This window comes from Motilimonas eburnea (genome assembly GCF_021295345.1).
Lineage (GTDB): Bacteria > Pseudomonadota > Gammaproteobacteria > Enterobacterales > CBDFNC01 > Motilimonas > Motilimonas eburnea.
Map to the genome: position 1 here is coordinate 1 of NZ_JAIMJB010000017.1, position 115,343 is coordinate 115,343.

Annotated in this window: 115 protein-coding genes, 1 rRNA gene and 1 pseudogene (1 of these 117 running past the window's edge); 48 read left to right on the forward strand and 69 right to left on the reverse strand. The window is 46.4% G+C overall.

The features are described from left to right. A 16S ribosomal RNA gene (locus K6Y21_RS15575) occupies positions 1-118 on the reverse strand; the annotation flags it as partial. Between the two features lie 575 nt (positions 119-693). On the opposite strand from K6Y21_RS15575, the gene K6Y21_RS15580 reads away from it, so the two are divergent. Beyond that, positions 694-1,233, forward strand: a complete 540-nt coding sequence (locus tag K6Y21_RS15580; protein ID WP_233072811.1) for a gamma carbonic anhydrase family protein — start codon at positions 694-696, stop codon at positions 1,231-1,233. A 74-nt stretch (positions 1,234-1,307) separates the two neighbouring features. On the opposite strand, the gene ftnA is transcribed toward K6Y21_RS15580, so the two are convergent. After that, positions 1,308-1,850: a non-heme ferritin gene (gene ftnA, locus K6Y21_RS15585; RefSeq protein ID WP_233072812.1), complete on the reverse strand. Its 543-nt coding sequence runs from the start codon at positions 1,848-1,850 to the stop codon at positions 1,308-1,310. A 332-nt stretch (positions 1,851-2,182) separates the two neighbouring features. Between ftnA and K6Y21_RS15590 the strand changes: the two genes are divergently transcribed. The 3 genes from K6Y21_RS15590 (at position 2,183) to K6Y21_RS15600 (ending at position 5,506) form a co-directional block, all read left to right on the forward strand. Further along, entirely contained in the window at positions 2,183-2,800 is a 618-nt protein-coding gene (locus K6Y21_RS15590; protein WP_233072813.1) for a histidine phosphatase family protein, read from the forward strand. Positions 2,801-2,821: 21 nt separating this feature from the next. After that, positions 2,822-3,244, forward strand: coding sequence for a universal stress protein (locus K6Y21_RS15595; RefSeq protein ID WP_233072814.1), 423 nt, complete (start codon positions 2,822-2,824; stop codon positions 3,242-3,244). Between the two features lie 303 nt (positions 3,245-3,547). Further along, complete coding sequence (locus K6Y21_RS15600) at positions 3,548-5,506, forward strand: methyl-accepting chemotaxis protein (protein WP_233072815.1); 1,959 nt, start codon at positions 3,548-3,550, stop codon at positions 5,504-5,506. An 11-nt stretch (positions 5,507-5,517) separates the two neighbouring features. Here the strand turns inward: K6Y21_RS15600 and K6Y21_RS15605 are convergent, their stop codons facing one another. The 5 genes from K6Y21_RS15605 to prlC all read right to left on the reverse strand — a co-directional run bounded on the left by K6Y21_RS15605 (position 5,518) and on the right by prlC (position 15,518). Beyond that, positions 5,518-6,270, reverse strand: coding sequence for a class I SAM-dependent methyltransferase (locus tag K6Y21_RS15605; protein ID WP_432758000.1), 753 nt, complete (start codon positions 6,268-6,270; stop codon positions 5,518-5,520). Between the two features lie 39 nt (positions 6,271-6,309). After that, entirely contained in the window at positions 6,310-9,492 is a 3,183-nt protein-coding gene (locus K6Y21_RS15610; protein ID WP_233072816.1) for an EAL domain-containing protein, read from the reverse strand. A 117-nt stretch (positions 9,493-9,609) separates the two neighbouring features. Then, positions 9,610-10,692, reverse strand: a complete 1,083-nt coding sequence (locus tag K6Y21_RS15615; protein ID WP_233072817.1) for a mechanosensitive ion channel family protein — start codon at positions 10,690-10,692, stop codon at positions 9,610-9,612. Between the two features lie 3 nt (positions 10,693-10,695). Then, on the reverse strand, positions 10,696-13,251 hold the full coding sequence (locus K6Y21_RS15620) for a bifunctional diguanylate cyclase/phosphodiesterase (RefSeq protein ID WP_233072818.1): 2,556 nt from the start codon (positions 13,249-13,251) through the stop codon (positions 10,696-10,698). Positions 13,252-13,481: 230 nt separating this feature from the next. After that, positions 13,482-15,518 (reverse strand): oligopeptidase A, encoded by a 2,037-nt coding sequence (gene prlC, locus K6Y21_RS15625; RefSeq protein ID WP_233072819.1) that lies wholly within the window; start codon positions 15,516-15,518, stop codon positions 13,482-13,484. A 398-nt stretch (positions 15,519-15,916) separates the two neighbouring features. On the opposite strand from prlC, the gene K6Y21_RS15630 reads away from it, so the two are divergent. The 3 genes from K6Y21_RS15630 to K6Y21_RS15640 all read left to right on the forward strand — a co-directional run bounded on the left by K6Y21_RS15630 (position 15,917) and on the right by K6Y21_RS15640 (position 20,543). Then, positions 15,917-17,884: a sensor histidine kinase gene (locus K6Y21_RS15630; RefSeq protein WP_233072820.1), complete on the forward strand. Its 1,968-nt coding sequence runs from the start codon at positions 15,917-15,919 to the stop codon at positions 17,882-17,884. Positions 17,885-18,043: 159 nt separating this feature from the next. Next, positions 18,044-19,396 carry a glutathione-disulfide reductase gene (gorA, locus tag K6Y21_RS15635; protein WP_233072821.1) on the forward strand — a complete coding sequence of 451 codons (1,353 nt, stop codon included), beginning with the start codon at positions 18,044-18,046 and terminating at the stop codon, positions 19,394-19,396. A 616-nt stretch (positions 19,397-20,012) separates the two neighbouring features. Beyond that, positions 20,013-20,543 (forward strand): phosphoribosyltransferase, encoded by a 531-nt coding sequence (locus K6Y21_RS15640; protein ID WP_233072822.1) that lies wholly within the window; start codon positions 20,013-20,015, stop codon positions 20,541-20,543. A gap of 162 nt (positions 20,544-20,705) precedes the next feature. Here K6Y21_RS15640 and K6Y21_RS15645 read toward each other — a convergent pair whose 3' ends face one another. Next, a complete protein-coding gene (locus K6Y21_RS15645) occupies positions 20,706-21,710 on the reverse strand; it encodes a helix-turn-helix domain-containing protein (RefSeq protein ID WP_233072823.1) in 1,005 nt (334 codons plus the stop codon). Between the two features lie 100 nt (positions 21,711-21,810). On the opposite strand from K6Y21_RS15645, the gene gntH reads away from it, so the two are divergent. Both gntH and K6Y21_RS15655 read left to right on the forward strand, forming a co-directional pair. Further along, complete coding sequence (gene gntH / locus K6Y21_RS15650; RefSeq protein ID WP_233072824.1) at positions 21,811-23,265, forward strand: guanitoxin biosynthesis MBL fold metallo-hydrolase GntH; 1,455 nt, start codon at positions 21,811-21,813, stop codon at positions 23,263-23,265. A 41-nt stretch (positions 23,266-23,306) separates the two neighbouring features. Then, positions 23,307-23,801 carry a DUF3299 domain-containing protein gene (locus K6Y21_RS15655; RefSeq protein WP_233072825.1) on the forward strand — a complete coding sequence of 165 codons (495 nt, stop codon included), beginning with the start codon at positions 23,307-23,309 and terminating at the stop codon, positions 23,799-23,801. 74 nt (positions 23,802-23,875) lie between these two features. On the opposite strand, the gene K6Y21_RS15660 is transcribed toward K6Y21_RS15655, so the two are convergent. Together K6Y21_RS15660 and K6Y21_RS15665 are read right to left on the reverse strand one after the other, a co-directional pair. Then, positions 23,876-24,604, reverse strand: a complete 729-nt coding sequence (locus K6Y21_RS15660; protein ID WP_233072826.1) for a substrate-binding periplasmic protein — start codon at positions 24,602-24,604, stop codon at positions 23,876-23,878. A 131-nt stretch (positions 24,605-24,735) separates the two neighbouring features. Next, the gene (locus K6Y21_RS15665; RefSeq protein WP_233072827.1) at positions 24,736-25,881 is read right to left on the reverse strand and encodes an OmpP1/FadL family transporter; all 1,146 of its coding nucleotides are present in this window, start codon (positions 25,879-25,881) and stop codon (positions 24,736-24,738) included. 298 nt (positions 25,882-26,179) lie between these two features. On the opposite strand from K6Y21_RS15665, the pseudogene K6Y21_RS15670 reads away from it, so the two are divergent. Continuing rightward, a pseudogene (locus K6Y21_RS15670) lies at positions 26,180-26,437 on the forward strand (glutathione-disulfide reductase); the annotation flags it as partial. A gap of 59 nt (positions 26,438-26,496) precedes the next feature. On the opposite strand, the gene arsJ reads toward K6Y21_RS15670, so the two are convergent. The 4 genes from arsJ to K6Y21_RS15690 form a co-directional block, all read right to left on the reverse strand. Then, positions 26,497-27,720, reverse strand: coding sequence for an organoarsenical effux MFS transporter ArsJ (arsJ, locus tag K6Y21_RS15675; RefSeq protein WP_233072828.1), 1,224 nt, complete (start codon positions 27,718-27,720; stop codon positions 26,497-26,499). A gap of 69 nt (positions 27,721-27,789) precedes the next feature. Continuing rightward, positions 27,790-28,290 (reverse strand): cyclin-dependent kinase inhibitor 3 family protein, encoded by a 501-nt coding sequence (locus tag K6Y21_RS15680; RefSeq protein WP_233072829.1) that lies wholly within the window; start codon positions 28,288-28,290, stop codon positions 27,790-27,792. Between the two features lie 11 nt (positions 28,291-28,301). Beyond that, positions 28,302-29,306: an ArsJ-associated glyceraldehyde-3-phosphate dehydrogenase gene (locus K6Y21_RS15685; RefSeq protein WP_233072830.1), complete on the reverse strand. Its 1,005-nt coding sequence runs from the start codon at positions 29,304-29,306 to the stop codon at positions 28,302-28,304. A gap of 34 nt (positions 29,307-29,340) precedes the next feature. Further along, positions 29,341-29,688, reverse strand: coding sequence for a metalloregulator ArsR/SmtB family transcription factor (locus tag K6Y21_RS15690; RefSeq protein WP_233072831.1), 348 nt, complete (start codon positions 29,686-29,688; stop codon positions 29,341-29,343). Positions 29,689-29,846: 158 nt separating this feature from the next. Between K6Y21_RS15690 and K6Y21_RS15695 the strand changes: the two genes are divergently transcribed. The 6 genes from K6Y21_RS15695 to K6Y21_RS15720 all read left to right on the forward strand — a co-directional run bounded on the left by K6Y21_RS15695 (position 29,847) and on the right by K6Y21_RS15720 (position 36,500). Next, a complete protein-coding gene (locus K6Y21_RS15695) occupies positions 29,847-31,859 on the forward strand; it encodes a HAMP domain-containing methyl-accepting chemotaxis protein (protein WP_233072832.1) in 2,013 nt (670 codons plus the stop codon). Positions 31,860-31,926: 67 nt separating this feature from the next. Continuing rightward, the gene (locus tag K6Y21_RS15700; RefSeq protein WP_233072833.1) at positions 31,927-33,162 is read left to right on the forward strand and encodes an ABC transporter substrate-binding protein; all 1,236 of its coding nucleotides are present in this window, start codon (positions 31,927-31,929) and stop codon (positions 33,160-33,162) included. 313 nt (positions 33,163-33,475) lie between these two features. Beyond that, a complete protein-coding gene (locus K6Y21_RS15705; RefSeq protein ID WP_233072834.1) occupies positions 33,476-34,234 on the forward strand; it encodes an amino acid ABC transporter substrate-binding protein in 759 nt (252 codons plus the stop codon). 14 nt (positions 34,235-34,248) lie between these two features. After that, positions 34,249-34,920 carry an amino acid ABC transporter permease gene (locus K6Y21_RS15710; RefSeq protein ID WP_233072835.1) on the forward strand — a complete coding sequence of 224 codons (672 nt, stop codon included), beginning with the start codon at positions 34,249-34,251 and terminating at the stop codon, positions 34,918-34,920. After that, positions 34,917-35,654, forward strand: a complete 738-nt coding sequence (locus K6Y21_RS15715; protein WP_233072836.1) for an amino acid ABC transporter ATP-binding protein — start codon at positions 34,917-34,919, stop codon at positions 35,652-35,654. Before K6Y21_RS15710 ends, K6Y21_RS15715 begins: the two co-directional genes overlap by 4 nt. Before the next feature lie 54 nt (positions 35,655-35,708). Further along, positions 35,709-36,500, forward strand: coding sequence for a CLCA_X family protein (locus K6Y21_RS15720; RefSeq protein ID WP_233072837.1), 792 nt, complete (start codon positions 35,709-35,711; stop codon positions 36,498-36,500). On the opposite strand, the gene K6Y21_RS15725 is transcribed toward K6Y21_RS15720, so the two are convergent. From K6Y21_RS15725 to K6Y21_RS15735, 3 genes are all read right to left on the reverse strand, one after another. Further along, complete coding sequence (locus tag K6Y21_RS15725; protein ID WP_233072838.1) at positions 36,497-36,862, reverse strand: hypothetical protein; 366 nt, start codon at positions 36,860-36,862, stop codon at positions 36,497-36,499. The two genes, K6Y21_RS15720 and K6Y21_RS15725, sit on opposite strands and share 4 nt — an antisense overlap. 15 nt (positions 36,863-36,877) lie before the next feature. Further along, entirely contained in the window at positions 36,878-37,234 is a 357-nt protein-coding gene (locus K6Y21_RS15730) for a hypothetical protein (protein ID WP_233072839.1), read from the reverse strand. Positions 37,235-37,310: 76 nt separating this feature from the next. Then, the gene (locus K6Y21_RS15735) at positions 37,311-38,702 is read right to left on the reverse strand and encodes a DUF4397 domain-containing protein (protein WP_233072840.1); all 1,392 of its coding nucleotides are present in this window, start codon (positions 38,700-38,702) and stop codon (positions 37,311-37,313) included. A gap of 240 nt (positions 38,703-38,942) precedes the next feature. Between K6Y21_RS15735 and K6Y21_RS15740 the strand changes: the two genes are divergently transcribed. The 5 genes from K6Y21_RS15740 to metE all read left to right on the forward strand — a co-directional run bounded on the left by K6Y21_RS15740 (position 38,943) and on the right by metE (position 44,397). Next, on the forward strand, positions 38,943-39,725 hold the full coding sequence (locus K6Y21_RS15740; protein ID WP_233072841.1) for a substrate-binding periplasmic protein: 783 nt from the start codon (positions 38,943-38,945) through the stop codon (positions 39,723-39,725). A 142-nt stretch (positions 39,726-39,867) separates the two neighbouring features. Continuing rightward, on the forward strand, positions 39,868-40,005 hold the full coding sequence (locus tag K6Y21_RS15745; RefSeq protein ID WP_233072842.1) for a hypothetical protein: 138 nt from the start codon (positions 39,868-39,870) through the stop codon (positions 40,003-40,005). A gap of 486 nt (positions 40,006-40,491) precedes the next feature. Next, positions 40,492-41,142 carry a hypothetical protein gene (locus tag K6Y21_RS15750; RefSeq protein ID WP_233072843.1) on the forward strand — a complete coding sequence of 217 codons (651 nt, stop codon included), beginning with the start codon at positions 40,492-40,494 and terminating at the stop codon, positions 41,140-41,142. A 430-nt stretch (positions 41,143-41,572) separates the two neighbouring features. Further along, the gene (locus tag K6Y21_RS15755; protein WP_233072844.1) at positions 41,573-41,977 is read left to right on the forward strand and encodes a hypothetical protein; all 405 of its coding nucleotides are present in this window, start codon (positions 41,573-41,575) and stop codon (positions 41,975-41,977) included. Positions 41,978-42,090: 113 nt separating this feature from the next. Beyond that, complete coding sequence (gene metE / locus K6Y21_RS15760; protein ID WP_233072845.1) at positions 42,091-44,397, forward strand: 5-methyltetrahydropteroyltriglutamate--homocysteine S-methyltransferase; 2,307 nt, start codon at positions 42,091-42,093, stop codon at positions 44,395-44,397. A gap of 68 nt (positions 44,398-44,465) precedes the next feature. Here the strand turns inward: metE and K6Y21_RS15765 are convergent, their stop codons facing one another. Further along, on the reverse strand, positions 44,466-45,074 hold the full coding sequence (locus tag K6Y21_RS15765) for an HAD family hydrolase (RefSeq protein ID WP_233072846.1): 609 nt from the start codon (positions 45,072-45,074) through the stop codon (positions 44,466-44,468). 158 nt (positions 45,075-45,232) lie between these two features. On the opposite strand from K6Y21_RS15765, the gene K6Y21_RS15770 reads away from it, so the two are divergent. Together K6Y21_RS15770 and K6Y21_RS15775 are read left to right on the forward strand one after the other, a co-directional pair. Then, on the forward strand, positions 45,233-46,879 hold the full coding sequence (locus K6Y21_RS15770) for a tetratricopeptide repeat protein (protein ID WP_233072847.1): 1,647 nt from the start codon (positions 45,233-45,235) through the stop codon (positions 46,877-46,879). Positions 46,880-47,081: 202 nt separating this feature from the next. Further along, positions 47,082-48,689, forward strand: a complete 1,608-nt coding sequence (locus K6Y21_RS15775) for a methyl-accepting chemotaxis protein (protein WP_233072848.1) — start codon at positions 47,082-47,084, stop codon at positions 48,687-48,689. Positions 48,690-48,838: 149 nt separating this feature from the next. Here the strand turns inward: K6Y21_RS15775 and K6Y21_RS15780 are convergent, their stop codons facing one another. Next, positions 48,839-49,417: a helix-turn-helix transcriptional regulator gene (locus tag K6Y21_RS15780; RefSeq protein ID WP_233072925.1), complete on the reverse strand. Its 579-nt coding sequence runs from the start codon at positions 49,415-49,417 to the stop codon at positions 48,839-48,841. Positions 49,418-49,610: 193 nt separating this feature from the next. Here K6Y21_RS15780 and K6Y21_RS15785 point away from each other — a divergent pair, with 193 nt between their 5' ends. Beyond that, complete coding sequence (locus K6Y21_RS15785) at positions 49,611-50,033, forward strand: VOC family protein (protein ID WP_233072849.1); 423 nt, start codon at positions 49,611-49,613, stop codon at positions 50,031-50,033. A gap of 40 nt (positions 50,034-50,073) precedes the next feature. Here K6Y21_RS15785 and gloA2 read toward each other — a convergent pair whose 3' ends face one another. After that, complete coding sequence (gene gloA2 / locus K6Y21_RS15790; RefSeq protein ID WP_233072850.1) at positions 50,074-50,463, reverse strand: SMU1112c/YaeR family gloxylase I-like metalloprotein; 390 nt, start codon at positions 50,461-50,463, stop codon at positions 50,074-50,076. Positions 50,464-50,710: 247 nt separating this feature from the next. On the opposite strand from gloA2, the gene K6Y21_RS15795 reads away from it, so the two are divergent. Then, a complete protein-coding gene (locus K6Y21_RS15795; RefSeq protein WP_233072851.1) occupies positions 50,711-51,223 on the forward strand; it encodes a P-loop NTPase family protein in 513 nt (170 codons plus the stop codon). Between the two features lie 184 nt (positions 51,224-51,407). Continuing rightward, positions 51,408-51,875 (forward strand): GAF domain-containing protein, encoded by a 468-nt coding sequence (locus K6Y21_RS15800; protein WP_233072852.1) that lies wholly within the window; start codon positions 51,408-51,410, stop codon positions 51,873-51,875. A gap of 433 nt (positions 51,876-52,308) precedes the next feature. Here the strand turns inward: K6Y21_RS15800 and K6Y21_RS15805 are convergent, their stop codons facing one another. Further along, positions 52,309-52,974, reverse strand: coding sequence for an SDR family oxidoreductase (locus tag K6Y21_RS15805; protein WP_233072853.1), 666 nt, complete (start codon positions 52,972-52,974; stop codon positions 52,309-52,311). Positions 52,975-53,109: 135 nt separating this feature from the next. Next, positions 53,110-54,060 carry an NADP-dependent oxidoreductase gene (locus K6Y21_RS15810; RefSeq protein ID WP_233072854.1) on the reverse strand — a complete coding sequence of 317 codons (951 nt, stop codon included), beginning with the start codon at positions 54,058-54,060 and terminating at the stop codon, positions 53,110-53,112. A 149-nt stretch (positions 54,061-54,209) separates the two neighbouring features. On the opposite strand from K6Y21_RS15810, the gene K6Y21_RS15815 reads away from it, so the two are divergent. Both K6Y21_RS15815 and K6Y21_RS15820 read left to right on the forward strand, forming a co-directional pair. After that, positions 54,210-55,115: a LysR family transcriptional regulator gene (locus K6Y21_RS15815; protein WP_233072855.1), complete on the forward strand. Its 906-nt coding sequence runs from the start codon at positions 54,210-54,212 to the stop codon at positions 55,113-55,115. After that, positions 55,112-55,738: a DNA-3-methyladenine glycosylase I gene (locus K6Y21_RS15820; protein WP_233072856.1), complete on the forward strand. Its 627-nt coding sequence runs from the start codon at positions 55,112-55,114 to the stop codon at positions 55,736-55,738. Before K6Y21_RS15815 ends, K6Y21_RS15820 begins: the two co-directional genes overlap by 4 nt. A gap of 11 nt (positions 55,739-55,749) precedes the next feature. Here K6Y21_RS15820 and K6Y21_RS15825 read toward each other — a convergent pair whose 3' ends face one another. Both K6Y21_RS15825 and K6Y21_RS15830 read right to left on the reverse strand, forming a co-directional pair. Continuing rightward, positions 55,750-55,914: a hypothetical protein gene (locus tag K6Y21_RS15825; protein WP_233072857.1), complete on the reverse strand. Its 165-nt coding sequence runs from the start codon at positions 55,912-55,914 to the stop codon at positions 55,750-55,752. Between the two features lie 63 nt (positions 55,915-55,977). Beyond that, the gene (locus tag K6Y21_RS15830; RefSeq protein ID WP_233072858.1) at positions 55,978-56,613 is read right to left on the reverse strand and encodes a hypothetical protein; all 636 of its coding nucleotides are present in this window, start codon (positions 56,611-56,613) and stop codon (positions 55,978-55,980) included. Positions 56,614-56,782: 169 nt separating this feature from the next. Here K6Y21_RS15830 and K6Y21_RS15835 point away from each other — a divergent pair, with 169 nt between their 5' ends. Then, positions 56,783-58,021, forward strand: coding sequence for a threonine/serine exporter family protein (locus tag K6Y21_RS15835; RefSeq protein WP_233072859.1), 1,239 nt, complete (start codon positions 56,783-56,785; stop codon positions 58,019-58,021). Between the two features lie 76 nt (positions 58,022-58,097). Here K6Y21_RS15835 and K6Y21_RS15840 read toward each other — a convergent pair whose 3' ends face one another. After that, entirely contained in the window at positions 58,098-58,556 is a 459-nt protein-coding gene (locus K6Y21_RS15840) for a MarR family winged helix-turn-helix transcriptional regulator (RefSeq protein WP_233072860.1), read from the reverse strand. Positions 58,557-58,642: 86 nt separating this feature from the next. Between K6Y21_RS15840 and K6Y21_RS15845 the strand changes: the two genes are divergently transcribed. Together K6Y21_RS15845 and K6Y21_RS15855 are read left to right on the forward strand one after the other, a co-directional pair. Next, the gene (locus tag K6Y21_RS15845) at positions 58,643-59,815 is read left to right on the forward strand and encodes an Acg family FMN-binding oxidoreductase (RefSeq protein WP_233072861.1); all 1,173 of its coding nucleotides are present in this window, start codon (positions 58,643-58,645) and stop codon (positions 59,813-59,815) included. A 351-nt stretch (positions 59,816-60,166) separates the two neighbouring features. After that, the gene (locus K6Y21_RS15855; protein ID WP_233072862.1) at positions 60,167-60,943 is read left to right on the forward strand and encodes an SDR family NAD(P)-dependent oxidoreductase; all 777 of its coding nucleotides are present in this window, start codon (positions 60,167-60,169) and stop codon (positions 60,941-60,943) included. Position 60,944: 1 nt separating this feature from the next. On the opposite strand, the gene K6Y21_RS15860 is transcribed toward K6Y21_RS15855, so the two are convergent. Then, positions 60,945-61,322, reverse strand: coding sequence for a MerR family transcriptional regulator (locus K6Y21_RS15860; RefSeq protein ID WP_233072863.1), 378 nt, complete (start codon positions 61,320-61,322; stop codon positions 60,945-60,947). Between the two features lie 306 nt (positions 61,323-61,628). Between K6Y21_RS15860 and K6Y21_RS15865 the strand changes: the two genes are divergently transcribed. Both K6Y21_RS15865 and K6Y21_RS15870 read left to right on the forward strand, forming a co-directional pair. Further along, on the forward strand, positions 61,629-62,939 hold the full coding sequence (locus K6Y21_RS15865) for a serine/threonine transporter (protein ID WP_233072864.1): 1,311 nt from the start codon (positions 61,629-61,631) through the stop codon (positions 62,937-62,939). Between the two features lie 73 nt (positions 62,940-63,012). After that, positions 63,013-64,380: an L-serine ammonia-lyase gene (locus K6Y21_RS15870; protein WP_233072865.1), complete on the forward strand. Its 1,368-nt coding sequence runs from the start codon at positions 63,013-63,015 to the stop codon at positions 64,378-64,380. A 183-nt stretch (positions 64,381-64,563) separates the two neighbouring features. Here the strand turns inward: K6Y21_RS15870 and K6Y21_RS15875 are convergent, their stop codons facing one another. Continuing rightward, entirely contained in the window at positions 64,564-68,175 is a 3,612-nt protein-coding gene (locus tag K6Y21_RS15875) for an ATP-binding protein (protein WP_233072866.1), read from the reverse strand. A gap of 55 nt (positions 68,176-68,230) precedes the next feature. Continuing rightward, complete coding sequence (locus tag K6Y21_RS15880) at positions 68,231-68,827, reverse strand: response regulator (RefSeq protein WP_233072867.1); 597 nt, start codon at positions 68,825-68,827, stop codon at positions 68,231-68,233. 218 nt (positions 68,828-69,045) lie between these two features. On the opposite strand from K6Y21_RS15880, the gene K6Y21_RS15885 reads away from it, so the two are divergent. Further along, positions 69,046-70,260 carry a pyridoxal-phosphate-dependent aminotransferase family protein gene (locus K6Y21_RS15885; RefSeq protein WP_233072868.1) on the forward strand — a complete coding sequence of 405 codons (1,215 nt, stop codon included), beginning with the start codon at positions 69,046-69,048 and terminating at the stop codon, positions 70,258-70,260. 68 nt (positions 70,261-70,328) lie between these two features. On the opposite strand, the gene K6Y21_RS15890 is transcribed toward K6Y21_RS15885, so the two are convergent. The 5 genes from K6Y21_RS15890 to K6Y21_RS15910 all read right to left on the reverse strand — a co-directional run bounded on the left by K6Y21_RS15890 (position 70,329) and on the right by K6Y21_RS15910 (position 73,352). Beyond that, on the reverse strand, positions 70,329-70,736 hold the full coding sequence (locus tag K6Y21_RS15890; protein WP_233072869.1) for a 5-carboxymethyl-2-hydroxymuconate Delta-isomerase: 408 nt from the start codon (positions 70,734-70,736) through the stop codon (positions 70,329-70,331). Positions 70,737-71,369: 633 nt separating this feature from the next. Further along, positions 71,370-71,660: a hypothetical protein gene (locus K6Y21_RS15895; RefSeq protein WP_233072870.1), complete on the reverse strand. Its 291-nt coding sequence runs from the start codon at positions 71,658-71,660 to the stop codon at positions 71,370-71,372. A 68-nt stretch (positions 71,661-71,728) separates the two neighbouring features. Continuing rightward, on the reverse strand, positions 71,729-72,262 hold the full coding sequence (locus tag K6Y21_RS15900) for a DUF308 domain-containing protein (protein ID WP_233072871.1): 534 nt from the start codon (positions 72,260-72,262) through the stop codon (positions 71,729-71,731). A gap of 9 nt (positions 72,263-72,271) precedes the next feature. Then, positions 72,272-72,769, reverse strand: coding sequence for a hypothetical protein (locus K6Y21_RS15905; protein ID WP_233072872.1), 498 nt, complete (start codon positions 72,767-72,769; stop codon positions 72,272-72,274). 94 nt (positions 72,770-72,863) lie between these two features. Beyond that, positions 72,864-73,352, reverse strand: a complete 489-nt coding sequence (locus K6Y21_RS15910) for a hypothetical protein (RefSeq protein ID WP_233072873.1) — start codon at positions 73,350-73,352, stop codon at positions 72,864-72,866. A gap of 356 nt (positions 73,353-73,708) precedes the next feature. Between K6Y21_RS15910 and K6Y21_RS15915 the strand changes: the two genes are divergently transcribed. Genes K6Y21_RS15915 through K6Y21_RS15925 form a run of 3 tightly spaced genes read left to right on the forward strand, consistent with a single transcriptional unit; the run spans position 73,709 to position 78,967 of the window. Then, complete coding sequence (locus tag K6Y21_RS15915; protein ID WP_233072874.1) at positions 73,709-74,803, forward strand: efflux RND transporter periplasmic adaptor subunit; 1,095 nt, start codon at positions 73,709-73,711, stop codon at positions 74,801-74,803. A 1-nt stretch (position 74,804) separates the two neighbouring features. Then, positions 74,805-75,884, forward strand: coding sequence for an efflux RND transporter periplasmic adaptor subunit (locus tag K6Y21_RS15920; RefSeq protein ID WP_233072875.1), 1,080 nt, complete (start codon positions 74,805-74,807; stop codon positions 75,882-75,884). 8 nt (positions 75,885-75,892) lie between these two features. Continuing rightward, complete coding sequence (locus tag K6Y21_RS15925) at positions 75,893-78,967, forward strand: efflux RND transporter permease subunit (protein ID WP_233072876.1); 3,075 nt, start codon at positions 75,893-75,895, stop codon at positions 78,965-78,967. A 94-nt stretch (positions 78,968-79,061) separates the two neighbouring features. Here the strand turns inward: K6Y21_RS15925 and K6Y21_RS15930 are convergent, their stop codons facing one another. From K6Y21_RS15930 to K6Y21_RS15960, 7 genes are all read right to left on the reverse strand, one after another. Beyond that, positions 79,062-79,991 (reverse strand): endonuclease/exonuclease/phosphatase family protein, encoded by a 930-nt coding sequence (locus tag K6Y21_RS15930; RefSeq protein WP_233072877.1) that lies wholly within the window; start codon positions 79,989-79,991, stop codon positions 79,062-79,064. Between the two features lie 193 nt (positions 79,992-80,184). Then, positions 80,185-81,552, reverse strand: coding sequence for a DEAD/DEAH box helicase (locus K6Y21_RS15935; protein ID WP_233072878.1), 1,368 nt, complete (start codon positions 81,550-81,552; stop codon positions 80,185-80,187). A gap of 125 nt (positions 81,553-81,677) precedes the next feature. After that, positions 81,678-82,346: a YoaK family protein gene (locus tag K6Y21_RS15940; protein ID WP_233072879.1), complete on the reverse strand. Its 669-nt coding sequence runs from the start codon at positions 82,344-82,346 to the stop codon at positions 81,678-81,680. Positions 82,347-82,462: 116 nt separating this feature from the next. After that, positions 82,463-83,596 carry a 1-acyl-sn-glycerol-3-phosphate acyltransferase gene (locus K6Y21_RS15945; protein WP_233072880.1) on the reverse strand — a complete coding sequence of 378 codons (1,134 nt, stop codon included), beginning with the start codon at positions 83,594-83,596 and terminating at the stop codon, positions 82,463-82,465. A 60-nt stretch (positions 83,597-83,656) separates the two neighbouring features. Next, a complete protein-coding gene (locus K6Y21_RS15950) occupies positions 83,657-84,346 on the reverse strand; it encodes a 7-cyano-7-deazaguanine/7-aminomethyl-7-deazaguanine transporter (RefSeq protein ID WP_233072881.1) in 690 nt (229 codons plus the stop codon). A gap of 127 nt (positions 84,347-84,473) precedes the next feature. After that, entirely contained in the window at positions 84,474-85,382 is a 909-nt protein-coding gene (locus K6Y21_RS15955) for a LysR family transcriptional regulator (protein ID WP_233072882.1), read from the reverse strand. Between the two features lie 94 nt (positions 85,383-85,476). After that, entirely contained in the window at positions 85,477-86,772 is a 1,296-nt protein-coding gene (locus K6Y21_RS15960) for a hypothetical protein (RefSeq protein WP_233072883.1), read from the reverse strand. A gap of 212 nt (positions 86,773-86,984) precedes the next feature. Between K6Y21_RS15960 and K6Y21_RS15965 the strand changes: the two genes are divergently transcribed. Continuing rightward, positions 86,985-87,929, forward strand: a complete 945-nt coding sequence (locus K6Y21_RS15965) for an MBL fold metallo-hydrolase (RefSeq protein ID WP_233072884.1) — start codon at positions 86,985-86,987, stop codon at positions 87,927-87,929. Positions 87,930-88,075: 146 nt separating this feature from the next. Continuing rightward, complete coding sequence (locus K6Y21_RS15970; RefSeq protein WP_233072885.1) at positions 88,076-89,248, forward strand: serine hydrolase domain-containing protein; 1,173 nt, start codon at positions 88,076-88,078, stop codon at positions 89,246-89,248. A 47-nt stretch (positions 89,249-89,295) separates the two neighbouring features. Here the strand turns inward: K6Y21_RS15970 and K6Y21_RS15975 are convergent, their stop codons facing one another. Further along, a complete protein-coding gene (locus K6Y21_RS15975) occupies positions 89,296-89,640 on the reverse strand; it encodes a MerR family transcriptional regulator (protein ID WP_233072886.1) in 345 nt (114 codons plus the stop codon). A 98-nt stretch (positions 89,641-89,738) separates the two neighbouring features. Here K6Y21_RS15975 and K6Y21_RS15980 point away from each other — a divergent pair, with 98 nt between their 5' ends. Continuing rightward, the gene (locus K6Y21_RS15980) at positions 89,739-90,386 is read left to right on the forward strand and encodes an SRPBCC family protein (RefSeq protein WP_233072887.1); all 648 of its coding nucleotides are present in this window, start codon (positions 89,739-89,741) and stop codon (positions 90,384-90,386) included. 28 nt (positions 90,387-90,414) lie between these two features. On the opposite strand, the gene K6Y21_RS15985 is transcribed toward K6Y21_RS15980, so the two are convergent. From K6Y21_RS15985 to K6Y21_RS16010, 6 genes are all read right to left on the reverse strand, one after another. Then, a complete protein-coding gene (locus K6Y21_RS15985; protein WP_233072888.1) occupies positions 90,415-90,897 on the reverse strand; it encodes a P-loop nucleotide/nucleoside kinase family protein in 483 nt (160 codons plus the stop codon). A gap of 20 nt (positions 90,898-90,917) precedes the next feature. Beyond that, on the reverse strand, positions 90,918-91,556 hold the full coding sequence (locus K6Y21_RS15990; protein ID WP_233072889.1) for a glutathione S-transferase family protein: 639 nt from the start codon (positions 91,554-91,556) through the stop codon (positions 90,918-90,920). Continuing rightward, a complete protein-coding gene (locus K6Y21_RS15995) occupies positions 91,556-92,098 on the reverse strand; it encodes an eCIS core domain-containing protein (RefSeq protein WP_233072890.1) in 543 nt (180 codons plus the stop codon). The genes K6Y21_RS15990 and K6Y21_RS15995 overlap by 1 nt, the downstream gene beginning before the upstream one ends. Before the next feature lie 76 nt (positions 92,099-92,174). After that, complete coding sequence (locus K6Y21_RS16000; RefSeq protein WP_233072891.1) at positions 92,175-92,465, reverse strand: hypothetical protein; 291 nt, start codon at positions 92,463-92,465, stop codon at positions 92,175-92,177. A gap of 91 nt (positions 92,466-92,556) precedes the next feature. After that, positions 92,557-93,285, reverse strand: coding sequence for a glutamine amidotransferase-related protein (locus K6Y21_RS16005; protein ID WP_233072892.1), 729 nt, complete (start codon positions 93,283-93,285; stop codon positions 92,557-92,559). A gap of 25 nt (positions 93,286-93,310) precedes the next feature. Then, positions 93,311-93,763, reverse strand: coding sequence for a MarR family winged helix-turn-helix transcriptional regulator (locus tag K6Y21_RS16010; RefSeq protein ID WP_233072893.1), 453 nt, complete (start codon positions 93,761-93,763; stop codon positions 93,311-93,313). 126 nt (positions 93,764-93,889) lie between these two features. Between K6Y21_RS16010 and K6Y21_RS16015 the strand changes: the two genes are divergently transcribed. Genes K6Y21_RS16015 through K6Y21_RS16030 form a run of 4 tightly spaced genes read left to right on the forward strand, consistent with a single transcriptional unit; the run spans position 93,890 to position 95,460 of the window. Continuing rightward, complete coding sequence (locus K6Y21_RS16015) at positions 93,890-94,111, forward strand: thioredoxin domain-containing protein (protein ID WP_233072894.1); 222 nt, start codon at positions 93,890-93,892, stop codon at positions 94,109-94,111. Between the two features lie 27 nt (positions 94,112-94,138). Next, complete coding sequence (locus K6Y21_RS16020) at positions 94,139-94,360, forward strand: thioredoxin domain-containing protein (RefSeq protein WP_233072895.1); 222 nt, start codon at positions 94,139-94,141, stop codon at positions 94,358-94,360. A 50-nt stretch (positions 94,361-94,410) separates the two neighbouring features. Then, positions 94,411-95,190 carry a hypothetical protein gene (locus tag K6Y21_RS16025; RefSeq protein WP_233072896.1) on the forward strand — a complete coding sequence of 260 codons (780 nt, stop codon included), beginning with the start codon at positions 94,411-94,413 and terminating at the stop codon, positions 95,188-95,190. 9 nt (positions 95,191-95,199) lie between these two features. Continuing rightward, a complete protein-coding gene (locus K6Y21_RS16030) occupies positions 95,200-95,460 on the forward strand; it encodes a DUF2024 family protein (protein ID WP_233072897.1) in 261 nt (86 codons plus the stop codon). Positions 95,461-96,200: 740 nt separating this feature from the next. Here K6Y21_RS16030 and K6Y21_RS16035 read toward each other — a convergent pair. The 5 genes from K6Y21_RS16035 to K6Y21_RS16055 form a co-directional block, all read right to left on the reverse strand. Continuing rightward, complete coding sequence (locus K6Y21_RS16035; protein WP_233072898.1) at positions 96,201-96,503, reverse strand: hypothetical protein; 303 nt, start codon at positions 96,501-96,503, stop codon at positions 96,201-96,203. An 11-nt stretch (positions 96,504-96,514) separates the two neighbouring features. After that, positions 96,515-96,775, reverse strand: a complete 261-nt coding sequence (locus K6Y21_RS16040; protein ID WP_233072899.1) for a Rho-binding antiterminator — start codon at positions 96,773-96,775, stop codon at positions 96,515-96,517. 67 nt (positions 96,776-96,842) lie between these two features. Then, the gene (locus tag K6Y21_RS16045; RefSeq protein WP_233072900.1) at positions 96,843-98,048 is read right to left on the reverse strand and encodes a glutamine amidotransferase; all 1,206 of its coding nucleotides are present in this window, start codon (positions 98,046-98,048) and stop codon (positions 96,843-96,845) included. Between the two features lie 54 nt (positions 98,049-98,102). Then, a complete protein-coding gene (locus K6Y21_RS16050; protein ID WP_233072901.1) occupies positions 98,103-99,467 on the reverse strand; it encodes a YncE family protein in 1,365 nt (454 codons plus the stop codon). 29 nt (positions 99,468-99,496) lie between these two features. Next, positions 99,497-100,504, reverse strand: a complete 1,008-nt coding sequence (locus K6Y21_RS16055; protein ID WP_233072902.1) for an FAD-binding oxidoreductase — start codon at positions 100,502-100,504, stop codon at positions 99,497-99,499. A 229-nt stretch (positions 100,505-100,733) separates the two neighbouring features. Between K6Y21_RS16055 and K6Y21_RS16060 the strand changes: the two genes are divergently transcribed. Further along, positions 100,734-101,663, forward strand: coding sequence for a diiron oxygenase (locus K6Y21_RS16060; RefSeq protein ID WP_233072903.1), 930 nt, complete (start codon positions 100,734-100,736; stop codon positions 101,661-101,663). A 31-nt stretch (positions 101,664-101,694) separates the two neighbouring features. On the opposite strand, the gene K6Y21_RS16065 is transcribed toward K6Y21_RS16060, so the two are convergent. Continuing rightward, entirely contained in the window at positions 101,695-102,273 is a 579-nt protein-coding gene (locus tag K6Y21_RS16065; RefSeq protein WP_233072904.1) for a MarR family winged helix-turn-helix transcriptional regulator, read from the reverse strand. A 190-nt stretch (positions 102,274-102,463) separates the two neighbouring features. On the opposite strand from K6Y21_RS16065, the gene K6Y21_RS16070 reads away from it, so the two are divergent. The 3 genes from K6Y21_RS16070 to K6Y21_RS16080 are packed head-to-tail and all read left to right on the forward strand — an operon-like array spanning position 102,464 to position 104,651. Continuing rightward, entirely contained in the window at positions 102,464-102,724 is a 261-nt protein-coding gene (locus tag K6Y21_RS16070; RefSeq protein ID WP_233072905.1) for a DUF2024 family protein, read from the forward strand. A gap of 48 nt (positions 102,725-102,772) precedes the next feature. Then, on the forward strand, positions 102,773-103,972 hold the full coding sequence (gene hmpA / locus K6Y21_RS16075; protein WP_233072906.1) for an NO-inducible flavohemoprotein: 1,200 nt from the start codon (positions 102,773-102,775) through the stop codon (positions 103,970-103,972). Next, a complete protein-coding gene (locus tag K6Y21_RS16080; RefSeq protein ID WP_233072907.1) occupies positions 103,959-104,651 on the forward strand; it encodes an MOSC domain-containing protein in 693 nt (230 codons plus the stop codon). Before hmpA ends, K6Y21_RS16080 begins: the two co-directional genes overlap by 14 nt. A 153-nt stretch (positions 104,652-104,804) precedes the next feature. Here K6Y21_RS16080 and K6Y21_RS16085 read toward each other — a convergent pair whose 3' ends face one another. From K6Y21_RS16085 to K6Y21_RS16160, 16 genes are all read right to left on the reverse strand, one after another. Next, positions 104,805-105,593, reverse strand: a complete 789-nt coding sequence (locus tag K6Y21_RS16085; protein WP_233072908.1) for a GNAT family N-acetyltransferase — start codon at positions 105,591-105,593, stop codon at positions 104,805-104,807. Next, positions 105,583-106,041 carry a DMT family transporter gene (locus K6Y21_RS16090; RefSeq protein ID WP_233072909.1) on the reverse strand — a complete coding sequence of 153 codons (459 nt, stop codon included), beginning with the start codon at positions 106,039-106,041 and terminating at the stop codon, positions 105,583-105,585. Before K6Y21_RS16090 ends, K6Y21_RS16085 begins: the two co-directional genes overlap by 11 nt. Next, a complete protein-coding gene (locus K6Y21_RS16095; RefSeq protein WP_233072910.1) occupies positions 106,038-106,670 on the reverse strand; it encodes an NAD(P)H-dependent oxidoreductase in 633 nt (210 codons plus the stop codon). The genes K6Y21_RS16090 and K6Y21_RS16095 overlap by 4 nt, the downstream gene beginning before the upstream one ends. Positions 106,671-106,794: 124 nt before the next feature. After that, entirely contained in the window at positions 106,795-107,400 is a 606-nt protein-coding gene (locus tag K6Y21_RS16100; protein WP_233072911.1) for a Crp/Fnr family transcriptional regulator, read from the reverse strand. A 9-nt stretch (positions 107,401-107,409) separates the two neighbouring features. Further along, positions 107,410-108,117: a hypothetical protein gene (locus K6Y21_RS16105; protein WP_233072912.1), complete on the reverse strand. Its 708-nt coding sequence runs from the start codon at positions 108,115-108,117 to the stop codon at positions 107,410-107,412. A 141-nt stretch (positions 108,118-108,258) separates the two neighbouring features. Then, positions 108,259-108,678 (reverse strand): hypothetical protein, encoded by a 420-nt coding sequence (locus tag K6Y21_RS16110; protein ID WP_233072913.1) that lies wholly within the window; start codon positions 108,676-108,678, stop codon positions 108,259-108,261. A 101-nt stretch (positions 108,679-108,779) separates the two neighbouring features. Further along, a complete protein-coding gene (locus tag K6Y21_RS16115) occupies positions 108,780-109,169 on the reverse strand; it encodes a hypothetical protein (protein ID WP_233072914.1) in 390 nt (129 codons plus the stop codon). Between the two features lie 128 nt (positions 109,170-109,297). After that, the gene (locus K6Y21_RS16120; RefSeq protein ID WP_233072915.1) at positions 109,298-109,804 is read right to left on the reverse strand and encodes a GNAT family N-acetyltransferase; all 507 of its coding nucleotides are present in this window, start codon (positions 109,802-109,804) and stop codon (positions 109,298-109,300) included. A 79-nt stretch (positions 109,805-109,883) separates the two neighbouring features. Then, the gene (locus K6Y21_RS16125; RefSeq protein WP_233072916.1) at positions 109,884-110,348 is read right to left on the reverse strand and encodes an OsmC family protein; all 465 of its coding nucleotides are present in this window, start codon (positions 110,346-110,348) and stop codon (positions 109,884-109,886) included. 198 nt (positions 110,349-110,546) lie between these two features. Then, positions 110,547-111,023: a GNAT family N-acetyltransferase gene (locus K6Y21_RS16130; RefSeq protein ID WP_233072917.1), complete on the reverse strand. Its 477-nt coding sequence runs from the start codon at positions 111,021-111,023 to the stop codon at positions 110,547-110,549. Between the two features lie 72 nt (positions 111,024-111,095). Continuing rightward, complete coding sequence (locus K6Y21_RS16135) at positions 111,096-111,503, reverse strand: GNAT family N-acetyltransferase (protein WP_233072918.1); 408 nt, start codon at positions 111,501-111,503, stop codon at positions 111,096-111,098. Positions 111,504-111,647: 144 nt separating this feature from the next. Continuing rightward, positions 111,648-112,226, reverse strand: coding sequence for a YdcF family protein (locus K6Y21_RS16140; RefSeq protein ID WP_233072919.1), 579 nt, complete (start codon positions 112,224-112,226; stop codon positions 111,648-111,650). A gap of 114 nt (positions 112,227-112,340) precedes the next feature. Next, positions 112,341-113,450, reverse strand: coding sequence for a GNAT family N-acetyltransferase (locus K6Y21_RS16145; RefSeq protein WP_233072920.1), 1,110 nt, complete (start codon positions 113,448-113,450; stop codon positions 112,341-112,343). 186 nt (positions 113,451-113,636) lie between these two features. Then, positions 113,637-114,236: a PepSY domain-containing protein gene (locus K6Y21_RS16150; protein WP_233072921.1), complete on the reverse strand. Its 600-nt coding sequence runs from the start codon at positions 114,234-114,236 to the stop codon at positions 113,637-113,639. A gap of 90 nt (positions 114,237-114,326) precedes the next feature. Beyond that, on the reverse strand, positions 114,327-114,815 hold the full coding sequence (locus tag K6Y21_RS16155) for a hypothetical protein (protein ID WP_233072922.1): 489 nt from the start codon (positions 114,813-114,815) through the stop codon (positions 114,327-114,329). Positions 114,816-115,038: 223 nt separating this feature from the next. Beyond that, on the reverse strand, positions 115,039-115,343 hold the 3' portion of the coding sequence (locus K6Y21_RS16160) for a DUF2314 domain-containing protein (protein WP_233072923.1). It continues 184 nt past the right edge of the window; only the last 305 of its 489 coding nucleotides appear in the window; the start codon falls outside the window, past its right edge — the gene reads right to left on this strand; the stop codon is at positions 115,039-115,041.

Sequence of the window (115,343 nt, forward strand, 5' to 3'; positions counted from 1 at the left end):
ACTCACCCGTCCGCCGCTCGTCAGCAGAGAAGCAAGCTTCTCTCTGTTACCGCTCGACTTGCATGTGTTAAGCCTGCCGCCAGCGTTCAATCTGAGCCATGATCAAACTCTTCAATTAAAGTTTTTTGTGATTCAGCAAGCTGAATCGACTCAATGAATTCTGCGTGTTTGTCTCCACTTTTAAAAAGTGAAATCAAACTGAACCTCAAATTAATGAAGTTCGATTTGTTCTATATGAACACTCAGAAACATTGATAAATAAATCGTTTTGGCGATTCGTTACCATTGCGTTGTTAGCCGTGGCTTTCAACATGAGCATTCACACAGATTGCATGATTAGATTGTTAAAGAACGTTGACTCAGTGGCTTTCGCTTCACCTCGTCAGGGCTGCGCATTCTACGCTAGCCGTTTTGAAAGTCAATCGTTAATTTTAACAAATCTTCGATTTTTCTTTCGAGTGAGAAACCTCAGCTTCTGACTCCCTGATACTGCGTTGCGCCCTGCGCTGCGCCGTGTCAGTGGATGCGCATTATAGGGAGATCCGTTTTCGGTGCAAGGCTTTTTTGCCGGAAATTTACATTTAATTTTTCAACACAATTTACTCTCAACTTATCCACAAGATCTTCAAAGATCCTCCCTTGTTTTGAGCATTTATTATGCTAATGTCGGCGATATCAACTATGGAGAAAGCTATGACCACCAATATTCGTCCCTATAAAGGGATATATCCCAAGATCAATAATACGAATTACATCGATCCATCCGCTGTACTGGTGGGTGAAATCGCCCTCGGTATCGATGCAAGTGTGTGGCCCTTAGTTGCCGCCAGAGGTGATGTGAACAAGATTGAAATTGGCGATCGCACCAACATTCAAGACGGTACTGTGTTGCATGTCACCCGTAAAACCCCGAACAAGCCTGATGGCTATCCCTTAATCATAGGTAATGATGTTACCGTCGGACACAAGGCGATGCTTCATGGCTGTCGCATTGGCGATCGTGTATTGGTCGGCATGGGGGCGATTATTTTGGATAATGCGGTTGTTGAGGATGATGTGATTGTCGGTGCGGGTAGCCTAGTTCCACCGGGTAAAACCTTGGCATCTGGTTTCTTGTATGTCGGCTCTCCAGTAAAGCAAGCCAGAGAACTCACCGCTGCTGAGTTGGCGTTTCTGCCTGAATCGGCAGACAATTATGTCAGGCTTAAAAATGAATACTTGGATGAACATTAAATCCTGCCTGAATGATGAGGAGGCGAGGTCCAATACACCTCGCACTACAGCGTCAGGCAACCGCCTATATGAAACTAAAAGCCCGCATCAGCCACCGTTGCAGAGTCTATAATACTTGGGCTGCCAGACTTGGCTAACTCAGCCAACTCTTTATCCATAAAGTAGAGCGCTTGCTTGTTATCTCCTAACAACTCAAGTTTATCGATAATCGTCTTAAACAATTTCTCTTCTTCGTGTTGCTCTGACACATACCATTGTAAGAAGTTAAAGGTTGAATAATCCTGACTTGAAAATGCCACATGTGCGAGCTCATTGATTTTTTGCGTGATCATTTGCTCATGCTCTAACGTCATGTGGAACACATGGGCTAATGATTCAAATTCATGAGGGGGAGCATCAATTGCACCTAAGATGGGCAGCGCCCCCGTTTCACTAACATAAGTAAACAGACGATGCATATGCTCCATTTCTTCTTTGGCATGTCCACGTAAGAATACGGCTGCCCCTTCTAAGCCGCGATCTTCACACCACGCACTCATCTGCAGGTATAAATTGGATGAGTAAAATTCTAAGTTAATCTGCTCGTTTAGTTTTTCTATCATGGTTGGCTTAAGCATAGCGAGTCCTTAATATACATCTATGATACTTCTTGGATTTTGCATTCTTACACAGTTAGCTAGCCATTTTCTACCTCGCCATACAGAGTCATACCCTAGTATGAAATTATTGGTGATTTAATCTACGATCCTTGACTTATTTCACATCACGAACTATGTGCCACTGTTACAATGCCAGCACTTGTAGACGTTAGGGACATGAAAGATGGAACTGTTATTCAAGGAATGGAAAATTTTAAGCTTCATTATGTTGCTTTTTTTACTTACATTTATCTAATTCTGACGATAATTCCCTTATCATGACGGGCCATTAACTTACACACTGGTTCGTATTGAAAAGGTTATTTTTGTTTCGTCATGGCGAAACAGATGCAAATAGAGTAGGAATACTACAAGGACATCTAGACACCAGACTCAGTCCTCTTGGTGTAAACCAAGCTAATCAACTTAGCGTGGTTTGCAAGCAGCTCCCTATAGACGTTATTCATAGTAGCGACCTGATCCGTGCCAAAGCTACAGCAGCCAAACTCTCGCAAAACGCTGGACGTTTACTTTGCTACAGTCACCGGTTACGTGAAATAAACTATGGTCACCTAAATGGTCAGCGCATTGATCAACTTGATGACACAAAACGCCAACAGCTACACCAACTCTACCAACAACACATTCCGCTACCCGACCCCCATGCTGAAACTATGGCGCAACTTGAATCACGCCTAGTTGGCTATCTCGACTCCATCATGGATTGGCCACAACACAATCATGGTATTATCAGCCATGGCCAAGCACTCAATTGCTTACTTCATGCCCTGTTAGGTTGGCCAAAGCACAACATGCATTTATTGCAGTTAACCAATTGCAGTGTCACAGAATTAAAGTTTACTCAAGACAGGTGGCAGTTAGTCAGACTAAACCAAGATGTCACATCTATACTTAAGGGGATAAGTTAAAACTAAGATTAAGGGGGCAACATGTCCGGTTACCGTCATATATTAGTTGCACTGAATTTAGATGAGGATTGCAAGCCGATCCTTGATAAAGCGCTGCAACGGGCCGAAATAGATCAGGCAACCCTAACCCTGCTTCACGTCAATATTCAATTGAATCAACTCTACACCAATATGATTTCAATGGATCTGACCCAATTGAAAGAGCAGTTAACAGAGCGCTCTGAAATGCTATTTGATCAAATCATGGCCGGTGTCGATTATCCGAAGCTTAATCATCAAGTTATTTGTGGTGATTTACCAGAGAGCATATTAACGGCAGCAAAAGAGCTTGAAGTTGACCTCATTATCGCCGGTCACCATCATGATTTCTGGGGGTATTTTCATAACACGGCGAAAAAGATCCTCAATCAAGCCCCCTGTGATCTGCTGATTGTACCTGTTTAACTTCGCCCTAAAACCCGCTCGGTTTGCATAATACTTTTTTACTATTGGCAACCCGAGCGCACTTACGACAGAAAAATTTAGGTACAATAACTAAGGACTGAAGTAACGCTTGGTTATTTTCAATATCAGACCGCTTCCAATCACATAAACTCTGATTCTTTTTCATATAAAACTCATTATAAAGCATGAATTCCTGTCACATCTCTGTCATCTACAAACGCTAAGCTCGCATCATTAATGGGAGATGCCCTGTTTCTGGCACAGCCACGTCTTGTAAAACCATCGGCCGCTAAGGAATGCACCATGCGAATTAGTACTTTTTCTTCCCTATCTTCCATTTTACTATTGGTAATAGCAAGCATTCTCGGTTACTCAATTTGGCAAAGCGGCCATGAGATCCAAGCTATGCAGCACCAAGGCAACGCATATCAGAAGCTTAAGCATCAGATTAATGTTGATTTTCAACGAACCATACAAGCCTACCTCAATACGGGTGACGCGAGCCTATTACAAGATGCAGCAAATCAACTTCAACGCATTTTTGAGCAAATAGCACAGCAACCCATTGCCAATGCAGCCAGTATTAAGCAACAAATCACCACCCTATTGGCGGGGCTGAATGGCCAATATCGGGCAGCAGGAAAATTATCAGCTAATAATCAACAAATCCTCGCACTGGCAGAAGCCGACATGCGGGCCTATGCCCAAAGCCTGCATCAATATGGCCTTGAGGGATGGCAGCAAGATCCTGAGTTAGCCAGTCAATACCTTACGATGAGCAGAGATCTAGCCGAAACCTTAACTGAATTAAGCCTTAACCGCGCCGAGCTCTTTAATCAGCCTAGTACGGAACAATTAGCGCAACTGGAATACCTCCAATCCAAGGTCGTTAGCTTCAGTCAAAAGCTAAAACAGCTACCTAGCCTGAATTTGTTCTACCCAGTCGAAACTCAGTCCGAGCCGGGTATGCTTAGCTTTGACGACGATGAGGAGCCCATTGAAAAAGGCCAAGAAGCCATTGATGAACTGAGCAGCCTGATCAACCGCTACCCAAAAGAGCTAGATAATACAAAACAAAACATTAACTTAACTAAAATTGCCAGCCAACAATTACAACAAGAAGTCACACAGCTGGAGCACAGTTTTCTCACCCTTGAACAACAGCTGCAAACAAAGGTAGAGCAACGTTTAAATGAAATCCAACTCACATTGCTGCTCGCTGTCGCCGTGCTGGTTGGTTACAGCTTGATTGCGTTCTTGTTCCAGCAGTTACTCATCGTGAGACGCTTAAAACACCTTAATCACGCCTTTGAACAACTGGTGAAAAGCAATCAAACCAAGCCATTAGAATTAGCCAGTGCGAATGATGAACTCGGTGAAATAGCGCAACGGTTCAACCAACTGACTGACCGTACACAAGCAACCGAAGCACTCAAAGCCGAACAGTTAGTTAAAGTCTCTAACGCCTTAAAACAGATGGTGAAACAAGTAGAGGCCATTGAGCAAGATTCCAAAGCGAATAGCCAATCGGCAAGCCACAGTGCCACCATGATGGCCGAGTTGAATAGTCTTTCTAAAGAAGTGGAAACCAGTTCAGTGACCATATTGGGATACGCCAAAGACAATCAAGACGCCATGCAGGCTAGCCAAGAGTATGCCCGTAATGTGCTGCAAGCGACTCAAAGTACCAGCGAAGCCGTGGCCCGTTGTCATCAATCCCTAGGTTCGCTCAATTTGTCGGTTGATAATGTCGCTAGCATCATCGACGTGATCAGTAATATTTCCGATCAAACCAACTTACTCGCCCTGAATGCCGCAATTGAGGCCGCTCGCGCAGGTGAGCACGGCCGAGGCTTTGCCGTCGTGGCCACTGAAGTACGTCAATTATCCCATAGCACGCAAGACTCACTAAACCAAATAGCCACTATTTTGGAGCAATTACGCAAAGCCACGGCAGGATTGAGTGTGGATATAAAAGGAATAGCTAGCGCATCTGAAGCGCAAAAAACAACCGCGAACATCCTCTGGGATACCGCGCATCATGTGCGCGAAAACGCAATGAGCTCGGCCGTTGTGGCTGAGCAAGGAAGCGTCAACGCTAAGCTTCAATCAGGAAAATTAGTGGATTTTGCCTCAGCCATGGAGCAGGTGAAACAACAATCACAGCAAGTGTCTAGCTTATCACAACAAATTGCTGAGCAAATAAAGCAAGAAGCCGATAGCATCATTAACACATTAAATGCGCAACCAGCGAACGGATAATAAATTATCCGTTAACTCATCGCCTTATTGACATAGACATCAAATCGGTTATTTTTGGTCTCAAAAGCCAAAGTGGGTTTACGCTCGGCCAACCAAGGGGCGTAATCAGGTCGCTTCACCACAACCCGATATTGAGCAGCAGCCAAAGCAGGTGCCAGTAACGCGTCAGCGTCAAGGTCAGGGCCGACTAGATGCTGAAAAACCCGCATTTCTTTTTTTACTAACGCGCTTTTCTTCTTGTGCGGAAACATGGGATCCAGATACACCACATCTGCTTGCGCTTGAGCTAGCCAATCAATCCCGGTGTCATGCACTAAGGTCATATTTGTTTGCATCCAGTCACCAATCTCAGGATCCCGGTAAGCTCGCGCTAACCCATCGGCCAGTAAAGCGGCTACCACTGGAGAGCGTTCAATTAAGGTAACCCGACACCCCAACGAGGCAAAGACAAAGGCATCGCGCCCCAGCCCAGCTGTCGCATCAATCACCTTCAACCCAGATTTGGCTTTAATGCCTATCGCCTTGGCGATAGTTTGGCCCTTTCCTCCGCCGAACTTACGACGATGCGCACTCGCGCCAGACACAAAATCCACCGCGACAGCGCCGAGCTTAGGCTCATCTAATTTACGCAGCTCAAGACGATGCTCGGTTAATACCAAAGCGAGCTTATCATCTTCACTCACAGAGTCGGAAAAGCCCCATTGCGCTCGCAATGCAGCCGCATCATTTTGACGACAAGGGGAATCAACAAGCAAAGGGATCACAATAGGCTCTCAAATAATAAAAAAGGCGATAATAGCAGATTATTCCATCGCCAGAGAGACGAGCGCCATCATTTCGATCGGCATCGGCTTACCTAAATGATAGCCTTGAGCAAAATCAACACCGATCTCAGCTAAGCGCATCATGACTCTTTCGTCTTCCACACATTCCGCGATGGTCTGCTTGCCCATTAACTGGCTCACTTCATTGATGCTGCGCACCATGGCATAGTCCATTTCATCATCGGCGATATCGCGGACAAATAAGCCATCAATTTTCAAATAGTCGACAGGCAAACGCTTCAAGTAACCAAATGAAGATAACCCGGTACCAAAATCATCTAACGCTAATTTACAACCTAGCTTCTTCAGCTCTTTTAGCAAAAAGGAAGCGTGACTAAAATTGGCAATAGCAACGGTTTCAGTGACTTCAAAACAAATCTTGTATAAGGGGAGTTCAGAATCCACCAAGGCCTTAACTAAGTACTCAACGAATTCTTTGTTGCCTATGGACTGGCCTGACAGGTTAATCGAGCACTGATCTAACTTAGCTACATGGTCGGGATGCCCCTTTAACCAAGCTAAGGTTTTATCTATGATCAACTTATCGAGTTTATCTGCCAAGTTGTAGTTTTCAGCGGCTGGAATAAATAGCCCTGGCGGTGCCAGCTTGCCATTTTCATCAATCATTCGGGTTAACACTTCATAGTGCAGATAGTCTGAGCCATCTTTACCATTAACCCGCTTAATGGGCTGAGCATACAGACAAAAACGTTGCTCACGTAATGCCTGCTGTACCTTGTTAACCCATTGCATTTCCCCGTGACGGCGCTGTACTTCTTGATCATCTTGCTTAAATACATGGACGCGGTTGCGGCCTTCGTCTTTTGCCGCGTAACAAGCAGTATCAGCACAACTCAATACATGTTGGCGATTGCCACTGTTTTGATTGATCTCCACTAAACCGATACTGACGCCAAGGGAAAAGGTTTTTTCCTCAGAAATAAAATGATGCTCGGCGATGGCTGCAATAATACCATGAGCATAGGCTAAGGCGTCGTCGGGCTGGCAGTCGGCAATAATGACCCCGAATTCATCCCCCCCTAAACGCGCTAATAAGGCATGGGTCGGTAAACTGTCGGTCAGTAAGGTCGATAATTGCTTTAATACCTCGTCGCCGGCGCTATGGCCACAGGTATCGTTAATCACCTTGAATTGGTCCATATCTAAGTACATTAAGGCATGGACTTGCTCGCTTTCAGTTGCCTTATCAATATACTTTTGCAACTGAGTTTCAAAAAAGCTGCGGTTATTGAGCCCAGTGAGAAAATCGTGCGATGCCTGGTACGCTAACTGCTCCGATAACTCCTTGGTTTCTGTGATGTCTTCACACACCAAGAAGAACTGTTCCTTGCCAGGCACTTTACGGGTCGTTTCATTTAACCAGAGGTTTTTTCCTAGTCGTGTTTGGTATTGGATCTGACGTGTCTGTAAGCCATCAGGATGACTTGCACAGCGATTTAAGTACTTAATTTGAGTGCCGATATCATGAGACTCGGTGTGCAGCAGCGTAATGTTTTTACCGACCACGTCATCAACCGCATAACCCAATAACAAAGCGCCGTAACGGTTACATGACAACACTAGGCCTTGATTATTGATGGTTAATAACATAAATGGATTTTCGTCGTGCAATACACGATAGCGGGCTTCACTTTCCCTTAGCTCAATTTCTGCTCGCTTAATGCTATTTATGTCGCGCCCTTCCAGTAGGATCATTTCGACCCCTTGAGCACCACGAACTGGCTTAAGGGATAGATCAACCACGACCTGCTGTTTCGACGCATTCACTTGTTGGCTTTCATAGCGTACAAAATCGCCCTTTTGTACCATGTCGATTGCCGAAACCAGTTTCTGTTGCTCATCAAGATCATGGCGCCACCATGGTGACTCCCAAAGGTACTCACCAATCACATCAACTTCATTAAGGTTAAGTAGCTGTAATGCAGCTTTATTGGCTTGGAGGATACGCCCTTTATCATCAAGTAAAATGATAAATTGGAAGGCTTCATGAAATAATGCGCTGAAACGGGTTCGACTGGCCCGGAGTTCACTTTCAACACGCTTTTGTTTCAATAAGTTAAATTGTAATAAGGCGATGATGACACATAGGCTCAACACCACCACCAAGACAAAAAAGAAGTTATCGCGATAACTGCTGAACTCATTGTCAGGCTGATTGGTTAGAAAAGCATTCTTGGGTAATTGTTCCGGATCAAGCTGCCAGTGTTCGAGCAATAAGGCATCGAAAACAAACTGGTTGCTTGCCTTGGTTTCAATCGGTAATGCCTCAATAGGCACCCCGTGCAAAATATCCAGCGCCTTACGCGCCGCTCTTTCACCTTGACTAAAGCCACTGATCATTTTGCCGCCAACAATGCCATAGCCTAAAGTGTAATCCCAAGCACCAAACATAGGCACCTTGGCAACCTCAAATAAGGCTTCTAACATTTTGTCATATTCAATATAAATGCCATCGCGATCACGCGCAAAGACAGTGTAAAGAATGATGGCGTCGTCGGTGATCTCACTGACTTTTTGTTTCAATGAGAGGAAGCTTTCATCATGTAATATGTGGATTTTAGGATAAAACTGGCTGCTCATCCTCTCAATGTCACGCTGGATCAACTTACCCGAGTGAGTATCGTCAACAATCACATAAACATTGCTGGTGAGAGGCTTAAGGCTTAAAGCTGCCGTTAACGTTTCCGCTAAATCAGGCGTCTCAACCACCCCCGTCACCTTGGCCATGCCTTCGATTAATGCGGGTGTAAAATTGTTGACGCCAGTGAAAACGATCGGGGTATTAGGAAATAATCGCTGGCCGTAGGTTTTAGCCAAAGTCAGGGCGTTATTATCTGTTACGATGACCAAATCAAATTCGCGATGGGAGAACTTACGCGCAAACGCCTCGGTCAGCAGCCCCATGTATTCATCGGTAAAAAAGCGCTTACTATCAAGATAAGACACATATAAGGAGACGTCTTGATTCTTCAGGATAGATTCAATACCCGCTTGCATATCACGGGTCCATTTAAACCCTTGGTGATAAGAGTGAAGTACCAGTACTTCTTGCTCCTTAGCATGCGCTGAGGCAACCGGAATAAGTAGCAGTAGGCCGAGTAAACCAGAAATAATAAAACGACTTAGCCCTAAAATCTGCATCCAATCTCTATCTAATCAAGCTAACCAAAGATATGCTGAGAGTACTCCGCTGGTTGCGCCAACGCAACTTGAGCACAAGTAGTTTGTGATCAAGCTGAAAAGTATTCCTTGTCAAGCTTAGCTCTCAGGAGCCACCTTTGCTTCAGGAACCACCCCCTCAATGTGTAAGGTTTGAGTTGGAAATGCAAATTCCGCATCATATGACTCAATAATCGCCATAATTTTTAATAACACATCTTGTTTAACTTCATGGTAGTGAACCCAGTTAGTCGTCTTGGTAAAGGTATAAACAAAAAAGTCCATCGACGACGAACCAAAACCATTAAAATTCACTATCATGGTTTGCGTTGTGTCTATTTCATCATGCTTTTGCAGCATAGCCTTTACATCGCTGACAATAGATGCCATAACCTGACTGTCAGCATAGCGTATGCCTAAGGTCTCATAAATCCGGCGATGACTCATGCGTGACGGGTTCTCTACCGCAATACTGGAAAAGATCGCATTGGGTACATACAGGGGCCGCTTATCAAAGGTACGAATAATGGTCACACGCCAACCTATGTGCTCCACCGTTCCCTCAATACTGCGGTCAGGCGAGCGGATCCAATCACCCACTTTAAATGGGCGATCAAGGTAAATAACAAACGCCCCAAAAAAGTTTGCCAGTAAATCCTTAGCGGCCATACCCACCACCAAACCACCGACACCACCAAAAGCAAGTACCCCTGAAATACTAAAGCCCAAAGTTTGAAATATCCCTAAGGCAGTGATCACCAAAACGGCCGCCTTCATTAGCTTGCCTAGGGCATTCACTGTGGTTTCGTCTTTACCTTGATTAATGAAACGCTCTTCGGCCCCATTGATAAAGCGCAAAAATGCCCAAGCAATTAAACCGGTTAGAATCAGGGTTAGGGATAAAGGAATGTAATCCAACAAGGCGCTATTTTGGTCCTGCGCATACACACTTGCGACCAAAGCCAAGCCAACCGTTAAAATCACCCAATTAATCGGCAGCCATACGGAAGACCAAATCGCATCATCCCAACCTGTTTTGGTCATTTTTACTAAGCGTTCCATATTTTTGGCAAAATATCGCCAAACGACAAACGCCACACTGGTGATGAGCAAAATGATGGTGACATCAAACATCCAGTTATTGGTTTTATAGGCATTGATAAGGCCTGAAATCCATTCCATAGGTTAAAACAACTCCGATAAATCTGGCTGATACTGTTGCTGCAGATATTCTTTTATCTGCTCAAAAGACAAAGGCTTACTCATCAGAAAGCCTTGAGAATAATCACACCCTTGTTGCTGAACATAAGTTTGTTGCAGCGATGTTTCCACCCCTTCAACAACCACTTGCATACCTAAGTTATGCACAATATTAATGATGCCATTAAATAATAAGTTATCTTGCTGATTACGTGGAATATCAGAAATAAATGAGCGATCAATTTTTACCACGTCGGCGGGCAAGCTCCGCAGGTAATTTAAAGACGAATAACCGGTGCCAAAATCATCAATGGCAATTTTAACCCCAGCCGCCTTCAAGGCCCGGATCCGCTTCATGTGCTGAGTATCGCTGTTCATTAACAAGCTTTCGGTGATTTCTAAGGTGACACTCTGAGTCGCAAGGCCACTTTTTTCGATCACGGTTAACCATTCTGTGGCATTAATATCAACACTTTGAAACTCCAATGTTGAGCGATTAATGCACACCTCCATCCCCGTGTACCCTAACTGCTGCAATTGCTTAGTTTGAAAACAGGCCTGTGCTAATACTTGCTGGCCAAGTTGCTGTATCAGCCCCGCTTCCTCCGCTAAAGGCACAAATACCATAGGTGAAATAAAGCCTTTATCGGGGTGATACCAACGCACCAAGGCCTCTAATTTCACAACTCGACCTGTCTTGTTATCAATGATAGGTTGATAAAAGACCGTTAAATGGTTGGCTTTAATCGCTTCTGTGAGTGCCACTAGCATGGCTTGTTTTTCTAGCTCAGATTGGCGCATTGCCTGCTCATACACCACATACGTATTACGGCCTTGATTCTTAGCTTCCGACAAAGCCAAGCCAACACGCTGCATTAACTCATCATGGCTAAAGCCATGATCAGGGTAAATAACACAGCCAATACTCGCGGTGATGTACAACTGTTGTTGGGCCAGCTGAAACCCTTGTGCAAACGCACTTTGTAGTTGCTCAGCAAACACTTGAGCTTGGCGAACACTTAATGCGTCAGGCACAATAATCGCAAACTCATCACTCCCGAGTCGTGCCAAGTAATCACGTTGCCGTAAACGCCCTTTTAAGCGCTCCGCAACCAAGGTAAGCAATGCATCCCCCGTTGCCAGCTTTTGGGTATAATTTATCGACTTAAACTTATCTAAGTTTATTTGGAATACCGAAAACTCATGCTGACACGCAATGCGATGCTCCAGCTCGGCCATAAATCCAGCTCGACTGGGTAAGCTGGTCAAGCTATCAATATGCTCAATCACTAATTGGCTATTGCTGATGGGTTCAAAGACTGCGAGATAACAAGCCACTTCACCGCTACTATTGCGCAGACCTATCATGGTCACGTCGCAATGCACCACCTGTCCTAGCTTAGTTACCAAGGCTCTACGCCAAACCAACTTTTCCACTAGTCCTGTCACCACATCCTGACAAGACTCTGATAACGCCTTGTTACTTGGCTCTGCGAATATATCATCTAAACTTAACTGGTCACATTCATCAGGCCGATAGCCCAACAGCTGCAAGGCTGCATTATTCACTTTCTCGACGCGCCCCGTTAACCCCAACTGCACCATGGCGGCAGGCAAGTGGTTAATCATAAGCTCAAAGTACCTATCAAGAACTTGATTGCCCACTTGTTTGCTTTGGGTAGTATCTTGGGTAATGCCTTGCAATTGCAATAACCCTTTGCCGGGCTCTCGAACTGAACTAACTTGTGCACGTAACCACTTCATCACGCCTTTGGCAGAAATAATACGATACTCAAAAACATGGGGCTCGCTGACCACGCCCTCCATCACACGCTCCAGCTCTAACATCACCTTGGCGCGATCACAGGGGACGATGTACTGCTCTAAATCAGGTAGACACAATTGCCGAGAAAAAGGGGGGAGATCGAATAATCGATAGGTCGCCTCTGACCAATTTAACTGACGGCTTGGAAAATCAACAGACCAAGTCCCCATCAAGCCAATTCGCAATGATTCACGCAACCAATACTCGTGCATTTGACAGTTATTTTGCTTCGGTTGGGGTGAGGTCGTTCGGCCTTGTTGCGTCAGCTCTTTGGCGATGAAGCTACTTAATAAGGTCAGTAAATGTGGCCCTTGGTGATCTTTAACCAAGGGTTGCTGATACACAACAATACACAAGCCTATCGCATGTTGTTGCTGATTATACAAAGTTGAACAAATAAGGGTGTCACTCGAACCCTGCGCTAATAGCTCTCGCTCAGGAAAGTCCGCTTGGCTTCGATCAATGACTAGCACCGACTGACGCAGAGCCCTAGCAAAAGCGGATGCTCCTAGCCACAAGGTATCTGTTTCCCGATTGGCGCCATCACTCGCTTGCACATAAAGCAAGGTATTGGTTTGATCTAATGTCGTAAGCAACACGGCATCTGCGCCCAAGTGCTGCCGAAGTTGCTGGACAAACACATCACACAAGCTTTGCCCTGACAGACCCGAGACGGCAGCCACTATGTCAGGCAAGGCATGTAAACTGTGCGGCATAAAAACACCATCTTAAAATAAGTTCAGAAACAGTTGCTTATACTAATAAAAAAAGAGGGTACTAAGATATGATGGATGAAGAAAAAAGTGAATAACGTGCTTTTTTTGGTTAAACAAACCCCACATTTGTGAGGTTTATTTGATATTAAAAGCCATTATCCATGCTAAGGGTATGGTTTTTGCGTAGCGAGATCACTACGCAAAGTCATAAACCACCATTCACACGGCCACTATGCAGCCTTGATTCCAGAATGGCGCAGTAACGCGTCCACCTTAGGCTCACGGCCACGAAAAGCACTGAACAAGGCCATCGGCGAGGCTGACCCGCCTTTCTCTAGGATATGAGCCATAAAATCGTGACCGACTTCAGCGCTAAACACCCCTTCTTCTTCGAAACGAGAAAATGCATCCGCTGACAGCACCTCGGCCCATTTATAACTGTAATAACCTGCCGCATAGCCGCCTGCAAAAATATGACTAAAGCCATGCTGAAAGCGATTATAAGCAGGCGGGACAACCACAGCCACTTGCTCGCGTACTTGATCTAACTTAGCTTGCGCTTGATTGGCTACGCCTGGGGTGTATTCAAGATGCAGTTTAAAATCAAATAATGAGAACTCTAATTGACGCACCATCATCAGGGCTGAGTGATAGTTTTTCGCAGCTAACATCTTATCTAGCATTTCTTGCGGCAGTGGCTCACCTGTTTGGTAATGCCCCGAAATAAAGGCTAATGCCTGCGGCTCCCAGCACCAGTTTTCTAAAAACTGACTGGGTAGCTCAACCGCATCCCAAGGCACACCATTAATACCCGACACACCACTGGTTTCAACTTGCGTTAGCATATGATGGATACCATGACCAAACTCATGGAACAAGGTGGTCACCTCATCGTGAGTAAACAAGGCAGGCTTGTCGGATGTCGGCTTGTTAAAATTACACGTTAAATACGCCACGGGTTTTTGCAAGCTGCCATCAAGACGGCGGCGTCGAGTGAGGCAATCATTCATCCATGCCCCACCTCGCTTATGCTCACGGGCATATAAATCGAAGTAAAAACTTCCGCGCAATTCACCTTGCTGATCGAAGATGTCATAGAAGCTCACATCACGATGCCAAGTATCCACATCATCACGTTTGGTGATGGTTAACCCAAATAAACGCTTCACCACCTCAAACAAACCACTCACGACTTTCGCTTCAGGGAAATACGGACGTAATGCTTCCGCTGAAATCGCATACTTATGCTGTTTTAACTTTTCGCCGTAATAACTTAAATCCCAAGCTTGCAAATCCCTTTGCCCTGCTGATTGGGATGCAAATTCACGTAATTCATCCATCTCAATCTCTGCTTGAGGTTTCGACTTGGCGGCTAAATCGGTCAAGAAACCCAACACTTGCTCTGGGGTTTCAGCCATTTTTGTCGCTAAGCTTTTTTCTGCATAATTCGCAAAACCCAGCAACTGAGCCAACTCATGGCGTAACGCTAAAGTCTCGTCTATGATGGCACTGTTATCATATTGGCCAGCGTGGGGCCCTTGATCCGACGCCCTGGTCACAAACGCTTGATACATTTCTTCACGCAGTTCACGGTTATCAGCGTAAGTCATCACCGGCAAATAACTTGGAATATCTAACGTAAACAAGTAGCCATCTAACTCTTTACTGCTCGCCAACTCTTTCGCGGCTTGGATCGCCGACTCAGGCAAACCCGCTAATTGGGTTTCATCGGTGATCAGTTTTTGCCACGCCAAGGTGGCATCCAAAACATGGTTACTAAACTGTGAACTGAGTTCGGATAGACGCTTTTGGATCTCACCGAAACGCACTTTCTTTTCGTCGTCCAGCCCGATACCTGAAAGTGAAAAATCGCGTAATGTATCGTCAATAAGCTTTTGCTGCTCCGACGTTAACTTGGCAAACTCATCACCTTCACGAATCGCTTTATAGGCTTGGTACAAGCCCTCATGTTGGCCAACGAAGGTACCAAAATCAGACAATAGAGGAAGACAACTATCATGAGCTGCACGCAATTCATCATTGCTTACCACAGCGTTAATATGGGAGATGGCCTGCCACGCTTGATTCAATTGGTCTGACACCTCGTCTAAAGGCAGCACTAGGTTTTGCCAAGTATATGGCTCATTGTTCGCTAACACTTGATTGATGACTTGTTTGTTTTTCTCAATCAACGCGGCAATATCAGCTTGGATGTTTGCAGGCTTAATGGCACTAAACTCGGGTAATGGTTGGGCTACTGTCATCATTATTCTCAATCTTCTAAGGGCGATATATCAAAGATGAGGTTAGCGATGGCAAATATCAAGGCAATGAAACTATTAACTGCCATACCAACAAGGCGGCCAAAAGTAACAAAAGAAATAGATAAAACCGATACATGATAAATTCTTTATAGCTAAATGCGCGATCTAACTCGGATTTTGGCCGGATGGTCTGAGTCAAGAGCTCCCCAAACGACGCGTGTGAATGTATTCTCAATTAATAGCCGACAGTGCTTACTCAGTCTATGCTAAATGTATACTGAGCATGCACGTTTGCCTCGCCTAAGGCTGCAATAGACGGTTTAGGCTAAATCGAAAGGCAAATTAGTTAAACATGCATTAATTGATACTGAGTGACATGCTCAGCCAATAGGTAACATTGAATGCCAACAGTGGTTGCAAAACTTAAACGCTCCGTCAGCCAAAACAGCCTCTCATTTCGGCTTTTATCCTATATTCTTCTGTGCAGCAGTGTACTCGCTGTCGTCATCACCATGGTGCAATTATTGTGGGACTATCGCAAAGACGTCGGTCAAATCGAAAACAGCATCACTCAAATTGAAGCCAGCTTCCTCCAGCCCATTGCCGCCAGCCTATGGAATTTAGATGAAGAACAAGTACAGGTTCAAGTTGAAGGGATCATGAACCTGCCCAATATGCAGTATGTCTTGATCAAAGAAATATTGGGTAGCTCGGAAGTGCCGTTAATCGAAAAAGGCATGCAAAAACAAAAGTTTGATATCAGCCGCGAATTTGACCTGGTCTATCAAGGCGAAGTCGTAGGGCGTTTACTCGTCGCCGCATCCCTTGACGAGGTTTATCAACGCTTAATCGAAAAATCCATGGTTATCTTGGTCAGCCAAACCATTAAAACCTTAGTGGTATCCATCTGTATTCTTTTGATCATCTATTATCTCGTTATTCGTCACCTCAATCGCATTGCTGACTATACCCGCTCATTAAAGCTTGATTCAGCACTGCCGCCACTCAAGCTTGAAGGGCGCGATCCACACCCTTCCAACCCTGATGAATTAGATGGCTTAGCGGCCACCTATAACCAAATGCGAGAGAAAATTTTCGCAGAGCTGTCGGCAAAAGAAAAAGCGAATCAAGAACTGGCCGCAGAGCGCGACTTTTCAACAACGATCATCAACTCATCCACCTCGGTTATCTGCTGTTTAGACCAAGGGTTCGATATTGAATCCATCAACCCGGCAGGGGTTATTTTAACGGGCTACAGCCAACAAGAAATGGTGGGCAAAAGTTGGCTAAGCTTGTTTGTGGACCAACAACAGCAAGATGAAATAGCCAAACTGCTCACTAAATATCAAGATCAGAAAGATCTTGAAATCACCATGACAGATCAATTGGGTGAGACCAACACCTTATTGTGGAGTTTTGTGCCATTTTACGAAGGTGAACATTTTAAATACCTGATCGCGTTCGGCTATGACGTTTCTAGCCTCAAGCGAGTCGAAAAAGAAATTAAACGCCTCAACGATCAACTTGAAGAAAAGGTTATCAAACGCACCGCTAGCCTAGAGCAAAGTAATAACCAGTTAGTGATTGCTTTCGACGAGCTGAAGCGGGCGCAACAAACCTTAGTCGAATCAGAAAAAATGGCTTCATTAGGTAGCTTGGTCGCCGGTGTCGCCCATGAAATAAACACCCCCATTGGCATCAGCGTCACCGCCTCATCTTACCTGCAAGATCAGACCAAATCTCTCAAGCAACGCGTAGCCGAAGGCAAGCTGTCCCGCGCCTTTATCGAAGAGCTGACAACCAACATGGATGAGTCATGTCACTTGTTAATGAACAACTTACGACGCGCTTCTGATTTAATAAGCAGCTTTAAACAAGTGGCGGTCGACCAATCCAGTGAAGCTTGCTACACCTTTAATATTGCAGAAAACCTCAATCAAGTCGTCACATCACTGAATCACAAACTGAAAAAAGCGAATTGTACCGTTGAGACCCACTGTGATAGCGACCTTAAAATGCACAGTTTTCCTGGTAGCTTTACTCAAATCTACTCAAACTTGATCATTAACAGTGTCAATCATGGCTTTGATGACTGGGATGGTGAGCGAAAAATTACAATTCAAGTCACCCGCCAAAATGATCGCTTACTCATTGATTATCAAGATAGTGGTCGAGGCATAGACCCGGATATTGCCCCACGCATCTTTGATCCCTTTGTCACCTCTAAACGCGGTCACGGCGGCAGTGGTTTAGGCACCCATGTTATCTACAACTTAGTGGTGCAACTGCTCAAAGGCAGCATAGTCCATGACACCAGTGTGGCTCAAGGTGTGTGTTTCCATATCGATATCCCTTACCACAGCGTTTAAAGCATCTTATGTCTTACTCAGGCTAGCCAAGGCCTGAGTGAGAATCACAACCACCGCCTTGCGCAGACCCATTTTGTATAGCATGATGATCGCCATAAACAGCATTGAATAGCTTCTCCACCCTACTCGATTAACAAGTCATATTCTAAGGGGAAAAACATGACTGAACATTTTGATTACATCTGTATTGGCGGCGGCAGCGGCGGTATTGCCTCAGCTAACCGCGCCGCACGTTATGGTGCCAAGGTCGCCCTGATTGAAGCCAAAGCCCTCGGCGGCACCTGTGTTAACGTGGGTTGTGTACCGAAAAAAGTCATGTGGCACGGCGCGCAAATCGCAGAAGCAATCAAACTATATAGTCCAGACTATGGCTTCGACCTTGAGCAAAAAGGCTTTGACTGGAGCAAACTGGTTGCCAGTCGCGAAGCCTACATTGACCGTATTCACCAATCTTACGACCGCGTATTAGGTAACAATAAGGTTAATGTGATCAAAGGCTATGCCACCTTTGTCGATGCCAAAACCGTCGAAGTAGAAGGTAAACGCTACAGCGCGGATCATATCCTGATTGCTGTCGGCGGCGCGCCAACCATCCCTAATATTCCCGGCGCCGAGTACGGTATCGACTCTAACGGCTTTTTTGAATTAACCGAGCAACCTAAGCGCGTTGCGGTAGTCGGTGCAGGCTACATTGCCGTAGAAATCGCTGGTGTGCTTAACGCCCTTGGCAGCGAAACCCATTTATTTGTGCGCAAACACGCCCCACTACGCAGCTTTGATACCATGCTCACCGACACTCTAGTCGACGTCATGGCGGCAGAAGGGCCTCAGCTACATACCGAAAGCATCCCAAGTTCGGTCGTTAAAAACGCGGATAACAGCCTCACCATCAGCTTTGAAAATGGTGAACAATATACGGTCGATTGCTTAATTTGGGCCATAGGTCGTCACCCTGCCACCAGCAGCATCAAGCTAGAAAACGCCGGCGTACTCACCAACGAGCAAGGCTATATTCCCGTTGATGAATACCAAAACACCAATGTCCCTGGCGTGTACTGCGTTGGCGACATCATGGCTGGCGGCATAGAGCTAACACCCGTTGCCGTTAAAGCCGGTCGCCAACTGTCTGAGCGCCTATTTAATGGTAAGACCAATGCCAAAATGGACTACAACTTAGTACCTACCGTCGTCTTTAGCCACCCTCCTATCGGCACCATAGGGTTAACCGAAGCAGAAGCCATTGCCCAGCACGGCGCGGATCAAGTCAAGGTGTATAACTCCAGCTTCACCGCCATGTACACAGCCGTTACTCAGCATCGTCAGCCTTGTAAAATGAAGCTGGTTTGCGTTGGTGCAGAAGAAAAAGTAGTGGGCCTACACGGCATCGGCTTCGCGGTTGATGAAATGATCCAAGGCTTTGCGGTAGCGATGAAAATGGGCGCCACCAAAGCCGACTTTGACAGCGTGGTTGCCATTCACCCAACCGGCTCGGAAGAGTTTGTTACTATGTAGGGTTGATGTAGAAAACTAACCTGCACACGTTAGTAAATCTGGAAAATATCTATCACCGACTATGCGTGTACGAATGGTCGGTGGTGTTACAGAGTATTTATACACCTCATACAATCAAGCTATGTCAATTAGGCACAACCTAATCAAAACACTATCAGCCTTATTCGGTACCTCACCGCATCACTTGAACGCCAAACAAGTTCAGTACTTGGCTCTCATTGATTACGCTATAGTTGAATTCGGGGGGATAAGTAAATTCTGACTACCTGCTGATATATGCAGCTAGGCAATTGACATTGGCATTTACCTTACCATTGAAAACGTTCACAATATTTGTGTGCTTGTGTATGACTAAGTGCTTTATACTTCTTAAAACAGAAGAAGGAAAATGCTGGACGGAAGAGCAACCAAATATGGAGCTTGCCCATTGTCGTTTTGTTTCGGCTTTGTCACTAGCTCTACCACCTATCACACTGACAAGGTTGACTGATAGCGGATGGCAGAGACTGTTTGAAGCAGGACTGAGCTGGATTAAACCTCCTTTTGACGTTGACTCCTAACGAATAGTGGGGTGTTGCAATAACACAAATTAGAGTCTTTGAGGTTAGGGGAGATTATGAAAGAACAATATATCGGTGATTTAGTTTTCAATGAAAAAGACATAGCGCATGGCGTAAATTTGGTGGCGAGTAAGTTAAATAGCGTATTTGCAGAAAAAGAACTGGTTGTCATTACCGTGGTTCCCGGGGGGATGCTCTTTTGTGCTGATTTAGTTCGCGCCTTAACACCCGACATAAAAATGGACTATATATCATGTCCACATACCCCCGGCGATAAAACCAACGACTCAGAGATTATCTACCACCAAAACATCCCTATTAAGGGGGAGAATGTGTTATTAGTGGATGACGCTATTGAATCTGGCGGGACCATGAAGCGTCTAGCTTCCCACATCTATGATAATTTTAATCCCCTCTCACTCTCGATCGCAACCCTGCTTGTGAAGCCTGGTCGAGTCCATATTCCATTCGAACAGTTTTATGGATATAGGATGGAAGAAGACGAACTTCTGGTTGGGTATGGATTACCCTGGAAAGATAAGCTGCGCAACACCCCTTTCATATCAAAGCTCAACCTCGGAAACTAAGCAAATCGAAGCTTAAATATTGAACAAACCTGAGGCGATAGAAAGTGTAGATATTAGAGTTGCCACATTTGATTTGGACCAGCATAGCTAAACGTTGCAAATGTACGATCACTTTCATGCGAATGTCCAACAAACTGAGTGTTAATAGCACTCTTCTACTCACTATTTACGACTTTTTACTTTCACCCTATTTAGCATGTAATGAGTCGAATCAGCTGTACATCCATCAAACCAGCAATCTTTTACCTTCGCCAAACTATCAGTAGGCCGCTCTCCGATGATGGCCCTGTAGTCATTAGAGAACTGTGCAAGATGTTGAAAGCCAAAGTGCCATGCAACATCGGAAACCTTAAGCTCCCTCCCATGAAACTCTAACATATGGTTCACCTCCCTCATTAGATAATGAGTTAGGTATTGCTTTGGTGTGACACCAAGGTATGTATGAAAAATCCTTTCCAATGTCCTTTCGGATGTACCAATTAACCTACAAAGTTCGTTTATCCTCAGTTTGTACTTCTTTGAGTGAATGTATGAGAGTGCCTCATTCAAAATGGTAGTTTGTCTCTTTTGGTGGCAACTCAAGCTCATTAGCCCTGAACCATGAAACAGCACAGAAAGGGCAGCCTTAACAATACGATCCTGTTGCGCACCAGTAGCACCAAATCCATTGGTACTGTCAGACACCATTCCTAACCATCTAGATAGGTGAAACCATGTTTGCGCCAGAATTCTTGACTCGGACTCTAATACCTTCTCAATACGGTCTGCTATCGCAGGCTTATTCGAGCATAATTTATCCAGCCATGATTGAGGAAAGGATACTGTGATAGTTTTAAAGCCAGCATCAGAAATAGCTCCCATTTCACCATCTGCAGCAAAAAGCAAGAACTGATTTCTTGTCACAGGCTTACCACACCAGTAGAGGAGTGGATGGGCAGGCGCCAAAAGCGCTATTGTTCTCATATCCGTCGGCCCCATTACATGCTGCCTCAGCCGGATTGAACTCTCTGCATACCCAATGAAGGTTTGCGCAGACAAGCTCTGAGAAACCCTGATGATCTCAGACTTAGGGACTTTTAAAGGGCGAAAGTCCAAATCAAAACCCTGAACCATGCTCGAAAAATCATCAAAATCGTGGCTCAGAATATTTATAGTTTGCAAACTCATTTATTAAGATAACTGTCGTTTTTTAGATAACGGTTATTAGCCTAATTGAACTACTTTAAATCAACAAGGTATAAAGTAATAGTATAGGGCTCATTCCATTATGAAGTTGATTAGTAAGACAATTAAAACTGCGTTATTGTCCGCATTATCTATATCTACTGTAGCAATCGCTGCCGCTCCCCCGGCATCAACACCTTCAACTGAAATGGAGGTAAAGGCGGCACTATTTGGTGGCGTACCTGGAGGACGCTGGAAAGAAGGGCTACTTTTTGAAGGGATCCGTCCGCAGCCATGGCTCCAAAGTGCCGCTAACTGGTTTCCGGGAACAGAAGACGTACAGCCAAATGAAATGCGTATCACTTTTATGGGGACATCGCCAATGATACGCCCGGGGCAAATGAATACATCTATATTTGTCGAACTGGGTAACGGAGACAATTTTGTGTTTGATATTGGCGAAGGGTCAGTAGCCAATTATGTCGCAGCCAGGGTCGCTTTGAACCAAATCAACAATATTTTCTTGACGCACCTTCACGTAGATCACTTTGGCGCACTACCTTACGTTTATATGTTTGGAGGTTGGGCTGGCCGTTGGCACGAACCTCTTCGCATTCACGGCCCGTCTGGCCGTAAGCCAGAGTTTGGTACCAAAGCCATGGTGGAAGGCATGAAGCAAATGCTGGCATGGCACAGGCAAGCATTTAGCGTATTCCCGGTTGGCCAGGGGCATGATGTTGCCGTTACTGAATTTGATTTCAGGGACAACGGCGGTACCGTATACGAAAAAAACAATGTAAAGGTAATTCATTGGCAACGCTCTCACGCGATGGATGGAGCATCAGCTTACAGACTGGACTGGAAAATCAATGACACAGAAAGCCTCTGCTTTGTGTGGACCGGTGACGGGCGACCAAGTGAGCTCGACAAAAAATATGCCAAAGGGTGTGACGTATATGTCACTGAACTACAACAAGAAGTTGTCGAGATTAACTCGGGAGTACAAGGCGTTCCTCCTTTCCTCGCCCGGTATACAATAGATACACACCACACCCCAGGCTACGCAGCGGGGTATGTTGCCAATCAAATTAAGCCCCGCATATTCATGACAACCCACATGACTTTTGACCCATGGTTAAATGAAGAATCTGTCGCTGAAGTTCGCGAGCACTGGAAAGGCCCTTATCATTTTGGTGCACCTGATGGTATTGTTGTTAATGTAACTCCTGATAGCATCTGGGTAAGAGATGGTATTTTGCCTGATTACCCTAACAGTCGTGCGCCACAGCAGGACTTCAGCAGTGGTCAATTGGTAGTACCTGTGCCTCAGTTTAAACGTGAGGACTTACAAGAACCATTTATCAGAGAGCAACAGGTTGACCCTGATAAATACTACCCCTCAGGCTATAAACCAGAGCTACTTGAAGACTGGCCTGTGAAAAAAGATCTGGTCGTACCTTATGAAAACTTACCCGAAAACCTTAAGCAAAGTATGGGCGGACACTGGGAGCTTAAAAACAAAAATCAAAAAGCCCTGGATGAAATGAACAATAAATAATGTGTATATGGGGGGCTAAAGGCCCCCTATTGGAACCAATCATGCTGAAACAAATCTTTTTTCCTCTCTTGGCGCTCATGCTTTCATTTCAATGCCATGCTGAATACGAGGAGATAAACTGGGATACCTTGGTACCTGAAAAAGCTAGGGTAATACTAAAACAAACCAAACCAAGAATAGTCGACCACACAGGAAGTAAAGCAAGCCAGGAGCTATCACCAGGCTACTCCATGTTTGAGGAATCTTTAGCAGGAAAACGAGTAAGACTACCCGGATTTGTAGTGCCGCTAGAAGGTGATAACAAGAAAATATATAGTTTTTTTCTCGTCCCTTACTTCGGCGCCTGCATTCATGTCCCCCCCCCACCACCCAATCAGTTAGTGCATGTAACCACAGAGCAAGGTGTAGACTTTGTTGACATTAACACACCTATTTGGGTTGAGGGAACGATGAAACTAGAATCAACTAAACACGCTCTGGGTTATGCGGGTTATGCGCTGTCGCTCGAACAACATAGGGTATATGAAGGTTATTAAGTGGCATACTTCAACTCACGCTGAAGCAAGAGTAAGGGCCACTGCTCTTACCCTCTGCACCTTGATAGTTCTCGTCAAGGCTTTGTTAAAGCCGCTTCCTTCAGTTGAGAGATATATTCATTGCGAATTTGCACAATTCTTCCAGATTTTTCTAACTGATTTAATACCTTAGTAAGCTCTGGAACCAGGTGTCGATTCTTTTTGTGTACATAATGGTATAACGGCTCCGCCGTTAACACTAAGTCTCCTGGGATAACCGTGCTCAGCTCCCCCATTTCAGTAAGTGTTTTCATTCCGTTCACCCTATCCAATATGGCTACATCAATTCGCTTTCTATCCAACAGCTGAAACAGTCGTTTATTGGAGAGGTATGACTTCGTTTGCAATCCCTCCGTATAGCGTTCCACATAGATTATTCCAAGCTGTATTCCTACTCGATATAGCTTTAAATCTTCCCAACGTTCCATCTTAAATGCAGCAGAACTTGTATACGAAACTAATTCAAAATGGTTAATGGGAACAGCAACCTGAATAAGGTTTTCAAAAACGGAATCTATCCCGCCAATTCTGAATAGCTCGCCATCAACCTTACCATTGTTAGAGAAATGAAGCGCTCTGTTTCCGGGACATTCAACAACACGCATTTCATACCCAATCCTCGAGTAAGCTTCCGCCATGACTCTTTTACTAATTTCGGTCAAGCCGTCATCTTGCATCGCGGAAACAATAATGACGCCATTATTCGCGTACGAGAATAGCGAAATAAAACAAATGCCAACAAGAACCAATCTCTGAATAAACAAGCTCTCCCCCAAAAACCTCTATATGTACAGGTAGATTAAAAGTGAGGGTTCAGACTTTAAACCACGCATACCACATACCCCTCGCCACAATTTTCAGGCAACAAAAAGCCATGGTCATACGCTCGGCGCAGTTAATAACGCAAAGACAGTGCAATGAAATGAGCGTAGTTCTGAGAAAAACTGCCACGAACAAGATAGCCAGAACCGGTGCTTGGCCTTTCAACTTCAGCACTTCCAAGGTCACTATATTGATAGGCAATACCTATATATTTGTCCCCCCAGATTTGCTTTTCGGCACCTAAACCTAATCTCCACTGCTTATCTAAAGGTAAGTCCAGAGTTCTGTCCAGCGGGGACTCAATCGGACTAGAGTCAAATGATACCCCTGTCATAAGCACCCAATCCTGGTAATGATGCTCGATGGCTAAACCGAACCCATATGTATCTTCATAGTTGTAGCCAAAACCATCACCAGTCTCACTCCAGTCTTGCCAGTTAACACTAGCCATAAGTGATGTATACAAAGTTAGAGGTATATCGAATCCAGCATCAACTATCTGAGGCCAACGTATCTCCTCAGGGACGCTTGGACTACTGCCAAAATCCAGAGCGTGCTTGGATCCGGAGCGATAAGATAAACCTAACGTCCAACCTTGAGGGTTTTGATATTGCAATCCAAGGTTAAACGCTGGAGCTATGTCGCCATCAGAAAGCTCTTTAGACAACTGGCCTTGCTGGAACAAGTCTAATTTCATCGCACCGTAACGCGCGATCAAACCGATTCCAACCACCAAGTTTTCATTGACTTCGTAACCAACCGCAAAAGTTGCATCGACTAACGCAATTTCAGTTTTATCAATTACAGCTCGATTTCCTACCCCCCAAAAACCATTCTCATATGTTAATCCAAGACCACCTGGAGCATGGATAGCCCCCCCAAGTACAATGTCCGAATTGATCCTCTTTGCATAAGAAATGTGGGGCACAGGCAATGTCTCCGAAGATGAAGCGGAGCCAAAGTTATTATCAAAATCAGCTCTAACATCAATAACCTGTATTCCTACCTGCCATGCTGTATCAGATATGCTGGCTATACCAGCAGGGTTCAAAACGCTGGCAGCACTATCACCGCGCGTAGTCACTGAAGCAACACCTGCAGTAGCGACACTTTTCGCTGTACCTATTTGTGAAAGTGACAAGCCTGCACCAAATGTTGATATGCTTACAGGAAGAGTGAGAGCTAATACCGAAACACGTATATTTTTTTTCGTTGCCATTCTGCTGCCTTGTTACTTTTCTATTCCATTGTGAAACGAGTATATCTTGGGCAACATGCGCCTTTGCAAAAAGACCCTTTGTGATAACACTTGCACATGAAGCCGACTGTAAACAGACCTAACCTCGTTACCATTCATTTCTATAGATTAGCCCCACACTCTGGCATGGTGTTATCGAAAACCCGACACTAACCAAGTTAAATAACAGGTATTAAATCCTAATAGTAAATAATCCATCTTCTGAATAAGGTGGATTATTTATACTCTAGCCGCAACATGGCGAGGTAAACACGGCACGGATCAAGTCAAGGTGTATAACTCTGGCTTTACCGCCATGTACACAGCCGTCACCCAACATAGCCAGCCTTGTAAAATGAAGCTGGTTTGCGTTGGTGCTGAAGAAAAAGTAGTGGGCCTACACGGCATCGGCTTCGCGGTTGATGAAATGATCCAAGGCTTTGCCGTCGCCATGAAGATGGGCGCCACCAAAGCCGACTTTGACAGCGTGGTTGCCATTCACCCAACCGGCTCGGAAGAGTTTATTACTATGACCTAAGGTTTAATACCGCCAGATTGTACGGAGCCCAAGTCATCACTTGGGCTTTTTTATTCTGATTACTGTGCCACTTTTTGCTCTGCTACTTTGGGCAACCACAGAGAAATCAAGCCAGTGAGCAATAACATCGCAGCCGATACCCACAAGCACATGGCCAAGCCATAACTTTGAAACACCCAGCCCGATAATACCGTGCCAATGAGTCGCCCCATGGCATTGGCCATGTAATAAAAGCCCACGTCTAACGACGCGCCATCTTGCTTGGCATAGCTCACGATCAAATAAGAATGTAATGACGAGTTCACCGCAAACACGGCGCCAAACAGCAGCAAGCCACCGATTAACACCCACTCCACTTGCCATTGATACTCAATACTTAACGCTATCAGGGCCGTCACACAAGTAAGTAGCATGGCCCAATACACGGCCGCGCGACCACTTGGCACCGCACCACGACGCTTACCCGTTAAATAAGGGGCAAAGCCCTGCACCACACCATAACCGATGATCCACAAAGCCAAAAAGCCGCCTACTTGGCTATGACTCCAGCCAAACACGCTGGCCAAGTACACCGGCAGCGCCACCACAAACCAGACATCACGGGCACCAAATAAACACAGCCGTGCCAGCGACAAAATATTAATGCTGCGCGATTTAGCAAACAGCTCGGTAAACTTAGGCTTGCTTTTCGCCTTGCCCATCTCCGCATCTAGGCTCACCAGACTAAAGCCAAACACCAATAACAACACCGACGCCATCGCCAGCACCGCCATTTGAAAGCCCAACCAATGCAACAAGGCGCCGCCAATAAAAAAGCCCGCCCCTTTTAGCGCATTTTTCGATCCAGTTAGCACCGCCACCCACTGAAACAATCGCCCCTGTTGCTCATCGGGCACTAAGGTTTTAATGGCACTTTTCGCGCTCATCTTGTTTAAGTCTTTGGCAATACCAGACAAAGCTTGCGCCAACATCACCCAGCCGACCACTAACCATTCAGGTGGCACGGTTAACATTAACAAGGCCACCACTTGCAACAACAAGCCAATATTCATGGTGCGATTAAGGCCAATGCGCGCCCCCAGCCAACCGCCGAGTAAGTTAGTGACCACTCCAAAAAATTCATAAAACAAAAACAACGAGGCAATCGCAAATGCGCCGTAACCTAAATCATAGAAATACAACACCACCAGCATCCGCAAGGCGCCGTCGGTGATGGTGAAATTCCAATAATTAAAGGTAACCAATAAGTATTGACGTACCGCACGAGGTAAAGAGGCAAGCACAGAGTTTTCCTAGGTAAATAGCAGCAAAGAGAAGCAAGCTGGCACCTAAGGTACCAGCGAGTTCAATCATTAATAAGCAGATGCCACGCCATCAATATACGCAATTTGCGTCGCCTTGGTAAACGCGCCCGGACGCAATGCTTGCACGCGGATTTTGATGGTGGCGAGATCCCAGCCGCGCTCTAACAATAAGTGGGCAGCCAGCAAACCGGTGCGCCCTGAACCGCCCATGCAATGCAAGGCAACGCCCTGATTGTTATCGAGTAACTGGTGTAGCTCAGGGGAGGCATTGAGCCAATCCACCTTAAAGGCTTGATCCGGTGCTTGGTCATCTTCAATCGGGCAATGAAACCATTGCATCCCCAAGGCTTGCACCTGCTGGCTTAGCTCAGCTACACCGGCCTTCGCCATTTCTTGTTCGCTTAATGCCGTGACAACCGCCTTGACCCCTTGTTGTTTCAGCTGTTGTAAGGACGCGTTTAAGTCGGCACCTTTAGTGCCTGGACAAGGCGTCAGTACTAACTCTGCGCCTTTATCATTTAATGGCAACTGCCATGTTGGATGTGTCATGTTTTGCTTCCTTAATCTGTCAAACCTACAATGCGCACCAGCTCGGAAGTACGTGTGGCGTAGCCCATTTCATTGTCATACCAAGCATAGATTTTCACCATGGTGCCACCGACCACCATGGTCGACAAAGCATCCACCACGGTAGAGCGTTGATCGCCCTTGTAATCAATCGACACTAACGGCTTAGTTTCAAAACCTAAAATACCTTTAAGCTCACCTTGGGCGGCTTGCTCAAGCAGGCCATTCACCTGCTCAACCGTGGTGTTTTGCTTCACTTGGAAAATAATGTCGGTTAATGACGCATTGGCCAAAGGCACGCGTACCGCATGGCCATCAATCTTGCCCGCTAATTCCGGGAAAATTTCGATAATGGCCTTGGCCGAGCCCGTGGTGGTTGGGATCAAGCTAACACCACAAGCACGCGCACGGCGTAAATCCTTGTGCGGCGCATCCAAAATGGTTTGGGTGTTGGTTAAGTTATGTATGGTCGTGAAAGACGCGCTTTCAATGCCTAATTGCTCATGGATCACCTTGACCATAGGCGCAATACAGTTAGTGGTACAAGAAGCCGCCGTAACGATGCGATGTTTTGCAGGATCAAATACGTGTTCATTCACGCCTACCACAATATTGGCCACGGCTTCATCTTTCACCGGCGCCGACACCACCACGCGTTTGACGCCTTGTGCTAGGTATTGGTTTAAAAATTTCACATCACGGTGTACGCCGGTCGCTTCAATCACCACATCACAATCCGACCAATCCACCGCGGCGATATCGCGCTGCTGGGTCGTGGCGATACGCTGGCCGTTAATCACCAAGGCATCATCTTGCGCCTCCACAGCGTGATGCCAGCGCCCTTGAATCGAATCAAACTCCAGCAAATGGGCTAAGGTTGCCGCATCACCCGCTACATCATTGATTTTGATAAATTCTAATTCCGGCCAGTCGTATGCCGCTCGCATTGCCAAGCGTCCAATTCGACCAAAACCATTTATTCCAACCTTGATTGCCATCTTTATTTCCTTGCTCCGGAAACCCCGGATTGATTTATTGTGGTGCACAGCAATTGGTTTGCTGTGCTAGTTGTTGTAATTTTTCGGGCGCAACGCCATAACGCTCTGCAAGCACGTTTTGTTGATTAAGCTGCTGTAAAAGCTGTATCAACCAACCAGGTAGTGCAAGGCTCAATTGGTAATAAACCCATTGCCCTTGACGCTCGGTGGTGACCACCCCCGTTTGTCGCAATAATGCCAAATGACGTGAGATCTTGGGCTGACTTAGGGCCAGCACATGGGTAAATTCACACACACACAGTGGCCCGTATTGCGCCAATAGTAATAAGCTGCATAACCGCGTTTCATCGGCCAGCAATTTAAACTGCTCATGCTCTAACATACGGATATCCATATATAACAATAGAACGAAAGAGTAGCAAACCTGCACACATGGCACAACGGCTCAGCACCACTGACATAAATAATTCATATCATATTGCGCGAATCATCAAATAAACATCAGGTTTCTTTCAGGTCAGTTAAGCTGCTCTATGCTTAATGAATATGTCACCAACGGAATTTAGCAGCATGCGCTTGAGTATTGTGCAGCGAACCATCGCTGGGTTTGTGATCATGTTTATACTGCTGGCTCTTTTAGGGGGGATCAGCTATTTCAACACCACGGCCATCAATCTTAGTTTGAATAAGGTTACCCAAGAAACCACGCCTTTGGTGGTATCCAGCACAGCACTCAAGCAAGCCCTACTTAATAACAATTTAAGCTACCTTAAGTTTAGAACCACAGATGTTGCCGATGAGCTCGACGCATACCAGCATAGCTTTACTAAGGAGCAACAAGCGTTTGAGCAAATCAGTCAACAACTCAGTACCAGTGAAGCCCTTGACCCCAGTTTACAAGGGAACTTTAGCGATCTACAAAGCGCCGCCGGACGCTACTTTGAATTAGCGAATCAAATATTAACAGAGCATCGCAACTTGGTTTCCACCCAAACGACCTTGCAGTCATTACGCAGTGAATTTGTTAAACACGAAGATCAATTTCAACAAGTCACCTTATTATTGCTAAGTGAAACAGCCAGTAAGCGTTCACAACGTAACAAGGCAGAGCGCGTGACCAGTGGTATCGCCAGAGACTTACGTGAAATCAGGCAAGCCACTGTTAAAACTGATTTACCCAAACTACAAGCAGCCCTGACTAAAGATATCGAAAAAGCACTCGCAGGGGCTAAACGCATCAAGGTAGACGAAGGGGTGATCATTCGCTTTAGCAAAGCCGTAGAAAAACTGGCCAGCATCAGTATCTCGCAGCGCGGTTTGCTGCCTTTAATGATGCAGCAACAGCAACAAGAGCGCGCCATTGCTGAGCTGATTAATCAAGCGGATCAACAAATGCAGCTGGTTGATGAATTATTAGGTAGCTTTACCCAACAAGCCGAGTCTGAAGCCAACTTAGCAACGACCACAGCCGACAAAGCCGTGAAAACCGCCGTGATGTACATCATAGGGGTTACCTTAGTGTCAGCCGCCGTTGCTGCCATTATCGGCTTTACCGTTGCGCGCAGCATTCATAAACCTCTTGCATTAATCGCGCCGGTATTAAAGGCCATGAGCACAGGCAACATGACACAAAGGGTTAACTACCAGTCTAGCGATGAATTTGGTGCATTAGCCGATTCCCTGAATACCCTCGTTGACAGCATGGCTGATGTGCTCAGCAAGATCAGCCAAGGCTCAGAGCAACTGGTGCAAGAAGCCAATACCGCCGCAGACATCAGTGAGCGCACCATGGCGAGAGTGGGTGAGCAAAAAAATCAAACCGATCAAGTGGCCACTGCCATTTCTGAAATGGAAGTCAGTGTTGGCGAAGTCTTTAGATCCACCGAAAACACCCTTTCTGAAGTCACCTTAGCTAACGAGGACACCAGTAATGGCCGCAGCTTAGTGGCCAAAAATCGAGATCTCACTGAACAGTTAGCACAATCAATCGATCAAGCGGTGCAAATCACGCGCAAACTTGAAGAATTCAGCAGCAACATAGGCAGCATACTCGATGTTATCCGCGGCATTGCTGACCAGACCAACTTACTGGCGCTCAATGCCGCTATCGAAGCAGCCCGCGCAGGTGAGCAAGGTCGAGGGTTTGCCGTGGTGGCTGATGAGGTGAGAACCCTCGCCACTCGGACACAGCAGTCCACGGTTGAAATTCAATCCATGATAGAAAACCTGCAACTCAGCTCACAGCAAGTGGCAAGTGTGATGCATCAAAGCCAAGACCAAACCAATCTGTGCGTTGAGCAGACCCGCTTAACCGATGCCGCATTACAAGCGGTCGTAACACGCATGGAAGCTATCAAAGAAATGAGTGTACACGTTGCCCATGCAACCGAAGAACAAATCGCGGTAAGCCAAGACATAGCTAAAAACATCAATGGCATTACAGAAGTGGCATTAGAAACCGAAAGAGAAGCCAGTGATTCAGCCAAAATCAGTGAAGTATTAGCTCAACTCATTGAGCAACAAAGGCATTTAATCAGCCGTTTTAAAGTGTAACAGTGGCCTTATTGCCTCATTCAATGAGCAATAAGGAATGATTAACCAGCCCAAGAAGGGGTTCGTAATGAAGTCTAAGACCTTGCCATATGCTATTGGCACATCCTTGTTATTAGCGGCCTCCATTGCCAATGCAGGCTCTATTACCATCGAAAGTTGGCGTGAAGATGCCGCAATTTGGAACGATGTTATCATTCCGGCTTTCAATGCCAAACATCCCGATATCAAAGTCACTTTCGTGCACACCAATGCCACCGACTATAATGACACCCTCAATAAAAAGCTTGCCGAGGGAAGCGCCGGTGATCTAATCACTTGTCGGCCCTTCGATGATTCCCTGAAATTATTTGAGGCTGGGTATCTCAAAGACATTACCGAGTTAGATGGCATGGGTAACTTCCCTAATTTTGCCAAAGCGGCTTGGCAAACCGATAACGGCGCCCAATCATTCTGCTTGCCAATGGCATCGGTGATCCATGGCTTTTTCTACAACAAAACCATTTTTAACGAGCTAGGGCTTGCCCAGCCAAAAACCAACGACGAGTTTTATGCTGCCCTTGAAAAAATTAAAAGCAGCGGCAAATACACCCCGATTGCGATGGGTACCAAGGACAAATGGGAAGCCGCCACCATGGGGTTCCAAAACATAGGGCCCAACTATTGGCAAGGTGAAGACGGACGTCTCGCCCTGATTGACGGCGACGAGAAGTTTAGCGACCCTCAATATGTGCAAGTATTTGAACAACTTGCTAAATGGGGCCCTTACATGGGAGAAGGCTACCAAGATCGCAGTTACAATGATGCTATCGCTTTGTTTGCAGATCAAAAAGCAGCCATCTATCCTGCGGGATCTTGGGATATCGCCGCATTTAATACCAAACTTGATCTTGGTGTGTTTATGCCGCCCGTCGCCAAAGCCGATGACGAGTGCTATATCAGTGATCACACGGACATTGGTGTCGGCATTAATGCCAAAAGCGCGAATATCAAGGACGCAGAAACCTTCCTAAAATGGATGACAACAGGCGAGTTTGCTGCCATCTATACCAATGCTCTGCCCGGTTTCTTCTCGTTATCTAATCACTTTATCGACGTAGATGATCCTACCGCCAAAGCGATGATCGCATGGCGCGATAGCTGTGATTCAACCATCAGAAACTCTTACCAAATCCTTAATCGCGGCGAGCCTAGCCTAGAGCTCGAAATTTGGGAAACCAGTATTGGTGTACTCAATGGCACCATGGCGCCCAATGATGCCGCCCAGCGTCTGCAAAAAGGCATGGATGCTTGGTATAAACCTTAATTCCATTTAGCTCCATCAGGTGCAAGAAGTTATTCATTTGCTGATTAGCTTCTTGCCACCCCCGGCTCATGATTTTCAGTTCGAAGCAAGTAAGTGACACTACTCAGCCTGACTTCCCAAGTTACTCGGTTACCCTCCATACCTCACCGCATCACCACCTTACAACAGAGAAATATTTGACTATTTTATCGCCATAAAGTAGTGCTTTATTTAATGACTTATATAATAATTAGTTATCTAAAACTGTATTCTAATTACTTTTTAGACTTTAATATAACCAGAATAACCTAATTTAGACAAAGAGACTGCAACCATGACAACACGCTTTTCACGTATGCTAGCTATTACGTTAGCCGCGCTCAGTTTTATGACCAGCCCCGTTTTCGCCCAAGACACCATCAAGGTCGGCATGTCGGGCCGCTACTTCCCTTTCACTTTTGTACAAAAAGATCAGCTGCAAGGTTTTGAAGTGGATGTATGGAATGAAATCGGTAAACGCGCCGATCTAAAAGTGGAATACAAAACCGCCAATTTTTCCGGTTTATTTGGCATGTTAGAAGCAGGACATATCGACACCATCTCTAACCAAATCACCATGACCGATGAGCGCCTCGCTAAATATGATTTCGCCCAAGCTTATGTGGTGGATGGCGCACAAATTGTGGTGAAAAAAGGCCGTGAAGATATCAGCTCAATCGCCGACCTAAAGGGTAAAAAAGTCGCGGTCAACCTTGGTAGTAACTTCGAGCAACTATTGCGCCAAGCGGATCCAGACAAGGAAATTAACATCATCACTTACGATGCTGGCTTTGAACAAGATGTGGTATTAGGTCGCACCGATGCCTTTGTCATGGATCGCGTGTCTTCGGCGCAGCTAATTAAAAAGTCGGGTTTACCCCTACAGCTAGCGGGTGAACCTTTTGCTACCATCAAAAATGCCATGCCGTTTGTGAAATCTGAAGCAAACCAAGCCTTGATCGCAAAAGTGAACCAGGCTTTAACCAGCATGAAAGAGGATGGCACCTTAACGCAAATTTCTATCAAGTGGTTTGACGCCGACATTACCCAATAAAGGAGAGCACACCGTTGAACTTTGATTTTATCTACACCTTAGAGCTGTTTCCGATACTGCTCAAGTATTTGGGCGTCACCATGCAAATGGCGCTGATTGGCTTTGTCATTGCCTTGGTCTTGGCAGTTGCGATTGCCGTTGTGCGTGTATTTGCGGTGCCCGTATTAAATCAAGTTGCAATTGTGTTTATCTCTTTTTTTCGTGGTACGCCGTTGTTAGTGCAACTGTTTTTGCTCTACTACGGCTTACCACAAGTATTTCCTTGGTTGGTGGGCCTAGATGCGTTTAGCGCTGCCGTTATCGGTCTGTCGCTGCACTTTTCGGCCTACATGGCGGAGAGCATTCGCGCCGCCATCTTAGGTGTTGACCGTAGCCAAATGGAAGCCAGCTTAAGCATTGGCATGACCAAGCTGCAAGCCATGCAGCGCATTATTTTGCCCCAAGCGGCCCGCGTCGCGTCACCTTCTTTGATGAACTATTTTATCGACATGATCAAAAGCACTTCGCTGGCATTTACCTTAGGGGTAGCCGAGATTATGTCGAAAGCGCAAATGGAAGCCTCATCTAGCTTTAAGTTCTTTGAAAGCTTTGTTGCGGTTGCCATTGTTTACTGGGTCGTTGTGGTTATCTTTACTCAGTTACAGCATCGCCTTGAAATTCACCTTAACCGAGCCTATGTGAAATGATCAATGTCTCCAACTTAAGTAAAACCTTTACTAACCACCCAGTGCTTAAGGGCATCGACTTTAGCGTACAACAAGGTGAGATAGTGGTGATCATCGGGCCATCGGGCACAGGTAAATCGACCCTATTGCGCTGCCTTAATTACCTTGAAACACCGACCACAGGCACCATCCAAATTGGCCCTATTAAAGTCGAGGCAGGACATGCCAGTAGCAAACAAATAACCCAATTGCGCCAGCAGAGTAGTTTTGTGTTTCAAAACTACGCCTTGTTTGCCAATAAAACCGCCCTTGAAAATGTTGCCGAAGGCTTGATGACGGTCTGGAAGGAGCCAAAGCAACAAGCGCTTGCCACCAGTATGAAAATATTAGAGCAAGTCGGCTTAGGCGATAAAGCGCACCAGTACCCAGCACAACTTTCTGGAGGGCAACAGCAGCGTGTTGGCATTGCCCGAGCCATGGCGGCCAAAGGCGAAGTGATCTTATTTGACGAGCCCACTTCGGCTCTCGATCCCGAATGGGTTGATGAAGTATTGGCCGTGATGAAGCAGCTCGCCCGCAGCAAGCAAACCATGATAGTCGTCACCCACGAAATGCAATTTGCCCGTGAAGTGGCCGATAAGATCATCTTTATGGAAGGTGGCCATATCGTAGAGCAAGGCCCACCCGAGCAGCTATTTAACGCACCGCAAAGTGAACGCACTCGCGCCTTTTTAGCCAGAGCAATGAAAGGTTAGCTCAACCAAGATACAGAGCGTGATAGCAGTTGGTTTCTTTGTTAACATCTAACCATGACCACACAGCGCTTATCTCGCCTTCATCAGCCCCATTTTCGCAGTGGCCCGGATCACCGTCAGGGCCTAGATGCTAGCTTTCAAGATATTCAGCACAATTTTGCCTTTGCCACCATTAAGGTTGGCCGCTGGGTGAGCGCACAAGAGCAACAAATCGCAGCAAACCTCATTTTTGATGCCCTGTCTGATCTGGCCGCCATACTCAACTTGCCCAACCAAGCCATAGGGTTAAGGCAGCAGCTCAACTTTGCTTTTGGCACAGGTGGCCAAAGCGGCGTCCAAGCCCATTATGCGCCTCATAGTCGCACCCTCGCCCTAGCCAAAAATGCAGGAGCAGGCGCACTGGCTCATGAATTTTGGCATGCCTTTGATCACTACATTACCGACAAGCTGTTTGCCCCGCCCCACTATAAGTTTGCATCAGATACTTGGCTGAATAAAAACAAGATAATTCCACATGCTTTAAATGAGGCCTTAGCAACTTGCTTTCGCTGTGTGCTGCTATCACCTTGTGGCAAGCAAGCTTCTGGCTACACCCAGACCGCCATTGCACTCGATAAGCAGCTACAGCAGCTATATTACAGCCGACCGACCGAGCTAATGGCACGGGCTTTTGAAGCCTTTGTGCAAGATCACCCTCATATATCTAACCGATATCTGGTCTCTGGTACAAAACAAACGGAATTAGCTAAGGTAGGGATTTATCCTTTAGCAAAGCATCGTGATGAGATAGCCCAGGCATTTAAGCTGTATTTTTATCAATTAGGGTTTGCGCTAAAACAACGTTAGTACAAGGTAATCAGCTTATCTTTCGCGGGCGTGCCCTGCTTGTAAGGCTGCACGCGCCAAATAGCCCCATGAGGCTTATTACCTTGATAATCACTACACTGCAGGGAAGGTTCATGGAAGTTTGCATCGGCGATCAGAAATGGTCGACCTTGCTCCTTGGCGGCCAGCACCATCCATACTACATCTTGCCTAAATCTAAGCTGGCAAATCAAAAAGCCATCCACTCGACTTTGCACCGAGACAACCAAGCCTTGCTCTTCACGTGTTTTTTTAAGATATACCTGATCTTTACTATAAATGGCACTGTGCACGGGGGCGCACAAGTTGACACTTAACAACAACCCAACAATCAGCTTAAACATATGCCCTCTATCTGTTTAAAGCACCTTAATAATCTTATTCTTAGTTGGAATACCATATCGAAAAGGCTGAACTCGCCACATTTTGCCCGGCTCCTTACGCCCTTCGTAGGGTCGACAAGCAAACGAGCCTTCATAATATTTGGCCTTAGGCAGCAATAAAGGTTGGCTTTGCCCAGCAGGCGGTATCACTAACCAAACCTTATCTTGTAGATAGCGCACATGACATAATAAATCTTCATTAACCCGGTTTTGAATCGTGACTATCATGCCTCTGTCGTCAAAACTTTTACTAAACGAGGCTTGGTCACTACTGAATGTCATGGCACTCGCAGGAAAGCTACAGCAAATTAAACACAGTACTAAACGCAGCATCAACACTACCTACGAAAAACAAAAACAGGCTCACATTGAGCCTGTTTAAGTTTAAAGCATTGAGCGTAAAAGTCGATCAGTCATCTAGGCTGATAACACCGACACCCGTTGCGGCATCGGGATCATCCACTGCCACTAAGGTGGTTAAGGTGCCTGCGCTGAGGGGTAACTCAGCTGGGCCAATGGCGATGGTAGAAGGATCTCCCGCTGGTGTGATCATCACATAAGCTGTGCCTGGAGACACGGAAAGCACCGTGCTGTCTCCTTTATAAGGAATGTTTTTCAAAATCACGTCATCATCACTGGGTGAAGCATCAGCGCTGACGTAAATATCAACATTTCCGGCTAAAGTTGAAGCGTGAATAGCGCGAAGTTGCGCTTCGGTTGCTACGCGACGAGTTTTATCCACAACAACATAAGTTTCATCATTAGCATTATTGTCGCCTAAGTTACCGATAGCCAGTGCGGTGTAGGTCATCCCCGCTTCCAATGTGGCACCCGTTAACCCTAGCGCATCAACCACAACGACGGGGTCTGAGCCATTCACCCCCACCGCCACGTCGTAATCGCCAGCCGCCAACGCAAGGTAGTCGGTCTTGGCTTTGTAAGCTAAACCGTAGAGAGGCGAGCCCATCTCAGGTGCTGTACCATTGACCCAAATATCCACCGCTGGGGCATCTGAAATGGTGTGCACAACACGTAAATCTGCCCCTGTATTGGTATCTTTAACCACCACGGGGCCAGTTCCTGAATCAACCAATAGGTTTACCGGTGATTCACCCGCCATGGTGTTGGTAACAGCGGCGACGACCCAGTCTGAGCCAGCGGCAATCTCCACAGAACCAGAGTCAAAATAGACGACGCTTGGATCATCGGCGTTAGTTAAGCGTATTTGGTAAGTGCCAGCTGGCACCTCAACGGCCCCTGTGGCCGCTTTGTAAGGAACATCATCGGCAAATGGGGTGGCAGCGGTTAAATCAGCTCCCGGCTCGGTGATAAAAATATCCACCGTAGGGGCATCAGGGGCGGCGTGTATGGCTTGCACACGAACGCCTGTTGGCATAACGGCATCACGCGACACAATACTTGGACCGAATTCATCGGTATCACCGCTACCAATTTTCGCCGCCTTACCTAACGCGACGATGTTGTACTCCATGTCTTTCATTAGGTCTAGGCTGGTTTCAGGAATCACCGTTAAGGTGCTACCGTCGGCGAGAATAGCATCAACTTGTACGGTATGTGTGCCTGCAGGAACAGTGATTTTGCCTGAAGACTGTTGGTAGTCGACACCTTCTAAGGCGGGCTGACCATCTAACCATACATTCACTTTCGGCGCGTCAGCCGCAGCATGTAAAACGCGAAGATAGGCGTTCTCTGCCACAGTGTCATTGTTATCGCTGCTGCCACAAGCAGCTAGAGTGGCAGTGATGACGGATGTTAATAAAATCTTGTTAAACGTTTTCATGCATTGCTTCCTTGGATGTATCAGTGATTAATTATCTTTATGTTCACTTAAGAGGTTGCATCCACCCATGAATGTATTCCCCTTGCTGAGGCCATTACGCCGACATTTAACAATAAGATCACAATTTTTTTTCACTTTATTAGCTTTGTACAGATAGCTACGCCAACCTAAATCACAAGGAATTTGAGTAAGGCAAAAAAATAGACCATGCTTAATCGAGGATCCTAGTGGGGATAGATAATGAATCACAGACTGATGTTGGCATCCTTACTCTACTTGCTTTATATCCATGGCAGCTGGGCTGCGACCCTGGCCGTGGTCACCGAAGAATATGCGCCTTATAACTACACCCAGCAAGACGAAATTAAAGGCTTAGCGAGCCAAATTGTAGAGGCTTCTTTGCAACGGGCAGGTTTTGACTATCACATTAAGGTATTACCTTGGTCTCGTGCCTATCATTTAGCTAAGAGCAACCCAAATACCCTCATTTACAGTATTAGCCGCACCCATCAGCGCGAGCCTTACTTTCATTGGATTGGCCCAATCGCCTCCATACAGTCACACTTTTTTAGCTTAAAATCACGTCAAGACATCGCCCCATTCAATCAGCTGAAGGACGCTCGTCAGTATCAAGTCGGCAGCATACGTGATGATTACATTGAGCAATTTTTACTGTTGCATGGATTTACCAAGTTGCAACGAAATAACAACCACGAAGCCAACTTAGATAAACTATTACGGGGGCGGATAGACTTGTGGCCAGTCTCTACAGAAACCGCCAGTTATTATCTTGGGTTGAGAGGTTTATCGCTAGAACAAGAGCTAAAACGGGTACACACCATCAGCGAATTTAGTGGTACGGAACTGTATATGGCCATGGGCCTAGATACTCCCATTGCCACCGTAGAACAACTGCGTCAGGCGCTTAATGAAATCAAACAGGACGGTACCTATGACAAACTCATCAAACAATATTTTTCTCAACAAGAACGCCAACAAAATATAAACAAAACAAATAATTAAAAAAAACTAGAAATGATAAGAGCAAGGATAAGAGGCTGTGCAAATTATGATGAGAGAAACACAAAATCAATGCTGTTCATGCCATATTTAATGCTAACTTAGCGCACCGAGTTTGAATTTAGTTTGCTTCCTGAGGTTTATCATGCCCTTTTCCACAAAACGCAATAATGATGGCGGTTTAATTGCCAAAGCCACGGGCATTATCTCCTATCAAGATCTTGCCCAGTTCAAAGCCTCGCTGTATCAAACTGCCACTGATGTTAAAAACACCCATTATTAAATACTAGATTACACGCCGGATACTTAGCTAGATTTAAGCCACAAAGACATTTGGCAAATCGCGTTAAAAGATAAAGCGGCATTACAAATTAATCCCCACATGCTGATCGCCATCGTCAGCAATAAAGACGTGATCTATGGCTTGTCGAGAATGTGGAGCGCTTAGACCGAAACCTCCCACCCTAACGTCGATATACAAAACGTGCCTGAATTATACTCAAAACAGCTTGGCTGATTTCTGCTATGACGATATTGAAGAGAGGACTAAATCCATATCCATACGAAGCTACGCCATTAATTCAATCTTGCAGCCTCACCTATCTGTATATACGAAATGGCATTACACACGTTAAATTCAATGAGTGTACAAATGAATTCGGATCATCTTAACGCATTGAATACAAAGGGGTAATTACTCCTCATTGGTTTCACCTGTCGGCCTATCACAGCAAGGTAACAGAAAAAACTTGAATATACATTCCAAGGAATGTATATTTTTAATCATCAGCTATCAACAAGGACTTCGACAATGACTGCAATTAAAAACACAATCAAGATAATGGCAACAGAGAAGGGTAATGCTCTGTTTTGGTGGATCGCAACACTGGTAACCTATGGCTTAACTTCATTAACAAGGATCCCCTTAGATGCGTCTTATGCTGCTTCGCGTTTTCCTGTGCCATTTTATGAAGGTCAAACAACCTTTGATGCTGTTGAGTTGCAGGGCTACTACGAGTTTATGGTTAATGCGGGTACTTTAGATATATATTGGCAAACACAGTTTATTGATTTTGGCTTTATTTTGGCCAATGTCTTGAACCTGTTCTGCGCTGGTGTGGCTTGTTATCGCTCGCTCCCAAAAAGCTGGCTCGAAAATAAATTTGGTCAGCTTGTTTATGCGTCGATTTGGATAATGCCCCTTGCCCCGATCTTCGATGCATTTGAAAATTTGGCTTCATTTGTGTTACTGAATCAGGTTGGTGATTTATCTCAACCAATGACGGTTTTCTATTCTTCTTTGGCAAGTATTAAGTTTGCTTTGTTTGTCCTGAGCTACCTTTGGGTAATAGGGGTAGTGGTAAGTGTGTTAATGCATAAACTCATCACGCTGGTGAAACCAAAAACGAAGGCCGCGTAATCATCCTAGAATGACTGATAATGCATTTCGATAAGCTTTTTTGGCACGAATAGACTTGATGCCAATCTCAATAGAGCCGCCTGTCATTAACAGACTACACGGCTTATTGCTAGAACAAGACCATAAGTTGTTGCTCCTCACCAATGCATTTGGTGGCACGAAATTGTAGGTGACGATTGGACGAGACACACCAATCGCCACCATATAAGAATTGCGCTAAGTCTTTACCGAAATCAAACATGACGGTACCTATGCGCAGATTCATCAAGCAGAATTAAAATCAATGAACACCAAATAATTAATGAAAAGACATAAGATAAGACTAGAGAAAAATATGATGAACCAAACACAAAATCAGTGCCGTTCATGCCATATTTAATGCTAACTTAGCGCACCGAGTTTGAATTTAGTTTGCTACGTGAGGTTTATCATGCCCTTTTCCACAAAACGCAATAATGATGGCGGTTTAATTGCCAAAGCCACAGGCATTATCTCCTATCAAGATCTTGCCCAGTTCAAAGCCTCCCTGTATCAAACTGCCACTGATGTTAAAAACATCCATTATCAAATCTTAGATTACACGCCGGTTACTGAGCTAGATTTAAGCCACGAAGACATTTGGCAAATCGCGTTAAAAGATAAAGCGGCATTACAAATTAATCCCCACATGCTGATCGCCATCGTCAGCAATAAAGACGTGATCTATGGCTTGTCGAGAATGTGGAGCGCTTATACCGAAACCTCCCCCCTCAATACGGGCGTATTTCGTGATTTCTCCGCAGCGGACGAATGGATCATGCAACGCCAAATCGCTCAAGCCCTGAGTATACGTTAATATGAAATATATTCATCACCAATAGAAATATAATGAGATTGATTCAATTTTAAAAATCTAAAATACTGATAGCCATCTAAACGTCTAACACAAATTACAGGCAGGACACGGACATGGCTAAAATTTCATCCCTTGGGTATCCCCGCATTGGCGACAAACGCCAACTCAAACATGCATTAGAACAATACTGGTCTGGCCAAGCTGACCTAAATCAGCTTCTCGAAACAGGTAAACAGATCCGTTTACACAATTGGCAAGAACAAGCACAAGCAGGCGTTGAGTTTGTGCCCGTGGGTGATTTTGCTTGGTATGATCACGTGCTCACCCTTTCTGCCACTTTTGGCGTGATCCCAGCCAGACACCGCAGCCCTGATGGCCAAATTAACCTAGATACCTTGTTTGCCATGGCGCGTGGTCGTAGCAATGCAGCACACGGCGACCATCACGGCTGCTGTCAGCCGCAGTCAGCCGCCTGTGAAATGACCAAATGGTTTGATACTAACTATCACTACCTAGTGCCAGAATTTGAAGAAAACCAAAAGTTTGAACTAAGTTACAGTCAGATACTTGATGAAGTAAAAGAAGCCATTGCCGCCGGTTTCCAACCTAAGCCTGTGCTGCTTGGCCCCATTTCTTACTTGTGGTTAGGCAAGGCCCAAGGCAATTTCAACAAGCTAGATCTATTAGCCAATCTATTGCCTGCCTACCAAGATCTATTAAGCCAGTTCAAACAACTTGGCGTGACTTGGGTGCAACTCGATGAGCCAGCCTTAGTGCTGGATCTCCCCAAAGAATGGCAAGGGGCTTATCAAACCGCTTACCAAGCCTTGCAAGCCAACCGCCCTAAACTACTGGTGACAAGCTACTTTGACAGCTTAGCCGACAACCAAGCTCTAGCACTGGCATTACCTATCGATGGCTTACATATCGATTTAGTGCGCGCGCCTGAGCAATTAAAACCAATTTTGCAACAATGGCCTGCCGATTGGGTACTGTCTGCGGGTATCATCAATGGTCGCAACATTTGGCGCAGCGATCTGCGCAGCGCCTTTAACAAACTCAAGCCGGTAGCAGACCTATTAGGCGACCAACTTTGGCTCAGCCCTTCATGTAGCTTGTTACACAGCCCAGTGGATCTGGATTCAGAGCAAAAGCTGGACGCCGAGATTAAACCTTGGCTCGCCTTTGCCAAGCAAAAGCTCAATGAACTTAACCAACTACAGCAAATTGTTAACGACCCACAAGCCGCAAACAGTCAAACTTGGCTAGCCGAAAGTGATAAAGTGGTTGAACTGCGCGCCACTTCGCCGTTAATTCACAATGACGAAGTCAAACAACGGGTGGCAAACCTAACCAGCGCCGCCAGCCAGCGTTACAGTGACTTTGCAACTCGCATCAAGCAGCAGCAAGCGCATTTGAAACTGCCACCTTACCCGACCACCACCATAGGCTCGTTCCCACAAACGGCCGACATTCGCCAAACCCGCAGTGCCTACAAGCAAGGCAAGATAGATCAAGACCAATACATTCAAGCCATGCAGGCCGAGATCCGCCAAGTGGTGGCCGCCCAAGAAGCACTCGATCTCGATGTATTAGTGCATGGTGAGCCAGAGCGTAACGACATGGTGGAATATTTTGGTGAACTGCTCGATGGTTTTGCCTTCACTCAATACGGCTGGGTGCAAAGCTATGGCTCGCGTTGTGTTAAGCCGCCTATTATTTACGGTGATGTAAAACGTAGCCGTGAATTGTCGGTAAGCTGGAGCACCTTTGCCCAATCCCTAACCCAAAGACCAATGAAAGGCATGCTAACCGGCCCTATCACCATCTTATGTTGGAGCTTTAACCGCGACGATATCAGCCGTGAAACCTGTGCCAAACAAATCGCACTGGCCATCCGCGATGAAGTGGTTGCACTCGAAGAGGCGGGCATCAAGGTGATTCAAATCGATGAGCCGGCCTTGCGTGAAGGCTTACCCCTAAAAGAAGCGGCAAAAACACCGTATCTAGATTGGGCGACCGAGGCATTTCGCATCAGTGCCAGTGGCGTAAAAGACGAAACGCAAATTCACACCCACATGTGTTACTGCGAATTTAACGATATTTTACCGTCGATTGCCGCCATGGATGCTGATGTGATCACCATAGAAACCTCACGCTCTAACATGGAGTTATTGGATGCCTTCGAAGCCTTCCAATATCCCAACGATATCGGCCCAGGTGTGTATGACATCCACTCACCAAATGTGCCAGAGCAGCAATGGATGGTGGATTTAATTCAAGCCGCCGGACAAAAAATTGCCCCCGAACGCTTGTGGGTCAACCCAGATTGCGGCTTAAAAACCCGCAACTGGTCAGAAACCAATGCCGCCCTAAGCAACATGGTGGCAGCCGCTAAGACCTTACGAGCGAATAGCTAACTAGTTTGCGTCCCTTGGTGCTGATGGCCCACACGCCAAGGGACACAACATACCTTAAGCAAAGCCAATCACGGCCTAGCGACAAATTGGCTGATCTCGCCATTCACGACCAAAAAGCAATCCATCCCTGCGGCCTGCGCGGCAGCTAACCCTGTTTTGGTGTCTTCAAACACCACACATTGCGCGGGCGCTAAGCCCAACTGCTGCGCCGCCAACAAAAAGGTATCGGGCTCAGGTTTATGCTTGGTGACATCATTGGCACACACCACCGCATCGAGCAGCGAACGCAGTGCTAAGGCATCAAGAATAAAGTCGGTGGTTTTAGCATCTGCCCCCGTGCCGATGGCAAAACGCTTTTGCCCTTGATATTGCTGTAACAAGCTGAAAGTGGAAGGGATCACTTCAACCTGATGGCGGATTTCATCAAAATAATTGCGTTTGCTCATCACCAGCTCAAAGGGGTCAAAGCTACGCTGCTGATATTGATTGATTAACTCGGCAATGCCATAGGTTGGCGTACCGCCATGGCTATGTAACCAAGCCTCATCATAGGCAAAACCAAAACGCTGCGCCGTTAACTGCCACGCCTTTAAATGCAATTTCATCGAATCAACTAAGGTGCCATCCATATCAAAAATGATGCCTTGGTAAGCGTCCAAATTTATTGTTACTGCCATCTGTACTCCCCAAAAAGTGATCCTCATTACTATGATACGCTAGCTGGATCAAATCTCTTCATTTCAGTTTTTATTTAGTTTTCGAGAACAGCTAACATAACCCATTTGTTATAGTGTCGAGTTAATAAGTCCGTTAATCAATGAGTCAGTGGCCCAGCATGTTCAAAGTAATCAATCAGTATGTTCGTGAGAAAGGCAAAAAAACCTTGCCTGCGTTCAGTGCAGCGTCAGGCACCATGGGCACAGTAGCAGATGTGATGGAGCCCATTGCTCCCTTCGCGCAGTATCTATACTTTGCTTCATTAGGGGCATTATTACTGTTACTGGGCACAGCGTTAGTCAAAGCCCCTTGGCGCGATCACTTGGCGGGCGCTATTTTGTTCTTTACGGTGTCTGCAGGTATCAACGGCACCATCTATTACTGCCAAGGCCCGGAGCAACCCAACGGTTTACTCGCCAGCCAAATCGAAGCGGTGGCCAAATTACAAGCGCACTTGGGCATCATGCAGCAATCCTTGACTCAGATTGATCAACAAACCAAAGCCATCGCCACCAGCAATGAGCAAATTGCTCAGCACACCCAAACCACGGCGCAAGAAATCGCCAAGTTAAATCAAAACATCGCCAAACTTGTTGAAGGTAAACAAGAGCTTGCCCTGATTGCCCAGCCAACATCGGCCAGTGATTATTACCAAAACGCACGCCTTTACGAAATCAAGGGCGACTACCGCCAAGCCAGACAAGCTTATCTTGCCTATTTTCAATACCAGCAAGACTATATCGACCCCCATTTACGCTACCAAGCCTTCTTAAAAATCCAAGAAGGCTTTGCCGGCGCCCGGGAAATATACAATGAGCAGTTTCAGCACCAAACCAGTGCCACCGTCGACTTTGCTAAAGCCATGCTGTTTGAAACTGGGCAGCGCCAAGCTGCGCTAAAAGAGATTGTCGCGGCCCAGCCAAACTTTACCCCAGCTTGGTATGAATTATCACGGCTCCATTCCAGCGCCCTGTTAGGCCGTCAAACCAGCGAACATAAGCTGCTGGAAAAACAATATTTAGAACAGGTCATTAGCCTTAACGAGCAAGGCCAATGGCTAAAATATTACCTCGACCAAGAGCAGTTTAATCGCCATCTCGACGATGCCTTAAGCCGCTTTAAGCTCGCCGAAACCCGCTCTGAAACTGGCCTTAAGCAAACCCTTACCTTTACCCCCAGCTTAAGTAATCTGGGCTTTCAACTGGAGCTGCAATACCTAGACACGCCGCAACAAATCCTCTACAAAACCGCAGAGATGAGCGAGTTTCAGAGCACGGGGCAAGGCCATTGGCGCGATCCCGAAACCGGCCTCTTGGTCCCCAACACCTCCATCACCTTGGCGAAAAACATTCAGTCACCGCAGGCAATCCAATTCAAACTGGTCGACGCCAGTGGTCATGTCAGCCAAGTTTATCAATATCACTTTGACGCCCAGCAACACGCCGCACAGGCACAACAGCAAATGCTCGAAATGACCAAAAATGCTTGGCTGCTACTACGCGATTTTGACGGTGAAACCTTGGTCTATTTTAGCCAACTAGCCAGCAGTCGCTGCGCCATCAGTGCCGTCCACTATTCCATTAACAGTGACCAGCTTGACCAACAAATCCAGCTGCCGCCTTGTGATCTGCAAGATCCCTTTAGCCTGCCCGACGACTTTGCCAGCTATTTTAAGGCCAGCGCGGATACCCAATCCATTAGCATTCAGCTGACTTACCAAAATCAGCAAAAGTCGACGGTTGAAACCTTTCGAAAGGGGCTGTAAAAGGGATTAATAGCCGCAAGGCTGTTTTTTCGACACCAATAGCAGTTAGTTCGCGCCACTGACTGCTGGTTTACTGCGAGTTCATTGTTAGCTCGCTGCCAGCTCACATTTTTCTACCTACTCGCTCCATCCCCGCTATTTATCATCTATTTTTAATTTAGCCCTATTTAGGGCGAGGATTAACCCGTTATAAGGTCACACCATGTCCATCTCTACTAAGTTGCTCATTACCTTGATCAGTGTCTTTGCGTTAGTGCTCATCTCGTCCACTACCTATCAACTACGTCAAGAAAATCAGCTTATTAACACGGTAATGAGCGAACAATTACTGGATAAGGCCAGCAACTACTTCGACAGCCTTAACATGATGATGCTAACGGGCACCATGGCGCAAAAACATAAACTCAGGGAAAAAGCCCTGGCTCAAGATAATATCGAGCAAGTGAGAGTGCTGCGCAGTGAAGCCACCAAAAAACTATACGGGCCGGGCAGCGCAGAGCAAGCGCCTCAAGATGACATCGACCGCCGTGCCCTTGCGGGTGAAACCGTGATTGAAAATATCAACGCGAGCTGGGGCCAAGGTATCGTCGTTGCCCTGCCTATGACCGCCAGCAAGGACTATCGCGGCACCGATTGTTTAGGTTGTCACATGGCCCAAGAAGGCGACATTCTCGGCGTGATCCGCCTTGAATACAACCTAGCCCATGCCAACAAGCTCATCAGCCAAAGCTCTTGGATTGCCGCCATCATCATGACGGTGATCGCCATCATCGGCTTTATCGCCACCATGTACTTGATCCAAAAAATCATCATTAAGCCAATCCGCCATATTGCTGAGGTGATGAACCAAGTCAGCGCCGAAAAAAACCTAACCCTGCGCACCCAGCTTACGCAACAAGATGAAATTGGCCGCATGGGCGCAGCCATCAACCACTTTTTAATCAATGTCGAACAAAGCTTGCAACAAGTTAACCATACCGCCAACCAGCTGTCAGACTCTGCCCACCAGCTCACTCAAGTGGCCAGCCGTAACGACACCTCGGCGAGCAACCAGATGCAAGAAACGCAAACCGTACAGCGTCATATCGAGGAGATGCAAACTCAGCAGCAACACGCCAGCGAGAGTTCAAGCCAAGCCGCCGCCATCATCACCCACACCAGCGACACCATAGCGCAAAGCGCTAAACAAGCCCATATTGCCAGTGATGAAATCAATGGCTTAGTCACCCTGATTGATGGTGTGAAACAACGTATTGGCCAACTAAATCAGCAAACCGCGCAGGTTTCTAGCATACTGGCGGTGATCAAAGGCATTGCCGATCAAACTAACTTGCTCGCCCTCAACGCCGCCATTGAAGCCGCTCGCGCCGGCGAACAAGGCCGCGGCTTTGCGGTGGTCGCCGAAGAAGTGCGCTCACTGGCCAGCCGCACCAGTGAGGCTACGGCTAACATAGAAACCATTATTGATGAATTTCAACAAGGTAGCAGTGCGTCGATGCAATCGGTTGACCAAGTTAATGATTTGGCACATCAACGCGCCAATGATATCGAGCAACTGTCCCTCGCCATGACCGCAGCGGTAGAAGCCATGCGTGACATCTTGCTCCATGCCGATCAAATCAAACAACAAGCGCAATCAACTGCCCAAGTGACCGAACAAGTACAACATCAAGTATTAGAGATTTCTGGCCACGCCAAAGACACCGCTACCTCAGCCGGCCATAGCCGCGAAATCAGCCTAGCACTGGCCGACTTGTCTGAGCGCCTTGCCAACTTATTGGGGCAATTTACCCTATCAAACAAAGACTAGCGCCAAGTTTCTGTGGCCTTGTGGGAGCCGCAGTCATGCGGCGATAAATTTTGAGATCCACCCCCCCAAAATCGCACCATGACAGGTACTCCTACGAGAGCCAACCCTTTGAACGCAGCAGCTCCACTGTCATCATTCAAGAGGAAGGCTTATTCGTTTGTTCGAGCAATGAATCGATAAGCACAGCGTCTTGCCCCCTCTAAAATATGCTCGCTACGGCTAACCTCAGCTAGATCGGCAAATAAGGCCTGAAACATAGCCAGTTCAGAGCGGCAAAAGCCCACACATGCTGTCGCGGCGGCGCAGATCGGGCAGTGATTTTCTAACAGTAAATACCCTTGCGCCGTGCTTTCAACACAGGCCATGTAACCTTCATTGGAGCGTATTTGGGCAAGCTTTTCTAACCTTTCAGGTAACGCAGCCATGCTTGATAACTTAGCTTGATAATTCGCCATGGCATCGGCTTCGCGCTGCGCGATCAATTGCTCTAACCCTTGTTCGCCAAACACTTGCTTGACTGAAATAAGCAGCTGCACCGTGAGCTCTTCATGGCGGTCCTCAAAGTGGCGCTGTGCTTGCTCGGTTAGCTGCCAAAAACGCGTTGGCCGCCCCCTTGGCGCCTTTTGATCAAAACTCTCCAAGTCGCCTTGCTGCTCTAATAATTGCAAATGCTGGCGTGCGCCCATGGTCGTCATGTCCAAGGCTTGTGCCAAGGCCTTCGCTGTCATGGCGCCATGTTGCTTTAGCAATTGAATGATTTTGTCACTGGCTTTGGCTGCTGAACTCAAACGATTTCCTCCCTTTCACGGTGTGATTATCGAGTAGCCTCAAAATTAAGTAAAGTTTTTTCTTTACTTAATAAATCAAGCTGGCTAAGGTAAATATTAAATAAACAAAAGACTTTACTAAAAGAGGTGAGCCATGATCAGATTTGAACATATCAATTTAGTGGTGCGCGATTTAAAAAGTGCATTAAGCTTTTACCAAGTTGCCTTTCCTGAATGGAAGATTCGCGATCAAGGGCAAGCCCTGTGGAGTGGAAAACCCAGAAACTGGCTCCATTTTGGTGCGGATAATATCTATATTGCCTTAGCCGACAACGGCGATAGCGACGGCCGAGACTTGGCTGGTCATCAGGTAGGGTTAGCTCACTTTGCCTTTGAAACCAGTGATATTGAAGGCATGATCCAACGATTAACCGCAGCCGGGTTTGCTATCGCTAATCCTGGTGTCAGTCACCCATTTCGTCGCAATGTTTACTTTATCGACCCAGACGGCCATGAAATAGAATTTGTGCAATATTTTAGTGACCAAGTCGCCGAGCGTAATTCAACGGTTGAATAACGACTCGCTTACCGCCTATCTCATGATTTTAAACTTTGAGCTAGGCGCCCTCTTGATACAATTCCAGCGGAAGGCCATCAGGATCTTGAAAAAAGGTATATGCGCGTCCGGTGTATTCATCAATGCGGATCGGTTCGGCAATAATATTATGTTCAGCCAAATACGCCACCGTTTGTTCCACACTATCCACCCGAAATGCCAAATGCCTTAACCCTTGGGCTTCGGGTCGACTCGGCCTAGCAGGCGGGTTGGGAAAGGAAAACAATTCTAACTGACTGCCATCGGGCAGCTGCAGATCCAACTTATAGGATTGGCGCTCGGCGCGGTAATACTCGCCTAAGATGGGCAGTTGTAACACCTGATGATAAAACGCTTTTGAACGCTGATAGTCGGAGCAAATAATCGCCACGTGGTGGATCCCTTTAAGCACAAGCTACCTCTAGCACAATTGTAAAAACACGCGCCAGCTTATCACTTTTTAATCAAGTTTTGGCATTGACTTCGCGCTAAGCGAGCGCCAAGATGAAGCCATGAACCTATTCAGCTTTGCCTCAATTTTAAGCATTATCATTATTCTTCGGAATGGTGGGCTTGCTTATACCTGAGTGTAAAGTAAACCCGCCGGCAGGCGGGTTTTGTTTTCCTGCTTTCTGGCCCAAACGCAAGCAGGAGAAGCTATGAAAAAAGTCGCCGTTTTTGGTAAGCCAGGTAGTGGCAAGTCCACCTTAAGTAAACAGCTCAGCGCAGCTACCGGCATTAAGTTATTCCAACTCGACAGCATAGAGTACGCCAGCAATGGCGAGCGTGTTGCGCGTGACATTTATGACAGCCAACATCAGGCGATTATCGACCAAGACAGCTGGCTGATTGATGGTTTTGGGCCTATGGCCTCGTTTCAACAGCGCCTTGCTGCGGCAGACACCCTAATTTATATCGATCTGCCCTATCCCTTAAGCTACTGGCTGGTCACTAAGCGTATGCTTAAAGGATTGTGGACTAAACCTGAAGGCTGGCCCGATGGCAGCTCGGTAATCAAAGGCACTCTAACCAGTTATAAGGTGCTGAAATTGTGCCCACAATTTTATAATGATGCCTTTTTACAACGCCTGACCGCGATGACACCCGCGAAAAAGCTGTATGTGATCCGCTCTCTCAAGCAACTCAATCAGTTTGTTAGCGATATCAAGTAGCATACAGCTAGAGGTGTAGGAGCCGCAGTAATGCGGCGATAAATGGTGCGATTCAACAACCAAAATCGCCCCATGACTGGGGCTCCCACAAATCTGTGGCTCCTACACAAAAATGGCGGCTTCTACCCGGGTACTCACTTTTATGCTGTAATGCCTAACTCTCGATTTGCACCAAGGAAGCAACATGACCCAGTTACCCGATTACCCACTACTTGCCCAGCAAGCCCAAGCGCTTATCGCCGATGAAACGGATCTGATCGCCAACCTTGCCAACATCAGTGCTTTGTTAAACATGAATTTAGCCGATATTAACTGGGTTGGGTTTTACGTGTTAAAGCAAGATCAACTGGTACTTGGCCCGTTTCAGGGCAAGGTGGCTTGTGTACGCATCGATTTAGATAAAGGGGTCTGCGGTAAAGCCTTTAGCACTAATTCCATCCAGCGCATTGCCGATGTTCACGCCTTTCCCGGTCATATCGCCTGCGATGCCGCTAGCCAATCGGAAATCGTGCTGCCCATTAACGTAAACGGTCGCACGGTCGCGGTACTGGATATCGATAGCCCACAGCGAGATCGATTTAGTGTAGAGGATGAGAAGGGGTTGGCTCATTTGGTTGCAACGATAGCCAACCAACTAGGGTTCCCAGCATAATTTGATTGCAACGATAGCCAACCAACTAGGGTTCCCAGCATAATTTGGTTGCAACGATAGCCAACCAACTGGGGTTCCCAGCATAACGTCATCGCCGATAAAGGAATTAGGTTAAAATTTAACCTCGATTTGACCATCCCGCCAAGTCATGTCAATTCATATAGTTGGCATGCAATTCAGCAATTAATTATCCCTTTTTATCGCAAAAAAAGTCATTACTGAGCGACTACATATTATCCCTGATAGTATTTCATTGGCTTTGCGCTATATTGACTCTCACCAATGAGCAAGAAGGATAAACCAATGATCTACTTCGCTGCATGGATGATATTTATCGGAATGACGGTGGCCTTTGTCAAAGGCGCACAATAATTCCCGTAACGGAATATATTAGGGCGGCCTATGCCGCCTTATTGAATCACTAGTAGCACTGTTACCAAGGTAGCTCTTCACCGTTTGTGTGCCAAAATCCCCCGCTGTTCGCTAACGTCAGTTGGTCCAACACCTGCTTCAAACCCAATGCCGATTGCTCAGGACTGATCAAGCCCCCAAAGCCAACCATGCGAGTTTTGACCCAACCGGGATGTAATTGCGCCACCGCAATGCCTTGCTGTTTTAAGTCCTGCGCCATGGATTTACCGATGGCATTTAGGGCCGCTTTAGACGCACGATAGCCATATCGACCACCCGAATCATTATCGGCAATCGAGCCCATACGGCTGGTGATATTGCCAATCTTAGAACCCTTAACTAGTTTGTCCAACAACGCCTGCGTCACCCGCAATGGCGCATAGGCATTAATTTCCATTTGCCTGCGCATATTGTCAAAATCAATATCTCCCAACACATCATCCGCCAACAAACCGGCATTATTAATCAAGAGATCGATTGATTGACCCTTAAGTTGCGCCGCCATGCGCGCCACATCTTGCTCTGAGGTGACGTCTATATTGGTGATCACCTGCGTAGCAATGGCATCCAACTCAGATGAGCTTTGGCGACATACTCCAATCACCTGCCAACCCGCTTGCTGATAAAGCTGAGCAAGCGCTAACCCTATGCCACGATTGGCGCCCGTTATTACCAGTGTTTTTGTCATTGTGCTGCTCCCTCATTCATTACACCATCATGATATACCAAACCAACGAACGATTAACGGCTAGGGCCACAATAACCCATCACAATACACAAGCAGCCTTAAGATACGCGAATATCGGTTTTTTGAATGACCAAATTAAGCTGCATTAACTTCAATCACTAACTTGCCACGCACTCGTCCAGCTTCACTTAACGCCAGCGCCTGTGGCACATCAGCCAAGGGAAAGGTTTGCGCGATAGTGACTTCTACCGTGCCGCTATCGATCAGGCTTGCTATGGTCGCTAAATCAGCGGGCGCACTCTGAACAAATAAAAACTCAGGGTTAACCTGTTTTGTTTTCGCTAACGTCTCTGCCTTTGGATCGATTCCTACGATAGTCACTAATCGCCCTTGTGGCTTAATCACCTCAACAGAAGCTTGTTGTACCTCTCCTCCTAAGGTATCAAAAACCAAGTCCACCGAGCTTGCCTCTAAAGCTTGCGCAAAGTCTTGGCTTTGATAGTCAATCACTTCATCAGCGCCCAATTGTTTTACAAAATCAACATTTTTAGCCGATGTGGTGGTGATGACATAAGCCCCTTTGGCCTTTGCAAATTGAATGGCTAAATGGCCGACACCGCCCGCGCCAGCATGGATCAACACACGTTGCCCTGCGTTGAGTTGACCGGCATTGAATAATGCCTGCCACGCCGTTTGCGCCGCCAATGGATAAGCCGCAGCCTGTGATAGAGGAATAGAGCTTGGCGCAGGAGCCATGTCAGCGGCGCGCACAGCAACATATTCGGCAAAAGCACCGTGTTTACCGATTTCTGGCATACCATAAACGCGATCGCCTCGTGTAAATTGCGTCACATCCTTGCCCACTTCCACTACTTCACCTGCCACATCCCAACCTAAGGTTACCGGTAACGTGATCGGCAAAACTTCCTTTAACACCCCATTAGCCACCTTCCAGTCCACAGGGTTAATGCTTGAGCCTGCTACCTTAATCACAATCTCATCAGCTGCTGCGACTGGCATTGCCACCTCTTGCCCTTGCACACCGATTTCAACCTTGCCGTATTGAGTTAATTGAATTGTTTTCATTGAGATATCCCCTGCTTTGGTTAAGATGCAACCATGTTATTTGTTCCTACATGAGCAATAAACAGGCATATTAACCATTCACTTTTTCCAAAATGGAACAAGTAGTGCATCAATCACCGGACAAGCTGGGCAATAAAGGACACCATGCCATGGATAAACTACAAGCAATGCAGTGTTTTTTAAGGGTGCTTGAGGCGGGAAGCTTTTCCAAGGTCGCCGCCGAAATGGCCGTTTCTCCTTCTCATATCAGCAAACAAGTGGCTTTTTTAGAGCAACAAGTCGGGGCTAAGTTATTGCAGCGCACCACTCGCTCCATCGCCCTAACCGAATTGGGGGATAATTACGCCAAGCAGTGCCGCCAAATCCTCACCCAAGTCGCCCTAGCAGAATCTGAAATCGCACAGCTTCAAGGCCACCCCACAGGTCGATTAAGGGTGAGCTTCCCCAGTATTTTAGGCGAGCAAAACACAGCGCAACTGTGTAGCGAGTTTATGCAGCAATACCCTGATATCCAATTGGATATTTTGCTCGATGACAGATTTATTGACCTTGTTGAAGAAGGCTTTGATTTAGCGATCCGCGCCAGTTCCGATATGCCAAGCTCCAATCTGATCTGCAAGAAAATCGGCTCTTTTCCCATTCGACTGTTCGCTTCCCAGCAATACTTAGCCAAATATGGCCATCCTCAACATCCGAGTGAATTAGCTCAGCACCGCTGTATTGGTTATACCTATTCGCGCAATAACATGTGGGGCTTTCGCCACGAAAAAGGGGTCGACAAGGTAGAGATCAACCGCACAGTGCGTGTTAACAGCACCTATTTTGTGAAACACTTGGTCGAGTCCCATCAAGGTATCGCCTTTATGCCCAGCTTTATTCAATTACAAAGCCCACAGCTGGTTGTCCTATTGCCCCAATATCAACCCAATCAATTAGACCTTAATGCGGTTTACCCTGAGCGCGCTTTTACCCCAGCAAAAACCATTAAATTTATTGAGTTTTTTAGGCTATGGTTTAATCAAAACATGCAACCCCATTTAAAGGTGAAATCATGAGCCAAAGCGACCACAAATCCGATAACCTGCCTCGTTGCAGCTGGTGCGAAGGCGTAGCCGAATTTATTCCCTACCATGATCAGGAATGGGGTTTTCCCGTTGCCGACGACCAACGTTTGTTCGAAAAGATTTGCTTGGAGAGCTTTCAGTCGGGGTTAAGTTGGCGCACTATTTTAAATAAACGCGATAATTTTCGCGCCGCCTTTGCCCAGTTTGATTTTCATCGCGTGGCTCAATTTGATCAGGCCGATATCGCTCGTTTACTCGGCGATCCCGGTATTGTTCGCCATCGAGGTAAAATTGAAGCCGTGATAAATAATGCAAAATGCGCCAAGGACTTGGTGGCTGAAACAGGCTCTCTCGCTGCGTTTTTCTGGGAGTTTGAGGTAAAGAATAGCGAACAATACCCGCCTCAAAGTCGCACCACCACACCGGAATCAGTGGCGCTGGCTAAGGCATTAAAACAACGCGGTTGGAAGTTTGTTGGCCCCACTACGGCCTTTGCCTTTATGCAGGCCATGGGCTTAATCAACGATCACAGCCTAGATTGCCATAGTCGCGCAGCCGTTGCTCAGGCCCGAGCCCAATTTACCCCTCCTCGCTTGGCAAATGAACGCGAATGAGAGCAAGATGACTAATACTCAAGATTGTTATTCGCCAAGGGGATGGGCTCTTCGGGTACATCAAGATGACGTTGACGCTCTTTAAAGCGCTCAATTAATTCCTGATCGCGCTTGGCAAAGTAGCGATCTTCTTCTGCTTTTTCTTTGCGTCTAAGTTGGGTGACAAAATCAGCCATGTTAACCACCTATGTGCTTTTTCGTTCACCTTTTAACTATAGCCTAACGAGAGAAATAGGGTGTCACTGCGATGGACTATGATTCGCCACTTTGACATTTGCTCGAGCGAACTGATGATGGACAAACAACACACTTAACACCAATAAGCTAGCATGAATGGGCCAGCCCAAGGCCACATTTAATGTAGCAACGGTCGCTTCTGACATAGGGTATAACAACCATAAAACCAATGCCTTAGTAGCATATCCCAGCACCCAAATCGCACTCGCTTGCTGCCAAATTCGACGATAAGTGGCCGTTTTGCTAAACGGCCAAGCCAACAAATCCGGCTGCCCCGCTTCTGCAAATAGACGTGGGATAGGTTTACCCAACAAAGCAAACACCACAAAGATGAGCATCGATTGCAATGCCCCGAGCAGCATCTTGAAATACACCAAATCCACCAACCATTCAGCGGGTGCTAAGGTCACTATCACCACTTCCAGTAAGCCAAACAAGGCAAAAGCCAACGCAATATAACCCAGAGACTTAAGAACAAAACTAATGCCGAGCCCATAAAATCCCGTCACTAATACCGCCGCACTCAAACCGACATATCGATACACTAAGATATAAAGCAGAGCGGGCACTATCATCGACAGCATGGCAGAGCGATTAAACAGTAAACTAAAAATCAGCTTAGCGGGGTTGTTGCGCATCTTTGTTGGCACCTTTTCATTTACCTGGACAAACTAGCAGCCTAAACCAAGCCATGCTTTGCACTCGATCATTAACCGCGTAAATCCTTCGCGATTTACGGTATTATTAAAATAAAAGTCTGGCTAAAATCCCTCTATACAGAATTCGCAATTAGGTCTACCTCACATCATGAGCCAAAACTCCTACGACATTAAGTGTCGGTTTATTATTAAACTGGGTAAGGCCTTGCACCAATTTGGTACCCCAGCTTATCGCTTAGAAGCACATTTAAAAAGTGTGTCAGAAACCATGGGACTGCAAGGCTCATTTCTAGTCACTCCCACATCACTGACCTTTGTTTTGTGGCAACCAACCGAAAACCCAGATGACCAACCGATTGAAAGCACGCACATAGTGCGTGTAAAACCCGGTGAAATCGATTTAGGCAGCTTGGCTCGCACCAATGATCTGGTGCAACAAGTGCAAACGACCGACATGAACCTCACCCAAGCCTTGATTCGCCTAAAAGAAATACAAAACAAGCCCAATCCTTATCACCAGTTTTGGGTCGCCCTTGCCTATGCAGCCAGCGGCGGTGCCTTTGCGATGTTAATGTCCAGTAATTGGCCAACCACTCTGTGGGCATCACTACTTAGCCTAGTCGTGTACTTTTTTGTGCTTCGCGCGGAACATTCTCGTCGCATTTCCGACTCACTCGAGCCATTGGTCGCCCTCTCAGCGGCCTTTTTGGCCATGGCCATTGCCACCTTTGAAAGTCAGCTAAACATCTCTGTCACCGTATTGTCGGCCATCATCATTTTCATTCCTGGTTTGTCGCTTACCATGGCGCTCAGTGAACTCGCATCGCGCGAATTAGTATCCGGCACAGCACGTTTAATGGATGCCAGCATGGTGTTGTTTAAGCTCTATTTTGGCGCGGTATTGGGGATGGCAATCGGGGCAATTTGCTGGGGGCAAGCAGTGCACCCAAGCCCTGAGGTGATGCCATTTTGGGCAAAATGGCTGGGCGTGTTATTACTGTCAGCCGGCCTAGCCGTGGTCTTTAAGGTGCGCAAAAAAGACATTATTTGGGGAGTTCTAGCGGGCTTTATTGCCTATGCCGCCAGCCTCTTAGGCAGCTTATATCTTGGCGAAGCCCTCGGCCCATTTATTGGAGCATTTGTCGTGGGGATTTATGCTAACCTCTATGCACGTTGGACCAAGTCTCCTGCCTCTGTGGTGTTACTACAAGGTATCGTATTGCTGGTTCCCGGCAGTAAAACCTATATCAGCTTAAACAGCTTGGTATTAGGTGAATCCATCGTCAATGTGCCCAACCTAGGATCACAGACCTTTTTGATCTTTATGTCTTTGGTGGCAGGGTTAGTGTTTGCCAATGTGGCTATTCCACCAAAAAGCACGCTATAACTTTTTTAGCACACATCTCGGCTGACGATGAAATCAGGGAGCCCTACCAAGCTAGCGACTCCCTGATCTCAATCCACTACTTGGTTGGTAATCGGTGATTATCTAACCATTCCATTAGTTTGGCTGATGTTGCTAACAGCTGGTCAAGCTCCTGCTCTTGCCAATCGGCGAAGCACGCACCGATATCAGGTGCCAACCTGGCCATACTATCTCGACCAAGTTGTAACCCTTGTCCTGTAATGGTGAGATGACGCTTGCGCTTATCGGTTTTATCTTGCGTGGCCACTAAGGCACCTTTTTCAATAAGATTAGCCACCACCTTAGTGATCCCCGGTTGATTCATTTCCATAACCTTAGCCAACTCTGAAATCGTCCAACTACGTGTTGGCTGATGGCTAAAGTGATTTAACAAAGCAAACTCCGAACTGCTCACCCCGAGTGGTTTGATTAATTGCTGCATTCGCGTGCCCATCAACTGTTGTACGATCCCGAGTTGGATCACGATCCTTTGCTGTTTTTGCTCTATTGAATTCATGATGGAGAAAACCTGGTTGACAAACATTCCGAGGAATACTAATTTATATTCCATGGAATGCAAACATCTCATTTAAGGGGCTACTTATGGATCGTCGACACTTTATTAAAATCACCGGCATGGGGCTTGCCCTCACCACGTTAAGCAGCAGCTTGATTGCCTGCAGCGACGGCGCAACCAAACTGGATTATGGTTGGAATGGCCCCGATCAGAGTATCCAAGATATCCGCTTGAAGCTTTTGGCCTATGCCATTTTGAGCCCTAACCCACACAACAAGCAGCCATGGCAAATTCGGCTACTGGATCAAAACAGTTTTGATTTATATGTCGACCAAACCCGCTTATTGCCCGAAACCGACCCTTATGCAAGACAAATCCATATTGGCCAAGGCACATTTTTAGAGACCTTAAGTATCGCCGCCAGCGCCCATGGATATCAGGCCAATATTGACTATTTCCCCCTTGGCAGTTACAGCAATCTCACGCTGGCTGAATTACCTGTGGCGCGTGTCACCCTCTTGCCGCAAGCCAATATCAGCCGTGACCCGTTGTTTGACTATGTCCTTACCCGCCAGTCTAACAAGCGGAATTACGACAACAGCCTGCTAAGCCCAGCACAAAAGTCTCAGCTACTTGATTGGTCAAAAAGCACGAGTGGTCAATTAACTTTGATAGACACAGACGCTGAGCAAGCTTATCTACGCCAGATGCTCACCCAAGCAATGCAACTGGAAGTGGGCAATAAGGCGCGAGATTTAGAAACCATTGCGATGTTTAGGTTTAATGAGGCTGAAATTCAGCAATATCGAGACGGGTTTGGCCTCGCCCATAATGGCGTTACCGGGTTTAAGAAAATGCTGGCAGAGAACTTCTTTTTAGATCGCGCCAGTACCGAGCGCGACCCAACTGAGTTTGGTAAGCAAAGTGTCGATATGGCGCAGCGGATCACCGCTTCCACCAGCACCTTTGCTTGGCTAACCACCCAGCACAATGAGCGGATTGACCAAGTGAAAGTTGGCCGTGATTATTGTCGCTTAAACTTAATGGCCACCGCCATGGGGTTAGCGATTCACCCCATGAGCCAAGTATTACAGGAATATGCCGATATGTTGCCACTGCAGCGAGAGTTTAAACAGCGCTTCAACATTCCTCAATCTAACACGGTGCAAATGTTAATCCGGGTTGGCAAAGCGCCCAGCCTTAGTCACACACCGAGACGAGAGGTAAGCAGCTTAATTAGCAATATTAGGGCCTGTTGACCTTTCGTGGTTAATTTTTGTTCGAGATAAAAGCGTTTTGAGCAAGGCGAGCGGTGTGTAGCTTAGCATTCTAAGTAAATACAGCTCAACGACGCGCAAAACGCTTTTAGCCGAATCCAAAGGACAGCGTTTGTTGGTCATTTCTACTGCGTTAGCGCCTTTTCGCGTAGGTGACTATGCCACAAAGTCGCTTCCTTGTATAAATACCCAACAAATCGCTGCAAAAACAAGCTCCAAAGGTCAACAGGCCCTAGTTAACCAAGCAAAAATAATTTCACATCAGCCGTTGACTCTCCCCTATAGGGGAGACGGTAGACTCGCTACCAGTCCCAACCAACAAGGTAGCAAGTTATGAAAACAGCATTTATCAGCGGCGCCACATCTGGCATCGGGTTAGCATTGGCCAAACAATTGAGTGAGCAAGGCTATAGCCTGATCTTACACGGGCGAAATACGTCGGTGCTAAACCAACTGCAAGCGACGTTAAATCAAGTCGCGCTCACTATCACGGCCGACTTATCAAGCAGTGCGGGGCTAGCTCATTTAGTCGCTCAATTGGATGACTATCCGCACGCCATTGACGTTGCCATTAACAATGCAGGGTTTGGCTTGTATGGCGAGCACCTTAACCTAGCCGAGCATGATATCGACGCCATGTTGCAACTTAATATGATCTCACTGACTAAGTTAAGTCGGTACTTTGCCGAGCGCATGATCAAACAAGGCCAAGGCCACATAATGAATGTGGCGTCCACTGCCGCTTACCAACCTCAGCCTTATATGGCCGCCTATGCCGCCAGCAAGGCTTATGTCGCGAGCCTAACCGAATCCCTAGCGTTAGAGCTGAAACCCCACAAGGTAGTGGTGACTTGTTTATCGCCGGGTCGCACCGATACCGGCTTTTTCACCTTTGCTGGCGAAGATTCCGCCAAGGCAGGCAATGGCACCTTCGCTGGTAAAAACCGCACCTCGCCCGAGCGAGTAGCCAAATTAGGCCTAGCGGCTTTATTTAGCGGTAAATCGAGGGAAATCCCGCTGTTTGAAAACAAGTTTTTTGTATTCCTAAACCGCCTGTTGCCACGCAATGCGGTACTCAGAATTTATCACCAAGCGATGCAAAACATCTAACTCACGCTGTGATGTTCTCAAGCAAACAAGCGTTGTAAGCGGCAACGCTTTGTTCAAGAGAGGTTAACCCTGCTAATTGGGCTTGGATTTGCGCTTGCTGCTCAGTGAGACGCTGGCGCTTTTGGTCAATCTTTTCGACTAAGAGGTCCATAGGAACTAAGCCCTGCTGAGTCTTAGCTGCCGCGATTTGTTTTAACTCTTCAAGACTAAACCCTAAATTTTTGGCCAGTTTGATCATAGCCAGCACATCGAGATAGCTGGCATCGTAGACGCGGTACTTACCCTGTCGTAGCGGCGATTTAATCAAACCTATCGCTTCATAATGTCGAATCGCTTTGATACTCACCCCAGATTTTTTTGCTAATTCACCGATATACATGCCGTCTCCCAACGCTAACGGACCAGTTTGCGATGGATCACAAATCCATCACAAAACCCCAACTGACTTCATTTTAACGCCCTAAAAATAAGATTTTAACCACTTGTTTTAGAATGCTTTTATTTTTGCTATTGACAACCGATATAGACCTACCCAACGGGATTACGGGTTTTCCCTAACTATCTGCCTTAACCCCCCTTCATATAATCCTAATCAAGCCGACCACTTTCAAACATATCGTGGCTCGACTCTGGGAGGTGTTATCAACACCCATCTTACTCGCATCAGCCTCAACAAGGTGACATTATGAAGTCAGAAACCAGCGCCCTTACTGCCGCGGCACTCGATACCACAGTGGCAACCGATCCCGACTCAACTCCATTATCAGCTTCGCGCTGGAACAAGGTAGACACCACTTGGGTGTTAAGCCTATTTGGCACCGCCGTAGGTGCTGGCATTCTATTTCTACCCATTAATGCGGGATTAGGTGGCTTTTGGCCCTTGTTAGCCATGGCTATCTTAGTTGGCCCTATGACCTACTTCGCCCACCGCAACCTTTCTCGTTTTGTTCTCTCATCGAACAACCCCAAGGCTGACATTACCGATGTGGTTGAAGAGCATTTTGGCAAGGGCGCAGGTAAGCTCATCACCTTATTATACTTTTTCGCTATCTACCCCATTGTATTGATTTATGGTGTCAGCATCACCAATACGGTAGACAGTTTTATGACCACTCAACTCGGCATGGCATCTATGCCCCGTTGGTTACTGTCCATCACCTTGATCATGGGGATGATGGCGGTGATGATTGCCGGTGAAAAAATGATGCTAAAAATCACCCAGTTTTTGGTTTATCCCTTGGTTGCTATCCTAGCCGGTATGTCGATTTATCTGATCCCAGACTGGAACTTTGCTGCTATTAGCCAAGCGCCAAGTGTGATGGATTTTACCACTACCCTATGGCTCACTATTCCGGTGCTGGTCTTTGCCTTTAACCATTCACCAGCCGTGAGTAGCTTTGCCCGTAAACAACGTGAGCAATATGGCGATGCCGCCGTGGCAAAATCCGATGCCATCTTAAAGCGCACCTCGGCCATGTTACTCGGCTTTGTCATGTTCTTTGTGTTCTCTGTGGTACTGAGCTTAACCCCAGAAATGCTAGCCGACGCTAAGGCCGCTAACTTACCTGTGCTGTCTTATCTCGCGAACGTCCATGACAATGTCTTTATTTCTTACTTCGGCCCTATTGTTGCTTTTGTCGCTATCGTTTCTTCTTTCTTCGGTCATTATCTTGGTGCCCGCGAAGGCATGAACGGCATCATCATGAAACAAGCCAAGGCTATGGGTAAACCGCTACAGAAAAAGCACGTTAACCTGTTTACCATCGGCTTTATGATCGTCACCCTTTGGGTGGTGGCCATCATCAACCCAAGTGTGCTTGGCATGATAGAAGACCTAGGTGGCCCGATTATTGCAACCATTTTATTCCTGATGCCGATGTACGCCATTAAACGTGTGCCAGCAATGGCTAAATACCAAGGCACTATCGCCAATGTATTTATCACCGTAATGGGGTTAGTCGCTATCTCAGCCATCGTTTTCAAACTTTTGGCTTAATCACCAGTCAAATAGATAGCCGACAATAAATAAAGGGCCAGTCACACTGGCCCAAACAAGAAAGGAACGGATTATGTATAGCGCTTTTGATATCTTTAAAATTGGCATTGGCCCTTCTAGCTCTCACACCGTTGGCCCCATGAAAGCCGCTAAGCAATTTGTTGATGATCTGATTGAACAACAAATAGTGAAGGATATCACTCGCATCAGCGTGGATATCCATGGCTCATTAGCGCTGACGGGCAAAGGCCACCATACCGACACGGCCATCATATTAGGGCTAGGCGGCTTTAACCCAGACAATGTTGATCTAGACATGATCCCAGACTTTCTTAACCGAGTGGCAACTAACGAGCAATTACCCATCGGCTTGCATCTACACACGGTTGAGTTTAAATCAGATGCTATCCGCTTTATCAGTCAAGCCCTGCCGCTACACGAAAACGGCATGAAAATAGACGCTTATAAAGGCGATGAGCTGGCCTATAGCAAAACCTACTACTCGATTGGTGGCGGGTTTATTGTTGATGCCGAGCACTTCGGTCAGGATGTCCTTGATGATGTCACCGTTCCTTATCCTTTTGATTCAGCAGCGCAGTTGATCGACCAATGCGTTGAACACGGCTTAAGCATCAGTACCTTAATGATGCGTAATGAATTGCATTTGCGCGACCGCGAAAGCATCGTCACCGCGTTTGGTAAAATCTGGCAAACCATGAAAGAAGGCATCGATCGCGGCTGTCGCACCGAAGGTGTCTTAGCCGGGCCTTTGCGCGTGCCGCGCCGAGCCCCCACTTTATTCCGCCAACTAGCCACGGCTGGGCAACATAACGTCGACCCTATGATCATCATAGATTGGGTTAATATGTTTGCCCTTGCGGTCAGTGAAGAAAATGCGGCCGGCGGCCGTGTGGTCACCGCCCCCACCAACGGCGCGGCAGGTATTATTCCCGCGGTGCTGGCTTATTACGATAAATTTATTGAACCCGTTGGCACCGAACAATACACCCGCTTTTTCTTAGCCTGTGCCGCGGTAGGCATTTTGTACAAACGCAATGCTTCCATTTCTGGTGCGGAAGTCGGTTGCCAGGGTGAAATAGGCGTGTCGAGTTCAATGGCTGCAGCAGGTTTAACCGAACTCATGGGCGGCAGCCCGATGCAAGTGACCGCCGCCGCCGAAATTGCCATGGAGCATCATTTAGGCTTAACTTGCGATCCGGTCGCTGGCCAAGTGCAAGTGCCCTGTATTGAACGTAATGCCATTTCATCGATGAAAGCCATTAACGCTTCACGTATGGCGCTACGCCGTAACTCACAAGCGCGCGTTTCATTAGATAAGGTGATAGAGGCCATGTATGAGACGGGCAAAGACATGAATGCCAAATACCGCGAAACCTCACAAGGTGGATTAGCGATAAAAGTGGCGTTTACCTGCACTTAGGGCCTGTTGACCTTTCGCGGTTAATTTTTGTTCGAGTGGGAGACACCCTGTCTAAAAGCGTTTTGAGCAAGGCGAGCAGTGTGTAGCTTAGCATTCTAAGTAAATACTGCTCAACGACGCACAGAATGCTTACGCCCGAAGGGCTTTAGCCGAATCCGAAGGACAGCGAATACGTAAGCTCAGCTAGGCCGAAACCGGTGTAAATAAATCGGCCAATGTCTCCATAAAGACAGCAGCAGAAAACGGTTTCTCTAACTGAGCAACGAACACGCTCTGTTCGCTGGACAAATTAGCGATATCATCACCACTGATGGCCACAACGGGCAGCAGAGTATTGTATTCAGTGAGCCGCCGCGCTAATTCTAGCCCCGTCATACGTGGCATCATGACATCGGTAACCACAATATCAAATGATTGCGGCGCCGCCATAAAGGCATCAAATGCTTGCTGGGCGTCGCTAAAGGCACTGACTTTCACCTCGGCGGCCGTTAATAAATCCGTTAAAAACTCTAAGATGCTGGTTTCATCGTCGACTAACAACACCCGCTTGTTACGCAAGCTTGGGTACTTAAATACGCTCAGTGCAGGCGCTTCAATGGGCGCAGAGAGGGCTGCACTAACAGGAAAATACACTTTAAATTCACTACCTTGGCCCAACGTGCTCACTACCCTGATGTGGCCACCTAAGTTATGCACTAAGCCGTGGATCACCGATAACCCCATGCCTGTGCCTTTGCCCACTTCCTTGGTGGTGTAAAAGGGAGAGAAAATATTGCGGATCACCGCTTCTTCCATCCCGGAGCCGGTATCGGTCACTGTTAATACTAAATACTCGCCTTGGAATGGGCTACGACAAGAGCGGCATTCCAAGGTTTCAGAGGCCGTTAAATGATCTAAACCCACTTTGATTTCACCTTCACCATTCATCGCATCGCGCGCGTTGAGCACGAGGTTCATCAATACCTGATGAAATTCAGTGGGGGTGATGGCAACCGCTTGATTGGCATTACGACCAATTTGATAGTCTAACTGAATATCCTTACCTAAGGTGGCTGCCAACATGCGACAGCCTTCTTTTAATGCCATGGCTAAAGTGAGTGGCACCGCAGCCTGATGGAATTGATCGCTCGGTCGGCTGAAAGCCAACATTTGCGCGACTAAGTCTTGTGCTCGTTTGCCTGCCGTGATCACCTGCTTTAAGTAATCGGCTATTTTGTCTTCTTCTAAACTCACCCGCATCAAAGACAGTTCGGTAAAACCCAAAATACTCGCCAAGATATTGTTAAAGTCGTGTGCGACTCCCGCAGTAAGCTGACCAATGGCTTCCATCTTTTGCGTTTGCATTAACTGCAACTCCAATTGACGCTTGGTCGATGTGGTCTGCTGGTGCTCAAGGGCGAGGGACAAATCTAATCCAAGCTGATTGAAAATCAACTCATCTTCTTGATCAAAGTAATCAGACTTGGGACCGTAGATACATATGGCATGGGTCACCTTATCATTACATTGGATCGGGATAGCCATCATGGATCGCAGGCCTTGGCTGGCCAAACGGTGACTCGTGTTAGATAACTTGTAGTCAATCAAACTATTGATTCGAATAACATGTTGATTTTCCAACAGCTGTTGGAATAAACCAATATCGCTCAAGCAATAGTCGGTAACGAGGCTATCGACCGATTCGAGCTCGCTGATGGCCGCCACCAGATTCAGCTCAAGGGCTTCGTCATGATCTAGCTGAACCGCATACACTAACGGAAAATTCAGCTTTTGCGCCAAGATATGGCATATTTCATGAAGCAACTTAGCGTCATTATCTTGGGTGACTAAGCTGCGATGCACTTCATTGAGCGCATCGAGAATATTCACCTTGCGCTGCAAGGTGGTTTTCGCTTGCATCAATTCGGTCACATCGGTGGCGACCTCTAATGTCATTGCTTGGCGACTATTGACCTGATGATAAGGTGAGCACACCACCTCATGAAAACAGACTTGGCCCTGCTCCGTGGTGTTTTCACGGATCTCCCGCAATGTCACGCCCTGCTTCACCTTCTCGGCGAGCATCACGGATTGTGCCGTGAGATTATTCGCTTGTTGCTCAGCCAATTGTTGACGGAACTGCCTAGCCGCTAGGTTTTCTAATTGTACTTGATGGCGTCGATCACGCATGGTGATCATGTGAGGCACATTATCGAGCAACTGACGCAGCGACAAATCAGACGCACGAATTTGTTTATCTTGTGCCTTGTACTGCATCTCTAACTCAGCCCTTCGCGCAGCAATGCGTAATAAATCACGTACGGTATGCGATTCAGACTTTTTAAAATGCATGGCACATAACGCCGCCGCCACCTGCCCTTTGTCGTCATGAAGGGGCACGGCAAAAAACGATTTAAGGTGCTGCGCTTTAACGAATGGGTCGCTGCCAAACACTTGGTTCACCTTTTCCCCCATCATTAACATGTCACCTTGATGGAAAAGCTCATAAAGCGGACTAAATGCCAGATCGGCTTGCCCAGGGAACTGCTGCCCCTGACACCCTGCCAGCAGGTACAAACGCTCACTACCCGACTCTCGACGCACTATGTACACCCAAGGCATGTTTAATGCGTTAGCCACGCTGTTACAAATATGCGTAAGGGGATCGGTGTTCGCTTCCTCCTCAGATAAACTGGCGATGGCCGCCTCAAGGTAATGCTCAGGAGAAGTGTCATGCATACACACTAAATATTGCGGCGGTTCGGCATTGATACGGCTCACTTGCCCCGCAACATGGCGCGTTGAAGAATCAAACATAAAGTTCAACTGGCCGCTAAATTCCATCGCTTGGCCATCTTTTTGGACTTGCATAAATGCCTGATTCAAATTGATAGCATTGCCGGGAAGCTGAGAGACATAACATCCCACCAAGGACGATTCATTGGCTTGAAATAAGCGACACGCGGCAGGGTTAAGGGCGAGTACATGGCCTTTTTCACTCAGTAAAACCACCCCATCATCAATGGCCGAAAAGATGGCCAAATGTTGCTGTAACTGCTCTTGGGTCTGGCGCCTGGCGCGATTTTGTCGATGATGAATATTATTAAATAAACGGGTTAGCCGCCTAATTTGACTTGCACCCTGCTCATCAAGATAGAGCCGCTCCTTACTCTTACCATAATTCTGTAACGCTAAAGATAAGTGATTTAATGGCCATAACGCAGCGCGATAAAACCAAGCAATAAATAAAATGACAAACAGCAAAAATGCCATACCGCCGGGTGAAAGGGTGAGATTGGCGATAAACTCGAATGGGATGGCAGGCTCTAAAAACTCATATTCAAAATACAGCTTCACTTCCGCCAAAGGCGCAGTAAAAGGCAAGCTTAGCTGCTTGGTATAATGCAGCAGGCTGCCATCACGGCTCACTTGGAATTGTTTCTCAAAGGAAAGCGGCGCATTGGCAGCTAGGATAGGTACATAATCTGCAAGATCAGCAACTTGGTGGTGCAACCAGATACTGTTGTTGGCAAAGATAACCCGACCGGCCTGATCCAATACGATAATTTTGCGCAAGCCTTTTAGGGACATAGCCGACACAACAGCTTGCTTTACATGTTCCGGCCGTTCAACCAAATTAAGCAGCAAAGCTTGCTCTACCTTGACGCCATTATCATCTAATAATGCCATCGCTTGGCCATGGCGGGCTTGGCCATCTTGTTGCAGGGCGGACAACAGCATGCCTTGAACCACGAGCACAATAGCCATGACAATCACTATCACAGCGACCCAATGCAGATTATTTATTCTCGACATGGACACACCTTAAGGTCGGCAAATAATGCCGCGCCAGTTGCCCTAAACCGCTAAATTAGGCAGATTTTTTTCCTCGGCATTGCGCCAAGATCTCACGTAACAAAGCAAAATCAATCGGCTTTTTCAAACACGTTTCTGCACCAGCATGTAAAATTCGGTTCACATTATGTTCCGAGCTAAAACCTGTCATCGCCACAACTTTAATATTACGTGTAGCAGGGTTACGCTTAATACGCTCACACACCTCAAAACCATTCATTCCTGGCATCATCAAATCCAATAAAATCAGATCTGGCTTCATGGTATGTAACATTTCACCGGCTCTGAAACCATCTTCAGCCAAGTAGACTTCAAGTGAATCATCAAATGAACTGACAAACTCTTGCAGTAAGTGAGAAAGCTGCGAATCATCCTCAACAATCAGGATCCGGCAAGGACCAGAGTTAAGCTCATCAAGAGAGATCCCTGCACTCTTAGCAAACTCAGCGACATCTTCCGGTAAATAACGACGATGACCACCCGGTGTAGTTTGGCACTTTAACTTACCACTGCTTGACCACTGTCTAACAGTAATGGGTGATACTTTAAACTTTTCTGCAACCTGAGTTGGTGTTAGGTATGGTAATGATTCTGGTTTTTGCGAGTTAGCCATGTTCGTCCCTGATTAAACCTCTCTAGTATGACGTGAGTATAATGAAAATGATATTTAGCCGCGAATACTCTTTAATGAATTTTCTGACTTTACCCACAGTCTTTTAGTCATTTATACCACTTTCAATGCATATTGGCTTTAACCTAAGCCGCATTCCCAGCTAAAATGGATAACTTTTTGTTACTTTGTGCTGATTTTGCCTGCTAAGGACCCCTATCATGTATATCCAAGTGCCTAATATTGTTCCTTTGGACAATATTCTACCCGATGAACCCCTGTTGATGATGGGAGCAGGCCCAGTCCCGATTCCGGCTAAGGTTGCCTCAGCCAACTCGATCGTCATCAATCACCTTGGCAACACCATGGCGCAAATTATTGAGCAAGTCAAAGCCATGGCACGTTATGTATTTCAAACCGAATCACAACACATCCTCGGGGTGGCGGGCCCCGGCTCGGCCGCAATGGAAATGGCCATCGTCAACCTCGTTGAAGCCGATGACAAGGTATTGAGCATCTGTAATGGCTTCTTCAGCTCACGATTGGCTGAAATGGCCACTCGAGCACAAGCCAATGTGACACGTTATACCGTCCCGAACGGGGAATTTGCCGATATTGAAGAAGTCGCTCGGCTAATCGAGGAGATACAGCCAAGGGTGCTGACCATAGTGCAAGGGGAAACCTCCAACACGGTTTTTAATCGCTCGTTACCTGAAATCTGTGCCTTAGCCAAAAAGCATCATTGCCTGGTCATCGTTGATGCAGTGTGTACCTTAAGTACGATGCCACTTGAAATGGATAAATGGCATATTGATGCGGTGATCACCGGCGGTCAAAAAGGCTTGTCTTCCATTCCTGGGGTGTCCTTAGTGGCATTTTCGGATCAAGCATGGCAGGTCATTTCAAACCGAAAGGAAACCCTGCGTCATTGGTGTTTAGACGCCAAGTTAGCCGATCAATTTTGGTATAAAAAGTCTTACCATTATACCGCTCCCGTTTCCGGTATCTTGGCGCTACACGAAGCCTTACGCTTAGTGTGCAATGAAACCCTGCCCAAACGCTTTGAACGACACTTGATTTGCTCGCGTGCATTGCAAGCCAGTATTGAGGCGATGGGATTGTCCTTGTACGTCCCCGCACCCGCACGCTTAAATTCGGTGGTGGGCATCAATGTTCCTGACACGATCAATTCGATGGAGCTACTTAACTTTATGTCGAGCCATTACAAGGTCGAAATCTCAGGCTCCTTTGGCCCCAATATCGTGAGGATAGGCCAAATGGGAGAGCAGAGCCGCGCCCATAACTTGTTTCGTACCGTGCACGCCTTCGGTTCGAGCATGAAAGCCCTTGGCAAAGAGGTTGATCTACCCAATGGCGTTGCCGTGCTAGAAGCCAGCTTACAACCCTTGAGCCCTTCATCCACCAGCAACTTATAACCCATCCGCTGCTTCGGCCACGGCCTGACCTAGGCTGAAGCAGTTACTAGCGAGTAATGCGTGAGTAACTAGTTACAATAGACCCTTTCTTTGTCTACCGCTTGTAATGCAACCCGGTGCTGGCCGACACAACTGTGCTCTGCCTCGCGTATATCGACATCCACATTGTTCACCGTAGGAAAGGTGTTGGCTAACACCGACAATAAAGTATTGGCCAGTCGCTTCTTCTCACCAAAGTCATACCTTGGTTCAACCACAACCGCTAAATGGACAAAGCTGGTGATACTGCCACCCACTAAATATTGATGATAATCCTGACAACGCACATGGATATCATCCGTTGCAAACAGCTCACTGTTTACAACCTCTTGGTGTAGGCCAAGCAACAACTTATCTGAATCGAAGGTATGGGTAAGATTATGTGAATATTCAAGCACTAAATGAGGCACAAACACATCTCCAGTCGCGATAAACAAGGGCTAGCGGCTTCATCTTGCCGCACTATCAAGACAATTTTATTGCATTGGCGCTTGCTGCAAAAATAAAGCTAGTCTCAAGCATAGCCGCCAACAGCCAGTGCAAGGAGTGAAATATCGCCTTTTCAAGGAACGTTAAGCTATATGTTTATACAAAATAGCGCCTAAACAATCTTTGGCAAATGCTGCCAGCTACCTGTTAGATGAGGCGAGGTGAAGTAAGGAGAGTGACTGCTTAGCCTCTGTTCTTTATATCCAAGACACCTCAAGGTGCAGGATGCACGAAGCCAGACTAATGGAGAGATTCCCATTTAATTAGCGCCTAAACAATCTTTGGCAAATGCTGCCAGCTACCTGTTAGGTGAGGTGAAGTAAGGAGAGTGATTGCTTAGCCTCTGTTCTTTATACCCAAGACACCTCAAGGTGCAGGATGCACGACGCCAGACTGATGGAGAGATTCCCATTTAATTAGCGCCTAAACAATCTTTGGCAAATGCTGCCAGCTACCTGTTAGATGAGGCGAAGTGAAGTAAGGAGAGTGACTGCCTAGCCTCTGTTCTTTATATCCAAGACACCTCAAGGTGCAGGATGCACGAAGCCAGACTAATGGAGAGATTCCCATTTAATTAGCGCCTAAACAATCTTTGTCAGATGCTGCCAGCTACCTGTTAGATGAGAAGAGGTGAGTGACTGCTTAGCTTCTGTTCCTCCTTGTATTTCAACGCAGTGGCCACAAGCCTGCAGACATAAGTGCCAAACGGCTTGCTTAGAAGTCAAATTCAGGCAATTAATTTGCGCGGCGCATAAATGCCCTTGTGCAAATAAGCGAGCCAATGTGGCTTGGTCGATCTCCAACTGGATCTTAGGCGTGTTATCTTGCACCACTGGCCGTTGCTGTTGGCATTGGCTGTCTGTCGTTTTCATTCGCGGCCCCCAAAAACTTAGCATCAAACCCAGCCAACCACTTTAATGAAAATGACAATCAATATCAACTATGGCATGCGAGCCTGACTGGCAAGAGTCAGCCAAACATTGGCGCCAGCAATTAAGATATTCAAACCAAATAACACACCAATTAACCAAGCAGCGCCGGTGGCACCCGATAGAATCAGCACCAAGCCTAATAAAGCCGTGATGCCGTGGCGTAATTGCCACCAAAAGGAAGGGTTCACAATTCGCCGCTCAGTAAGCCAGCCCATCACACCGGAAAAGATTAACCCAACCCCGATGATTAATCCGGCCACCGATAAGGTTAACGAGGGAACCAGCAGTAATAATAAGCCTAGCAAGCAAAAAATAAGTGGCATAAGATTACTGGTTTCATTAATGCCGCAACGACTTAAATGACGGTTGTAGAGCCAACCCAAGCCCCCACATGCAAGCAAAGCCACCCCTAATATCATCACCGACAAGGTGGCAAAGTAGACAGGTAAAATAACAGCTAATGCACCTATCACCATCATCAGTATGGCGGCCAACTTGGCACTTTTTTGCATTTCCTTGGGCACATTAGTATATAGCTGCATGGGGGCTCCTTAGCTTAATGAAAGTTCACATTCACTGTCACTGACATCAATGACCAATGACTTTTTGCCTGCTTCTGCTGCCAAGGCTAACCACTTTGTTGGCACCACAAACGCGTGGCCGTCTTTACCAAATAACTTAACTTGTTTGTTGAGTTGATCGCGATGCTGCTCTGGATTAAAACCTTTAGCGTAACAAATCATGCCACGTTCAACGGGTGACACATCACCGCCCACATTATTAATGATATATATGCCGTGAATACCTTCCGCCATTAGGATCAACTGGGGCTGAATTTTAGCTGGCTCTATGTGCTGCCAATCTGGCCAAAATTCCCCCCCGCTGAGCACCACTTCACTTTCGGTTTGGCCGTCTTCATTCACCAACTCACCATTGGGGTAGCAGGCCGGGTTCCATAAATCATCATAGGTTGGTGTCAATAACGAAGCCTGTTTGGCTTCAGCCAGCATGGCTTGTAAACGGGTAAGGTCAAAAGATATCTGATTCATGTTTCACTCATTTCACGGCAAAAATTAGCGCCATTATGGCAAAAATATGCGCCCCTAACAGCTCCTTTTCCCATCTCTTGCTTAAACCCAAGGCTTAACGAAATAGATAATCGGTTTGCTCCGGTTTTTCCTTTTCTATGTCGCTGAAGCCACGAAACAAGGCAAAAAACAAACAGAACAATGAAAATAAGATCACAAGCGTTGGCTGCCAGTTATGGCCGATGGCTTCAATGGGCTTAATTAGCGAGTAGCCGTCGATCTGAATGGATAAAATAGGCGGAAAAAAAGCGCTGCAAAAAAACAGCACCGGATACCAAAGACAGACATAAAAAAACAACCGACCAGACTGCAGAAAACCGATCAGCAGCCCCAAGATCGCCCCAAATAAAATGGCGTAAACACTGGCAGTGACGGTCACTACCAACCAATACATCACTTGCTCAGCTAACGCACCTGAAAACCATTGGCCAAGTAGTGCCACTAATGCCTTATTGGTCACTAACCAAACCTGCACATCCTGTACATAGCTAATATTTAAAAAGGCATAACAATAAGGCAATGCAAAGCCTGTTACTACTGCCATAAAAATGACCAACAACCCACGAACTACAACCATATCGACTCTCGCTGATAGCAATAACTTTATTGAAGCAGGTTTTGCTAACGAAAGCATGAATTGAAATGCTTGGAGCATGAAAATGTGAGACAGCCGATATTATTCAGGTGTTTACCTTTAGTTATGTCCTGTCAATGGGGCTCAGGGCATCCCTGCTATCAAGCTCGCCGTGAACCAGCAAAATCGTTGCGTGATCACGAAAAGGTTTTTTTTACTTACCTCGTCCTAAAAAAAACCTATTTGGGTTATAAATAACTGGCTGACTTCAGTACACTTAAATCACCAAGTTAGCCATCTTCTATCAAATTAGAACGGATAATCGAATGAAAAAACTGGCCCCCCTCAGCCTGTTACTCGTCGCAAGCGCATTATTGCTCAGCGCTTGCGCCGAAGAAGCGCCCGCAACGGCCAATCAGCCTGAAATAAAACGCCCCGTCAAAGTAAGCCAAATTAACCTTGCGGATACCAAACGCTCGCGCACCCTGCCAGGTGAGGTGCAAGCATCAAACCGTGCCGTGATGTCATTTCAAGTTGGCGGCGCCATTGCTGAAATACTAGTCCGCCCTGGACAAACCGTGAAGGCCGGTACTGTGCTAGCAAAGCTGGATGCCGCCCTGTATCAACAGCAACATGATATCGCTCAAGCGCAGTACAATTTAGCTAAAGTGCTGTTCAACCGCTCGCAAGAATTGGTTAAACGAGGCGTGATATCCCGTAACGACTTTGACAAAGTAAAGCGCGACTACAGCGTCGCTCAAGCCGCCCTTGATAAAACCAATAACGACCTGAGCTATACCCAGTTAGTCGCCCCCTATGATGGCATTGTGGCGGCAAGGTTTAAGGAAGTATTTGAGTTTACCGCCCCCAAGGAATCGGTGTTAACTATTCAAACGGATACCTTGGTCGATGTAAACTTTCAATTGCCCGAGCAATTCATTGGCATGTATCAAAATCAGGAACACACTAGTTCAGCTCACCCCTCACAGCAGCCCAATGACAGCTATGCCGTGAAGGTTAAATTCCCCAGCAGAGATCAATGGTTTGATGCGCATATCACGGAACTCAGTACCATTGCCGACAGTACAACCGGCAGTTACACGGTGATCTTAAGATTACCTCGCCCAGACAAACTGAATGTTTTTCCTGGCATGTCGGCGTCGGTACGTATCAGCCTGCCAGCTAAAAGCGATGGCTCACAGCCTAAGGTCCCAGCAAGCGCAGTGGTGAAAGAGAACGGTCAAGATTTCGTTTTCCGACTCAACGAAACTCAACAACGAGTGGAGAAGGTTGCCGTGACCCTTGCCGAAGGCCGCTTAGTGGATGGTTTAATGGATGGCGACCTCTTAGTGACGGTAGGTGCAAATGAATTGCAGGATGGTCAACCCGCCGTGCGCTGGGTGAAGGAGCGAGGACTCTAATATGAAACTAATCAAAACCACGCCATTATTCGTGCTCTCTATGGCCTTACTCGGCTGCCAAGAGGTTGAGATAAAAGATAAACCGCCGGTTGCGGTAGAGGTATACCAAATCCCTCAAGCCAGCAATAAAGTTGAGCGCGTCTTCAACGCCGTGGCCCGCGCCCAAGATCTCACTAAGCTATCCTTTCGTGTTGACGGCAAAATCGCCAATATCTTAGTCACCAACGGTCAAAAGGTTAAGCAAGGCGACCTGCTGGCAGTGCTGGATAAGCGCGATTATGAGGTAAACTTAAATGATCGCCGAGCACGCATGCAATCGACTTACAATCAGTTCCAGCGCGCGCAAAAAATGCTCGATAAACAACTGATGGCGCAATCTGAATACGACCAAATGCGAGCTCAATATTTGGTCGCCAAAGCGCAAAACCGCAGTGCTGAGCTAGAGTTAAGTTATACCGAACTACGCGCCCCTTTTGATGGCATTGTCAGTGATGTCGCACTGGATTCTTTTGTCAATATCCAGCCCGGTACCGAAGTGCTAACCATGCACAAGCTCGAGTTCATCGAAGTTGATGTGCAGGTACCCGATACGTTATTAGCCGTATCAAAACGCAATGAGTACAAAGAACATCGCCGTCAATACAAGGTGGTGTTTGAAGCCTACCCAAGCCAAACCTTTGTCGGCACCACGTTGGAGGTAAACACTGAGAAGGATCCAGCCACCAAGACCTATATTGTCACCCTCAATGTGCCCCTGGATCCTCAATATCCCGTGCTCCAAGGCATGCCCGCACAAGTTGAGGTAGACCTGAATGATGTGACCTACACCTACTCTCGCGCTCAAACCATTCCATTAAGTGCTGTGGCCATGCTCGACGGCGATCAACTGGAGCAACAAACCGCCAGTGTGTGGGTCTATCAAGCCGACAGCCAAACCGTCACCCAACGCCAAGTGACCCTTGGCGTGATCACAGGCACCATGATAGAAATCACCCAAGGCCTAAATGACGGCGAAGTGATCATTGCCAGCGGGGTTAATCGCCTCGTTGAAGGACAACAAGTTGCGTTGAGAAAAGGATAAACACCAAGATGAACATTGCAGGTTACTTTATTAAAAATACCGTCATCAGTTGGATGTTTATTCTGATCCTTCTGATTGGTGGCTCAGTGGCGTTCACCGGTTTGGGTCAACTCGAAGATCCGCCTTTTACCATTAAAGACGCCATCGTGGTCACCATGTACCCCGGCGCCACCTCAACCGAAGTAGAAGAAGAGGTGACCTACCCAATTGAAAAAGCCATCATGGCCCTGCCCTATGTTGATGAAATCAAGTCATTAAGCACAGCAGGTATGTCACAGGTCACCATCACCATGAAAAATATCTATGGCCCCAATGAGTTGCCACAGATATGGGACGAATTGCGGCGCAAGGTCAACGATATGTCTGGCAAACTGCCCCCCGGCGTTGGCCAACCTATGGTCAACGATGATTTTGGTGACGTGTTTGGCATTATGCTGATGATCAGCGGTAAAGATTACAGCTACAAAGACTTATCAGATTACGTTGACTACGTCAGCCGCGAGCTCGAACTCGTGCCAGGTGTCAGTAAGGTGTCTGCGGCCGGTAAGCAAAATGAGCAGGTATTTATTGAAATATCTCTTAACAAACTGGCCAGCTCGAACATCGACCCTTCCTTAATCATGAGCTTGCTCAACTCACAAAACATGGTGACCGATGCCGGTAACATTCGCATCAGTAGTGACAATATTCGGTTGCGTCCAAGTGGTGCATTTAAATCGGTTAAAGAGCTGGAAGACCTCGTGATCCCAGGGACTTCAGGCAACAAATTGATCTTTTTGAAAGACGTGGCAACGGTCAGCCGAGGTTACCAAGATATCCCCAGCAACTTAATTAGCTTCAATCAACATCAAGCCATCAACCTGGGTATTTCATTTACTTCAGGCGTTAATGTGGTCGACGTGGGCAAGGCCGTGGCTGATAAGCTTGCCGACATTGACTATGCTCGCCCTGCGGGCATGATCATCGAAACCATGTATAGCCAGCCCACTGAGGTCGATAAATCCGTTTCCAGCTTTGTTTGGAACTTGATTGCCGCGGTCGTGATTGTGGTCGGGGTATTGCTATTCTTTATGGGCTTTAAGAGCGGTGTCCTTATCGGCATTATCTTATTCCTGACCTGTTTAGGCACCTTTATGCTGATGTTACAGGCCGAGATCGAACTGCAACGCATCTCGTTAGGGGCGCTGATTATTGCACTGGGTATGTTGGTCGATAACGCCATCGTTGTCGTAGAGGGCATCTTGATCGGCCGCCAACGCGGACAAACGACCCTTGAGGCAGCTCAAGGCATCGTGAAACAAACCATTTGGCCGCTACTGGCCGCCACCGTCATCGCGATAGCCGCATTTGCACCGATTGGCTTATCGCCCGACTCAACGGGTGAGTTTGCCGGCTCATTATTCTGGGTGCTGCTGTTTTCACTGTTTTTATCTTGGATCACGGCCATCACGATCACACCCTTTTTGGCCGATTTGTTTTTCAAAGACAACACCACAGACAATGCAACCGACGAACAGAAAGATCCCTATGGCGGCGCATTTTTCACACTTTACAAAAAGTTACTCGATGTTTGTCTACGATTTAGATGGACCAGTGTGGTGCTCGTGGTTGTCGCATTCGCGGCCTCTGTCGTTGGGTTTGGGTTCGTCAAACAATCCTTCTTCCCTCCTTCAACTACGCCCATATTCTTAGTCGATGTATGGCTACCCGAGGGCACGGACATTCGCCAAACCCAAACCACGGTAGCGAAAATGGAAGCGGATGCGCTCAAACTTGAACACATTGAGTTCGTCACCACCACAGTAGGTAAAGGCTTTCAACGCTTCTTGCTCACTTACTCGCCAGAGAAAAACTACGGTGCTTACGCGCAAATTGCTGTTCGTACCACTGCCTTTGATAATCTAGAGCCCACCATGGTCGCCCTGCGCCAACAGCTCGAAAGTCAGTATCCACAAGCGCAATACAAGTTTAAGCGTCTTGAGATAGGCCCATCGACCGACGCTAAGATAGAGGCCCGTATTGTGGGTGCCGATCCCGATGTATTGCGCCAAATTGGGGTGCAAGTGATGGCGATATTTAACGCCACTCCGGGCACGGTTAATGTGCGCCACAACTGGCGCGAACGAGTGAAATATATCGAACCCCAATTTAATGAAACCCAAGGCCGACGCTTGGGGATCAGTAAACGCGATGTCGACAGCACCTTGGCCTTTGCCTTCTCTGGATTGCCAGTCGGCCTTTATCGTGAAGGGACGTCGCTGCTGCCTATCATCAGCCGCCTGCCCGAAGAAGAGCGCATCGATATAGAGTCACTAGAAAGCTTACGGATATGGAGCCCTGCGTTGAATGCATATGTGCCAATGCAACAGGTTGTAGATGGTTTTGCGGTGAAGTTTGAAGATCCCATCATTCAACGCCAAGACCGCAAACGCACACTGACCGTCTTTGCCGACGCCGACTTTGAATATGACTTATTGCCTGCGGCACTATTTGCCAAGGTAAAACCTCAGGTTGAAGCGCTCGAATTACCCGACGGCTATGAGCTGCAATGGGGCGGTGAATATGAATCATCACAAGATGCTCAGGCGGCATTATTTGCTACCTTACCATTGGGTTTCTTGTTCATGTTCTTGATCACCGTGTTCCTATTTAACTCAGTGCGCAAACCGCTGGTGATCTGGGCGTGTGTGCCATTAGCCTTAATCGGGATTACCTCAGGCCTGCTGGTATTGGATAAACCCTTTAGCTTTATGGCGCTGCTGGGGATGCTGAGTTTATCGGGCATGCTATTGAAAAACGGCATCGTGTTACTTGATCAAATCAATATCGAAATTGCCGAAGGTAAAGAGCCTTACCAAGCCGTGTTTGACTCCACAGTGAGCCGCGTGCGCCCGGTATGTATGGCAGCGGTCACCACTATCTTAGGTATTTTGCCCTTGATCACCGACGCTTTCTTTGAGTCCATGGCGGCAGTGGTGATGTTTGGTCTTGGCGTGGCCACCATACTTACCTTGTTAATCGTCCCTGTGCTGTACATCATTTTCTTTAAAGTGAAATACAGACAATATACAGATTTCGCTTAACAGCCCTTACCCTCAATTAGCCAAGGTGCAATCCCCATTTGTATCTTGGCTATCCTTACTAACGCCATGTCATGGCGCCTCAATCAAGCTAAACCTATCGACATAGACTGGTTAACTTCACGACCACAGCAGCATGGTCACTCGCTTGGCTGTGCTCGGCAAAGTCAGCGTGGGTTAAATGGTGATCCAAACATTCATACCCTGTTACCAAACCAATTTGTTGGCCATAGTTTGAAGCAAACTCGCCCGACAATAAGATGTAATCTAATATCCGTCCGTGCACCCCATAATAATGGGTTGGTCGACGCTCATCTGTGGTGGCAAAAAGCGAATAGCTATCGTGCATCGACCAAGTGTTTTCACTGTCTATCGCCTTAGGGCTTGGCGTAGCAAAGGCTAGCGGCAACGCCCCCTGAGAGAGGTCGTCATTAAAGTCTCCAAACACCACCACCCCCTGCTTAACCTGTTGGCGTTGCAACAAAATGTCTTGCATCAACAGGCTCATTTCTTGGCTGCGCAATTGGTCACTGGCCCAACGCCCCATATAATGCTCGAGCTCACTGGCTTGCGCCGCTGTATCACGATCAAGGAGGGCACGTTTTGATTTTAAATGCACGACATACAAGCGCAAAGCACCAAAACCGGGGACACTAACCTGCGCAATAAGTGGCTCACGACTAAACAAATGTGCCGCTAAATCATCATGTAAGGACTTTGTATCTAATGGATACTTACTTGCTAATGCTAACCCAGGTTTGATGAACACATGGCTATCCGACGTTTGTTCGGGCAAGGTCGAGATAAAATGCCCATAGCCTTGCTCGGCACACACACTGGCCAGTTCAGCAGCGGAAAAGACTTCCTGAAAACCGATCACATCGGCTTTCGCATCAGAGAGAGTTTGAGCGATCCAGTCTTGCTTTTTCTGCCACTGCTGCGCGCTTAAAATATTGTCTATTTCATAAGCCGCATTAGGAGGTGCGACAAAATTGAGTAAATTAAGCGTCATCAAAGTAAGTTGCATTATCCCTCCTCATGATCCTTGTTTGTAGAAGCGGTTTTTGGTGGGAATGTTCTTTCGTGGGAGCGGAATTCATTCCGCGAAACAGCGCGTGGTAGACACGTTAATCGCGGTTTAAAAACCGCTCCCACAGGGTTTCTCTCCAATAAGGCTTCCCACCAAAGCCTAGCTCCCACTAACAGGCATCAGCCCCAAACTATTTATTCTTCCAATTAGCCCAAGCATCATCCACCATGGCTTGAGCGGCAGCCAAGGGGTCTTTACCACGCTTAGTCGTGCCTTTCACCTTATTCTGACTCTGACTGTTATGACCGCTTTGGGCTTGCTTACGTTTCTTTTTACCCATGCCGGGTGCGGGGATCGCAGGCTTAGCAAGGCGTGACGGACAACCTGCAGGCGCCTCAGCATCGGCCTCAAATCCCTCGTACTGCTCACGTGGCAGACGAAATTTGTTTTTCTTTTCAATCAACTTAAAGTGCTGGTATTCATCATGAGCAATCAGCGATAAGGCTAAGCCCGCTGCACCCGCACGACCACTTCGGCCAATACGGTGCATATAATCGGCTGGGCTGCGCGGCAGCTCATAGTTAATCACCACGGGTAACTTATCAATGTCGATCCCCCGCGCCGCAATATCGGTGGCAATCAGCACCTCAATCTCACCCACTTTAAAACCCGTTAAGATACGGTTACGCGCCCCTTGCCCTTTGTCGCTGTGAAACACCTGCGCCTTAATTCCCGCTTTTTCTAGCTTTTGTGCCAAACGGTCACAGGTCTTCTTGGCGTTGGCAAAAATTAAGACCTGTGACCACGCATTTTGTTTCACTAAATGACTGAGCAACGCCACCTTTTGGTTTTTATTCACCGTGATAACGCGTTGTTCCAGCGTACTTTGTTGCTGATGTTGCAATTGTAGCGACACCGGGTCGGTCAATAATTTCTCGGTTAAGCTCGTTAATTCTTCTGGAAACGTCGCGGAAAACAGCAAGGTTTGCTTGCGACTAGGCATTAACCTCAATAGGGCCTGTAACTCTTCGGCAAAACCTAAGCTTAACAACCGGTCAGCCTCATCAAGCACCAAGGCCTCAACTTGCTCCAGCTTCAACGCATTATTTGCAATCAAGTCCAATAAACGACCTGGCGTCGCCACCACCACATCGCTACCGCCGCGCAATGCCAACATTTGCGTGTTGGCGGATACCCCACCTTGCACACAGGTTACCTTCATTTTAGGCTGTAAATGTTGGCCGTAAGACGCAAAGCTCGCGCTAACTTGCTGGGCTAATTCTCTTGTGGGTACTAACACCAAGGCTCTCACCCAATTGCCCGAAGCTTTCGCCTTGTTCGGTTTCGCGTTGGCTAAGCGCTGCAAGATAGGCAGGGCGAACGCCGCCGTTTTACCCGATCCGGTATTCGCGCCCGCAAGAATATCCCTCCCCGCCAGCGCAGGTGGGATAATAGACGATTGGATTGCAGTGGGCTTAACATACTTGAGTTCGGCCAAACGAGATAAAAGCGCGGGCATTAACGCTAGGCTGGAGAAATGGGCATCGGCTTGTGGCATAAACTATGGATCATCACTAAAAAGGAATATCCCTATAGTGTACTTAATAATGCCAATAAAGACTTGGGAAATTACCCTAAGCCCGTTCACCTTACCCATCTAAGCTGAATAGGGGCCAGCACGCCCTAATCTAAACGGGGGGGTTTATCCCGCACTAACGCGTGATAAAGCAGGGCTAATAATACGGCCATGGCTGCGGGCACAAGTAAGGCCAAATAGTGCCACTGTTGATACAGGGCCGCCCCAAGCACTCCACCTAATACAAAACCCACGATGATAATGCTAAACAAAATAGCCTTTCGCTTATCAAAAGCTTGGCCGCGCAGCCTTGCCCCTATCATCAAACCTAAATCGGTAAATACGCCGGTGACATGGGTGGTGCGAACAACCGCACCGCTATAGGTGGTGATCAGCGCATTTTGTAAGCCACATGCAGCAGACGCAAAATAATGGCCCCAATTAGAACCGTATTGCAGCGCCAACATGGCTAAGATTAACAAGCCACCTTCAATTAACAGCGCTGAGCCATAATGACGACCTAACTTTAAGGCCGTGTTTTCTATCAACACGCCACTGATCATCGCGCCCACTAGGAAGCTAACAATGACCCAAAAGAGATGAAGCGTAACGGGATTAAGCGTAAACAGGCCAACCCCAAATTGGGTCACCGAGCCAGAAAGATGTGATACGGCCTGATGGTCAAAGCCTAACAAACCGATAGCATTAACGCATCCGGCCAATAAAGCCAACAGAAACGCGCCGTATTCAACCCATTTAGGTAATCGAGTGATCACAAGCAACCTCCTGTAGGAGCACCAGTGATGGTGCGATTTATCGATTGAGGTTTGGCATCTATCGCCGCATGACTGCGGCTCCCACAAGACTGCAGTCCCGCAAATCTAACAGTAGGTTATGCTGTAACTTTGGCGCGATTAAATACCGGCTGAGCATACATGGCCATTACTCGCTCACGTAGTGACTCTGGCACTTGGTTCATGTGATCTTCAAATGCTTGACGATCAACAAAGGTCACCTTTTCTGCCTCTGGCACCTTGGCCGCCAATAAATTAGAAGGATGCAAATAATATTGACGATAAATACAGTCATCGATAGCTTGTGCGACATCCTCGGCTGTCGCAAATTCTTCCGTTAGCGGCTGGCCAAAAGCCACATGAACGTGCCCTTTTTTGCCCTTGATGCCTTCCATAATACTAACAATGTCTTCAAACTCGGCTTTCTCGTATTTACCGTCTTGCTCGGTTGCCACTAACTCACGCGCTTTACTGATATCACCCGGATCATACTCGTAAGAGATCGCAACCGGCACAATTTTGAGCTGCTTGATATAGTCGGGAAAGGCGATTTTCTGCTTCTTACCATGCATGTAGAACATTTTAATGATAGCAGGATCGGTTTTATCATAACCGTCTTTAGCTCGGCCTTCTTTTTGCGCAATCCAAATATTGTTGCCCGTATCTAACGAATCCTTGATATAAGCGGACAAGTGTGAAAACGCTGCCATCATGGCCCGCGGCGCAGTGGCGGAACGCTTCACAATAAAGCTCTTGTTAAGCTTCATTAAATCGGTCACAAACGGCTTTTTCAGTAAGTTATCACCTATGGCAATGCGCACGGTACCAAGTTTATTATGGTACAACCCCCAGTTCACAAATGCCGGGTCCATGGCGATGTCACGGTGATTCGAAACAAATAAATAAGCCTGGTCAGGTTGAAGTTGGTCAAGACCGCAAAATGTCACCTTAGAGGTGGTGGTGTTGATCATACCTTGCATGTATGACGCCACTTCGTCCTGCACTTTTGCCACGGAGTTCAGCCCTGCCCACTTTTTAATCAAGGCTTGCTTAACCAAAGGTTGCATTAGCCAAGGCGCCCAAGTCGCTAAACGCGGAAAGCGGATCTTTGTCATGGCCTCAATGAACTCAGCATCATGGGTGATGCGACGAATTACATCGGCGATCTCACTGTCGTTATAAGGACGAATATCGGCATAAATATCTTCCTTTCCCTGAGTTTCTGTGGTCATTGTTACCTCTGAATGCATGACACGAGTGCAAAAAAACGCCGTATTCTAACCCACTAAGCACTAACGAGCTAATACTTCTACGGCCTTGGCTTTATCTTGATCACATAAGCGCTCAGATTTAAGTAGGTATTTCTGCAACTTAGTCAGAATAACGCCATAGAAAGGCAAAAACACCAACACACTAATCAAGAGTTTAAAGCCATAATCAGCCAGGGCGATTTCAAACCAGTGAGCGGCCATAAAAGCATCGCTGGACTGATAAAAGGCCACAAAAAAGAAAATCAAGGTATCAAGCAAGTTACCCAATACAGTGGACGCTAACGGCGCGACCCACCACTGCGGCCACTGACGCATGCGGTTAAACACCGAAATATCCAGCAATTGACCTAAGCAGTAAGCTAAGAAACTGGCCAGTGCAATGCGGCCAACAAAAGCATTAAACTCGGCCAAGCCTGCCAGCCCTTGGTATTCACCATTAAAGAAGAGCACCGACAATAAGTAAGAAATGACTAATGCCGGCAGCATCACCACAAAAATAATCTTGCGCGCCAAGGCCGCACCAAAGATGCGTACCGTTAAATCCGTTGCCAAAAAGATAAACGGAAAGGTAAACGCGCCCCAAGTAGTGTGCATTCCCAAAATAGTGACCGGCAGTTGCACCAAGTAATTACTGGATGCAATGATGCCAATGTGAAATAGCGATAGAACAAGCAAGGCAAACTTTGCCTGCGTTAAGGTATGAGTATTCATATTGTACCTTTTTGTTGGTTGGGGTGAGGGAACCCAAAAAATCGAGGCGCGATTATACTAAAGCACAGAGCAACAACAAGTGCCTAGCCATCAGCTTGACTGCAATTTGACAGCATGCTCAATAGAATTACAACTGCGCAGTGACCGCGGCAAAATGATCCGCCACCGCATTCGCAACCTGCTTAATCTTTGGCAAATGGGCCTGACGTCGATGCACAACCAAATAGAGCTCGCCAATGCCATACTGACTAATATCCAAAGGTAAAGGTCGTAATGCTTGCAACAAAGGATGATCACAAATCGCCAATGGCAATACCATGGCTCCCACGCCTGCCGCGCAAGCAGCCAGCTGCACATTAAAGTCATCGCTACTAAAACAAGGGGTGAAATGATCAATTTGCGATTGCAGCACTTGGTTAACCTGCAATTGCTCAAAAGGGGGCGCCCAGCAAATCCAATCGATGTCTGCCAGTTCAGGGCGAGCAACGAGCGTCTTAATGTATTCGGGATGCGCATAGGCCGCCATTTCGCTGCGCAGCGAGGCTAAACAAAGCAATTCATTCGAGCTCGGTAACTGGGTTCGTAAGGAAATATCCGCTTCACCACGCGCCAAGTCTAAGGTATCCACGCTACTGATCACTTCCAATTGAATATCAGGAAAACGCTCTCGAACTTGTTTTGCTACCGTTGGCACAATCGTGAACGCAATGCCCGGCGGCGCGGTCACACGCACCTTACCTTTAACTTGGTGTGGCGTTGGCGTTAATGCCAGTTTTGCCTGCTGCGCCCAACACGCCATTTGCTGCGCTGCAGGCAATAACGCACGCCCAGTTTCGGTTAACTGGCACCCTTGGGGCAAGCGGACAAACAAGCTTGTGCCTAAATCACTTTCAAACTCGGCAATGCGTCGACTTAAAGTAGGCTGACCCAACCCTAACAAGCGGGCCGCAGCACTAAAACTGCCCGACTCTGCAACAGCAAGAAACAATTTAAGATCTTGCCAATTTGGCCCCGTTTGCTGACCGCTCAAGTCCATTACCTCTTACTCAAATTAACTCGTTTGGTCAGCAGAATAGCACCGTAAATGAGTGGATCAAACCCAGCGATTTGCTGAGCTTGATCGAACACCTCTAACCACGACGCTTACACCATACTAAAACCGCTAACAGCATGATCCAAAAAGCCATGCCGCCACCTCCAGAGCTTGAATCGCCGCTTGATTCACTGCCTATATCAACGCTATCACTCGGCTCAGGCTCACTAGGCGCTTCACCTAACGTCATGCTATTGCTATAGACAATTTTATCGTAAACCATGGTTTCGGTTGCCGAATCAACCACCACCAGTATGACTTGATATTGACCATAACTTGGCGGCGTGTATTCCGTCGTCAAGGTGATATCTGTATAGCGGCTACCACTTGTGAATACGCCATCAGAGTTATTAAAATCAGTAAAAGGTTTGCGCGCTATGATGGTCGAGCCATTGACCTCGCCATCTTTACTGGCCAGCCAGAGCAAGGTAAGTGGGCCAATACTCTGGTTGCTATAATTCGCCAAACTCGCGATTTCAGCCGACAACACCCCGTTCGCAATATTGACACTCGATTGCCCTTCAAACGTCATTCCACTGGCCGTTAAATCTGGCGAGCTCGGGATCACATTGCCATCTTCATCGAGATTATCTTGCTCAACCCCTTCGTCGGTGATTTGAAACAGTTCAATCGTAAAGGTAACTGGCATCGGCTCATCATTGAGGTTACGTAATGCTAAATAATACTCCCCAGGGCTGAGCTTGATTTCATAACCGCCCGGTTGGTTAGCACTGGCGATGCTGCCAAAGTCGGTGTAGTACTGAAACTCTTGGTTAGACGTGAATGCGCTTAATTGGCTAGAAGGAATAATAAAGGTTTCAAGCCCAAGGCTAACGCCGTCAACCCACAAGCGATAACCTTCGTTGACAGTAAGCGAGTGATAATACTTTGCTCCCGCTGAGATCTGCTCGGCACGTGTCATGGCATCAATGCGCGTCGCATCACTGTATGTTTTGTCACAATCGAGTTCGATGGAATAGCGGCTCTCGCCATCCAGTCTATTCCTTAACGCCACCGCATAATTACCCGCCGGCAATGAAATACCTTGGGTGCCGATTTTTTGCGAAAAAATACTATACGCCCCCACACTCTGACCATCAATAAAGCGCTGGACATCAGCTTCATCAATGACGGTTGCATCAATGCTGCCAACCGCAACCACGCGAAAAACGAACTCACCAACCGATCCCTCTGGCACCTCAAAACCTTGATACCAGTAATCACCTTGAGCCGAAAAGCGTGCGTCTTGCCGCGCAATAAACGCCCCTTCGCACGATGCCATTGCCTGATTAAGGCTCGCAATAAATAAAATAAACCACCCTATCGCTCTCATCTTTTTTCCCTCACCTATGCCATACCCGAAATAAAGTGTAGACACGGCGCTTGAAGGTCACAAAACAACCAACCAAATATCAATTAAAGATGAGAGCTAGGTAACACATCTATTCAATTATGAATGGGCAAATGCATTTTTAGCGGATTAACAATCAATTATTCATAGCTAAAATCGTCATATCGACATTTATTTATACAATGGAAAGTAAGATGAAAAAACGCTATGTATGGTTAGTTATCGGCCTACTGATAACACTGGCTTCCCTCATTGCCATCAGTCAGACTCGCGCCACTCTCCATCAAGTCAGTGAACAACCACAAGGGAGCGTCGTCACTGAAGCCGAAATGCTGGCGCGCCTAGCTCAAGGTACTCAAGTACCGTTTACGCGATTTGTTGCCGCCGATTGGCAAGTGCCATTGTCGGGTCTAGTCAACTTAAACCACCCCAAAGCCAAGCAAGCCAAACTCGTTGATAAAAATGAAGCCATTCACATATTTGCATATCATATCCAACATCCCATACAAGGGGATTATTTAATCGATACCGGGGTGTCGGCTCAACTATTAGACGACCCAGCTAAGTTCGGGATCAACGCCATATTGCATTCACTGTTTGGTTTTGAGTTGTTAAACCTGCATCAATCCACCCAAGCCTATCTTGCCGCGGCTCAGCGCCCCGCCATCAAGGGCGTGTTTTTGACTCACCTACATTTAGATCATATTTCCGGCCTGCCCGACCTCGCTCTAGAGACCCCCATCTATGTTGGCAACAATGAAGGGCAAAGCCGTTATTGGATGAATGTGGCCACCCAACACGTGATTAACTCACTACTTAAAGGCAGGCCAGCACTACAACAATGGCAAGGCGACATTGTCGATATTTTTGGTGATGGCTCGGTCTTTGCCCTGCATATGCCGGGCCACACGCCCGGATCGACCGCGTATCTGGTCAATGCCCAAACCGGCCCCGTATTAGTGGTGGGTGATGTCTCTCATACCCAATGGGGGTGGGACAACCAAGTCGAGCCGGGACAATTCACACAAAACCAAGCGCAAAATCAAACCAGCTTACAACAGCTAAAAAGCTTAGCCGCACAGTTGCAGCAGCAATATCCTAGTAGTCAGGTCATGCTAGGACACCAGTACTCGCGCTAACCCTGAGTAAAGCGGCAATAAGAACAAGGTTTATACCCAATCATCTTGACCCCATTAATGGGGTCAAGATGTTCATAAAAAAGCATTACAAAAACATCAAACCAATATAAAATACGAGCGATATTATCTATTTAATTGAGAAAACCGTGAAATACCTATTTTTGTTCGCTCTGTTGTTTATTTCTGCCTGTGCCACCAAACCACCCCAAGTGTATAACACCAGCCCCATTACCATGGACGCCTATGGCAGGGGCTATTACGGTGGCCATAGCGAAGGTCAACGTAACCTGCAGCAAATTCCAACATTAAAAGATACCCTCACCACAGCACAAAAACGCGCACTCGATAACTTTACCGCTTATGCTAGTCGCGATAACAATCATGCTTTAGGTGGCATGGTGGTGTACCATAAAGGGGTACCTGTCTATAGTTGGTTTGACACGGCGAATGGCGCCGTCAGTAATGAAACCTACCAAACCAATTCATTAACCAAAAGCGTGACCAGCTTACTACTGGGCATTGCAATTGACCAAGGCTTTATCAAGAGCGTAGATGATCCTGCCGCTCGCTATCTAGGCTCGTTAAGTCAATACTTCACCGGTGCTAAGGCCAATATCACTATCAAAGACTTACTGACGATGACCGACGCGATAAGCTGGAATCAGCAGCTATATAAGAGTGACGGCAGCATTAACACCAACAACTCGATTGATAAGATGTTCTATGCGAGCAATCCTGCGCGATATGTCGCCTCTTTACCGGCTAACTCAAATGCCACAGGCAGTTTTGCTTACGGCGAATGGCAGCCCTTTCTTATTGGTCAAATCATCCAAAATGCAACGCAAACCAATTTATTTGATTTTGCCCAGCAGCATTTATTCACACCTATGGGCATTCAATATTGGCATTGGCACACCTTTGGCGGTAACTCCTCACCCAATACCAATGGCGGTGTTTACCTCACCGTATGGGACCGCGCCAAACTAGGGCAAATGCTTCTCGATCAAGGGAAATGGCAGGGTAAACAAATCGTTTCTCAGCAGTGGGTAGCGCAGTCGACCCAAAATCAACTCGCCAAGCCTTGGTCTGCTTGGGCTGGCAGCTCCTATGGCTACTATTGGTGGCTTAACCAATATAATGTTGGCCAACAGCAAGTTAGCTCTATCTCAGCTCTCGGTTGGGGCGGTAACAGTATCATCGTTTATCCCGAGCGAGATTTAGTGATTGCCACCATGGGCGGTGACTACGATAGCAGCTCAATGGCCGGGTTTGAGCTCAATGAATACCTCGCAAAGCGCGTGGTGACAAGATACTTTTAAACGCGCATTGAGGGAGTCAGGATCAGCCTAAGCCAAATAGAACTGAATTAAGCAACCTGCTCCTCCATCGTCTGCTTCAAGTGAGCTAATTTTTGCTTTAGATAGCATTTAGCTTGCTGGAGCGACGCTATCTTTGTATCGATTTCGGTCAATTGCTCTTGAAAAATAAGCATTTTTTGATCATCGCTAATCACTCCTTTTTCCCATGGGTCAAGTAATTCCACCACTTGGTTTAACGTCATCCCGATTGCCTTAGCATGCTTAATTAGCTCAATCCGCGATAATGAACTCGTTGGATAATCGAGGTATCCATTAGCCAATCGAATCGGCTTAAGCAAACCTATCTTAGTGTAATGGCGAATCGTGTCCCGATTTAAGCCACTTTTTTTCATCAGCTCATTTTTCAACATTTTTTTCAATCTTGCGGTTGGCTAGGGGCTATACACCATACTTTAAGATCTGCGCACTTATCTACCTTGGAGAAGACCAAATGAAAAAAATAGTTATCCCGATAGCAATGAGTGCGCTAATGTTTGCCCCTATCTCTCAAGCAGCAGGGCCAACCAGCCAGCAAACAAGTTGCTTAGATCAATCTCTCGCAGAATTAGCCAAACTCCCCTTGCCCAAGTCACAACCTAACACGGTACTGGTATCGGAACGTATCAGCATTCCCGCTCCTGTCGAGGAGGTATATCAATACTTTCAATCATTTCCCCTAGCCAAATTGCTGACCGAAACAGACTCGGTTGCGGGCGTGGCCTACACTCAAAACTTGAAGGGGGAAAACTACCTGCTAGCAGGCGACAGACGCAGTGTTTGTCTGACATCAGGATATGGTGCAATAGAAGAGTTAACCGACAATCAAAACAACCGCTTTGCTTACACCGTATGGGCCTACACACTGCCCGATGCCGCCGCTATCGCTTATGGTGAAGGTGAGTTTTTATTTAAACCGCAAAATGGCACCACAGAGATCATTTGGAATTATCGCTTCGCGTTAAAGCCAGATTCCTTCCCTGGGAATTTAATGGCGCCTGGACGTTGGTTATTCGACCTCACCTTTGCTAACAGCGATTGGCGAACATACATGCAACAAGGGCTGGTCAATTTTAAGCAAGGGGTGCTGAGCGAGATTTAGACAAAGGGTAACAACTTAGTGGCTATGCTTAATCGCTCTCTAAGTCGACTTGATAAATAGTCTCTGTTTCAAGGGGTGGCTCAAACCAAGACCAGAACAAATCCAGCATCTCGGGCGTCATGGTATAGCTTTTGCCGTCATCTTGAGTATTGCGCCAAAGCGCACGCTCCCGACAAATCGCGAAATCCGTTGCAAGATAATGGATTTCGCTGCTCATGCCATGGTTTTTTGCCCATAAGGTGAATTGTTGACGATCCCTTTGCGTCCAAAAACCAAAATCAAAAATCACAGGGACCTTTAAGGCATGCAATTGCAATGCAGCCTGTTTAAATAAATCTTGTAGCACGGCTAAACGGCGATCAAAGTCTTCGCGCGACATATGCTCGCCATACAGCGGGATCATCCACTCATCTATCGAAAAGCGAAATGCCCCTTGCTGCTGGGCAAGTTGATTAGCGTAAGTGGTTTTTCCTGAGCCGATAAAGCCACAAATAAAGGTGATGTCTGCCATTGTTTAAGCCCTTAAATGATCTAACCAAATGCCGCTAAGCTGATCCCTTCTACAGCGCACACCGACTGGATCACGGGCTTGGTAGCCATGCGCTTTAGGTAAGCCGCTAAATGGGGAAAATCGAATGGTGAAGGATTCACGGGCAAGGCCCAGCCCGCCAACATAAATAAGAAATAATCACAGGCCGTTAACCTCGCCCCTAACAAATATGGCTGATGTGAAAGTTGAGAATTGATTATCCCTAAAGCTTCACTAATCAGCTTATCTTGCGCAGCGATCACTGCTGCCCAGCCTGATTCATCTTGGGTATGGCGCTGCGGGTAATAACGCGCCATTAACGCGGTTTGCAAGGTATTGTTTAGATAAGCCAACCATTGAAAAAACAACGGCCGCTGTGGCTCATCTATCGCAGGCATCAAACCGTATTCGGGAAAGAGCTCGCAGAGATGAATACAAATCGCGCTACTTTCAAAAATAGCTTGCTGGTCAACCAATAACGTCGGTATCCGACCAGCAGGGTTGAGCGCTAAATATGCCGTCGACTTTTGTGCTTTCGCTTTTCTGTCCACCAGCACTAACTCATAGTCGGCCTGAACATGATGCAAAATAAAATGCGGCGCCAAACTGGCATTATTTGGCGCGTAATAAAGTTTATACATTACTTATACTTAGGTGCTTCGCGATAAGCTTCAAGCTCCATCGGTGCCTTGCTGTAACCATAAATAAACAGCTGCATTAAGTACTGTTTGGTTTGCTCGTTTAAGCCTAACTGCTCGGCTTGGCGCACGTGGATTAGCTCATGAGCCAACAACTCGGTATTTTGCTTTTCGCTATGCTTGATCCAAATGCCATAACCATAGGTGTAAGCGGCCATCATGGGAGAGCTATAACCGTATTTTTTGGCTAACGCTGCAAGCTCCGGATCTTGTGGGAAGGGTAGCGTGTCAACATAGTACACTCGTACTTTTTCAGCATCCTGTAACCCTATTTTATCGGCGATGACTAATTGTGCAGCAGTTAAAGGACTACCTTTTTGCAGCGCAACTTGTTCATTTTCAGTAACGAAGGCAGTGGCCGCAGGCATGATTTGATCGACGTAAGTCACCAGCTCGGCGGGCGGGTTGGCATAAATTTCATCACGATTAACACAACCCGATACGGCCAGTATTAGCAATCCCAGAGCCATTATTGTTTTCAGCACTATTATTCCCTTAGTTCTGTAGGGTTAAAACGATAATACCGCCATTTTGCCTACCAAGATCTTAATTACAAGGGAGCTAAACTAGGGCTGTGATCCAGCTATCGGGTTCTGCCACAATAAACTCATAGACTTGCTGATCGACCAAGGTCACACGAATCGCATCCGTGGTAATAGGAATAATGCCGCCTCCCTTACCCAGACATCGAGTCACCGTACTGATTTGTTCCGGTTTAAACACATAAGGTCCAAGCCCAAGCTGTTGATTAAACGGGGTGAATCGAACTTCATCCCCCGTTAACACTAATTTCCCGTCCGCCCTTGCCACCCCCTGCTGAACGGTGGCGATAGTCGATTTAATGATAGTCATAAGCTAAGCCTTATAGATCTGTACACTAAAACCTTGTTAATTAAGCAAGTTAAACATAGCGCCAAGCTGTCTTATTGGAAAATGGCTGACCTTAACGGCAATAATCAATGACTAAGTGGTCCAAAAATCCCATCAGCAAAGCATTCATCTCTCGATGATCATGACCCATGATCGTCTGTGGCGTTTGCACATAATCATCAGCCTTGGCTTGAGTGATATCACCAAGGGCATTTTCGATTAAGTGGGATAAGGTGTCATGTGTGAACTCTAAATGGCACTGAAATCCATAAACTCGATCTTGGTACTGTACTATTTGTCTCGGGCACCCCTCACTCGTTGCAAGTATCTTACTATCTGGTGTTAAACCCGGCATGTCATTATGCCAATGGCCGACCACTTCTTGCGTGGCAAAATGTGCCAGTTTCGAATTTTGTCGACCCTCGGGTGTCAGGTTAATCGAAAAATAGCCGACTTCACGATGTGGGCTATGTTCAAATTGGGCTCCTAATGCTTCACCAATTAACTGCGCCCCCAAGCAGACACCCAATACTATCTTGTCGGCCTCTATACACTGCTTAATCAGAGCGGTCTCTTTTTGTTTATCAAAATAAGCGCATTCGCTGAGCGTAGTAGCAGGACTTTGCGGTCCGCCCAAGACAATGAGTATATCAATCTGATCAGCGTCTAAAGGTAGCGGCTCCTGTAAATATACTCTGGAATAACTCACTCGATAGTCCTTACTGTTAGCCCATAGCAAGAATGCTCCAGGCCCTTCAAAATACTCGTGCACGATAAAATGAACATTAAGTTTCTGTACCATCTCTTTATTTCCTTCTGTAGTGAATCTATTCATAACTGGTCTTGGAATCAGTCAACTGACCTTGAATATCCGTAAGCAAACCTTGCAATTGCTGTTGTAATAACTCTCCTTTGGTGTGTTCGGCATTTTCCAACGCCTGACGAATAGTTTTTGGGGGAATAGCAATACGCGCTAATGACATACCTTCAGGTGTTAACTCAAGGTGAACAATGCGTTTATCTGTCTCATCACTGCGCTTTATGAGCAATTTTTTCTCCGCCAACAGAGAAATTGACTGTGAAGCGCTTCCCTTCGTAATACCAAGAAACTCTGTGACATTGGCGGGTTTGTTGGTTTTATGATCTGCTCGAGATAAATAAAATAGTACTTCTAAATGAACAGGTTGCAGTCCATATTCCAGCCCAGCTAAACGCAATTCGTTACGAAATAGCATGCATATTCTTTCTAGTGATTCGCCAATGTTGTCTGCTTTTCTCATTACTGTCCTTAAAATTTAATAAAGTTTTTAATCGAAACCATTTGACAAGAATAATCCCTTCGCTACACTAAGTAAAGTTTCGAAGCGAAACCTTTTTTTAAGAGACCAAATCAAGAGGACATGAAAATGAGCAAACCCATTTTTTACCATGCTGGCTGCAGCATCTGTGTTGAAGCCGAGCAAGAAGTCGCTAAAGCCCTTAACGCCGAGATCGTGCATTTAGGTGAGCAACCTGAACGCCTAGCAGAAGCTGAAGCGGCTGGTGTGCAATCTGTACCAGCGGTGCTTCTTAACGACGGCGTATTCCACATCAACTTCGGCGCATCTTTAGCCGATTTAAAAGCATAAATTAGAGAACTAAAAAGGAAGAAGACCATGAGCAAACCCATTTTTTACCACGCTGGCTGTACCATCTGTGTTGAAGCCGAGCAAGAAGTCGCCAAGGCGCTTAACGCCGAGATCGTGCATTTAGGTGAGCAACCTGATCGTCTAGCTGAAGCAGAAGCAGCTGGTGTGCAATCGGTACCAGCAGTGCTACTTAACGGCGGTGTATTTCACATTAACTTCGGCGCATCTTTAGCCGACCTTAAAGCTTAATGACATTTTGGGCAGCCTATTGCTGCCCTTTAAACAAAAGGATAAAGACAATGAAACAATTTCTTGCAACAGCCGTAGCAACAGCCATCTCTTTAGGTCTTAGCAGCAACGCATTAGCCGGTGGCGATCATCATGGTCACATTAAAAGTGAAGCCAATACTAAAGTCGCCAGTGAATTCGACCTTACCCATGCTAAAGTCGTAAAAAATGCCGCTTCACTTACCTTTCAAGCCGAAGTGACCGATAAATTAGGTCAAACCAAACCTAAGGCAATTGGTAAACTAGGTGGCTCAGAAGTCTACAGTTATGTATGGCCGACCAACTTAGACTCAGAAGTAGTTGGATTTGAAAAAGGCCAAGGTATCCTTGCCCTTGCAGTTACCTCACATCCAGATTTTGATGATACTCCTAAGTTCGATGAGAACTTAGATGGCGACAAAGCCAATGATGGCAACGAATGGCATTCTCACTGGGTGGTATTAACCAAGGATGAATCTTGTGGTGGCGGCCTTAAAGTTAAAGATATTCCTGAAGGCCAGCAGCCTAAAATGCCAGCCACCTGGCCTGGCCTTCCAATCTACATCGACAGCCCAGGTTACACACCTGAATTTGTGAAAAACGAAGTAACGGTTGAAGTACCAACTAAAGATCTGTCATTCCAAGAAGACTTCCAATTCGATGCTGTTACAGCGGTACTGCAAGTGAACGACAGTGTTCACAACCCACTACTATGTGTCACCGCCGTTAACGATGTCGCATCGGGTGACTTGTCACTACCAGGTAAAGTCGTTGCCCAACACCCAGCTAAAGCCACGGCAAATAAAGGTTAAGGAATCATTATGTCAGTTCATGTTTTTGATACCTATGCATATACCAGCAAAGGAAAGCGACTTCACTTCGATGTGTTGCTACCCACTAAAGATGCTGAGTTAGCACTCACCACAGCAAGAAAATGGTTAACAGAAATCGGTGAGGCCGATGCCGAAATCCGTCGTGGCGGTTGTGCCTTTTGTCACACCTCTATCTCTGTGCCTGAGTTTGATGAAACAATCAAACAGCAAGGGTATGCCATCTACAAATTAGAAGGTTGCCCAGCATAACGAGAGCCTCTCCTCCTTGTATCATCTTTAGCCAAGCTCAAGCTTGGCTTTTTTATGCTTCACGCCAGACAATTCAAGATGCAAGGACCAGAATCGATTATTGTGTTCAGTTTGGCGCCAAAAGGCGCCGTAATAACAAACCTAAAGGTCGAGCCCTTTTAAGTTTCGGCCCTCGGTTACCCCATTATTAATGACGTTCGTATGACTGCAGAAAAGTCAATTAACCTAGCGAACCCAGTGTTAATATCCTATACGTGAGTTCATCTATTTGTCATTGATGATGACTTAACGTCAGCCTCCCTGCAGCACGTTGCACTAATTAAAGCCCCATTTATGATTTAACGACAATGATGTATTTAGGCTGCCCCCTAGAACAAGACAGGCTTGGATTACAGGGCAAACGCATGAATGTTTTTTATGCTACAGGTGGTGTTTTCTTAGTCGAATATCTGCCGCAAGGATGCGGCAGTTAAGCCATCAGGGATGATTTCACGGCGCTTCGAATAAGAAAATTCCACCTTGTTAGCTAGGTTGATTACATTTTATACGTTCATGCGCTCACCCTGGCTTGGATTAGCGTTAGCATCAAATTGGAGCATTTAGCTGACATGGGGTAGCTGCTGTAATAGCTTATACTTGGGGCCCCAAACAGGCCCAGATAGAAAGGAAACCCTCGTTTCACTAGCTCGATTGAGTCTCTTATTAATGGCTAATGATACTCACACTCGAAAAACGAGTTGCTAAGATGGAGCCGTTGTAACCTCTGTTGTCGATTGCACGAAAAAAGAGCGACAACAAGTCAGATCCGATGGACTGGCAAGGGTGTATGAGGCTTCAACACCAATCAAACGAATGCCTTGAGCATCAGCAGAGAGAATTCTATTCTCTCCAGATTTTTTAAATAGTGTATAACTAAAGCCAGCTGCCTTTGGGAAGCCGACTGCTATATCACTTAGCACAGCCGTTGCATTCCTTCGATTAATCGCAATCTCACACCAAAGCTGGTTATGCTTTAGCACGGTCACCTTGTAGTCATCATTCATCACACTCTCCTCTATCTTTTCAATTCAAGCAACTCAAAATACGGGTTTATTGTTAATGCCTTGATACTGCAAATCCGATCTAAACGAATTGGCGAGCCCGGTAGTCCTTGCGGCTCAAGAAGCATCCATTCCGCTTGATCCTTACTGTACACATTCATCGCTTTACCCTTAATAATGGAACCATCATCCTGCACTATCTCAATTTCGAGCTTATTCGAGCAGGCAATCTCTAAATAATCATGCAATGCACAATCTATTGGCTGATATTTCATCTTTACTCCAAGTTGCAGATATAAAAAAACCTACCCGAAGGTAGGCCGTGTCGCACGGTTTAAAAAACTAGGCCAATGCAGCTAAAGCGGCTTGGTAATCAGGCTCATCAGTAACTTCATCCACAAGCTCCGCATAGGTAATTTGATGATTTTCATCTAGCACCAGCACTGCTCTTGCATACAAACCAGAAAGGGGACCGCCTTCCATTTTTACGCCATAGCCCGCTCCCATACTTTGCGTTAGATAATCAGATGCAGTGATGGCATTTTCAATCCCTTCGGCCGCGCAGAATCGGCTGTAAGCAAATGGTAAATCGAGTGAAACAAACAACAAGTTAGTGTCCGTTCGATTGGCTAACTGCTGACTAAACGTTTTAAGTTGAATAGCACAAACAGGTGTATCAACACTTGGGAAAATGTTTAACACTAGTTTTTTACCTAGTAAGTCGGTGCGCTTTAATTGGCCGAGTTTACTATCCACTAGATTAAAATCAGGCGCCTGCTCGCCCACTTTTGGGAACTGACCCAATGCCTTAATGTCTTGCCCTTTAAATTTAAGTACTTGTTGCTCAGGCCGTTGCCATCCTTGTTGCTGTAGCCAATCTTGCCAAATTTCGGCAGCAATCGGCTGTAGCTTAGCTCCCACTTCAGCAGTATCAACACGTAGACTTGTTACATCAACACCCGCTGTGCTGCCAATTTCGCCGGTATGGCCGATGAACCACTGTTCCATTGCATTAACCGTTACTTCTGGGTGAAACTGCATAGCTAAAGCAAAGTTTTCGACTGCAAATGCTTGGTTGGGGTAATTGTCATTACTCGCTAACAACGTCGCACCAGTAGGTAAATCAAACGTATCACCATGCCAGTGTAAAATCGGTTGCTGACCTAGTTTAGTCAGTGGGTTAGATGCATTATCGTGCAAAGTTAACCTGCCCCAACCCAATTCTTTTTGATGCCCAGGGTAGACCTTGGCGCCCATCGCACGCGCGATAAGTTGCGCACCCAAACAAATACCAAGTAAAGGCTGCTTGTCTGCTAAACGCTGCTGAATCAGGCTTATTTCATCACCAATGAAGGGGTATTCCGCCTCATCATAAACGCCAATAGGGCCACCAAGAATCACCAATAAATCACAATCATTCACTGTCGCTGTGATCGTGTCTTTGCCCGCTTCAATATAATTAATCTGGGCATTAAACTGGGCCAAAACTGGCGCAATGTTACCTAAATCTTCAAACGCTAAGTGTCTAATGACGTTAACTATTTTCATTTATTTCACCAAAATATTGATAAAGGGCGACTCTGCCGCCCAGTATAGGAAGGATTAGCGAGTCGCACCCGAAACGAAGCCACCGTGGGGCATCGTCAAACCATCAGCAGCGCCATACACTTTGACGATAGTGTCAGTTTGGGTATCTAGTTTAAGAATGTATTTCGAGGCATAGCTTGAAACATAGATAAAGCGTTGATCCGCCGTGACACCTAAACCGTGCGACACCGAAAAATCAGCTGGTAAACCTTGCCCTGGTGCGAGTCGCTTAATTAATGTTGGATTGTTTTTATCGCTCAGATCGTAGATAGAAATAAATCCATCATCACCATAGCTATCGTCTATAGAATCCTCTTCAGCTATGTAAAGCTTACCTGCAGCAACAGTAACATCAGACGCAGAGCGCAATACCCCTGCATCAGATTCATAGTATGCAGTCCCTAAGATAGGCCATGCTTTTCCTTCCCAAGCATCAATCATCCAAATACTCGGCGGGATAATTCCTACCCCTTCAGGAGTGTTTGAGGTAGGGCCAAATTGCATCGACGCAGTGACCGCGTAACGTTCGTCAATCCAAGTGTTAAAGTGAGTAAAAGCAGCATAAGCGTGCTCGTCACCTAGGCGGATTTTCTTCTTCAGTGTCAATGCACCCGTTTTCTTATCAACTTCAAACAGGTCAATATCGCCATCATCATAGTAGTAACCCGTTGATAAACCTAACGTGCCTGATTTATTGAAGAAAACGCCATGGGTTTGTTCGGTAACATCATCAATGATAATAGGATCTACACTCGCGAACTCTTGTGTTTTGGTATCAATCACTCGCACTTTATTATCCGACCATTGGGTAAAGTACACATACTTAGAGTATGGCAATATGGTCGGCCCATGTAACTGAGTCATCGCAGGTTGAGTCCAACTGGCTATCGGCTGCTCCGGTGAAGTTTGTGTTGGCGTGTTGTAAGTTGAAACGGTATTAGCTGGCTCTGCTTGCAACACCTTAGTGATTTCAAGATCGGCTACACCTTGATTCCAAGCATAATCATTCACCTTAATCACCACCACATTTGCTGCATGAGTGGCAGAAGCATCTATCGTTACATATAACCATTTTGCATTTGGAGAAATAAGAACATGCTGTGGACGACCACCAGGCCAGCCAGCAAGCGAATCCAATCTTTGCTGAATGATGATGTCGTTGTCGGCATTAATAAGAATAATTTCCGACTCCATCATATCGACCGCCGCCATGACATTCTTTAACTTAGCACTCAGTGCTAACGGGCGATAGCTCTCCAGACTAGGGGTCGTTTCAGAACTAATTTCAACTACCTGAGGTAATTCCGTTTCCGATTCACTCATCGCATAAATTGGACTAGTAAAGGCTAACATTGAGGCTAGCATTAGGGGGTGTTTCATTTTTTTATCCTTAAAAAATAGAAAGTTAATTAAATATCCAGCACTACATCACTGGAAGGTTGACTACAGCACAGCAAAACCATGCCTTGATTTACTTCATCGGGGAGAATTCCCCCCAGATCTTGCATATTGACGCTGCCGGCTGTTTTAAGAGTACGACAAGCACCACAGATACCGGAGCGACAGGCATTTTTGACAGCGACACCCGCTTTCTCCGCTATTTCTAATAAACTCTCATTACCATTTGAATTCACACTAATACCGCTACGTGCAAAATTGACCTTGTAAGATGTGGAGTCATTGTTGTGTTGGTTAACTGAAGGTTGTTCGGGTGATACAAACGCTTCTTCGTGATAATGCTGAAGATCAAAATGGCAACCTGTTAAATATTCCTTAACTGCGGCCATATAAGGAGCCGGTCCACAGATATAGACTTCTCGCTCCTTAATATCCCTAACTAGCGCATTGAGCCAAAGTGGGTCGAGGCGTCCGCTAATCCCGTGCCAAACATGGCCAGTCACATTCTCAGGAATCACAGTTAAAGTCAGGCCCGGTATTTGTTTTACCAGTGCAAGTAATTCCTGCTGCTCAATAATCTGGTCTGGGCTGCGCACACTAAAGATTAAGTGAGCATTGACTTCTGCCGCCTGATTACGCCAATGGCGCAAAGTCGATAGATGGGGGGTAATACCGCTTCCAGCTGCGAGTAATAGCAGCTTGCTATCTTCATTTTGACTAGGAATAAAATGACCAAAAGGCCCGCTGAAAGAAAGATCCATCCCGGCATGTAGCTCATTGTGAAGCCAGTTTGAACCCAGCCCCTCAGGAACAGCACGTACAGTTAGAGAAAATAGATCCGAGCCTGTCGGCGCAGAGGAAATGGTGTAACTGCGAACGATATTTCCATTAGAGCCGGGTAACAGCAGACTAACAAATTGGCCAGGTTCAAAAGAAAGTTTGTTTTTTGATTTAAAAACAAAGGTTTTAACGCCTTCAACATCCTGTATCACGGCTTTACAAATTGCTTTGAACTCCATAACTCTTTCCCTGAAATTGGTTTCGAGTCAAAACATTAATGGTTGAATTTTATTTTTGCAAGCCTTTTTTTATATATATTTTTTTTAATTATTCTGTCGCAAAAAAGTCATTGAAATATCGTTTTGAATCGATACTATATTGGACGGTTGCAAGATATGCAACATTCTGGACACATATTTAACGAAATGATAACTGTGCTGTAGAACAATAAAGGAAGATAACTACACTATGAATATTTCAAGTACTCACGCAGACAACAAGATCCTCGCCATCATCAATGGACTTACAAACCTTTGGAATAATCGCGCCAAGGTTTTAGAGGGTGACCCCAGTGTTGACCTCACATTTGAACCAGAAAAAGCGGATTTCAAGGCAGAGCTATTACCATTTTATAAGCATCCTCTATGGCAGAATGCCCCTGCTGACTTGCAGCAAAAAGTGCTATCTTACGGCTGGATTATTTATAACGAAAAGACCATCCAGATTGAGTCAAAATTAATTGCCCCGGTTTGCGATTTATTGATCGATGGCGAATACCCTGGCTCGGTTAAAGATGAGATCCAGCATGCCATCAGTCAGGCTCTCGTAGATGAAGCATTTCATACTTTAATGGCGGTTAAAGGCATCAACATCGTTTACCGAGAGCGGCATTTGCCACGAGTTAAATTACCTAAATTTCAATTAATTAGTTGCTTAGAGTTGATGTTGGAAGAGTGTCAAAATGAATTTGAACAGAAGTTAGTCCGCCTTGCCGTCGCTTGTGCATCTGAAACATTAATAACGGACTACCTAGGCTCCCTGTCTCAAGATCCCATGTTACAACCCCTTTGTTATAAGACAGTCGAAGCTCATGCCGCAGACGAATGGAGCCATGCGAGTGTGTTCTCCTATACCATGGCCGAGATTTTTTCACAGTTGAGCGAACAAGAAAAAGCGTTATATCTCGCTACATTACCGAAAGCAGTGCAAGCATTTGGTGATGACGAGCTAAACGTATGGGAAGTGGTATTGGCAGCAATCAACTTCCCTGATTATGCAAACATGTTAGCTGATTGTCGGGAGCGTAACGCCCAAAACATCAATGTGGATATTCAAGGCATTGCAAAATTATTGAATAGCTTAGGCATTGAAGTTTCCACTGAGAACTTAGCAGCTTAATGGTGATGGGTGGCGAGCCAACTTGCCACCCTTACTCACCTATTTTTTGTACCTGATGTTCTCGACAAATTAACTCGCCAAACTTATTTGGTAATTCTAATTGGGTCAATTGACACAAAAAAACGGTTTCACTTTTGGGTAAATGGTGCATGCAGGATTTACATAAACCAAAAGATCCGGCGCTGGTTTCGCGTTGAATATCGATTAGCAATGACTCTAATTGCTGTTGTAGAGAGCTCTGCTGATTTTCATCGCATTTTTCGAGCGCATTGCGAAGACTTGGTGGCGGCATGGTTTCAGCAGCGATAGCCTTACCTTCCTCTGTCAAGCTCAAATGATAAACTCGTTTATCTTGGCGATCTTTTGTTTTTATTACGTAACCTTTGCTTTCCAGCAAACTAATAGATTGAGAAGTCGTACCTTTGGTTGCACCAAGAAAATCTTTTACGGCTGCTGGCGTATCACTGAATTGATTACAACGACTTAAATAGAACAACACCTCTAAATGTACGGGATGCAAGCCACGACTGAGACCAGCTTGCCTCACTTCATTACGAAATAACGTACTGATGCGTTCTAATAAATCACATATTTTACCAGCGTCTGCCATCGATTTAATCACTTATGTTTTTATTCGAAACAATGTTGACAAGTATAACACTGTAGTTAAAATACACAATGTTTCGTGTCGAAACCTAATGGCAATTAATCGTCATTCGTAACAGTGAAATGACGCTTAATCTCAGTGTTATTAGTTAGACCAGCTGTTTTTAAAAGAAAAAATATTTTAGGAATTTTTTATGAAGCTTCATGTATTTGACACATTTGCGTACAGTCCAAGTGGCAAGATTATCCACTTTGACGTTCTCATCCCTGAGATGAATGAATCTCTTGCACACAAGTTTGCTCTGCAATGGTTGGCCAGTATCGGAGAGCCTAATGCGACGATTAGGCCAACGGGCTGTACTTTTTGTCATACAGCGGCAAATCTACCTCAATTTGCCGATGAAGTGACGCAGCAAGGCTTTGCAATCTACAAACTTGAAGGCTGTCCAGCTTGATTCAACGCGGCTAGCCTTCCTTTTATAACTAATTATTGAGTAATACCTATGTTAAGCCAGCAGACTATCGACTGTATTAAATCAACCATCCCATTTCTTACGACCCATGGAACAGATTTAACTGAGCACTTTTATCGACGCCTATTTACCAATCACCCTGACTTGCAGCATATGTTTAACAGGTCCAACCAAGCGTCAGGACGTCAACAACAAGCACTCTTTAATGCAATTGCCGCATATGCGCATTATTTAGACGATCTACCCGCTCTCACCACAGCGGTAGAGCGAATAGCACAAAAACACAGCAGTGTGTTGGTAAAGCCGGAACATTATGATGTCGTGGGACAAGAGTTAATCGCAACATTAAGCGATTTAGGAGGAGAGTTAATTACCCCAGAAGTCACCCAAGCTTGGACAGAGGCTTATCAATTCTTAGCAGGGATATTTATTCAACGAGAACGAGATATTTACCAGCAACAAGCAAATGTAACGGGCGGTTGGCAAGGATTTCGCGCCTTTATCATTAGCGAGCGTCGCGAAGAAAGCGAGCAAATCCTGTCTTTTACACTCACACCCAAAGATAAGCGTGCCGTTGCTGAGTTCCAACCCGGCCAATACATAGGTGTGCAAGTGAGAGCAACAGGACAAGCATACGATGCGATCCGCCAGTATTCTTTATCCGATGCCAGCAATGGTAACGCTTATCGAATCTCAGTGAAGTGTGAAAACGAAGGTGAGGTTTCTACTTATCTTCACCAGTTACCTGTAGGTAGCGAAGTAAATGTCACCTCTCCAGCAGGGGACTTTTTCCTCACGCTCCCGCTCTCGTCTCCAGTTGTACTTTTATCTGCTGGCGTCGGCCAAACCCCGATGCTGAGTATGCTTAATAGTGCACTTAAACATCAAAGTGAACATAATATTTATTATCTTCACGCTTGTTTAAATGGTCAGCAGCACGCTTTTTCACAACATTTGAAAACGCAGCGAGCCCAGCACCCCAAATTACATAACTGGGTATGGTATGAATCGCCCTTAGTTGATGACTTGGTAAGTGAAGATTATGATTACAAAGGCTTAATGAACCTCAACAAGATTGCAAATGAGCTGCCTTTGCAAGAGGCTCAGTTTTATTGCTGTGGCCCTGCTGGGTTTATGTCAGAAGTGTATCGCCAATTACGTGCACTTAATGTTGCAGCAGACCGTATTCATTATGAAAACTTTGGACCCCACATAGATGCAAGCGCATAACGTCACCGTGTTGTCCGGCCAGATCCAGCGTCTCGACTCTGGCCTTCACAGCGCTATCAACAAACGCCCTATTCAACAAGCAACCGAACTGCTTGAGTTAGGATTAGCATGTGACCAACAAGCCGATCAAAAACACCATGGCGGCGCCGAGCGGGCCTTGCACCTTTACCCGCTTGAACACTATCCAATCTGGCAAGGGCAATATCCCAGCCTGACCTGCTTTGAGCCCGGCGCCTTTGGTGAGAACCTATCTACCTTAGGGGCAACCGAATCACAGGTATGTATTGGCGATGTTTTTCAGCTGGGCGATGCCGTCGTGCAAATCAGCCAGCCAAGATCGCCTTGCTTTAAATTAAATCAACGCTTTGGCATTAGTAATTTAGCCTTACAGCTACAACTCAACGGTTTGGGTGGCTACCTGCTTAGGGTACTACAACCCGGTAAACTCATGCCACAAACACAATTAACGTTATTGTCGCGTGAATACCCAGAGCTAACGGTACAAAACGTCGCTTGGCAGTTTTTCAATAACCCACTCAATCATGCCTTTTTAGAGCGCTTACTCGATTGCGCTGCACTATCAGAAAGCTGGCAGATTAAAGCACAGCAACGACTGGCTACGGGTATGGTTGAGGATTGGAATAAACGGCTATTTGGTTTTAGCCAACTGCAAGCGTAAAGCAAACCCATAAATAGTTGTTGAGCGATGAGTGATATTTTCTTAGACGAATATCTGCCGCAGGGAAGCGGGCGCTTATCCTGAGTGCAACCCACTCCCTAATCACTCAACTTAAATACATCTAACATCTAAGTTGTCAGCATGGTCGGCGCCTTAGGCTTGCTGATAATTGGTGATGGTAAACTGAGTCACAAACCCCAGCTGCTGATATAAAGGCAACCCAGCAGCAGAGGCCTGCAACACCAAATAACGCCCTTGCCAATCAGCACAAATCGCGATCAAGTTTTGCATTAAATCGCGCGCAATCCCTTGGCCTTGGCAAGCCGGTTTGACCCCTACCTGATGTAACCCTATCACCTCGCCGGTTTTATACAGCAAAGCACTCGCCACCGCTTGTTGCCCTTGATATGCCAATAACACCTTAATATCGGGATCTCTCAGTAGTCCCGCAATCACAGCCCTGTCTATTTGATAATTAAAAGCCGCGCTCGCCACGTCCAACCATAGCTGTAACTCATGCTCCGAGCTCACTTCCACTAGGCTAAAATCGCGGCGTTCACTGGCCTTATAATCGACCTTGGGATCTAATGTTTTATACATGGCCACTTGTTCAAAGCTTACTTGCCAGCGCTTCGTATCCAGCACCAGCTCAATTTGCGCCGCATAATCATCAGCAAATTTTGTTGCCCTTGGCCAAAGAGACAAAAAAGCATGCTCAGGTGCCTGCACTAACCCAGACAACGCCTCTGACGTGAAATGTTGGCTATTGAGTTCAAGCAAAGGCCTATCCAACCAGCAGCGATAAGGCCAACTCAGATTCGTTTTCCACTCGGTGTGGCCTTGAGACACTAAGGTCTTCGCACCGTATTTTTGCCATAATTGGGTTAAATTAGTCAGATTGGCCTGATCCATATCCATTACATCACCCACTTCAGTGTCCATTGCTCGGCTCCAAATTCAGTAAAAACACGCCAAAAATAAGTGTCACGGCACCAATCAGCTTGACTAAGCTCAAGGGTTTGACCGGTAAGTCGAACCAACCAAAATGGCTGGCCAGTACAGCAATAATAATTTGCCCCGATAGCGCATAAGACATCATAGAGCCGACGCCCATCTTAGGGATCAAATAATAAAACATCGCCACGCCAAAGGCGCTCAGCGCACCTCCGGAAAACCACAAATAGATAGGCACGGCGCGCACCTCATGCCATTGCGGATATTGCTTAGTGGCCGTTAATAAGGCTGCCACCGTAAAAAGGCAGCTACAAAGAAATGCCACACTGGTTGCTAACATCGCACTTTTTAACAACACGCCCAGCTGCGCATTCATGCTGGCTTGCAGCGCAATTGCACCACCCGCGGCAAGGGCTAACACAGCTAGCTGGCTCATGATGCAAACTCCCAGATAATATCATCATAGTCAAAGCGCACCTTAGGGCGGTTAGCTTGTTGATCATCTTGATGGCGACGACCAATTGGGCAAATCACTGTGGTGGTTAAACCTAATTCGGTCAAGCACAACACCTCGTCATAGCCAGCGACATCTATACCTGTCATCGGGCAAGCATCAATTTGCAGCAGCGCTGCGCTGGTAACAAAATTACCCAATGCAATATAGGCTTGTTGCTTGGCCCACTCTTGCTGCTGAGCCGTAGTTTTAGCTGCCAAGGCAGATTTCATATGATCGGCATAACCACTGATAGCACTGTAATCTTGGTTAGTTACCGATAGATATTTATTAATATAGCGATCCACCAAGGCATCATCTGCCTGATTAGCTGCGGCAAACACGACGAGATGCGAACTTTCTAACACCTTATTTTGACCATAAGAAAATGGTACTAACTGAGCGCGTAAAGCCTTACTTTCAATCACGATGATCTTGTATGGTTGCAAACCGTAAGCGGATGGACTCAAACGCGTCGCTTCAAGTAATGTCTGTAATTCCTCAGCGGAGACTTTCTCGTCACTAAATTGTTTTACGCCATAACGCCAATTCAATGCATCTAATAGTTTCATCTTGTTTTCCTTGTTTGTGCCTAGAGCGATAAGTTAAAAAGCAGGCTAGCTGCTGCTGACCATAAGCAGATTACTGAGCCTGCCCCAACAAGGCATTTACATAGGTTGATAATCCAAATAAAAACTATAAATTTTTGCGAATTCGGCTTAATTGAGTGGGCGTGATACCCAGGTGGGAAGCAATATGATATTGCGGCAGTCGATCAACCAAGCTGGTGTGCCCTGCCACAAACCGCAAATAACGCTCGGTGGCATCCTCTTGTACTATTTCGATTTCTCTCACATCCTTGGCCAGCAACCAGTTGCGCTCCAGATAATGAATTTGAAATAACTTTAAATCATCCCGCGCCATCATCAGCTGCCGATAGGCCGCGAAATCGATTTCAATCACAACACTGTCTTCTATCGCTTCAAAGCTAAGCCGAGAAGGAGCCGAGGTTAACAGCGCCGTCATCGAGCCGGGAAAAGTGCCCTCAGCAAAAAAATTCTTATTATATTCATTGCCCTTATCATCAATAACATAACCTCTGATGAGCCCCTTAACGACATAACTGTAAGAACGAGGGACATCACCAGCACGATAGAGCAATCCATGCTTAGGGATTGGGTGACAATGACTAATGACCAAAAAATCCTGCCACGTGGACTCACTAATCGGCCAGTAAGCATCAAGTGATTGACGCAGCGCCTGCAAGGCTGATTGCTCATCAACGCTAGGGTTTGAATTCATCTTTGGATCCTAGACGCGGGCTTGTAAAAATTTTGCCGCCGCCGCGATGCCGGCATCCAAATCCCAACCTGGGATCACCGCTTCTAACAACTCTTGGCTTAAGTTTGCATCCGCAGCCACCAGCGCCTTCAATGCCTCATCGCTCGGTGGCTGGCCATTTAGCCCGGGGGCATCCAAACAAAACTCTCTGAGTAAATCTAGCTCGTTGATACTACAAGCCCTCAGTAGATTAACGCCGGTAAAGCCATCGTCTTTGTCGTATTGTGCTCGTTGCCAACACGCACCGTCCCAACCATAAACAAAGCCAATCCAATCAAAAGGTAAAGGATCTAAATCAAATCCCCACCACGCTGGGGCCCCTCGCAGCAAATCGGTTTCAGGCTCATCAAAATACTGCGCAGCAGCGCCATAATAAGTGTCACTGTATTCGTGGTCGTGACCCAATAACACCATCTGATCCTTGGCTTTAAAGCGCAAACTAGCCCAATTGCCACCGCCATCGTGATAATGCCATTGGCGCTCACTCGCATAGACTTCCTGCCCCCAGCCTCGCGCCGCCATCACAGCCGCAAAAGCCGCCCAACCGCCTCGCAAGGCTTTGGGGCTAGGTATATCAACCGTCACTAAGGGGGCAGCTTGAGATTTACCCAATACCGAGCGCACATTAGCCAGCAAAGTGCCTAAAATACCTAACTTAACAAATTGTCTTCGCTGCATACTGACTCCTGTCGCGCATCGCCCAAAGCGAAAATAAATGCAAACAATAATGATGGCCGCTTCAATTAGACATCAGACAAATATCAAACAAGTGAGCGTCATGCAATTTTAATCAGTGGCCTATGCCCTTCGCATCTCTCCCTAAGGCAAATCAAAACAGCGAAAACTTGCGGGGTTAATAGCGCCAATCTCATTGAGCTCAAAGGTTAAAAAACGGCTGGAGCACTCTTCTCCTTGCCAAGGTTTACAGTGCGAAAAGGACATAGAGCAAGTATTTTGATAACAGCCATAACTCAATTGGTTGCTGCGGCTGGCTGCATTAAATTCAAGTAAGGAAGACACCACGGCTCCCACCGTTTTCACGGGTTTTCCTTCACAGCCATAGTGCTCATCCAAAATACCCACTTCAGCATGGGCCAACAATTGCTCCAGCAACTGGCTTTGATCTACTGAGCTCGGCTTATCACTGACGTAATAAAGCCAAACTCCCGCACTGCCCACACTCACGCCAAGGGCAAGTAGCAAGCCTAGTAGGCAACCAAGCTTTATTCTTTGCTTCATCTTTTCCCTGCCAGCTTAAAGCCTGCACTGTTAAAGCACGGCTTTTGGTAATAGTTTGTTCTTAAAACCAAATACCCTCAGTTTCGGGTTAACCTTGTTATTTATTGAGCAAATAACTTAGTTAGCAGCATTTGACCGCCGCAAAACACCAGCCCCATCACCATCGCTAGCGGCCAATAACCCAGCCACTGAATAGGTAGGCCTGAAGGATCTGCTGGCAACAGCCACAAACTCGCAATCCACAGCAAGGCTAAGGTGATGCCAATAAAGCCAGCATGAATCACACGCGAACTCGCTTTAAATTGCAACATCAGCCCCCCCTGTAACAAATACGGAGCGCCATAAAACAACACACCAGAAATAACCAGCCCTAGCCAACTGGCTTGATTATGCTGCCCCGTCACCATGACATAAGTGGCCACTATTAACGCAAAAAGCACGGGGAGCACGAAATACTTAGCGCTCAATGTTAATCTATTATTCGTATCCATAACGACTATCTCTCGCCTTCACTCAAGCTACCAATAAATCCCCTTTATCAATAACAAAAACCGCGCTAAAAGCGCGCTTTGCAAAGATGTTTACCCAGAGGTTTATCAACCAATACTCGCTCAGAATATTAGTTTGTCGCCCAAAACGCGGGATGGTAACTCACCAAACCTTGCGGCTGCTCACCTTGTAAAACCAGTGCGAGAAAATACTCTGGCGGCACATCGGCGAGTTCAAGTCCAGCCAGCGGCTTAAAACCAAATCGCGTATAAAAGCCCGGGTCTCCGAGCAACACACAGCCGCCCGCCGCCATTTTTTTCAGCTCATCAATGGCTGCCTGCATCAGCAATGAGCCCACGCCTTGGCCTTGTTGCTCAGGCAGCACAGAAATGGGCCCTAAACCATACCAACCCTCACTGCCATCAGAAATAGACACAGGCGATAACGCCACATGACCGATGATCTTGCCCTCTTGTTCGGCCACCAGCGACCTTGTCAGCGCCCCAGCCTCCCGCAGCCCTTTAACAATAAATTGCTCGGTATGCTCTGAATGCGGTGCATTGGCAAAAGCGGCTATCGTGACGTCGTGAATACTGGCGATGTCACCTATTTGTTCTGCTCGAATACTTATACTCAACTGAATGTCTCCTTGGGAACTAACTCATTGCTAGCAGTTTTACCGAGCCCAGAAACAAGGCTAGCTTAAATGCTCTGGCTCAAACTTGGATTTCGGTCACGACCTCGGTGGTCACCGAGTTAGCAATAAAGCACTGCTCGTGTGCTTGATGGTGCATCTCTGCTAATTGCGCCATGCTTGGCTGCTCACCAGCAAACTGCACATACGGTTTTAAGGTCACCTTGGTCATGGCTATTTTGCCGTTTGGCCCTTTTTCCATCACGCCCACAGCATTATCGACATAAGAATCCACCACAAACTTATTCTTGGCTGCAATCGATAAAAAGAACAGCATATGACAACTAGATAAAGACGCGACAAAAGCCTCTTCGGGATCCACATTTGCCTCAACCGAATAAGGCAAAGGCACAACATGTGGCGAGGACGAAGCCGCGATGACGGCACCGCCATCAAAATGCCATTCGTGGCCTCGATTGTATTTATGATCCAGATAGCCCTCATCACTCGCTCTTTGCCATACTATTTTGGCACCGTAATGTGACATTCAAACTCCTTTTCCCTGAGAGACACCTTGCTACCTATCTTATGTTGAAGCGACTTAACTGCAACGTGTTAATTAGTCACAACGCGCCAGAAATCCTTATAGCTTATGATAAAAAGGCACACGGTTCGCTAATCACGACCAATAGATAAACATTATTCTAAACAAATATATAGCAAAAAATGAGTTTGTTTCTATACGCTATAACATAAATTGAAACTGACCATTTTTTGCTTCAAAGCCCAGCTTTTTAAACAAGGCTTGAGAAGGCAAATTTCTATCCTCTATATCGGCATACAGAGTGTCAATGCCTAAGCATTTTGCGTGACTAAACAATAAGCTAAGCGCTTCGGACATATACCCTTGTCGCCAATAACGGGAATTGAGCAAACAGCCAACCTCACACGCTTGCCCACCGTCACTAAAACCGTGCAAACCACACGTGCCAATCACTTTCTTAGTCGCCAGCTCCATGATCGCCCATTCCAATGACTCACCAGATTCTTCTAAACGAGCAACACTCTCAAGCATTTGTGTCATCATATCCTTGCTGCTAAATACAGCATCAGAAGCGAACTCCATCGTTTGACTATCACCATATATTTCAAAAAGATCGTCAATATCTTGATCATGAATCGCTCTCAAAGAAACTCGGCTTCCTAGTAAAGTTGGCTTCATTTCGCCCCCCACTATTATCAATGTGCGTTTCATCACTGACCCGCAAATACCCAATACCTATCCAAATACAGCTTAATGCTCGGTGCCTGCATATACCCACATAGGCTCGGTTTTACCCGCCCGTTCAAAACCTAAGGCTTGATAAAACGCAATCGCCTCGCCGTCGGCTGTTAACATTTGCTGATGAAAGCCTTGATAGACGCCTTGCATGGCTTGCATCATTTTTCTTCCTATCCCCTTACCTTGATGGCTCGGAAGTACCAGCATATGTGGATAATAAACAACAAGATGGCCATCGGAAATCGCATTACCTAAGCCAACTAGCTCACCCTTGATCCGCGCCGTCACCAAGGTGTGCGAGTTTAACAGCGCAGGCATAAGCTGCTCGGGCTTGTCGGCAGAAGACCAGCCATTGGCTCGGTAAAGCGCGATCACTTCCGCGGCTTCGATGGCGCCATTTAATTCAATCTCAATACTCATTTCTAATTTGACCCCAACAAGCAATAACACCCAAATTAATCATATAGCGGCAAAGGTACCTACGACATCGTCAGAATATTTACCTCAAGCACCTAACTATCTAAATTTGGATTGTTGAAAACGAAGACATAAATCCTTTCTTTGCTATAGCCACTTACTTAGCTGATAGCCCATATAGTAATACGCTTCAGAACATAACAAACTCAATTTAACCCTCAAGCTTTTATATCTACTTGTCTGCGTTGGCGAAGGTGCCGCCTTAACCCCCACATCATCAGCTATCATCATGGCCCGTTTCATATGAAGTGGGTCACTAACCAGCAGTACAAACTGAATCTGATTTTCAGCCATCAAGTCTGCCGCAAAGCGTAAATTTTCTGATGTAAACCTTGATGTTTCTTCAACTAGGATAGCATCACTCGCCACCCCATGTTTTATGGCATATTCCATGGCAACAGCCGCCTCCGATAGGCTATCCCCCTCACCAACGCCGCCCGTAAAAACCAATTTTTCAACTTGCTTAGCATGGTACAACTTGATCGCGTGCTTAATTCTTTGTTCAAAAACAGGAGAAGGCCGACCATCCCAAACCGCAGCACCTAGCACTAATGCCGCCTGCGCTGGCTGCAAAGACGAATGAAGGGAATACCAATAAATAGATGACATCACATAAGCGGGGTAAGCCAGCACCATAACCAAAAGAATGATCGATATTTTCTTCACTATCATCGCCCCTTATTGTATTTATAACGGCCAGCATCAACTGGCAACATTCCCGTTATGGCGAACATGCGAGTCGGGCTCCGCTATTTGTGAGCAGTTGTTATGTCACATGTATTAGAACACGACTAGCAAGGGCATAACACCAAGGCTCAACGCCCCCCAAACATATTTATTCCAATCCCATAAGCGCTTGCCATTAAACGAACTAAATGGGAAAAACGGCAATACCAGATCCAACATCAGCAAGCCAGTGCCAATCGATAACGCCGTTTCAAAGCTGGGTAACCACTGGCTAGGCAAGGCATTAAAACTAATTAGTCCACCAATAAGCCAGACTACCGCCAGTAAACAAATCGAAGAAGATAAAGCCATCACCCCCAAATGCTTGATGTGCTCATTATATTTCCAACTATCTCCACGCGGATACAAAGAGCCTGGCGCAACTAGGCTGCCACCAAATAGCAAGGCAATAAAAAATGACAAAGATAAGCCCGACTCCCACATCCTTAATTCGCATTTCAGCTGGTGCAGCCAAGCAATACAAGCCATCGCGCCATAGCGGATAACATAAAAAGCACTAAAGCAAACAACTAAGGTGAGCACGTTCGTCATGGCAAGGAATTCTTCGCTACCTAGACGCCACGACACTAGGCTAAAAATGGCCACGTGCGCCACGATGATAAACAGCAGCTCAAACAAGGTTTGAGCTTTACTAAGGTGGTTAACTTCAGCCACTCGACTCGACTTCGACCACATGAAATGACCGATATCGAAAAAGTGATAGCTATGAAACCAGATCCTCAAACAATTTACGCCATAGGTTTTAAGCTGTTGCCATAGAGATAATCGTCTAAAACCATTGGTCACAAACAACTTACTTGAGCCCGTGTTATCGCCTTCAACACATGCAAATATTTCGGTGCAACCCTCGTGCTCTAAATGCTTTACCCCTGCCAAAGCCAACGCATGGCCAATGCCTTGCCCCGAATGTTTTGGCGCACAAAAAATCAAGGACACCAAGCCCGCTTTAATTTGCTTAGGTAAAAAGAACACTTTGAGGATGATACCGCCAATCACTTCACCATTTCGCTCAGCAACGAATACCCTGCCCGATAATGAAAAAAACAATCTCATCAAAAATGGAAACGCGTCTTTCATGATGGATTTAACTTGTTCTTTCTCTCCAGCTTCCATGGCGCGGATTTTATAACTCTCGGCACTCATTTGGCTTCCTCCCTGCCTACCACTACATCACCTTGCTTGATCCCATAGCCAAGTAAACGTACTCGGATCTGAAATCCAGCGCTAGCAAGAGGCATTATTAACAGAATAAACGGCCAACGTTCACCTCTAATCCAGTAATAAACACCATTCAATATTTTGCCGAGAATAGCAATAGTTCAGATCAGGTTAACCCTTGTTTTTTATATAAATTCTAATTCCTAACACGGTAAGCGAAATGAGCAACACCAGCCCCAGCACACCCAAGACTTGATTAATTTCCTTAATAGGCGTCCATTGCAGATAATGAATTCGATACATCAGATTGATCAGCTGAGTGTCTTGCCCCATTTGCATTAGCTTGAGATTTTGCCAATCAAGTTTAATTTCAATTCCCGTATTCGTCACCGCGCCATTTTCGTTCACTTCCACTCGATTTCCATAACGCGAATGGTTAACGGTAACAGCATCTTCGATGAGCTTTTTAAGCTCGGCAGTCGTAGGGGGGGATTTTTCAACAAATGAGACAGGATCAAGGTGCTTCACCTTGCCCTCGATAGTCACCAGCAGGTGATGGCCTAATACCGACCTGAGTAGCCTTGCTTCTTGCCATGTCGAATCAGGGCTAATAATTAATGGAATCTCAAGGGGATAGGTTTTCACTGGCAGCTGCTCATAGGCACCTTGGTAACCGGGTTTGATAAAAAAAATCATCCCGGTAATGGTCCAACCCAGCATCGGCAATATTAAAACCAACCCGATGATTTTGTGTATCTTTCTACTGCTCATTAGCTAAGTTCTTTTGAAAAACGCTATATTATCAAAAATAACCAGTAAGCAGAGTTCATTTGACGCTGAGCAACCACAGCGTTCACTTGTTTAGTTGGCGATAAGTCGCTCCACTCGGGCTGTAAGTAAACTCGCCCCCTTGCTTCGAAAATACGCTAACAATGCCTCTAAATAAAACCTTTCTTCAACGTATACAACGTCTTTGCTATCGTAACCTAAATATATTTCCAGCCACCCTTGCGCGATGAACTCACCTTTGACTTCTTTATCGTATTCATCCAGATCATCAGGATAGATAAGGCCATAATAACCGTCATCTCCTCCAAACCCGACACCACGCTCGGCAAAATCGACGAGCTGGGTGTCACTTGGCCAATCGTGACTTAAAAGAATCGCTACCGCTTGCGTGTTATTCATATAAATTAATTTTGCCTCTATATGTTCATTACATTCATTAAGCCCTGACAGCGCCCGCAGCTGCGGGAGATTTGGAGCACAGCGGAAAGGCGTTCCGACAGCCTGAGCTTGATAAATGTTTGTGCTAAGCACATGCTCTGCAATTGTAAAAACAGCAGACATTGCCTGGCCTCATTGTGGATAGTCATTTGGGGCTACCTCAATTTCTCACACCTCAAGGTTAGTATTGCGCTTTCATTTGCACTTTGCCCCTGCCAATATAATTACGGTTTTTTACGCGATAACACCAAAGCCATCTTGCATCAAATTCAGCTCTACGAGCCATAGTTCCTAGAGACTTTTAACGCCTTAGGCGTTAGGTTGCTGCAACGAACTAGGTGCGAACTTACTCCGAAATTGGTTCGTACGATGAAATCCCGATGTATTCATCATATTCAGCCTTGGCCTGTTCACCAGCAAGAGAGTTTCTAGTGACACGGATGGTGTAAGCACCTTGAACGTGGCCATTGGTATTTACCATCCAGTCGAATACATCCTCAGCATCAAAGCCAAGGCGCTCCCCGACCTGATGCCACTGACTCAAACTGTCTGGTACCTCAAAGAAAACACCTGAAAGGAAGTTCTCTTCTTCATGGTAATACACATCAGTAAGCCATAGATACAGAAGCTGGTCTTCGCCTAACTTTTCCG

What these genes read in the sequence shown, in the direction of transcription:
- prlC (WP_233072819.1), bottom strand. Translation starts at nt 15,518, where the DNA reads ATGATGACAGTAGCCCAACCATTACCCGAGTTTAGTGCCATTAAGCCT.
- K6Y21_RS16000 (WP_233072891.1), bottom strand. Translation starts at nt 92,465, where the DNA reads ATGACTATCATTAAATCGACTATCGCCACCGTTCAGCAGGGGGTGGCA.
- K6Y21_RS15985 (WP_233072888.1), bottom strand. Translation starts at nt 90,897, where the DNA reads ATGGCAGACATCACCTTTATTTGTGGCTTTATCGGCTCAGGAAAAACC.
- gorA (WP_233072821.1), top strand. Translation starts at nt 18,044, where the DNA reads ATGACTGAACATTTTGATTACATCTGTATTGGCGGCGGCAGCGGCGGT.
- K6Y21_RS16010 (WP_233072893.1), bottom strand. Translation starts at nt 93,763, where the DNA reads ATGAGAAAAGCAGACAACATTGGCGAATCACTAGAAAGAATATGCATG.
- K6Y21_RS16055 (WP_233072902.1), bottom strand. Translation starts at nt 100,504, where the DNA reads ATGGAGTTCAAAGCAATTTGTAAAGCCGTGATACAGGATGTTGAAGGC.
- K6Y21_RS16035 (WP_233072898.1), bottom strand. Translation starts at nt 96,503, where the DNA reads ATGAATGATGACTACAAGGTGACCGTGCTAAAGCATAACCAGCTTTGG.
- K6Y21_RS15855 (WP_233072862.1), top strand. Translation starts at nt 60,167, where the DNA reads ATGAAAACAGCATTTATCAGCGGCGCCACATCTGGCATCGGGTTAGCA.
- K6Y21_RS16105 (WP_233072912.1), bottom strand. Translation starts at nt 108,117, where the DNA reads ATGCAGCGAAGACAATTTGTTAAGTTAGGTATTTTAGGCACTTTGCTG.
- K6Y21_RS15685 (WP_233072830.1), bottom strand. Translation starts at nt 29,306, where the DNA reads ATGGCAATCAAGGTTGGAATAAATGGTTTTGGTCGAATTGGACGCTTG.
- K6Y21_RS16005 (WP_233072892.1), bottom strand. Translation starts at nt 93,285, where the DNA reads ATGGTACAGAAACTTAATGTTCATTTTATCGTGCACGAGTATTTTGAA.
- K6Y21_RS16115 (WP_233072914.1), bottom strand. Translation starts at nt 109,169, where the DNA reads ATGGATACGAATAATAGATTAACATTGAGCGCTAAGTATTTCGTGCTC.
- K6Y21_RS15990 (WP_233072889.1), bottom strand. Translation starts at nt 91,556, where the DNA reads ATGTATAAACTTTATTACGCGCCAAATAATGCCAGTTTGGCGCCGCAT.
- K6Y21_RS15875 (WP_233072866.1), bottom strand. Translation starts at nt 68,175, where the DNA reads ATGTCGAGAATAAATAATCTGCATTGGGTCGCTGTGATAGTGATTGTC.
- K6Y21_RS15620 (WP_233072818.1), bottom strand. Translation starts at nt 13,251, where the DNA reads ATGCCGCACAGTTTACATGCCTTGCCTGACATAGTGGCTGCCGTCTCG.
- metE (WP_233072845.1), top strand. Translation starts at nt 42,091, where the DNA reads ATGGCTAAAATTTCATCCCTTGGGTATCCCCGCATTGGCGACAAACGC.
- K6Y21_RS15595 (WP_233072814.1), top strand. Translation starts at nt 2,822, where the DNA reads ATGTCCGGTTACCGTCATATATTAGTTGCACTGAATTTAGATGAGGAT.
- K6Y21_RS15695 (WP_233072832.1), top strand. Translation starts at nt 29,847, where the DNA reads ATGAATATGTCACCAACGGAATTTAGCAGCATGCGCTTGAGTATTGTG.
- K6Y21_RS15730 (WP_233072839.1), bottom strand. Translation starts at nt 37,234, where the DNA reads ATGCTGCGTTTAGTACTGTGTTTAATTTGCTGTAGCTTTCCTGCGAGT.
- K6Y21_RS15825 (WP_233072857.1), bottom strand. Translation starts at nt 55,914, where the DNA reads ATGGCTGATTTTGTCACCCAACTTAGACGCAAAGAAAAAGCAGAAGAA.
- ftnA (WP_233072812.1), bottom strand. Translation starts at nt 1,850, where the DNA reads ATGCTTAAGCCAACCATGATAGAAAAACTAAACGAGCAGATTAACTTA.
- K6Y21_RS15885 (WP_233072868.1), top strand. Translation starts at nt 69,046, where the DNA reads ATGTATATCCAAGTGCCTAATATTGTTCCTTTGGACAATATTCTACCC.
- K6Y21_RS16020 (WP_233072895.1), top strand. Translation starts at nt 94,139, where the DNA reads ATGAGCAAACCCATTTTTTACCACGCTGGCTGTACCATCTGTGTTGAA.
- K6Y21_RS16050 (WP_233072901.1), bottom strand. Translation starts at nt 99,467, where the DNA reads ATGAAACACCCCCTAATGCTAGCCTCAATGTTAGCCTTTACTAGTCCA.
- K6Y21_RS15740 (WP_233072841.1), top strand. Translation starts at nt 38,943, where the DNA reads ATGAATCACAGACTGATGTTGGCATCCTTACTCTACTTGCTTTATATC.
- K6Y21_RS15770 (WP_233072847.1), top strand. Translation starts at nt 45,233, where the DNA reads ATGTTCAAAGTAATCAATCAGTATGTTCGTGAGAAAGGCAAAAAAACC.
- K6Y21_RS16060 (WP_233072903.1), top strand. Translation starts at nt 100,734, where the DNA reads ATGAATATTTCAAGTACTCACGCAGACAACAAGATCCTCGCCATCATC.
- K6Y21_RS15615 (WP_233072817.1), bottom strand. Translation starts at nt 10,692, where the DNA reads ATGGAATGGATTTCAGGCCTTATCAATGCCTATAAAACCAATAACTGG.
- K6Y21_RS15795 (WP_233072851.1), top strand. Translation starts at nt 50,711, where the DNA reads ATGAAAAAAGTCGCCGTTTTTGGTAAGCCAGGTAGTGGCAAGTCCACC.
- K6Y21_RS16150 (WP_233072921.1), bottom strand. Translation starts at nt 114,236, where the DNA reads ATGAGCAGTAGAAAGATACACAAAATCATCGGGTTGGTTTTAATATTG.
- K6Y21_RS15800 (WP_233072852.1), top strand. Translation starts at nt 51,408, where the DNA reads ATGACCCAGTTACCCGATTACCCACTACTTGCCCAGCAAGCCCAAGCG.
- K6Y21_RS15845 (WP_233072861.1), top strand. Translation starts at nt 58,643, where the DNA reads ATGGATCGTCGACACTTTATTAAAATCACCGGCATGGGGCTTGCCCTC.
- K6Y21_RS15630 (WP_233072820.1), top strand. Translation starts at nt 15,917, where the DNA reads ATGCCAACAGTGGTTGCAAAACTTAAACGCTCCGTCAGCCAAAACAGC.
- K6Y21_RS15655 (WP_233072825.1), top strand. Translation starts at nt 23,307, where the DNA reads ATGCTGAAACAAATCTTTTTTCCTCTCTTGGCGCTCATGCTTTCATTT.
- K6Y21_RS15805 (WP_233072853.1), bottom strand. Translation starts at nt 52,974, where the DNA reads ATGACAAAAACACTGGTAATAACGGGCGCCAATCGTGGCATAGGGTTA.
- K6Y21_RS15870 (WP_233072865.1), top strand. Translation starts at nt 63,013, where the DNA reads ATGTATAGCGCTTTTGATATCTTTAAAATTGGCATTGGCCCTTCTAGC.
- K6Y21_RS15755 (WP_233072844.1), top strand. Translation starts at nt 41,573, where the DNA reads ATGCCCTTTTCCACAAAACGCAATAATGATGGCGGTTTAATTGCCAAA.
- K6Y21_RS15835 (WP_233072859.1), top strand. Translation starts at nt 56,783, where the DNA reads ATGAGCCAAAACTCCTACGACATTAAGTGTCGGTTTATTATTAAACTG.
- K6Y21_RS15690 (WP_233072831.1), bottom strand. Translation starts at nt 29,688, where the DNA reads ATGTTAGAGCATGAGCAGTTTAAATTGCTGGCCGATGAAACGCGGTTA.
- K6Y21_RS15830 (WP_233072858.1), bottom strand. Translation starts at nt 56,613, where the DNA reads ATGCGCAACAACCCCGCTAAGCTGATTTTTAGTTTACTGTTTAATCGC.
- hmpA (WP_233072906.1), top strand. Translation starts at nt 102,773, where the DNA reads ATGTTAAGCCAGCAGACTATCGACTGTATTAAATCAACCATCCCATTT.
- K6Y21_RS15725 (WP_233072838.1), bottom strand. Translation starts at nt 36,862, where the DNA reads ATGTTTAAGCTGATTGTTGGGTTGTTGTTAAGTGTCAACTTGTGCGCC.
- K6Y21_RS15705 (WP_233072834.1), top strand. Translation starts at nt 33,476, where the DNA reads ATGACAACACGCTTTTCACGTATGCTAGCTATTACGTTAGCCGCGCTC.
- K6Y21_RS15945 (WP_233072880.1), bottom strand. Translation starts at nt 83,596, where the DNA reads ATGACCACAGAAACTCAGGGAAAGGAAGATATTTATGCCGATATTCGT.
- K6Y21_RS15750 (WP_233072843.1), top strand. Translation starts at nt 40,492, where the DNA reads ATGTATATTTTTAATCATCAGCTATCAACAAGGACTTCGACAATGACT.
- K6Y21_RS15965 (WP_233072884.1), top strand. Translation starts at nt 86,985, where the DNA reads ATGAAAAAACGCTATGTATGGTTAGTTATCGGCCTACTGATAACACTG.
- K6Y21_RS15915 (WP_233072874.1), top strand. Translation starts at nt 73,709, where the DNA reads ATGAAAAAACTGGCCCCCCTCAGCCTGTTACTCGTCGCAAGCGCATTA.
- K6Y21_RS16025 (WP_233072896.1), top strand. Translation starts at nt 94,411, where the DNA reads ATGAAACAATTTCTTGCAACAGCCGTAGCAACAGCCATCTCTTTAGGT.
- K6Y21_RS16095 (WP_233072910.1), bottom strand. Translation starts at nt 106,670, where the DNA reads ATGAAACTATTAGATGCATTGAATTGGCGTTATGGCGTAAAACAATTT.
- K6Y21_RS15745 (WP_233072842.1), top strand. Translation starts at nt 39,868, where the DNA reads ATGCCCTTTTCCACAAAACGCAATAATGATGGCGGTTTAATTGCCAAA.
- K6Y21_RS16135 (WP_233072918.1), bottom strand. Translation starts at nt 111,503, where the DNA reads ATGAGTATTGAGATTGAATTAAATGGCGCCATCGAAGCCGCGGAAGTG.
- K6Y21_RS15920 (WP_233072875.1), top strand. Translation starts at nt 74,805, where the DNA reads ATGAAACTAATCAAAACCACGCCATTATTCGTGCTCTCTATGGCCTTA.
- K6Y21_RS15960 (WP_233072883.1), bottom strand. Translation starts at nt 86,772, where the DNA reads ATGAGAGCGATAGGGTGGTTTATTTTATTTATTGCGAGCCTTAATCAG.
- K6Y21_RS15905 (WP_233072872.1), bottom strand. Translation starts at nt 72,769, where the DNA reads ATGAATCAGATATCTTTTGACCTTACCCGTTTACAAGCCATGCTGGCT.
- K6Y21_RS15735 (WP_233072840.1), bottom strand. Translation starts at nt 38,702, where the DNA reads ATGAAAACGTTTAACAAGATTTTATTAACATCCGTCATCACTGCCACT.
- K6Y21_RS15610 (WP_233072816.1), bottom strand. Translation starts at nt 9,492, where the DNA reads ATGCAGATTTTAGGGCTAAGTCGTTTTATTATTTCTGGTTTACTCGGC.
- K6Y21_RS15810 (WP_233072854.1), bottom strand. Translation starts at nt 54,060, where the DNA reads ATGAAAACAATTCAATTAACTCAATACGGCAAGGTTGAAATCGGTGTG.
- K6Y21_RS16015 (WP_233072894.1), top strand. Translation starts at nt 93,890, where the DNA reads ATGAGCAAACCCATTTTTTACCATGCTGGCTGCAGCATCTGTGTTGAA.
- K6Y21_RS16040 (WP_233072899.1), bottom strand. Translation starts at nt 96,775, where the DNA reads ATGAAATATCAGCCAATAGATTGTGCATTGCATGATTATTTAGAGATT.
- K6Y21_RS16125 (WP_233072916.1), bottom strand. Translation starts at nt 110,348, where the DNA reads ATGTCACATTACGGTGCCAAAATAGTATGGCAAAGAGCGAGTGATGAG.
- K6Y21_RS16130 (WP_233072917.1), bottom strand. Translation starts at nt 111,023, where the DNA reads ATGAAGCCAACTTTACTAGGAAGCCGAGTTTCTTTGAGAGCGATTCAT.
- K6Y21_RS15895 (WP_233072870.1), bottom strand. Translation starts at nt 71,660, where the DNA reads ATGAAAACGACAGACAGCCAATGCCAACAGCAACGGCCAGTGGTGCAA.
- K6Y21_RS15925 (WP_233072876.1), top strand. Translation starts at nt 75,893, where the DNA reads ATGAACATTGCAGGTTACTTTATTAAAAATACCGTCATCAGTTGGATG.
- K6Y21_RS15765 (WP_233072846.1), bottom strand. Translation starts at nt 45,074, where the DNA reads ATGGCAGTAACAATAAATTTGGACGCTTACCAAGGCATCATTTTTGAT.
- K6Y21_RS15645 (WP_233072823.1), bottom strand. Translation starts at nt 21,710, where the DNA reads ATGAGTTTGCAAACTATAAATATTCTGAGCCACGATTTTGATGATTTT.
- K6Y21_RS15775 (WP_233072848.1), top strand. Translation starts at nt 47,082, where the DNA reads ATGTCCATCTCTACTAAGTTGCTCATTACCTTGATCAGTGTCTTTGCG.
- K6Y21_RS15720 (WP_233072837.1), top strand. Translation starts at nt 35,709, where the DNA reads ATGACCACACAGCGCTTATCTCGCCTTCATCAGCCCCATTTTCGCAGT.
- K6Y21_RS16045 (WP_233072900.1), bottom strand. Translation starts at nt 98,048, where the DNA reads ATGAAAATAGTTAACGTCATTAGACACTTAGCGTTTGAAGATTTAGGT.
- K6Y21_RS15785 (WP_233072849.1), top strand. Translation starts at nt 49,611, where the DNA reads ATGATCAGATTTGAACATATCAATTTAGTGGTGCGCGATTTAAAAAGT.
- K6Y21_RS15950 (WP_233072881.1), bottom strand. Translation starts at nt 84,346, where the DNA reads ATGAATACTCATACCTTAACGCAGGCAAAGTTTGCCTTGCTTGTTCTA.
- K6Y21_RS16110 (WP_233072913.1), bottom strand. Translation starts at nt 108,678, where the DNA reads ATGAAGCAAAGAATAAAGCTTGGTTGCCTACTAGGCTTGCTACTTGCC.
- K6Y21_RS15900 (WP_233072871.1), bottom strand. Translation starts at nt 72,262, where the DNA reads ATGCAGCTATATACTAATGTGCCCAAGGAAATGCAAAAAAGTGCCAAG.
- K6Y21_RS15880 (WP_233072867.1), bottom strand. Translation starts at nt 68,827, where the DNA reads ATGGCTAACTCGCAAAAACCAGAATCATTACCATACCTAACACCAACT.
- K6Y21_RS15955 (WP_233072882.1), bottom strand. Translation starts at nt 85,382, where the DNA reads ATGGACTTGAGCGGTCAGCAAACGGGGCCAAATTGGCAAGATCTTAAA.
- K6Y21_RS15680 (WP_233072829.1), bottom strand. Translation starts at nt 28,290, where the DNA reads ATGACACATCCAACATGGCAGTTGCCATTAAATGATAAAGGCGCAGAG.
- K6Y21_RS16145 (WP_233072920.1), bottom strand. Translation starts at nt 113,450, where the DNA reads ATGAGTGCCGAGAGTTATAAAATCCGCGCCATGGAAGCTGGAGAGAAA.
- K6Y21_RS15930 (WP_233072877.1), bottom strand. Translation starts at nt 79,991, where the DNA reads ATGCAACTTACTTTGATGACGCTTAATTTACTCAATTTTGTCGCACCT.
- K6Y21_RS15640 (WP_233072822.1), top strand. Translation starts at nt 20,013, where the DNA reads ATGAAAGAACAATATATCGGTGATTTAGTTTTCAATGAAAAAGACATA.
- K6Y21_RS15820 (WP_233072856.1), top strand. Translation starts at nt 55,112, where the DNA reads ATGAGCCAAAGCGACCACAAATCCGATAACCTGCCTCGTTGCAGCTGG.
- K6Y21_RS15780 (WP_233072925.1), bottom strand. Translation starts at nt 49,417, where the DNA reads ATGACAGCGAAGGCCTTGGCACAAGCCTTGGACATGACGACCATGGGC.
- K6Y21_RS16085 (WP_233072908.1), bottom strand. Translation starts at nt 105,593, where the DNA reads ATGGACACTGAAGTGGGTGATGTAATGGATATGGATCAGGCCAATCTG.
- K6Y21_RS16080 (WP_233072907.1), top strand. Translation starts at nt 103,959, where the DNA reads ATGCAAGCGCATAACGTCACCGTGTTGTCCGGCCAGATCCAGCGTCTC.
- K6Y21_RS15860 (WP_233072863.1), bottom strand. Translation starts at nt 61,322, where the DNA reads ATGTATATCGGTGAATTAGCAAAAAAATCTGGGGTGAGTATCAAAGCG.
- K6Y21_RS15975 (WP_233072886.1), bottom strand. Translation starts at nt 89,640, where the DNA reads ATGAAAAAAAGTGGCTTAAATCGGGACACGATTCGCCATTACACTAAG.
- K6Y21_RS15840 (WP_233072860.1), bottom strand. Translation starts at nt 58,556, where the DNA reads ATGAATTCAATAGAGCAAAAACAGCAAAGGATCGTGATCCAACTCGGG.
- K6Y21_RS16065 (WP_233072904.1), bottom strand. Translation starts at nt 102,273, where the DNA reads ATGGCAGACGCTGGTAAAATATGTGATTTATTAGAACGCATCAGTACG.
- K6Y21_RS16100 (WP_233072911.1), bottom strand. Translation starts at nt 107,400, where the DNA reads ATGAATTCAAACCCTAGCGTTGATGAGCAATCAGCCTTGCAGGCGCTG.
- K6Y21_RS15700 (WP_233072833.1), top strand. Translation starts at nt 31,927, where the DNA reads ATGAAGTCTAAGACCTTGCCATATGCTATTGGCACATCCTTGTTATTA.
- K6Y21_RS15600 (WP_233072815.1), top strand. Translation starts at nt 3,548, where the DNA reads ATGCGAATTAGTACTTTTTCTTCCCTATCTTCCATTTTACTATTGGTA.
- K6Y21_RS15935 (WP_233072878.1), bottom strand. Translation starts at nt 81,552, where the DNA reads ATGCCACAAGCCGATGCCCATTTCTCCAGCCTAGCGTTAATGCCCGCG.
- K6Y21_RS16090 (WP_233072909.1), bottom strand. Translation starts at nt 106,041, where the DNA reads ATGAGCCAGCTAGCTGTGTTAGCCCTTGCCGCGGGTGGTGCAATTGCG.
- K6Y21_RS16155 (WP_233072922.1), bottom strand. Translation starts at nt 114,815, where the DNA reads ATGTCTGCTGTTTTTACAATTGCAGAGCATGTGCTTAGCACAAACATT.
- K6Y21_RS16030 (WP_233072897.1), top strand. Translation starts at nt 95,200, where the DNA reads ATGTCAGTTCATGTTTTTGATACCTATGCATATACCAGCAAAGGAAAG.
- K6Y21_RS15910 (WP_233072873.1), bottom strand. Translation starts at nt 73,352, where the DNA reads ATGGCAGTAGTAACAGGCTTTGCATTGCCTTATTGTTATGCCTTTTTA.
- K6Y21_RS15865 (WP_233072864.1), top strand. Translation starts at nt 61,629, where the DNA reads ATGAAGTCAGAAACCAGCGCCCTTACTGCCGCGGCACTCGATACCACA.
- gntH (WP_233072824.1), top strand. Translation starts at nt 21,811, where the DNA reads ATGAAGTTGATTAGTAAGACAATTAAAACTGCGTTATTGTCCGCATTA.
- K6Y21_RS16070 (WP_233072905.1), top strand. Translation starts at nt 102,464, where the DNA reads ATGAAGCTTCATGTATTTGACACATTTGCGTACAGTCCAAGTGGCAAG.
- K6Y21_RS15580 (WP_233072811.1), top strand. Translation starts at nt 694, where the DNA reads ATGACCACCAATATTCGTCCCTATAAAGGGATATATCCCAAGATCAAT.
- K6Y21_RS15665 (WP_233072827.1), bottom strand. Translation starts at nt 25,881, where the DNA reads ATGGCAACGAAAAAAAATATACGTGTTTCGGTATTAGCTCTCACTCTT.
- K6Y21_RS15715 (WP_233072836.1), top strand. Translation starts at nt 34,917, where the DNA reads ATGATCAATGTCTCCAACTTAAGTAAAACCTTTACTAACCACCCAGTG.
- K6Y21_RS15815 (WP_233072855.1), top strand. Translation starts at nt 54,210, where the DNA reads ATGGATAAACTACAAGCAATGCAGTGTTTTTTAAGGGTGCTTGAGGCG.
- K6Y21_RS15980 (WP_233072887.1), top strand. Translation starts at nt 89,739, where the DNA reads ATGAAAAAAATAGTTATCCCGATAGCAATGAGTGCGCTAATGTTTGCC.